This is a genomic window from Variovorax beijingensis, assembly GCF_007828835.1.
Lineage (GTDB): Bacteria > Pseudomonadota > Gammaproteobacteria > Burkholderiales > Burkholderiaceae_C > Variovorax > Variovorax beijingensis_A.
Genome location: NZ_VIVL01000017.1, coordinates 1 through 89,246, shown reverse-complemented (window position 1 = coordinate 89,246; position 89,246 = coordinate 1). Strand labels below are relative to the sequence as shown.

Genomic DNA, 89,246 nt, shown 5'->3' with positions numbered 1-89,246 from the left:
CGCAGCCGGCCAGTCGCGTCGCGGAACTATTGCCGCATCGCTGGCAGCCAGCCTGATCTGCGACTGCAGTCAAGACGGGATCACCGCGCGCTTACGCCTATGGCCAGTCGAAGACCGCAAATGCGCTTTTTGCCGTCGAGTTCGACCGCCGCCACAAGGATCGGGGCATCCGCGCTGTCGCGGTCCATCCAGGCGTGATCAACACGGGTCTGACCCGCAACGTCGATGTCGAGATGCTGAAGGGCTGGATGGCAGGTCTCAACGCCTCCCGTGCCCAGCAGAGGCTGCCACCGTTCGAACCGAAAACGATTCCTCAAGGCGCAGCGACGTCGGTCTGGGCGGCTTTCACCGCCTCCAGCGACGAGGTCGGCGGCAGGTACTGCGAGGATTGCCATGTCGCGGCCGAGTTCAAGGCACCGCAAGACGATGGGCTTCTCGGGAGGCTATCGCGCCTATGCCCTGGATGCAGCACGAGCGGCTGAACTGTGGCGCAAGAGCGAAGATCTGGTCGGCGAGCGCTACTGAGCCACTGGCTGATTGGGGACGCCTTGTCCCTCAGCCATGTGCTCCGGCGCAGACCAACTCCTTCTGAGGAGTAAATCTTGTCCAATTCATCTGGAGCAAGTTCCGAAACCGACTTGCTTGGATGCCCCGATGATGGCTGTTCTCGCAATTTGGATCGCACTACCGTGCCCAGGCTGAAGTTTTGGTCCTTGCTCGGTATGATGTCAGTCGGTTGACAATGAAGTCGAAAACGTCGCTTCCCTGCAAATCGCTCCATCTCCCGCGCCAGCAAAAGATCTGCGCTTCTGACGGTAAAAACGACGGTAAAGACCCATGTCGATCACAGCCAAGTCCTTTAACCACGCGGGTTTGGGTGGCCTGTTGATGATCGAGTGGAGTGAAATCAGGTCCTTCGGGTGGTGGAGGTAAAGGGGGCGGCCGGGACCTGCGCGCCGCCGACAGGAACATCGCCGCGCTGGTGAGCGATGGCCTATACCGCACCGATCATCACCTCGCGATTGAGCAAGACCGGGGCAGAGAAGGGCGCGACCCGCAGGCAGTCGTCACTGCCCACGCGACGCGCAGCGCCTGGGTGGGGTGTCCGTGGAGTTGACATCGCACCTGCAACTGTGCGCGGCGACTGCGTCTCTTGGGAGATCGGGCGACAGCGCGGAATGTCTATCGGCTAATCGTAGCCTTAGGCAAGAGCGCGAGAGGTCACGTTTTGTCGTCGCGTCTTATAGAGTCGGCACAGGGGCGCTGCCGTTCAAGGCTGGAATCTTTGAAAACACGTCAGCTATAAAATCCATGAACACGATAGCCCGCGTGGGGAGCAGTCTATTGGCGACATAAACCATCTGCACGGGGACTGGGGGAGCCGCATGGTTGGTGAGAATGAACTGTAATCTCCCGCTGTTCAGCCCGCCCTCAAACAGCCACGCAGGTCCATGCGCCACACCCAGGCCTGCCGAGACCGCCGTACTCACAGCGTCTGGCGAGTTGACCCTGAGCCTGCCGGCAATCGGAATGTCCGCGTCACGGAATCGCCAGGTCGCCCCGGACGACAGTAAGGTGTAGACGATGCAATCGTGGTCGCGTAGATCATCCGGGGTCTGCGGAACTCCGCGTTTAGCCAAGTAGTCCTTGCTGGCGACGAAGACCCGGTCGTACCATCCAAGACGCCGGGCGCGCAAGGTGCTGTCCTCCAGCTGTCCTATGCGAATGGCGAGTTCGGTACCTTCATTGACTAGGTCTACGTATCGATCGTTGAGTTGGAGATCCAAGATCAATTGAGGGTAGCGCTCCAAAAAGGCCGGCACATGCGGCAGCACAAACGCGTGTGCGAGAGCTGTCGGACAGGCTACGCGCAAGAGTCCCGATGGCTCGACGTTGTTCCTGAAGGACGATTCGGATTCATCCACCGCATCCAGGATGCGCCGGATGTCCGCATAGTAGCGTTCGCCCTCCGGCGTCAAGGACAGCTTCCGCGTAGACCGGTGCAGCAAGCGCGTCTGCAAATGATCCTCCAGAGCCGCTACATAGCGGCTTACATTGGGTTGCCCCAGCCCTAGATCGCGCCCTGCCGCCGAAAAGCTCCCGGTCTCTACAGCACGCGCGAAGCACGTCATCAAAAGAAATCGGTCCACTTCTCCACCTTAATTCATGCCAAATCTGCATGAATTATATGCGAATAGGCAGTCTTATCTGCTGCGGGCCATAAGCGCATATTTCTCCATGTCGACCGCGGTGGTCGTCATTCACCGGAGAATTCAAATGTCGCGCTTGCAAGGTAAACGTACTCTCATCACTGGCGGCACCAGTGGCATCGGGCTGGAAACGGCAAAGCAGTTCCTGGCGGAGGGTGCTCGCGTGATCGTAACGGGTGTCAACCCCGATTCGATTGCAAAGGCCCAGGCCGAATTGGGCCCGGAAGTGCCGGTGCTGCGCGCCGACTCGGCCAGCGTTGCAGCACAAAAGGAGCTGGCACAAGTCATCAAGGAACACTACGGCCAACTCGACGTTGCCTTCCTCAATGCCGGCGTGTCCGTCTGGCTGCCCATTGAGGAATGGACGGAAGATATGTTCGACCGTTCTTTCGACATCAACGTCAAAGGGCCGTACTTCCTGATGCAGGCGCTGTTGCCGGTCTTCGCAAATCCTGCTTCCGTTGTGTTGACTACTTCCGTAAGCGCGCATGCAGGCGCAGATCGCTCGTCCGTGTATGCCGCAACGAAGGCCGCATTGCTGAACATGTCGAAGACGCTCTCGACCGAATTGCTGGGCCGAGGCATCCGTGTCAACGCAGTGAGCCCTGGCCCCGTCGAGACTCCGCTTTACGACAAGCTCGGTATTCCGGAAGCTTATCGCGAGCAGCTTAACAAAGAGATCGCGGCAACCATTCCGCTTGGGCGCTTCGGTACCTCCGACGAGGTGGCCAAAGCAGTGCTGTATCTGGCATCCGACGAGTCGCGCTGGACGGTCGGCTCTGAAATCGTTCTTGATGGCGGCCGCCTGCTGAATGGCTAAGCGCGCAGCTCAAAAATTGCGCGAATGCAACATCGCCTGGGCTGAGTTAATTAGGTACTGAACGCCCGCCTCAGCACTTAGCGACGAACTAGTCCAATCCAGACCGTGCAAACAGCGGTATGCGGGAAACCTCTGCCGCTGTTTCCGCTTGATAAACCATCCAGAGCCACTAAAAGCAATGAACGCTCTTACGCTAATAAGCCACCCACTATGCCCATTCGTACAGCGCGCCGCGATTGTGCTTCTTGAAAAGGGTATCCAATTCGATCGGGTAAATGTCGACTTATCAGCCAAGCCAGACTGGTTCCTGGCAGTTTCGCCAACCGGCAAGGTCCCCGTGCTCAAGGTGCGCCAGGACAATGCGGAAGATGCGATCCTGTTCGAAAGCATGGTCATCTGCGAGTACCTCGACGAAACCCAAGGCGGCGCGCCGATGTACCCCGTTGATGCGTTAGCTCGCGCACGGAATCGCGCGTGGATCGAGTTCGCGTCGCAGACTCTAGCTGAAGCCTGGCAGTTTCTCCACGCTCGTGACTCTGCGACCGCAGATGCCAAGCGCACCGCATTTCGCGAACGGCTCGGCAAACTGGAGTCAGAAATAGGCGTGGGGCCGTTCTTCGATGGCTCGGCCTTTGGAATGGTTGATGCGGTTTATGCCCCGCTTTTCCGTTACTTCGAGAGTATCGACGCAGCTGTCGCACACCAGATTTTCGACGGTCTTCCGCGCATTTCGGCTTGGCGTGAGGCGCTTGAGGCGCGCTCCAGCGTAAGGGATGCCGTTGTCGGAGACTATGCCGATCGTTTCCAAACGCATCTCCGCCAACAAGGAGCGCTGATCGCTGCCGCTTAGCCTGCGCCGCGCGGTACGCGAGCGGCAGAACATCCTGATCGCGAGCGGCACCAGTACGGGCAAGACCACGCTCGCCAATGCCTTGCTGGCCGAGATCGCCGCCACCGGCGACCGCGTGCTGGTGCTCGAAGACACCATCGAACTGCAATGCGCGGCGGCGAGGCGCTGGATCTCATCAAGGCGTGGGGCACCGGCCACCCCGGTGGCATCGCCACGATCCACGCCGGTTCCGCCTTGGGCGCGCTGCCGCGCGTGGAGCAACTGATTCTCGAAGTGGCGGTGAATCCGCCCCGCGCGTTGATCGCCGAAGCGGTGAACGTCGTCATCCACATCGCCGGGCGTGGCCGCAAGCGCCGCGTCGAAAGCTAAAAGCTCGCCCTCGGAATCTCCCGTTCGGTAAAGACTAGGTGAGCTTGGGCGTCGGGCGGAATGGATGGCATGCTGCCATCCCAGGCTTGCCACGCACTTCGGAGCTCATTGGCCATCGTGGGATAACGGTTCTTGAGGTTGGCGCGCTCCCGTGCGTCATGACCGAGGTTGAAGAGGAACTCGTTTCCTTCAATGCTCAGCCATTTCCAGTCGCCGCGAATCACCGCGCGCTGGGTCCGATGCTTCATGCGCCAGAACAGGTCGCGCGGCATATGCGCATGAGGATCGTCCAGCACTGATAGCAAGCTCTTTCCATCGAGAGGGTAGTCCGGATGTGCTGCGACGCCAGCAGCGTCGAGCATCGTGGCCGTCCAGTCCATCGTCAGGTTGGGTACGTTGTGCAAGGTGGATGACGCGATGCGCGCCGGCCAGCGTGCGATCAGGGGCACGCGGATGCCGCCTTCGAGCAAGTCCATTTTCTGGCCCACGAAAGGCCAGTTGTTGGAGAAGCGCTCGCCTCCGTTGTCGCTGGTGAAGACAACGAGTGTGTTGTCTGCGGCACCCTTCCTGGCCAGAGCATCGAGAACCCATCCGATGCCTTCGTCCATGTGATGGATCATGCGCTGGTAGGTGGCGATTGATCCACCATCCAGATGTTTGCCCACGCCCGCGATGCGCAACGCTTCATCGGCGTCGTCGCGTGTGAGCCAGGGCCAGTGTGGCGCACTGTAGTGCAGGCTTAGCAGGAAGGGTCTGTCCGCGGCTTGCCGTTCAACGAAGTCGACTGCGCGCCGGCTCAGCAAGTCGGTGAGATAACCGGCTCTTTGTACCGGCGCTTCGTTTTCCCATAAGTCGGCGCGGCCACGTGGGTCGCAATGTTCGAAATAGTCGTTGCCGCCTGCGTGGAAGCCGAAGAATTCCTGGTAGCCGGAGGCCCGTGGCGAGAACGCCGGCGGATAGCCGAGGTGCCACTTGCCGACCAACGCTGTGGCGTAGCCGGCCGCGCCCAGCAGCGAGGGCAACGTTGGGTGCTGGGGCGGCAGGCCCAGCACTTTGTCGTGCATGACGGTGGGCAAAGGCTCTTCGGCGCCACCACGCAACCGGTACTGCCAGCGGCCGGTGGCCAGCGCGAAGCGGGTGGGCGAGCAAACCGGTGAATTGGCATAGGCACGCGTGAAGCGCATGCCTTCGCGTGCCATACGGTCCAGGTGCGGCGACACGTCCGCCGGCTGGTTACCCGCATCCCGCGCGCCCGTGCAGCCCAGGTCGGCATAGCCGAGATCGTCGGCGAGGATGAACACGAAGTTGGGGCGTTCAGAGCGCATTGCCGATCGGGCCCTAGTTGAGCGTGATGTTGGCTTTCTTCGCCACGGCGTCGAATTTCGCGAGGCTTTTCACAACGAATTTCTGGGCCTCCGCGGGCGAAAGCTTGGTGGCCACCTGACCGCCTGCGTTCAGCGCGCTCACCACCTCAGGCATGCGGCTGGCCTCCTCAATGGCGACGTTGAGTCGCGCGACGATGCGCGCGTCCACGCCTGCGGGCATCGCGGCTACAAAGTATTGCGTCGCCTCGTAACCCTTGAGTCCGGCCTCTTCCATCGTTGGCACATCCGGCAGGCCCGGTATGCGGAAGGTCGTCGTCACCGCGTAGGCCCTGAGCTGGCCTGACTTGATGTGCGCGAGAACGGGTGTCACGCCCAGCATGCCCAGACCGGTCTGGCCGCCGATGATGTCTGTTACCGCCTGGCCACCGCCCTTGTAGGGAATGTGGACCATTTCGGTGCCGGCCATGGAGTTGAAGAGCTCGCCGGCCAGGTGCTGACCGGTGCCGGTACCCGAGCTCGCGAAGTTCCACAGCGTCGGCGCCTTCTTCATGGCTTGGATCAGTTCGGAAAGGTTGGCCGGCGCGCCGGCCGCCTTGCCAACCAAGACGATCGGGCCCTGCGACATGAGCGCGACGGCCGCCAGTTCCTTGCCGATCTCGGGCTGGCGTTGCCCATAAACCACCGGGCCGGGGACAGTTACGAGCGTGTAGCCGTCTTTGGAGGCGCGGGCCGCCGCCTGCAGCGCCAGGGCGCCCGACGCACCCGGCCGATTGTCGATGACGATGGTCTGCCCGACTTTATCGGACACCGCCTTGGCCATGGCGCGCGTGAGCACATCGACCGAGCCGCCAGGCACGAATCCCACGATCCAGGTAATGGGTTTGGCCGTTGGCCAAGGCTTGTCCTGGGCTGCAGCGGTTTGCACGTACAGACCGGAAACGAGGCCTGCGAGGACAAAAAGACGGCGTGAAAAGCGGAACGACATGATCAATTCTCCTGTCTGGTCGATTGGCGTTTAAGAGAGGGGAGGCTGGCGCTCAGTCCGGGGCACCGGGCGGCGTATTTGGAAACTGCTGACAGCTGTCGTTGAACACCTTCAGCATTCGCAGCATCGGCCCCATCACCCATGTATTGAAGACGAGCACGTCGGTCTCTTCCTTGGGGTCACGGATGATGTTGAACAGGTAAGGCGACTCGAGCTTGCCCTTGCCCTCGTTGACCTCGGGCTCCCAGTAGAAGTGCAGTTTCCAATCGCGCCATTTCAGTGCGCGCAATTCGTTCTTGATGAAGAACGGGAAACCTTCGCGCGATGATTTGGGCTCGCCGAGCATGAAGGGAAGTTGATTCACCCCGTCGATCGGGCGGTCGGCAGGAAGCTCACCTCCTGCAACCTTCGCCAGCGTTGCGAACACATCCGTCACATGCACGATCTCATTGCTGATGCGGCCTGGCTCGATTCGCCCCGGCCAGCGCGCGATGAATGGCACGCGAAGGCTACCCTCCATGGCCGTGTGGTATGTGCCGCGCCACGGCCCGGCCGTGCCGCGATAGGGCGCGCGAAACTCGGGGCCGTTGTCGCTGCAGAAGATGAACAGCGTGTCGTCCGTCAGCCCCAGGCGCTCGACTTCGTCGATGATCTGGCCGACGCGGTGGTCCATCTCTGCCATGGAGTCGGCGAAATCACCGTTGCCCGTGCTGCCAGCAAAGTCGCGGTGCGGCAGCGTGGGGAAGTGCAGGTGCACCATTGGCAGGTACAGGAAGAACGGCTGACCGGCCTCGCTGTGCCGGCGCATGAAATCGCATGAGCGCGCAACGAGTTCTTCGTCGATGGAGCGGCGCGATTCGAGGTCGTAGACCTTGACCTGGCGCGAGGGCTCGCCGCACCGGCCTTCCATGATGTAGGGCAGGTCGACCACGCTCGCATCGAAGCCGATGGTGGAAGTGAACTGGCTCTCGTCCGTGGTGCGCGGAATGCCGTACCACTCGTCAAAGCCGCGGTCCGAGGGATAGCGACCTTCGATGTCACCGAGATGCCATTTACCGTAGTGCGCCGTGGCATAGCCGCGCGACGACAGCAACTGCGCGAGCGTGATTTCGCGTCGGGTGAGCCCCTGCGGCATGCCCGGCGGTACGGACTGCAGGCACCCGGTGCGGATTGGATGGCGCCCGGTCATCAGCGCCGAGCGCGTGGGCACGCAGTCGCTCTCGACGTTGAAGTTCTGCAGCATCAGGCCCTCGCGGGCCAGATGGTCGATGCGCGGCGTGGGCGCGCCGCGCAACGCGCCCCCGCCGTAGCAGCCGAGCTCGCCCCAACCCAGGTTGTCGGCGACGATCAGGACAATGTTTGGCAATGACATGGATGGCTTTTTTGCACTTGGAAGATTCCATTGCACAGCCAGATCCACGCCCGAATCATTCCATCACGCGCACCATTTCATTCATTGGAGGAATGGCCCTTCGGCCAGTACGACGACACCAGTTCGCGAAATTCCGTCATCAGCGGGGACCATCGCGCGCCCGGGCGCGACAGGAGCACGAGCGTCCGGCTTACCGCAAGTTCGGGAATGCTCAGCGGCGTTGCCCTGCCCAGCCAACTGCGCACCACGGAGTCCGGCACGATACTCAGGAGGTCCGTCGAAGTCAGGATTCCCATTGCTGCCTCGGAGGTGTATTCGGTCTCGACTGCCACGCGCGGCATGGGCACACCGTTGCGTTCGAAAATGGCGAAAAAATGCCTCCGCGCCGCACTTCGCGGCGGTGCCATCACCCACGCGTAGGGCGTGAGGTCGTTCAAGCTGACGACCGGCTTCTTCGTCAGCGGGTGCCCCTGCCGCACCACCACGCGAATGTGGTCCTCGCCGAGTTGGAGCTGCGTGCTCTGCAACGACTGGCCCTTGTAAGAGGGCACAACCGCCAAGTCAATCTCGCCGTCATCGACCGCCGTATCGAGCGCGTCAGACTTACCGACACGAAGGCGCAGCCTCAGACCAGGGCGTTTGCGCACCATTTCGGCGGCGGCTATCACTGCGGTGTTGTCGGCTGCCGGGCTGGTGATGCCGAGGCGTAGCAGACCAGCATGTCGCGCGCGCAGTTCAGACGCGGCGCGCGTGAGGTCGAAGCGCTGTAGCTCAAAACGTCGCGCAGCTTCCAGGAACATCTCGCCATCGGCCGTCAAACGTGCACCGTGCAGCCCCCGTTCGAGCAACTGCACGCCCACCTCGTCTTCCAGCCGGCGCATCGCTTTGGACACCGAGGGCTGAGTGATACCCAAATGCTGCGCCGCACGGCTGATGCTCCCGCTGCGCACAACTTCCATGAACGCCGTGAGGTCTGCGACAGAGAGGTTCATGCGGTGAAGGAATGTGCTGGAGGTATTGCCCGCATTATCGAGGTGCGCTCTATCCTGCCCGTGTTCAAGAACCGCCTCCCGAGCGAAATCACGTCGGACGACCTGCGCGAGCTCTGCAATAAGGGGGCGCCGGCCACGGCCGTCCACGTGCGAGACATCGCCAAGCAAATCTATGGTTTGCCATCGTGCACGATCGCGGAGCGCGTGGTTGCCGGGGCGTACGAAGTGCTCGAGGGCTTCGAGCGGGTGCGGATGCAGCGCGACGGCATGCGCTCGGTGATGCTGGATGCGATGGAGCAGGGCGCTTTCGCCGAAGCCGCGCTGTCGCAAGCGACGGTAAGGACCTATGTCAATTGCCGCCAAGTCCTTTAACCATGCGGGTTTGGGCGGGCTGTTGATATCGAGTGGGAGTGAGTTTTCTCTGGCGGGCCTTCGGCGCCTGTCGCCAACAATCCGGCTTTCGAGGCCCTGGTGACCGAAGGCCGCGCCACGCGCCGTTTGCGATCTAATTGCACCTGATCCGGCGGCCGGAAGCGCCGCTACCCTTCGTGCGAAAGGATGCCCGTTGGCCCGTTCCGATCCTCGCAACACCTCGCGGTACTGGCATGCGCCCGGCGTGCCGGGCCTGGACTTGCTCCATGCCGATTTCACAACGCACGACTACGCGCCCCACGTCCATGATTCCCTCGTGGTCGCGGTCACGGAAGTGGGTGGCTCGGAGTTCAGGAGCCGCGGCCGCACGGACATTGCCCACGAGCAGGCGCTTCTCGTCTTCAATCCCTCCGAACCTCACTCGGGCCGCATGGGTGGCAGCAAGCGTTGGCGGTACCGGTCTTTCTACCTGGCCGAACCGGGCATCAAGCACGTTCTGACATCGCTGGGGACGGAACAGCCCCGGCATTTCACGGCGAATGTCTTTCGCGATCCGGATCTCGTTGCACGTTTCCTGGCACTCCATCGCACCCTGGACGGCGAGCCGGACCCGTTGCTTCACCAGGAGTTGCTCGTACGCAGCTTCGGCGCATTGTTCGGAAGGCATGCGGAGGCAGGACAACGCGTTCCCGTCGCGCCGGCAGATGCGCGCCTGCTCGCACCCGTGCTGGAACTGATGCGCGACTGCCATGCAGAGCGCCTGACTCTCGAGCAGATGGGCCAGGTTGCCGGCCTGACGACATTCCAGTTGATCGGCATGTTCAACCGATCGATCGGATTGACCCCGCACACCTACCTGACCCAATTGCGCCTGAGAGCCGCCATACGGCAGCTCCATGCGGGCCAGTCCGTCGCCGATGCCGCGCTCGCGTCAGGCTTCTATGACCAGAGCGCCCTGAACAAGCACTTCAAGCGCACCTTCGGCATGACGCCGCTCCAATACGTGCGTGCGCTGACGAACTGAAAAGATGGCTGGCGTCAATTCTGACCAATAGCAATTCGGGGCGTCCTGCCATGCTGACCTCCATCAGCAAGGCCAACCATGACACGACTCTTCTGCCAGGACAACCCAGGCATCCTGAGGCTGGATGCCCGGGTTCTGAAATCACGGCCCGGCGCCGTCCTTCTTTCCCAACACCCCCTCTATCCCGGCGGGGGCGGGCAGCTGCCGGACCGGGGCATCGTCCGATGGCAGGGCGGGGAAACACCGGTCGCCGGGTTTTCCGAAGAAGGTGGCCTCGCATGGATCCAGCTTCCCGGCGACATCGAGATCACCGGCGAAGTCCAGGTGGAGGTCGACCCGGTTTTCCGGCAGCTCATGCGGGAGCTTCACACGGACCTGCACGTGTTGAACGCGCTCGTCTTCAGGGACTTCGACGGCGCGCTGGTGACCGGCGTCCAGATGAACGAGGACGGTACGGCACGCATCGACTTCGACCTGCCGGGTGCCGACAACGACCGCCTGCGGGCGCTCGAGGCCGAATTGAACGATGTGGTCGCTCAGGATCTGGCCGTCGAGACAAGCTACGTTTCGGTCACCGAGGCCCATGGCGAGCAGGGACTGCTGCGCTCCCGCTCGGTGGCTCCGCCGCCATCGGCAGAAGGCCTCGTCCGCATCGTCGAGATCGCCGGGCTCGACCGGCAGGCATGCGGGGGAACGCACCTTCAATCGACGGGCGCCTCACGTCCGATCCGGATTCTCAAGATCGAGAACAAGGGCCGCTCCAACCGTCGCGTCCGCATCGGACTGCAGGGCTTGTAGATGCGCAAGCCGTTCCTCGCCCTCTGGGCGCATCCCGTCTGGCTTCTGTGGGTGCCACCGGCTTTCTGGGCCGGCAACCTCGTGCTGGGCCGCGCGCTCGGCCCTGTCTTTCCCCCGGTGTCCCTTGCGGTCGGCCGCTGGGTCGTGGCACTCGCAGCCCTGGCGCCATTCGTCGGGCTGCAGGCCTGGCGGGAGCGGGCGCTGCTTGCGCGGCACTGGCGGTTGATCGCGGCTTGCGGCGCCTTCGGCATCGCCGGCTACAACGCGTTGGGGTACTTGGCCTTGCAGACGGTGCCTGCCACCAGCGTTGCCTTTCTGAACTCGACGCTGCCGCTCATGGTTCCGCTCGCCGCGGTGGTCCTCGGCGCCGAGCGCATCGCCTGGAAGACGCTGGTCGGCATCGCCATCTCGTTCATCGGCGTGACCTGGATCGTGGCGCGCGGGGAACTCGCCAGCCTCGTGGCATTGCGGCTGGGCGGCGGTGAGCTTTTGGTGCTGCTGGCCGTCTCCAACTATGCGGTGTATTCCGTTCTCCTCCGACGGAAGCCTGCAGCGATCAGTCCGCTGGTGTTTCTGGCCGCGACCATGGCCGCCGGACTTGTCGTGCTGATGCCATTCTGGATATTGGAGCTCGTGCGCGGCGCACGCATTCCGACGGATGCCGCTTCGATGGGCGCGGTCCTCTACATTGGAATTTTTGCTTCGCTGTTCGCGTTCATCCTGTGGAGCCGCTGCGTTGCGACCCTGGGCGCGACGGTGACTGGCGTGTCCTTTCACCTCGTCGCGCTGTTCACCGCTCTCTTGGCGTTCCTGGTTCTGCGGGAACCCGTGCGCAGCTTCCACATCGCGGGCATCGCGCTCATCCTGCTCGGCTTCTTCGTCACGACCTTCCGTCCGGCCAGGCGCCCGGCGACAGCGTCCGATCCTTCCCTTTCCTGATCCCATCGGAATCACGCCATGGACACGGTCGAACTCCTGCGCGTTCTGGTCGGCTTCGATACGACGTCCCATCGGTCCAACCTGGCGCTCGTCCACTGGGTGGCCGGATACCTGGAAGGCCATGGCGTCGAGGCACGGCTGATCCACAGCGACGACGGCACGAAGGCCAACCTGCTGGCCAGCATCGGCCCGCCGGCGCCGGACGGCATCGTTCTGTCCGGCCACACCGACGTGGTTCCCGTCGACGGTCAGGCCTGGGATTCGGACCCCTTCACGCTCGTTGAGCGCGAGGGCCGGTTCCACGGCCGGGGAGCCGCCGACATGAAGGGCTTCATCGCGGCGTGCCTCGCCGCAGTGCCATCGTGGCGCCGCCTCGATCTGCGCCGCCCGATCCACCTCGCGCTTTCCTACGACGAGGAGGTGGGGTGCTTCGGCGTTCCGCGCCTGATCGCGGGGATGCGCGGCCATCTTCCGTCACCAGCGCTTGCCATCGTCGGCGAACCGACCCAGATGCGCATCGGGCTGGCCCATCGGGGCTTCTTCGGCCATCGGGTCACCTTCTGCGGCCGGCCGGCCCATTCCAGCGATCCTGCGCTGGGCATCAGCGCGATCGAGCCGGCCGCCTTGCTCGTCGCGCAGCTGGCAAGCCTGGCGCGCACGCTTCTCCGGCAGGGCAATCGCACGACCTTCAATGTCGGCCGCATCAACGGCGGGACTGCGATCAACATCGTCCCCGGATGCTGCGAACTGCTGTGGGAGTTCCGTCCGCCGGACGAAGCGAGCGCAGCGGTGGTAAGGGACGAGTTCGAACGGCTGCTCGCGGCTGTTCCAACCGACGTGGCCGTCGAGATGAAGCAACTGGCCGGGGTGCCGGCACTCTGCGCGGAAGGCAGCAGCGCGGCTGTGAATGTGGCCAGGACTTTGGGCGCGCTGTGGCCACCGGGCGAGATCCCGTTCGGCACAGAGGCGGGCTTCTTCCAGCAGGCGGGCATCCCCTCCCTGGTCTGCGGGCCTGGTGCCATTGCGCAGGCCCATCAGCCCAACGAGTGGATCGCCGCCAGTGAGCTCCGTGCTGCCGAGCGCTTTCTTGCTCGCGTCGGGGCATGGGCGGCATCAGGGCGCGAGGCCCGCTGACCTCACGATGAGCGCGTATTTGCCGACTTCCGCTGCTGTGTAGCTGGCGAACTGCGCGGCGTTGCGGGTATCCGGCTCTGTACCGATTTCCCGCAGGCGCTGCACCATGGCGGGAGCCTGCAGGACGTCGGCCATTGCCTCGGACAGCTGCCTGAGTACAGGCTGCGGGACCTTGGCGGGTGCGAACAGGCCGAACCAGGCGCTGACTTCGAAGTCCGGCAAGCCGCTCTCCGCCACCGTGGGCACGTCGGGAAGCAACGGACTGCGACGCAGACTCGTCACGGCCAGCGCCTTGACCTTCTGCGCCTTGAGGTTGGGGATGGCGGTGGTCTGCAGGTCGAACATCACGGGGACATGCCCGGCCAGCACATCCGCAAGCGCAGGCGCGCTGCCCCGATACGGCACGTGCAGCAGTTGGACATGCGCGGCGTTCGCGAGCATCTCGCCCGCCAGGTGGTTGGAGGTTCCGGGCCCGGCCGATGCAAAGCCGATGGTGCCGGGGCTGCTCCTGCCGGCGGCGATCAGTTCCGATACATTGCTGTAGGGAGCAGCGGGATGGGCCACCAGCACGAAGGGAATCGATGCCAGCGCACTGACGACCGCAAAGCCCTTGATCGGGTCGTAGCCCACCTTGCTCATGGCCGGATTGATCGCCTGGGAACTGACGGTGCCCATGAGCAGCGTGTAGCCGTCGGGCTTGGCATCTGCGACGAAACGTGCGCCGATGGCCGTGCCGGCACCGGCCTTGTTCTCCACGATCACAGGCTGCCCAAGGCGGGTTGCCAGCTGTTCGCCGACGGTGCGCGCCAGGATGTCGGCCGAGCCCCCCGGCGGATAGGGAACGACGAGCGTGATGGCGCGGGCAGGGTAGGTCTGCGCGGACGACGGCACAGCGAAGATGGCTGCAGCCAGCAGCACCGGGGCGGCGAACAGCTTCATGAATTTCATCGTGGACTCCAGTTGGCAGATGCGGGCGACATCGGCGGCGTTCCCCGGCGCCTTGCCAACATGATGCAAACGGTGCGTCATAACGTCCAATACGGACTGCGTACCGAATCCATACATGAATCGAATCACCATGGTCCGGCCGGAATGCCGGGATTCAGGTGCTGCGCGCGTGCGAGACGACCTTGCCCGCCACCGACAGGAAAGAATGGATCACAGGGTTGTCGTTGGTGCGGCTGTAGGCGAAGGCCAGTTGGTAGGTCGGCGGCGCGCGCGTTTCGGCCACGTCGAGAAAAGTCACGTCCTTCATGGCCAGCATGCGCATGGAGGCCGGCACCAGGGCGATGCCCAGGCCGCCGGCGACCAGTGTCAGCACCGCCTGCATCTGGGAGGCTTCCTGGACGACCCTTGGCGAGAAGCCCGCGGCCTTGCAGGCACTGAGAAGCGCCGCCACGAAACCCGCGCCCTCGGCCGCTGGAAAGGCGATGAAGGGCTCTGCCGCCAGGGCTTTGATCTTCACGGAGCGCTGTTTTGCCAGGGCATGGCTGCGAGGCACGGCAATCACGAAACCCTGTGCCTGAAGATCAACAAAGGCAAGGTCCGGCACGTCCTGCAGTGGGCCGACCACCAGGGCCAGGTCGACCTCGGCTCGCCGCAGGGCCTCCACCTGCCGGGTGGTCGTCTCCGCGGTTACTTGCAGGTGGACTGTCGGGTAGTCGCGTTGAAACCGCTTGAAGATGTCCGGAAGAAGGTCGAGCGCAGCGCTTGGCACGAAGGACAGGCTGAGCGAGCCTTCGGCGCCCTGGGCGGCGCGCCGGGCGCGCTCCGTGGCCGCATGGGCCTGTGTCAGCAGGCGGTGCGCATCCTTCAGAAAAACCTTGCCTGCCGGCGTCAGGCGCACATGGTGCCGGCTGCGGTCTATCAGCAGCGTGCCCACCTGCAGCTCCAGGTTGCGTATGGCCACGCTCAGTGGCGGTTGAGACATGTGCAGCTTTTCCGCAGCACGGCCGAAGTTGAGCTCTTCCGCCACCACCACGAACTGACGCAATTGCCTGAACTCGATCATCTGGACAGCCTTGTGAAAGTTGACTGGATATACACAGTTCGGATCACGACTCCATTTAAACAGTATTGGATGTATCAAGAGCACGCGCCTAGCATGAATGGCATCCCCATCGCCGAATGAAGGAGCCACGCCCATGCAGCCGTCCCTGCTCGAAGAAATCCCCGCCGTTCCCAACCCCTATCCGGTGGTGTCGAAGGTCGAGTACCCGGAGGTCTGGCGCCTCTGCACCCAGGCACGCGACCTGGCCTGGAACCCGATCGCCGACATCGACTATTCCGACCTCCAGCAGGCCGACCTGCCGCCGGAAGTGCGCAAGGCCGGCGCCGAATGGTGGAGCCTGCGTGCCTGGATGGAGCACGGCGCCACCCCCTATGGCGCAGAGCGCCTGCGCGACGCGATCTTTCAACACCAGCCGTTCGAGGTGAAGCAGCACATCACCAACTTCATCGCCGAGGAGTTCCGCCATCACGAGGCCAGCTTCCGCATCGCCGACGCCCTTGCCGAATACGAGCCCATGCCGCGGTCTGACTACTTCAAGGACATCATCCCGCGCTTCCACGACGAGTCGGACGAGAAGGCCATGAGCTTCTTCGCCGGCCTCTCGGTCAACACGCTGTTCGAGCAGCTGTCCGGCGACCTGCTGCAGGCGCGCTACGAGAACGCCCGGTTCGACTCGATCCGCGAGGTCTGCCGGCTGATCCTGCGCGACGAGGCGCGCCACATACAGTTCGGCCGCATCATCATGCGGCGCTTCTTCAGCGAGTTGTCTCCGGAGGAAAAGCGCCTGATCGGCCTGAAGGTCGCGAAGAAGCTGCGCGGCAGCCTGCTCAACGGCGTCTATGCCGTCGTCAACCTGCCGGACGCCGAGCGCGCGCGCTCCGGCCGCAACCGCGCGCTGGCGGCCGACCACGGCCTCGGCGCGACGCACCCCGATGAAGAGATCGGCATCATCCGCATGGGCGTGAACAAGATCCGCGAGGACATCGGCGTGTACGGCGTCGAGATTCCGGCCATCCCGGAGATCGACAGCGTCGTGCACTGAAGCCGCCATGCACCAACGAATCGTTCCCGGCAACGTCGCAGCGCCCGCCGGTGCCTACAGCCACGGCATCTCCACCCATGGCCCGAGCACCTGTCTTCATGTGGCGGGCCAGATCGGGGTGACCCCGGAAGGTCGTCTGCTGGAAGGCTTCGAGGCCCAGGCCGACCAGGCCTGGAAGAATCTGGTGGCGGTGCTGCAGGCGGCCGGCATGGACGCATCGCACCTGGTCAAGGTGACGACCTACCTCACCCGTGCGGCGGACCTGCCCCGGCTCAATGCGATCCGCAGCATGTACCTTGGATCGGCGCGGCCGGCCTCGACCCTGGTGGTGGTCGCGGCGCTGGCACACCCGGACTGGTGTTTCGAGGTCGAGGCCACGGCCTTCCGGCAGGACTGACCGGCCATGCGCGCGATCCCCCGGCCCGTCGCAATCGAGGAACTGCTGCGCGAGGTCGGCCCGATGTGGCAGCAGGACATCCGCAGCGCGGGCGACCGGGTCAAGGCCGCCTACCTGCCTGTGTTGATGGCAGCACCGCGCGATGGCGTCGCCGTCACGCGTGAACTTTCCTACGGACCTCACCCGCGCCAGCTGCTGGACGTCTATCGTCCGGCAGTTGCGCGCGACGCGCCCGTGGTGGTCTTCGTGCACGGCGGCGCTTTCGTCCGTGGCGCCAAGGACATCAACGAGGCCATGTACGCCAACGTGCTGACCTGGTTCGCCCGCCAGGGTTGCGTGGGCGTCAATGTCGAGTACAGGCTGGCACCGGAGGCGCCGCATCCGCAAGGCGCCCTGGACGTCGCCGCGGCTTGCGCCTGGGTCTCCGGGCACATCCGCGGCTTTGGCGGCGATCCGCGCGGCATCTGCCTGATCGGCCATTCCGCCGGAGGCACCCACGCGGCGACCTTTGCCTGCGATCCCGCGCTCGCCCACCTGCGGCGCGACGTGTGCTGCCTGGTGCTGGTGTCCGCGCGGCTGCGCGCCGACACATTGCCGGAAAACCCCAACGCGGCCGGCGTGCGGGCGTATTTCGGCCACGACCCGAGCCTCTATCCGGCCCTGGCGCCCATCGCGCATGCAGCGCACCTCGCAATGCCCGTGTTCGTCGTCAATGCGCAATACGAGAACCCGCTGCTCGACGTCTATGCGACCGAATTCGCCTATCGCGTGGCGGAGGCACGTCGTGTCGCGCCGCGCCACATGAAGGTCGCGGGCCACAACCACGTTTCCGTCATGGCGCATTTCAACAGCGGGGAGCAGCTGCTGGGCGAGCAGATCCTCGATTTCTTCGCGGCCTCCTGCCGCCGGTAGGGCAGGCGCAGACCGGCTCAGCCTTCAACACGCGGCAGGCTCGCACCCGCCGCATGGTCGATGACGTAGAGCCACGAGCCATCCGCCTGCCGGCGCACGACCTCGGCCGAGCTGCCGGCGAGGATCGTCTTTCCCTCCGGCGAGCTCAGGCTGTAGTCGGCGCGCAGCAGCGCAAGGCCGTCCACTTCCACGCAGAAGTTGTTGCGAGACACCATCACTCCCGGAATCTCCAGCAGCTTGCCGAACTCCGCGGCGATGGCGGGTTTTCCCCTGCATGTCGGGGCGGACGCATCGGTGCGCAGGGCGGCATCCGGTTCGTACAGCGACAGCAGGTTGTCGATATGCCGGCTGTTGAACGCGCGGGCAAAGGCTTCGTTCATTGCGGCGGGGGTCGTGACCTTGGACATGACGGACGGGCTCTCTCTGAAATACGATGGAGCCCATCACAGCATGCGGATCCAGTACTCACCAAATGGATAGGACTGCAGAGAACCTGGCGGCCCCGGCCGGCATCGACACACCTGCGGCCAAGCACGCGAGCGAGTGCCCGGTCGAAGACTGGCTGGCCTTCCTGGGGCACCGCTGGAACGCGCTGATCCTCTGGCATCTGCAGACCGGTCCCAAGCGCCATGGCGAACTGGTCGGGTGCCTGGCCGGAATCACGCCCAAGGTGCTGACCGAACGCCTGGATGGCCTGGAACAACGAGGCCTGGTTTCGCGCGAGCTCCTGTCGAGTTTTCCCCGTGGGGTTCGCTACACGCTGTCGGCGCGCGGGCAGTCGCTGGTCTTGCTGCTCGATCGGTTGGAAGTGTGGGCCAAGGCTGGCGTGGCGCACGCACCAAAAGATTGAGTCGGGCGCGGCGGCACAGGGCAGGGCGCTGCAGCCCTGTCGCTATTCCCTGGCATGCACCGGAAGATCAGCCTTCAAGCATTCGCCAACTCGGCCAGATGGCTTGAAAAGCCGCCCCCGGCGCCAGCGGCATTCACGTGCTCGAAATGGTCGTACCACCCCGATGCCTTGATGCCTGCCAGCAAGGCATCGCGGGCCTTGGCATCGGGAAAGCGCCAGATGCCCAGGAAGCGATGGCCGCTGGCCTGGTCGATGCCCGGCTCGGTCTGGCCGAGCATCAGGATTTCGACGCCGAGCGCGCCCAGCCCGCCCATGCCCGCCTTGATTTCGTCCAGGAATTGGCTGCGCTGCAGCGCCGGCAACGCCAGCCAGCCGGGCTTGGGGGAATAGAGTTCAACGGTAGTGGGACATGGGAGCTCCTTTGCTTGAGGTTGTGATGAGCGATGCCGCTGGTCATGGCCGGTCTGCCGCCACCTTTTGCAGCAGGCCGGCGAGCGTCTTTCGCTCCTGTACGGACAGATGGAGGAACAGGCTGGCAATCCACCGGCCGTGTTGATCGAACGCCTTCCTGGCCATCTGCTTGCCCTTGCGCGTCAGTCGAATGTTCAAGGAACGCCGATCGCACTCTTGTGGCGCAAAGGTTTTCTCTGTTATTGCGAATGCATTCGCAATTGCAATATAGTCCAGGCATGGAACACCCGCCCCGCCGAACTGAAGCTGCGCCCAATGCCTGGCCGCAAAGCCCGCCGAGCCTGCTGATGGCCAGCGCATGGGTGCGCGTGGCGGGCGCATTGATGCTGGCCGCGGCGCTGTGGCTTGCTGTCGGCTGGGCGCTGAAATGAGCGGCACGCCGATTCCTCCTCCTGCCATCCGGTTGAACAACCTCACGGTGGCCTATCGCGGCCATCCGGCCGTGCATCACCTGTCGGGGGAGTTCACGCCGGGTTCGCTCACCGCCATCGTCGGGCCGAACGGTGCGGGCAAGACCAGCCTCCTTGCCGCGATCATGGGACGCATCCGGCCAGCCGAGGGCGGGGTCTCCTTCGACGGCGCCTCGCGCGACCGCATCGCGTGGCTGCCGCAGCAGGCCGAGATCGACCGGAGCTTTCCGATCCGCGTGTTCGACCTGGTGGCGCTCGGGCACTGGGGGCGGCTCGGCTGCGTCAAGGGCATCGCCGCACGGCAGCGCGATGCCGTGGGAGCCGCGCTCGAGGCCGTCGGCCTTGGCGGCTTCCAGCGCCGCGGCATCGCCGAGCTGTCGGCAGGGCAGTTCCAGCGCGTGCTCTTTGCGCGCGTGCTGCTGCAGGACGCGTCGGTGATCCTGCTGGACGAACCGTTCAACGCGATCGATGCACGTACCACCGCCGACCTGCTGGCCGTGGTTGCGCGCTGGCATACAGAGGCACGCACCGTCATCGCCGTGCTGCACGACCTCGAGCAGGTGCGCCTGCACTTCGACCGCACCCTGCTCATGGCGCGGCGCTGTGTGGCCTGGGGGCCGACGGCCGAGGTGCTGCATGCCGGGAACCTGTTCCGCGCGCGCCAGATGGCCGAGGCGTGGGACGAGGATGCGCCCGTGTGCAGGGAGGTCGTGGCATGAACGCCGCGGCCTTGCTGGTGCAGCCTTTCGTGGAGTACGGCTTCATGCGCCGCGCGCTGGTGGCCACGCTGGCGCTCGGCCTGGGCAGCGCGCCGATCGGCACCTTGCTGGTGTTGCGGCGCATGAGCCTGATGGGCGACGCGATGGGGCACGCGCTGCTTCCGGGCGCGGCGCTCGGCTTTCTGTTTGCGGGCTTCTCGCTGGCGGCGATGAGTGCGGGCGGTTTCCTCGCGGCGCTCGCCGTGGCGCTGGCGGCCGGTTTCGTCACCCGCGTGACGTCGCAGCGCGAAGACGCGAGCTTCGCGGCCTTCTACCTGATCGCGCTCGCGCTGGGTGTGCTGCTGGTGTCGACCCATGGCAGCAGCGTCGACCTGATGCACATGCTTTTCGGCACCATCCTTGCCGTGGACGACGCGGCGCTGATGCTGATGGCCGGCGTCGCGAGCGCGACGCTGGTCGTGCTGGCGGCCATCTACCGGCCGCTGCTCGTGGAATGCCTCGATCCGGGCTTCCTGCGCAATGTGGGCGGGCCCGGCTCGCTGGTGCACGGCGTCTTTCTGGTTCTTACCGTCGCCAATCTGGTGGCAGGCTTCCAGGCGCTGGGCACGCTGATGGCGGTCGGCTTGATGATGCTGCCGGCCACCGCGGCGCGCTTCTGGGCCGCCGAAGTCTGGAGCCTTGCGCTGGTTGCAGCCGGCATGGCGCTGCTGTCCGGCTTTGCCGGGTTGCTGCTGTCCTTTCATGCGCAGTGGCCCTCGGGGCCCGCGATCGTCCTGGTGGCGGGCGCGACCTATCTGCTGTCGCTCGTGTTCGGACCGAACGGTGGATTGCTCACCCGGCTCCTGCGCCCACGCTCTCATCGAAATGCCTGACATGAACTTTCCATCGAATCCCATGCGCCGCCGCTTCTTCGCCACGTCGCTCATCGCGCTGCCGCTGCCGGTGTTTGCGCAATCCACCGCACCGCGTCCGCTGCGCGTCGTCGCGAGCTTCTCGATCCTCGCCGACATGGCGCGCGAGATCGGCGGCAGCGCGGTCGAAGTCGCGGCCCTGGTCGGTCCGGACTCCGACGCGCACGTCTTTCAGCCGAGCCCGGCCGATGCGCGTCGCCTCGCCAATGCCGAGCTGGTCGTCGTCAACGGGCTGGCGTTCGAAGGCTGGATGGACCGGCTTGTGCGTTCATCCGGCTACCGCGGTGCCGTCGCCGTGGCCAGCGAGGGCGTGCCGGTGCGCCGCATGGGCCGCGAGCCCGATCCGCATGCATGGCAGGACCTTGCGAACGCGCAGCGCTATGCGGCGAACCTGCGCGATGCGATGGCGCGCGCACGGCCGGCGTTTGCAGCCGAGATCGGCCAGCGCTGCGCCAGCTACATCGAGCGGCTCCAGGCGCTCGACCGCGAGATTCGCGCACGTTTCGATACGGTGCCGCGCCAGCATCGCCGCGTGATCAGCTCGCACGATGCGTTCGGCTATTTTGGCGCGGCCTACGGCATCGAGTTCCTTGCGCCGCAGGGCATGAACACCGACAGCGAGGCCTCGGCCGCCTCGGTCGCGCGGCTGATCGACCAGATCCGGCGCGAGGACGTACGCGCGGTGTTCGTCGAGAACATCTCCGACCCGCGCCTGGTCCAGCGCATTGCGCGTGAGGGCGGGGTCATCGTCGGCGGCCGGCTTTATTCCGATGCGCTGTCGGCACCGGGAACCGAAGCAGACACCTACCTGAAGCTGTTCGCCCACAACGCCATAACCATTGCCTCGGCGCTCTCCGCGAAGCGCTGAGTTCGTCGAGCGCCCCATCAATCTTCACTCAGAGCCATCCATGAGCCTCGTCCCCGTCACCATCCTCACCGGCTTCCTCGGCAGCGGCAAGACCACGTTGCTGAACCGCATCCTGAAGGAGCAGCACGGCCACAAGATTGCCGTGATCGAGAACGAGTTCGGCGAAGCCGGCATCGACAACGAACTGCTGGTGCAGGAAGAGGGCGAGCAGATCATCGAGATGAACAACGGCTGCATCTGCTGCACCGTGCGCGGTGATCTGGTGCGCATCCTCGGCGAGCTCGCGGCGCGCCGCAGGAACGGCAGCGCGAGCTTCGAGCGTGTGATCATCGAGACCACCGGGCTGGCCGACCCGGCGCCCGTGGCGCAGACCTTCTTCGTCGATGAAGAGATCAGCCAGACCTATCTGCTCGACGCGATCGTCACGCTGGTCGACGCCAGGCATGCGATGGCTCAGCTCGACGAGCACCATGAAGCCCAGGAGCAGGTGGGCTTTGCGGACCGCATCCTGTTGTCCAAGACCGATCTGGTGTCGGTCGAAGAGGTAAGGGCGCTCGAGCAGCGCCTGCTGCGCATGAATGCGCGCGCGCCGATCACCGCGGCGCATTTCGGCCAGGCCCCGATCGACCAGCTGCTCGATATCCGCGGGTTCAACCTGAACGCGATCCTGGAGATCGAACCCGACTTCCTGACCGACGTCGATCACGAACACGATGACGACGTCTCCAGCTTCGTGTTTCGCGCCGAGCGGCCCTTCGATGCGGCGCGGCTGGAAGATTTCTTCGGCGCCATCCTGCGGATCTACGGCACCCACCTGATGCGCTACAAGGGCGTGATCGCGGTGGTCGGACTGGACACCCGCGTGGTGCTGCAAGGCGTCCACATGCTGATGGGCACCGAGGCCGGCCCCGGCTGGAAAGAGGGCGAGCCGCACCACAGCCGCATCGTCTTCATCGGCAGGCAGCTGCCCAGGGATGTCCTGGTGCAGGGACTCGAACAATGCCTGGCCGCAGCAGCATGAAGCCATCCGCAAAGTTCCCATCGATCGAGTGCCCATCGATCCGCCGCCACAGGGCGATACGCGCCATGGCATGCATCGCCGGCCTGGCGATGCACCCGGTCGCATCCCGCGCCCAGGCCGCCTTGCCGGCCGTCGAGGTGTCAGCCGGTGAAACCGCTCCCGGCAGCAGCCTGGGCCTCGACTTGCCGAGCGCAACTGGCTCGCGCCTGGGCCTTGCGCCGCGCGAGACGCCGGCCAGTGTCAGCAGCCTGGGCAGCGCCGACATCGCCGAACGCAACCTGGCCCGCGCGCAGGATGTCGCCATCCGCTTTCCGGGCGTCACCGAAGCGCCGGCGCCCGGCAATGGCGGCACCAGCCTGGTGGCGCGGGGCTTTGCGGGGCACAACTCCGTGGCCCAACTGGTCGACGGCACGCGGCTGGTGGTTGCGTCCGGCACCGTGACCTATCCGTTCTCCAGCTGGCCCTTCGAGTCGGTCGAGGTGCTCAGGGGGCCGGCCTCGGTGCTCTTTGGCGACGGCGCCATCGGCGCGGCCGTCAACTACATCACCAAGCAGCCGCGCTTCGATCGCACGGAGCGCGAAGCCTTCTTCAGCCTGGGCTCCTTCGGGACGCGGCAGGGCGGCATCGGACTGCGCGGGCCGATCAATGACAGCCTGGCCTATTCCGTCTACGTCGATGCGGGCGCGAGCGATGGTTTTCGCCGCTTCGAGAACTACGACCGGCAGAACTACGCGCTCGCGCTTGCGGCGCGTCCGAGCAGGGCGCTCAAGCTGACGCTGTCGTTCGATGGCGGCCGCAATGACGATGCGCGCTACTTCGGCACGCCGCTTCTCGATGGCGCGCTCGACAGCCGGCTGCGGCGCACCAATTTCAACGTGGACGATTCGGTCGTGAAGTACGACGACCGCATGTGGCGCGTCAAGGCCGAATACCAGCTCGGCGACGGCATCCGGCTGCGCAACGAGCTCTACCACCTGGCGTCCGCGCGCCATTGGCGCAACACGGAGGCCTACAGCTTCAACAGGGCCGGCACGCGGGTCGGCCGCGGCGACTACATCGAGATCCTGCACGACCAGGAGCAGACGGGCAACCGCTTCGATGCCACCTTCGACGGCACACTCGGCGGCTTGAAGAACCGCTTCGTCGCCGGCCTGGACTGGTACCGCACGACCCTGCTGCACACCAACAATTCGCCCTACGGCGGCGTGAGCACGGTCGACCCGTTCTTCTTTGCGCCGGGCCATTTCACCAGCCCGGTGCCGACGCTTCCGGGACGCCGCTCCACACTGGAGACGGCCGCGCTCTTCGCGGAGGATGCGCTGGAACTCGCCCCCGGCTGGAAGCTCGTGGCGGGCCTGCGCAGCGATCGCATGCGGCTCGACAACAACGATCTGCGCACTGGCGCCCGTCTGTCGAAGACATACAGTCCGGTCACGGGCCGCATCGGTGCGGTCTGGACACCCAGCGATGCGGTTTCCTTCTATGGCCAGTACGGCACGGGAACCGACCCCTTGAGCGGTGCGCTGTCGCTTCCGAACGGTGGCAACGCCTTCGACCTGACCAAAGGCCGGCAGGTCGAGGTGGGCGCCAAGAGCAGCCTGCCGGCCATCAAGGGCGAATGGACGCTGGCCCTCTACCGCATCGAAAAGCGCAACCTGCTCTCCCGCGATGCCAGCGACCCCAGGATCACCCAACAGGTCGGGCGCCAATCGTCGACCGGCATCGAACTGGCCGTGGCGGCCGAGCCGCTGCCCGGCTGGACCGTCGACGCCAATGCGGCGCTGCTGCGTGCGCGCTACGACGACTTCAACGAGGTGGTCGCTGGCCGCGCCATCTCACGCGCGGGCAACATCCCGGTCGGCGTGCCCGAGCGCACGGCCAACCTGTGGACGGCCTATCGCTTCCAGCCGCGGTGGCAGCTGGGCATCGGGGCACGCTATGTCGGCGCGCGGCAGTCGAACGCGGCCAACACGGCGCGCCTGCCGGCCTACACGGTGTTCGATGCGTCGCTGGCCTACGAGTTTTCGCGCAGCCTCGATTTCAGTCTGGCCGTCAAGAACCTGACGGACCGCGACTATGCGGTCTCGGGCACCGGCAACGTGCGCTGGCTGCTGGGCGCGCCGCGCACGGTGCAGCTGACGGCGCGTGCGCGCTTCTGAATGATCGATGCCGTGCAGCTGGCAATTGCGCCATGAAGAAGGCCCTCATCTTTCTGCACAAGTGGCTGGGCGTCGTGCTTGCGTTGTTCTTCCTCATGTGGTTTGCGAGCGGGGTTGTCCTGTACTTCGTGCCGTTCCCGAGCCTCACCCCCGTCGAACGCCTGCAGGCCTTGCCGCCGCTGCAACTGCCGCCGGGGTGCTGCCTGACCGCCGAGGAGGCGGCTCGGCGCGCCGGACTTCGCTTCACCGAGGCGCGCCTGGGCATGGCGGGTGCGGATCCGGTCTGGCGGCTGCTGGCGCATGGAGAGCAGGGCGCCGCTGCGCCCCATTGGCGAACGCTCGACGCGCGCAGTGGTGCCTTGCGGTCGCCGCTCACGGATTCACAGGCGGCCGCCGCGGCCGACGCCTTCAGCGGGCGCCGCGCACGGCACGCCGAGCGCCTGGAGCGCGATCAATGGACCGTGCCGCAGGGCCTCGATCCCTACCGGCCGCTGGTGAAGGTTGCGCTGGATGGCGAGGACGGGCTGGAACTCTATGTTTCTCCAGGTGCGGCGGAGGTCGTGCGCGACACGCGCCGCGCCGAGCGCTTCTGGAACTGGCTGGGTGCCGTGCCGCACTGGATCTATCCGACCGTGCTGCGGCAGTTCCCCGCCGCCTGGCATCACGCCGTGGTGTGGCTTTCCCTTCCCGCGACCCTGCTGGCGCTGAGCGGCGTGGTGCTGGGCACCTGGCAACTCTTCCTGAACCGTTCGCGCTGGATTCCCTACCGCAAGTTCTGGCTGCGCTGGCATCACATCGCGGGGCTGGCGGCAGGCATCTTCACGCTCACATGGATATGTTCGGGCCTGTTGTCGATGAATCCGTTCGGCGTGTTTTCCCCGCGCGGGGCCACGGCAGACGAGCGCGTGCGCTGGGCCGGCGCACCGATCGAGGCGTGGCTCGATCCGGCCGAGGCGCTGAGGCAGGCCAGCCGGCAGGGCCTCGCTGCGCGCGAACTGGAGCTTTTGCACGTTGCGGGGCAGCCGTGGTATCGCTTGCAATCTGCCGAGGGCCAACTGCTGGTACGTGCCGAGACGCGCGATCCGGAGCGGGCCATTGCCGCGCTGCCTGCGGCCACCGTCCATGCCTTGCTGGCCGCGCTGCGTCCGGAGGCCGGCGTTCCCGCGCTGCGCCGCATCGATTCCTACGACGATCTGTACTACGCACGCGAGGCTGCGGACCCGAACACCCGCCACACCCGTCCGCTGCCCGTGTGGCGCGCCGACTGGACCGACGGCGTGTCCGCCTTCGCAGACCCCGCGTCGGCACGCATTCTCCTGCGCAGCGATGCGTCGGGCCGCTGGCAGCGCGTTCTCTACCATGGGCTGCACAGCCTGGACTTTGCGCCGCTTCTTGCGCGCCCCTGGCTGCGGCATGCACTGGTCCTGGGCTTCTCGCTGCTGGGGATCGGGCTGTGCCTCACGTCTTGCGTGATCGCCTGGCGTGCCCTGGTTCCCTCGCGGCGAAGGCGGGCAACAGCGGCGGCAGCGGCGGGCGCCTTCAGGCCGCAACCGCAATTGGAAAGCGCGCCTGCAGCCCATCCGGCCCGCGCTCGAAAGGCACTGTGACGGCCTCCCTCGCGGCCTGCGGAAGATTGCGCCAGATGAAGTCGCGCGCATTGCCCGGGTCGCCGGCCACGTAGAGCTGCGTGGTCAGCAGCTCGCGCGTGCCGAGCTTCACCTTGACATGGATGTGCGGCGTGCGGCCGCTGTAGGGCACGGGGCGGATGGTGCGAAAGCGGTAGCTGCCGTCTTCACCGACCGTGACGCGGCCGAAGCCCTGGAAGGCGGCATCGGCGCGGCCGCCGTCGCCGGGGTGGTGGTAGTGGCCGTTCTGATCGCACTGCCAGATCTCGACCTGGGCGCCGCGCAGCGGCTTGCCGGCCAGATCGGTCACCGTGCCGTCGACCCAGGCCGGCTGGCCGCCGCGGTAGTCCAGCGCGCCGTTGCGCAGCAGATCGCCGTCGGAATCCTGCGGCAGGCGCACGGGATAAAAGGGGCCTTCGGTCTGCGAAGGGGTGGCGAGCCGGCTGGCCGCCGGCTGCGCGCGGGCGCCCAGCCAGAGCGCGGGCATGGCAACGAGCGCTGCGGCGACGGTGCGCCGGGGAAGGCCGGATGCTGATGGGGCGTTCATGGCAGGTCAGAGCCGTGCAGCATGCGCCGAGTTCCGGGTGCGGGTCAACGGCGCCGGGCCGTGTTTGAATGCACCGGTGAATCCGACATCTGCCATGCCCGAACAGCTGCTACTCCCAGGCATCGATCCCGCGCCGCCGCCGCCCCGCCGTGCGCGCAGCACCGCGCCGCGCAAGGAGCGCCTGCCGCGCTCTCTCTTCTTCGCAATCTTTCCGCGCCCCGAAGATGCCGCGTCGATTGCCGCGCTGGCGGCGCGCCTGAAGGACCGGCATTCGCTGAAAGGCAAGCTGACCGAGGCGCATCGCCTGCATGTCACGCTGTATCACCTCGGGCATTTTCTGGCGGTGCCGCGCGAAACGGTGCAAGCGGCCCTGGAGGCGGCTGCCGCCGTGGCGCCGCCGTCGTTCGAGGTGATGTTCGACGAGGCCATGCGCTTCGAGCAGAGCAAGGCCTTTGTGCTGTGCGGCGGCGGCAGCAGCACCTCGGCGCTTGCGGCGTTCAGGCAGCGCCTGGGTGAGGCGCTGGCGGATGCGGGCTTCAAGCCCGAGCGCGGCTTCACGCCCCACATGACGCTGGCCTACACGCCGCGCAAGATCGAGCCGCATGCCATCGAGCCGGTCCGGTGGATGGCGGGCTCGTTCTCGCTGATCGAAAGCCACGTCGGCGAAGGCATCCACGAGGTGCTGGGGCGGTGGCCCTCGGAGCGGGCGGCCTGACGACGCGCCAGGCATCGCCTGTTGTGCCTCGCGTCCATGCGATCTGTATCTGTTCTTCAAGGAGCGGATGGCGACAATGAAGCTTCATTGAACGGAAGCCGAATGACATCGCAAACCCGAGACCAGATTGCCGACCGGATTGCCGCCGAGCTGGGCCACAGCTTCGAGGGCGAGCTCATTGCCGGCGGCAACTACGCACCCATCGCCCGTGACGGCCGCACGCTCTACACCAGCGGCCAGGTGCCGCGCGTGGGCACCACGGTGGTCGTCACCGGCCGCGTGGGCGACCAGGTGCCGCTCGGCAAGGCCCGCGAGGCCGCGCAGATCTGCGCCTTGCGCTGCCTGACCCTGCTGCGGCGCGAACTCGGCTCGCTCGACGGCATCGAGAAGGTGCTGCGCGTCGGGGTCTTCGTGCAGTGCACGGCCGATTTCACGCAGCAGAGCGAGGTGGCCGATGCGGCGTCCGAGCTGCTGCACCGTGTGTTCGGCGAGGCTGGCGTGCATGTGCGCACGGCCGTCGGCGTCTATGCGCTGCCGAAGAATGCGAGCGTGGAGCTGGAGATGACGGTGGCAGCCAAGGACAATGCAGGCCGCAGCAGTTAGCGCTTGGACAGGCCGGCGATGTCTCGCGCGAGCGAGGCGATCGTCAACGGTGCGCAGCCTTCGGCATTGTTGCTCACGGTGACGTAGGCCAGCTGGCCCGCGCCGGTGGTGCCCGCGATCACGCGGGCCAGCGCCTCGCGGGTCTCGGGATCGGGATCGACGATCCTGTCGAACGGACCATAGAGCTTTTCCGCATCTTCATAGCCGAAGCGGCCGTGGCGGCGGTGCAGGTTCCAGCGGCACACCAGCGGTCCGGGCCAGAGCGCGCGCAGCATCGGCAGCTGGTCTTCGATCGGCGGCATCTTGGCATGCAGGCCCATGCAGAAGGTGGCGCCCACACTGCGAAGCATGTCGGCAAAGGCAGGGCAGAGCAGCTGCGGGTCGCGCACCTCGACCGCGATCACGGCATCGGGCGCTGTCGGCTTCAGGCTGGGCAAGGCTTCGAGCATCTCGCCGAGGCGCGCGAGCAGCGCGGGCTGGTCGGCCAGCAGTTGCGCGGGAATCGGGCTCAGCTGGAACACCAGCGCACCGATGCGGTGGCCCAGGCCTTCGAGCGCCGGCTGCACGAATTCCTGGATCGCGATCTCGCTGTTCAGGAACACCGGGTTGGCCTGCGTGCCGCGGCCGCTCTCGTCGCGCACGGTGGCGTCGGTCACGAGGCTCGGCGCCTTCACCACGAAGCGGAAGTCGTCGGGCACCATGGCCGCGTAGCGCGCGTACTGGCTCGCAGTGAGCGCGCGGTAGAAGTTGCGGTCCAGGCTCACCGTGCGGAAAAGCGGATGCCGGGCGAGGGCGGACAGTCCGTTCTTCGACAGCACCGTTTCGGCGTAGTCGCCATCCCAGACGAGATTGGCCCAGCCAGGATAGCGCCATGAAGAGGTGCCGAGCCGCAGGCCGGAAGGGAGCGCCGCGGCCAGCTCGACCAGTGCCGGATCGGCGGGCGCCGGTTCCACCGTGGCGCCGCGCGGCTTCTTCTTCACAGGCGGCTCGGCCTCTGGCGGCACCGTGGAATGCGCCTCGGGCGGGCGCGGAAGATCGGGGAAAAGGGAGTCCTGCACTTCATCAGCCATGTTGGGGCCGCATTCTCGGCCAACATCGGGCGGCCTCGCCGCGCCGGGCACAATCCGCGCCATGAAACAGTGGTTGCGCACGCAGGGTGGCTGGTGGCTGGCATGGCTGGCCCTCACGGCCGTGGGCGCGGTGTGGCTCGCGCGCACCGAGCTCGCGCAGCTGCAGCAGGATTTCGAGACCGACGCGCGCATCGCGCACCGGCTCCTGAGCCAGCAGGTGGTGCAGTACGACGCGGTGCTGGCCACGCTCGCGCTGCTCGAACCCGGCGACGGTGCGGACCGCCCGGAGCAGCGCCTGCCATCGGTCTATCCGTCGATCCTGCGCGTGCAGCGGCGCGAACGCGACCAGGCCTGGCCCGACGAGAAGCAGGCCGCCGCATTGGCGGCTGCGGAAGCGCGTTCACGCAGCGAGCGCCGCGCCGAGCTGGCGGAGCTGGACCTCGCGCAGGGCCGCTACCAGCTCGTGATGGGCGCCACGCCCGCCAGCTACGCCCTCGAGATCGACCTCGCCGGCTCGGTGCCGTGGCGCGACTGGCCGATGGACCCGAAGCGAAGCCCGGTGCGCGTGAGCCTGCAGCGCGGCGCGCAGCAGTTCGAGCTGCAGCCGGGGCGCGCGGCGCAAGCGGACGCGGGCGGCTGGCGCTTTGCCCTCACCAAACCCCTGGCCTCGCCGAGCCAGCCTTTCGACGTGGTGGCCGAGCGCCACGTGGGCTGGGCCGAGCTGCCATGGCGCAGCATCGCCGGCTGGGCCTTGGCGGCGGCGCTGCTGCTGGCCGGCCTGTGGACCGCGCAGCGCCAGCGCATCGCGCGCCGCCGGGCCGAAGAGCTGCTGCGCCTTGGCCAGGTCGCAAGGCTCAATGCCCTGGGCGAGCTTTCGGCGGGCCTGGCGCACGAGCTGAACCAGCCGCTCACGGCCGTGCTGGCCAATGCACAGGCCGCGCGCCGGCTGCTCGACGACGATCCGCCCGACCTGGCCACGGCGCGCAATGCCATGGGGCAAGCCGTGGAGCAGGCGCGCCGCGCGGCCGGCGTGGTCGGGCGACTGCGCCGCGTCATCGAACGCCCCGAAGCCGGCGGCGACGTGAAGCCACTGGTGCTGCAGGAGGTGGTACGCAGCGCCATGCACCTGCTGGCGCCCGAGTTCGCGCAGCGCGGCGTTGCGGCGCAGTTCGACGCCACCGCGCAGGCGCCGGTGCGCGTGCAGGCCGAAGCGGTGGCGCTCGAGCAGATCGTGCACAACCTGCTGATGAACGCCTTGCAGGCGCTCGACCTGGTGCCTGCGTCCGAACGCCGCCTTTCCGTTTCTGTCGGTCGCAACGGCCAGGAGGGCGTGCTGACCGTGACCGACAACGGACGCGGCATCGCGCCCGAAGCCATGCCGCGCCTCTTCGAGCCCTTCTTCAGCACACGCGAAGGCGGCCTGGGCCTTGGCCTGAGCCTCAGCGAAACGCTGGCGAGCGGCATGGGCGGCAGCCTCTCCGCGGCCAATGCCGCGCCGCGCGGCGCACGCTTCACGCTGCTGCTGCCGCTGGTGGCAGCATCCACGGAGCGCATGGCATGAACAACACCTCGGCCATCCACCAGCCGCAATCGCCGCTGATCCATCTCATCGACGACGACCAGGCGGTGCGCGACAGCCTGTCGCTCTTGATCGGCACGGTCGGCCTGCGGGTGCAGGGCTGGGCCGATCCGCAGGCCTTCATCGACGGCTTCGACCGCGCGAGCGTCGGCGCCATCGTGCTCGACGTGCGCATGCCCGGCATCAGCGGCCTCACGGTGCTCGACCGGCTCATGGCGCAGGGCGTCGACCAGCCGGTGATCATGCTCACGGGCCACGGCACGGTCGAGATGTGCCGCCGCGCCTTCAAGGCCGGCGCGGCCGAGTTCCTGGAGAAACCGGTGGACGACGAGCAACTGCTCGAAGCCCTGCAGCAGGCGGTGCGCCAGCATGTGCGTTCGCGCGAGCGCTCGCAGGCCGACAACGCAGCGCGCGAGCGCGTGGCGCAGCTGTCGGAGCGCGAGCGCGAGGTGCTTGCCTTCATCGTGCAGGGCCTGACCAACAAGGAGATTGCGCGCACGCTTGCGCTGTCGCCGCGCACGGTCGAGACGCACCGCGCCAACCTGTTCGCCAAGCTCGACTGCGATTCGCTCGCGCAGCTGATCCGGCGCTACGCGGTGCTGGTGGCCGGCGAAGGCTGAACGTGGGCGCTCCGTAGAACTACGGAGCGTCGGGCGTAGCCGTACGAATGGCTGCGGCGGGCAGTGTTTTCTACAGTGGCGCAGCCGCCGGCAAACGGCCGGCGCCATTCACCCTGCATTCACTGGAGAAAACGAAAAATGCGTCCCAACCTTCGCTTCGGCGCCCTCGCCATCCTGCTCGCTGCATCGGCCGTCCAGGCCCAGGCGCCAGCACCCGCGGTGCGCACCGAAAAGAACATCTCGCTCGCGCTGGCCAACCAGATCGCGGCCGAAGCCGTGGCCGCCTGCGCCGCCAACGGCTACAACGTGGCCGCCACCGTGGTCGACCGCGCCGGCACCGTGCGCGCCATGCAGCGCGCCGACAACGCCGGCCCGCACACGCTGGCGTCGAGCGAGCGCAAGGCATGGACCTCGGCATCGGCCAAGAGCGCGACGCAGGCCATGATGGAAGGTGCGCAGAAGAATCCGGGCGCCGCCAACCTGGCGTACCTGCCGGGCTTCCTGCTGCTGGGCGGCGGCGTGCCGGTGAAGTCGGGCAACGAAGTGATCGGCGCCGTGGGCGTCGGCGGTGCGCCGGGCGGCCACCTGGACGACCAGTGCGCCAACGCCGCCATCGAGAAGGTCAAGGGCCAGCTGGGCTGATGATGAAGCATGGCATCTGGTCCGGGCTGCTGGCAGTCGCGCTTGGGTTGGGCGCATCGGCTGGTGCGTCGGCCCAGGTGCCGCCACAGGCGGCCGAGCTGCTGGCCTATGAAGGGCTGCACCGCGTGGCCTGGCAGGGCGACCTGCCCAGGCTCAAGGGCCTGATCGCGTCCGGCGCCAATCTCGACACGCGCGACGCGCGGGGCCGCACGCCCCTGCACGTTGCCACGCATGCCCGGCAGCGCGAGGCGGTGAAGCTGCTTGCCAAGGCCGGCGCAAACCTCGACCTGCTCGACGACGACCGCTACGACGCCGTCACCATCGCCGCGGTGGCCGACGACGCCGCGACGCTCGCGCTGCTGCTGTCGCTCGGCGCGAAGGCCGGACAGGTGACGAGCCGCTACGACGGCACCGCGCTCATTGCCGCCGCGCACCTGGGCCATGACGAAGTGGTGCGCCAGCTGATCGCGGCCGGCGCGCCGCTCGACCATGTCAACAACCTGCACTGGACGGCAGTGATCGAATCGATCGTGCTCGGCGACGGCGGCCCGCGCCACCAACGCACGCTGGCCGCACTGATCGATGCGGGCGCCAACCTCTCGCTGGCGGACCGGCAAGGCAACACGCCGCTCCAGCTGGCCCGGGCCCGCGGCTACACGGCCATGGTGAAGCTGCTGGAAACGCCGCGCGCACGATAGGACGGCTCGGGGACAATCGAGCCTCACCACGAGGAAATTGCCCCATGTACATGCCGCCGCAATTCAACGCCAAGGACCCGGCCATCGCGCTGGAGCTGATGCGCGCACATCCCTTCGCCAGCCTGATCTCGACCGACGACGAAGGCCTGCCCTACGTCACCCACCTGCCGCTGGTGGCCGAGCAGCAGGAGGGTGGCCAGCTGGTGCTGCTGGGCCACTGCGCCAAGCCCAATCCGCACTGGCGCCATCTGCAGGCGCGGCCGCAGGCGGTGGCCACCTTTCTCGGTCCGCATGCCTACCTGTCGCCCTCGGTCTATCCGGACCTCGCGCGCGTGCCGACCTGGAACTACCTGGTGGTGCATTGCACCGTCCAGGCTAGTCTGATCGAGGAGCCCGCGGCCAAGGACGCGCTGCTCAAGAAGCTCATCGGCGAGCACGAGCCCGGCTATGCGCAGCAATGGCGCGACCTGGGCGAGGAGTTCCAGCTCAAGATGCTGGCCGGCATCGTCGGATTCGAGCTGCGCGTGAGCGCACTGCAATGCAAGGTCAAGCTGAACCAGCACCGGCGCGAATCGCACGCCGCCATGCATGCCGTCTACAGCGCCGGCACGCCCGACGAGAAGGCGCTGGCCGTGTGGATGGAGCGCCTGGGCATGACGGCCGAAGCGCCCGTGGCGGAAGGAAGCTGAGATGCGCATGTTCGGACTGGCCGGCCTGCTGCTGGCGCTCGTGATCGCCGGGGTGGTGGCGAAGAAGCAGCTCACCAGCGTTGCCGCGCCCGCGGCCGGCGAGGCGCCCGCCGATGCGCGCACGCAGGCCCAGCAGGTGCAAAAGCAGGTCAAGGAAGCGCTCGACGCCGCGGCGCAGGCGCGCAAGATGCCGGATGACAACTGAGTCCGCTTCCAAGCCCATGGGCGATGCGCACTGGATGGCGCTCGCGCTGGCCGAGGCGCGCCTTGCGGCCGAGGCAGGCGAGGTGCCGGTCGGCGCGGTGCTGGTCAGGAACGGGCAGCTCGTCGCCACCGGGCGCAACACGCCGGTCGCGCAGCACGACCCGAGTGCCCATGCCGAGATCAACGCGCTGCGCGCCGGCGCCGCCGCGCTCGGCAACTACCGGCTCGACGGCTGCGAGCTGTTCGTCACGCTCGAGCCCTGCGCGATGTGCGCAGGTGCCATGCTGCATGCGCGGCTCGCGCGCGTGGTGTTCGGTGCGGCCGACCCCAAGACCGGCGCGGCCGGCTCGGTGCTCGATCTGTTTGCCGAACCCCGGCTGAACCACCGCACGCAGGTGCAGGGCGGCGTGCTGGCCGCGGAGTGCAGCGCGCTGCTGCAAGGCTTCTTCCAGCAGCGCCGCGATGCGGCGCGCGAGCAGGCGGAGCCCCTGCGCGACGACGCGTTGCGCACGCCGCCCGAGCGTTTCGGTGCGCTCGCCGGCTACGCCTTCGAGCCGCGCTACATCCATGACCTGCCCAGCCTGCAGGGCTGGCGCATGCACTACCTCGACGAGGGGCCGCGGGACGGTTCGGCCGCCGCCTGCCTGTGCCTTCATGGTCCGGGCGAATGGGGCTACTTCTTTCGCCACCTCGTCGGGGCGCCCGGGCTGCGCACGCTGGTGCCTGACCTGATCGGCTTCGGCAAGAGCGACAAGCCCAAGCGCGAAGCGGCGCACCGCATCGAATGGCACTGCCAGGTCCTGAACGAATGGCTCGACCGCCTGCAGCCGCCGCCGATGGTGCTGGTGCACAGCGCCGCGGCCACCGGCCTGGCCACACGGCTGCAGGCCGGAAGGGGCGGCCTGTTTGCAGCCGTGCTGCTCGCGCCCGAAGGCGGCGAGCCGGTGGGCGATGCATGGCGCACGCCGTTCCCCGACCGCGGCTACCAGGCCGCGCTGCGCGCGCTCGGTCCCATGGCGTCCTCGTCCGGCCCGAATGCGCAGCAGGCTGCGCTGCTCGCCCAGGAGGTGCGCAACGCAATGGGATACTCGACGCCGTGAGCAAACACATCTACATCTATTCCCCCTCCAGCGCGATTCGCGACAAGGCCGCCTTCCGGCGCGGCGTGGCAAGACTCAAGGCGCTGGGCTACGAGGTCGAAATCGACGAAGCCGCGCTGGCCGTGCACCAGCGCTTTGCGGGCGACGACGCCACGCGCCTCGCTGCCATCAGCCGCGCAGCCGCAAGCAGCGCCGACATTGCACTGATCGCACGCGGCGGCTACGGACTCACGCGCATCCTCGACGCGATTCCCTACAAGGCCGTGGCCAAGGCGATCGGGCGCGGCACCGAATTCGTCGGCCTCAGCGACTTCACCGCGCTGCAGTGCGCACTCTTCGCCAAGACCGGCGCCGTGACCTGGGCCGGCCCCGCCGTCGGCGAAGACTTCGGTGCCGAAGGCGGCGCGGACGACATCATGGAAGCCTGCTTCGGCGACCTGGCAAGCGGGCAGGGCGAAGGCACCGGCTGGCGCATGCCGGTGCGCGATGCCGGCCTGAAGCTGAAGCCCGTGCACGACGCCACCTTGTGGGGCGGCAACCTGTGCGTGCTCGCGAGCCTGCTCGGAACACCTTATTTCCCCGCAGTGGAGAAGGGCGTGCTTTTCATCGAGGACGTCAACGAGCATCCCTACCGCATCGAGCGCATGCTCGACCAGCTGCGCATGGCCGGCGTGCTGGCCAGGCAGCGCGCCATCGTCTTCGGCCAGTTCACGGGCATGCGCAAGGTGCCGGGCTACGACCGCGGCTTCGGGTTCGAAGCGGTGGTCGACCGGCTGCGAGCCACGCTCAAGGTGCCCGTGCTCACGGGCCTGCCTTTCGGGCACGTGCCGACCAAGGTGCTGTTGCCCGTGGGCGCGAAGGTCGAGCTGGCGGCCGAAGGACGCGACGTCTTCATGGTGTGGGGCCACCGGCATGGCGGCCACGGCCACGACCACGGCCATGCGCATTGAACGCGAGCTGCCGCGGTATCCTTCAGTGGGTGAAGCGCTGATGGGCGCGCGGGCCCATCGAGCCGGGCAGGCCGCCCTTGAACATGCTGTTGATGGCTTTCATCTGGCGGCGGGCTGCGGCTTCGCCGTCGATGGCGCTCAGCGCAACCATCACGTCCTGCCGCAGGTACCAGAGCGCTTCCACATCGGATGCAAAGCGCACGCGCTGCGCCACGCGCTGGACCGAGTGCTCGCCATGCGCCTGCAGCACCGACAGCATGGCGGCCCGGATGCGTCCCAGCTGGTTCTCTCCCACCCGGGGAGACCCGATACCGGGAATTCCGAGGAGGCGGAAAAAACGACGAAGAGGCAGCATGTGGACTAAAGGCGTATTGCCGGGAGCCAGGACGGTCGCTACCTTAAGCCTCGGGCGCGCGAATCACAAGTTCTGAAACACTGTTTCTTGTTTGTAAACAACACACTTTACGTTGCACTTAAAGCTGCCATAAGGGTTTGAGTACAAAAGTAATATAAACAAGCCGCTGTCACAGCATGGACGTCAATTCCACAGTCGTATTCGCAGACCTGACCGGAAGCTCCAGGGTTTTCGAAGCCATGGGAAATGCACGCGCCACCGACACGGTGACGCGGCTGACCCAATGGATCGGCGGCGTCTGCCAGGCACACGGCGGCAGGGTCGTGAAGTCGCTCGGCGATGGCGTGTTCGCCATTTTTTCGAATGCGGCCACCGCCACGCAGGCAGTGATCGAACTGCAGCGCCATCACCAGAAGCGCCTCATGACCTGGCCCGTGCCGCTGCGCATGGCGCTGCAGATCGGCGTTGCAAGCGGCGAGGTGGTCGAGGTCGAGGGCGACTGCTTCGGCGATGCCGTCAACCTGGCGTCGCGTCTGAGCGACCTGGCGGGGCCCGGGCAGATCTGGGCCACCGATGCGGCGATCGCGCAGTTGGGCGAAACCGGCGTTCGGCATCGCGACCTGGGGCTCATCACCATTCGCGGGCGCAGCGAGATGTCGGCCGTCCACCGCATCGACTGGCAGGAGGAAATGACTTCGTTCCTCACGCTGCCGGCCGCGCTGACGCCGCTGCGGCTGCCCGATTCTTCGCTGGGACAGATCGAGCTGGCGTGGCTCGATGTGCGGTCCACCTTCCGCACCGAAGAACTGCCGATCCACCTCGGGCGCGTGAGCGATGCGCAGTTCGTGGTCAATGATCCGCGCGTCTCCAGGCTGCATGCACGCATCGAGCTGCGGCATGGCAGCTGCGTGCTGACCGACCTGAGCACCTACGGCACCTGGGTCCGGTTTCACGGCAACGGCGGGCCGAGCCAGGAAGTGGCGCTCAGGCGCGAGGAATGCGTGCTGCACGGGCGCGGCGAAATCGGCCTGGGCGCGCCGCTGAGCGATTTCACCGCACCGACGATTGCGTTCAATACCGCCGGCGCCGAAGTGCAGCTTTCGCGCCGCGAGATCACGAGCTGAGCGGCATCGGCCGCGCAGTGACGTTTGGCAACGATCCGGCGAGGCGGCAGGTGCACTCGCAGAGTGCGTCGGGCGTTGCAACCACCATGGGTGCTGGCCGTCAGCGCCTTTTCAAGGGAGCTGCAGTGAAAGTCAAAAACAAGCGTTCTTCTGTCTTCAAATGGGTGGCCCTTGGCGCGATGGCGGCCAGTGCGCTGCTCGCCGCGGGCGCGGCCAGCGCGCGCGGCAGCTGGTCGGTGCAGATCGGGGCGGGTGGCTATCCGGCGCCGTACTACGTGCCGCCGCCTGCCTACTATCCGGCGCCGATCTACTACGCGCCGGCCCCGCCGGTCTACTACCGTCCGCCGCCGCCCGTGTACTACCGGCCGGCACCCGTCTATGCGCCGCCGCCCGGACGGATCTACTACGGGCCGGGCTACCCGTATCGCCCGCCGAACGGCGACGAATGGGACAACGACCGGGATTACGAAGACCGGGACTGAACGGCTAGGTGCCTCGCTCAGCGCGGCGCGGCGCGGACAGGATGGCGGAGAGTTCGCCCATGTCGATGGGCTTCTGAAGGTGGTGGTCGAACAGGTTCCGCGCCGCGGCGCCGGCCGCCTCTTCCTCCGAAAAGCCCGAAATGGCGACGAGCAGCCGAGGGCCACGGTCCGCTGCGGCCGAACGCAGCCGCCGCGCCACCTCGGTGCCGGGAAAGTCGGGCAGCGTGAGGTCGATGAGCGCCGCGTCGAAGCGCTCCTCGGCCGCCGCATCCATGGCCTGTTGCGCCGTGTAGGTGCAGCGGGCGGTATGGTCCTGCAGCGTCAGCAGTTCCTGCAGCAGGTCTGCCGCGGCTTCGTTGTCGTCGACGATCAGCACGTTCACTGGGAGGTGGCTTTCAAGCAATTTGTATCCACCCAGTATCCCGGCCAATCGCCTTCCGCGCAGTAGGAGGGCGCCTACGCCCGCACTTGCGTCGCAGTCTTCGCGGCGGCCTGCAGCGGCAGCTCGACATGGAACACCGCACCTTCGCCGGGCCGGCTCTCCACCTCGATGCGCCCGCCGTGCAGGCCCACGATCTTGCGCGTGATGTAGAGCCCGAGCCCAAGGCCGGGCGCATGCTTGCGGCTGTCGTCGGTGCGTTCGAACTGCTCGAAGATGCGCTGCTGGTCTTCGGGCGCAATGCCGATGCCCTGGTCGCGCACGGTGATGTGCGCGGCGCCGTCCCGCTCCCACAGCATCATCTCCACGGGCTTGCCGCCGCCGTAGCGCAGTGCATTGGTCAGCAGGTTGGTCAGCACCTGCTCGATGCGGAACTCGTCCCACACGCCGCGCAGCTCGCGCGGTGCTTCCAGCGCGATGACCGAGCCCGCGGCTTCGGCCTGCTGCCTGAGGCCTTCCACCACGGCCCGCGCGAGCGCGACAAGGTCGACCGGCTTGGGCTGGATCGACAGCGCGTCCCTTCGCATGCGCGTGACGTCGAGCATGTCGTCGATCAGCCGCACCATGTTGCGGATCTGCCGCTGGTCGCGCTCGATCATGGCGGGAAGGCGATCCGCGGAAAAGGACTCCAGCTTGCCCCTGGACACCTGGACCTGGCGCAACTGCGTTTCGAGGTACAGGGTGTTGAGCGGCGTGCGCAGCTCGTGCGAGACCATCGACATGAAGTCGTCTCGCATGCGCACCGCGCGTTCGAGTTCGTGCTGCGTGTGGCGCAGCTGCTGGACCAGCTCTTCCTGCTTCTGGTTGGCCACCGCGAGCGCATTCATTTCGTGCCGCAGCGCCTTGCGGTGGCGGTACAGGTCGACGAACACGTTGACCTTGCCGGTGACGGCATGCGGATCGAGCGGCTTGTAGAGGAAGTCGACCGCGCCGCTTTCATAGCCCTGGAAGGCGTAGTTCGAATCGCGGCCCGCCGCCGTCACGAAGATGATCGGGATGTGCCGCGTGCGCTCCGTGCCGCGCATCAGCTCGGCCAGCTCGAAGCCGTTCATGCCGGGCATCTGCACGTCGAGGATGGCCAGCGCGAACTCGTGGTCGAGCAGCAGCGCAAGCGCCTCCTCGGCCGAGCCCGCGCGGTACACCGCACGGCCCGGGCCGCGGATCAGGGCTTCGAGCGCAAGAAGGTTCTCGGGCAGGTCATCGACGATCAGCAGCTTGCTTTCGACGTCAATGGGCATGGGCGGACTCCAGTTGCAGCAGCAATGTGCGAAGCTCGCGCAGGGCAAGCACGTGATCGGGGGAATGGCGGGCAATGGCTGCCCGGGGCATGATGGGAATCTGGGCTTCCTCCGGGTCCTGGACGGCGGTGATGCCGCCGGCCATGTGAATGCGCAAGAGGCCTTCGGCGCCGTCGTGGTTCGCGCCCGTGAGCAGGAACCCGGCCAGCGCGGGGCCGTAGGCATCGGCGGCCGAAGCCATCAGCACGTCGATCGACGGCCGCGAAAAGTGCACGGGCGGCTCGCAGCTGAGCGAAAAGCATCGATCGCGCTCGATCGACAGGTGATAGCCGGGCGGCGCGAAATACAGGCTGTCGGGCGCGATCGGCATCTTGTCGGCGGCCTCATGCACCGGCATGTGCAGCCGCTCGGCAAAGATCTCGGCCAGATGGCTCTGATGGCCTTCGGGCAGGTGCAGGACGACCACCACCGGAAGCCGCCACGGCGGCGGAATGCCGTGCAGGAGCGCCAGCAGCGCCTCGATGCCGCCCGCAGACGCGCCGACCACCACGGCTTCGACGCGCCGCGCAGGGGTTTGGCGAGCATTCGGCTTCATGTGGCCTTTCGGTAGATGCGCTCTGGCTGCGAATGGACGTCGAAGCGATCGGCATAGCTCGAGAAGTCGATGCTCTCCTTCGCGCCCAGGCCCAGGAAGCCGCGGTGGCAGAGCGACTCGTGGAACAGCCCGAGTGCCCGGTCCTGCAACTCGCGGTTGAAATAGATGAGCACGTTGCGGCACGAGACGAGCTGCGTCTCGGCAAAGACACTGTCGGTGGCCAGACTGTGGTCGGCAAAGATGACGTCGGCGCACAGCGCCGGGTCGAAGCGCGCGGCGTCGTAGGCCGCGGTGTAGTAGTCGGAGAAAGAACTGCGGCCGCCGGCGCGCTGGTAGTTGGCCGTGTAGCCGCGGATCGATTCGATCGGGAAGATGCCCTGGCGCGCCTTCTCGAGCGAGCCGGGGTTGATGTCGGTGGCATAGATCTGCGTGCGGGAGAGCAGGCCTTCCTCGCGCAGCAGGATGGCCAGCGAAAAGACTTCCTCGCCGGTGCTGCAGCCCGCCACCCACACCTTGAGGGATGCATAGGTGTGCAGGATCGGCACCACGTGCCGGCGCAGCGCAAGAAAGTAGGCCGGATCGCGGAACATCTCGCTCACGGGAATCGTCAGGTACTCGAGCAGCCGGCCGAACAGCAGCGGATCGCGCAGCACCTTCTCCTGCAACGCTGAAATGCTCGGCAGCCCGAGCTGTGCCAGCGCGTGCAGCACGCGGCGCTTCTGCGAAGCCACGGTGTAGTTGCGGAAGTCGTAGCTGTAGCGCAGGTAGATGGCTTCCATCAGCAGCCGCAGCTCGATCTCCGTGTTGCTCAACGCGGAGGTCAGGGACAGGGCAGCGGCATCGGGGTTCACAGCCGCTCCATTTTGGGCATCCACACGCGCAGAAGCGAGACCAGGCGCTCCAAATCCACAGGCTTGGCCAGGTAGTCGCTGGCGCCCGCGGCCAGGCACTGCTCGCGGTCGTCCTTCATGGCCTTGGCGGTGATGGCGATCACGGGCAGCTTCTCGAAGCGCGGGTCCGCGCGCAGCCGGCGCGTGGCCTCCAGGCCGTCCATTTCCGGCATCATCACGTCCATCAGCACCAGGTCGATCTCGCGCGCCTGGTCGAGCTTTTCGAGCGCCTCGCGGCCGTTGCGGCCGATCTCGACCGCCGCGCCGCGCTGCTCCAGCGCGCTCGTGAGCGCAAAGAGGTTGCGCACGTCGTCGTCCACCAGCAGGATGGTGCGGCCCTCGAAGATGCGGTCGCGCCCGCGCGCCGCCTTCAGCATGCCCTGGCGCTCGCTGGACAGTTCGGCCTCGACCTTGTGCAGGAACAGCGTGACCTCGTCCAGCAGGCGTTCCGGCGAGCGTGCGCCCTTGATGATGATGGAGCGCGAATAGCGCTGCAGCTCGGCTTCCTCGTCGCGCGTGAGGTTGCGCCCGGTGTAGACGATCACGGGCGGGAACGAGACGATCTCTTCCGACGCCATGCGCTTGAGCAGCTCGCTGCCCTGCATGTCGGGCAGGTGCAGGTCGGTGATCATGCAGTCGAAGACGCGCCTGCGCAGCAGTTCGAGCGCCTCTTCGCCGGAGCCCACGGCGGCGATCTCGATGTCTTCGTCGCCGATCAGCCGGATCACGCTTTCGCGCTGCAGCGCATCATCCTCGACCAGCAGCACGGCCTTGACCTTCTGCGCGAGCTTTTCCTCGAGCCGGGCGAACACCTGCATCAGCTCGGCGCGCGTGGCGGGCTTCTGCGCATAGCCGATGGCGCCCATGTGCAGGGCGGCGGCCTGCGCGTCGTCGGCGGCCGAGACCACGTGGATCGGAATGTGGCGCGTCTGCGGCGAATCCTTCAGGCGCTGCAGCAGGCCGAGCCCGGTGCTGTCCGGAAGGCGCATGTCGAGCAGGATGGCATCGGGCAGGAACTGGTGCGCCAGCTCGAAGCCGTCGGCCGCGCCATGGGCCACCAGGCAGCGGTAGCCGAGTTCATGCGCCAGGTCGTAGAGGATGTGCGCGAACTGCGGCTCGTCCTCGATCACGAGCACCCGGCGCACCTGGTCGGGCGGCAGCGTGCGGTCGTCGGCAAAGGAGGGCGGCGGCACGGCAACGGGCAGCGATGGTGCGGCGGGCGTGGGGTGCGCGGCAGGGAAGGGCGTGCGCGCCGCTGCGGAGCTGGCGGGCGCCGGAGCAGGGGGCCGAGCTGATTGTTGCGGGGCCTGTGGCGAGACCTGCGGCGCGGCAGCCGGCAGCTGCAGCGTGAAGGTGCTGCCCTGGCCGGGCCGGCTTTGCAGCGTGAGCGTGCCGCCCAGAAGGCGCGTGAGGTCGCGCGAGATCGAAAGTCCCAGGCCGGTGCCGCCGTAGCGTCGGCTGGTGGTGCCGTCGGCTTGCTGGAAGGCTTCGAAGATCAGCTCCTGCTGCTCGGGCGCAATGCCGATGCCCGAATCGCTCACCGCGAAGACCGCGCCGCCGTTCGCAGCCGCGGAAACCGTGAGCGCCACCTCGCCGCTGTTGGTGAACTTGATCGCATTGGAGAGCAGGTTCTTCAGGATCTGCTCGACGCGGTGGCGGTCGGTGGCCAGCGTGGCGGGCGAGCCGGGCCGCATCTCCAGGCGGAAGGCCAGCTGCTTCTCGGCGGCCAGCGGCCTGAAGGTGCTCTCCAGGCTCTGCGCGAGCTTGCCGAGCGCCACCTCTTCGACAACCACTTCGAGCTTGCCCGCCTCGACCTTGGAGATGTCGAGGATGTCGTTGATCAGCACCAGCAGGTCGTTGCCCGACGAGTAGATCGATTCCGCGAACTTCACCTGCTCGGGGCTCAGGTTGCCCTGCGGGTTGTCGGCGAGCAGCTTGGCCAGGATGAGCGCGCTGTTGAGCGGCGTGCGCAGCTCGTGCGACATGTTGGCCAGGAACTCCGATTTGTAGCGGCTGGCGCGCTGCAGTTCGTCGGCGCGGTCTTCCAGGTCGCGCTGCACGCGGCGCAGGGCCGCATTGCGCTGGTCGAGCGCCTCGGTGCGCTCGGAGAGCTGGCTGTTGGTCTGTTCCAGTTCGGCCTGCTGGTTCTCCAGCATGGCCTGCGAAGCCCGCAGCGCACGCGACTGCTCCTCGAGTTCTTCGTTGGCGGTGCGCAGCTCTTCCTGCTGCACCTGCAGTTCCTCGTTCAGCTGCTGCGTTTCGGCCAGCGCGTCCTGCAGCTGCTCGCGGTAGCGCGCCGCCGCGAGGGAGTCGCCGATGTCCTCGGCCACCAGGTCGAGCAGCTCGTTGGTGCGCGCATCGGGCACGGCCGGCAGGCCGAGTTCGACCACGCCGTTCACCACGCCGTCGCTCGACACCGGCACCAGCAGCACCGCCGTGGGCGCCATCTCGCCCAGGCCCGAGTTGACCTTCAGGTAGTCGGCCTGGATCGGCTCCACCAGCATGCGGCGCCGTTCCGCGGCCGCCTGGCCGACCAGGCTCTGGGTCGGCGAGAACACCTGCGGCGAAGCCTCGGCTTCCATCGAGAAGCCGTAGCTCGCCGCGCGGCGCAGCGTGCCCTGCCGCTCGCGCACGTACAGCGCGCCGACCGCGCTGCCCAGGTGCCGCGAGAAAAAGGCCAGGACCTTGCGGCCGAGGTCGTTGGCGTTCAGCTCGCCCACGAGCTCTCCGACCAGCTCGGTCTGCGCGCTGCGCAGCCACGCCTGCTGCGCCAGCTGTTCGGCGTGGGCGGCCTGGTCGCGCAGCACCGCGTCGTAGCTGCCCGACAGCCGCATCAGCTGCCGGCGGCCGAAGTAGGCCACCATGCCGGTGAACACCAGCGTGAAGAGCAGGAACACGGCCACCACCAGCCAGGCCGTGCGGTTGACCTCTTCGTTGCGCTGAAAGCGCAGGCCCGCCTGGGTGTCCATGAAGGCGGTGAACTCGGTGCGCATGTCGGCACGCAGCTGCTTGCCCCGGCCTTGGCGCACCCCTTGCTGGTAGTTGCCGCCGGCGCGGCGCAGGGCGATCAGGTCTTCCGCGAACCCGTTCCAGGCCTCCTGCAGCGCCGCGATGCGCTCGACCCGCTCGGCCTGCTGCCGGTTGTCCAGCACCAGTTCGCGCAGCGCGGCGGTGTCGCTCTTGATCCGGGGCAGCGCGCTCTGGTAGGGCTCGAGAAAGCTTTCCTCGCCGGTGATCAGGAAACCGCGCAGGCCGGTTTCCATGTCGATGCTGCGGGCCTGCAGTTCGCTGGCGCTGCGCGTCACCTGGTCGGTTTGCTCGACCCGGCTGATGGTTACCAGCAGGAACACGATCAAGCTGACGAACACCAGCGCGCCGACCAGCCCGCCAAGCAGCGGCCATTTCAGGTTGCGGCTCAGCAGGCGGTCGAAGTCGTCGGGATCGATCGCGGTCGGCATCTTCATTCCATCAAATATTTGTAAGCAAAACCTTTGAAGTTTTGCCGAATTTCGGTGCACCAGCTGTCGGAGAAGGCCCCGATACCACTTTTCTCGCGCGTGGGTCGCGGGGCAGGCGCGGCCTCGCTATACTGTTGTTTTGTACAGCATCAGCGTGACCACGGATCTTCCTCCAAAGTCGCCGGCACCGGCGCCCGATGCTCGCACCGTATCCGTCAAGGCCCTGTGTGCCTTCGGTGCCAAGGCCGGCGACCTCGACCTGCGTTTCGTGCCTGCGCCCAGCGCGCTCGAAGGCATGGCCGGCCACGCGCTGGTGCAAGGCCGGCGTGGCGACGGCTACGAGAGCGAAGTGCCGCTGCGCTCGCAATGCGGCGCGCTCACGGTTCGCGGCCGTGCCGACGGGCACGACCCGGGCGAACCCCGCGTCGAGGAAATCAAGACCTTCCGCGGCGACTTCGACGCCATCCGCGGCAACCACCGGGCGCTGCACTGGGCCCAGGCCCGCTGCTACGGCTGGATGCTCTGCGAGATGCACGGCTACGAGCACATCACCGTGGCGCTGGTGTACCTGGACCTCGGCACCGGCGAGGAAACCGTGCTGGAAGAGCCGCACGCGCGGGCCGAGCTGCAGGCGCATTTCGAGCTTCTGTGCGCGCGCTACAGCGCCTGGGCGCAGAGCGAGGCCGCGCACCATGCGGCGCTCGGCCGTGCGCTCGGTCAGCTGGCGTTTCCGCATGGCTCGTTCCGGCCCGGCCAGCGCGAACTGGCCGAGGCCGTCTATCGCGCCGCCGTCAACGCGCGTTGCCTGATGGCGCAGGCGCCCACCGGCATCGGCAAGACGCTGGCCACCATCTTTCCGCTGCTGAAGGCGCGGGCCGCGCGCAGGATCGACAAGATCTTCTTTCTCACCGCCAAGACCTCGGGCCGGGCCGTGGCGCTGGAGGCCGTCGGCGTGCTGGGCAAGGACTGCGCGCAGGTGCGGGTGCTCGAGCTCACCGCGCGCGAAAAAGTCTGCGAATACCCCGACCGGGCCTGCAACGGCGATGCCTGCCCGCTCGCCAAGGGCTTCTACGACCGCCTGCCCGCCGCGCGCGAAGAAGCCGCGCAGGCCGCCAGGCTCGACCGGCAGGCGCTGCGAAGAATTGCGCTGGCGCACACCGTGTGCCCTTATTTCCTCGCGCAGGAAATGGCGCACTGGTGCGACCTGATCGTGGGCGACTACAACTACTACTTCGATGGCAGCGCCTTTCTCTACGCCACCATGAAGGACGCCGAATGGCGCGCGGCGGTGCTGGTGGACGAGGCGCACAACCTGCTGGAGCGCGCGCGCGGCATGTACACCGCGCGGCTCGACGGCCTGGCGCTGGAAGACGCGCACCGCGTGGCGCCCGCCTCGGTGCGCGGCGCGCTGGGCCGGCTGTACCGCGAATGGGACACGGTGCAGCAGGCACAGACCGAACCCTACGACACGGCCGACGAGATTCCCGAGCGCTTCGCTCGCACGCTGCAGGCCGCCAACACGGCCATGGGCGAGTACTTCGCGGCCACGCCCGACGCGGCGCAAGGTCCGCTGCAGCGCTTCTTCTTCGATGCGCTGCAGTTTGCCCGGCTGGCCGATGCCTTCGACGACCACTCGATCTTCGAGTGCACGCTGGGCCCTGCGCACGACCATCAGCAGCGCAGCCTCGCGATCCGCAACCTGGTGCCGGCGCCATTCCTCGAGCCGCGCTTCGCGGATGCCGCATCGGTCACCTGTTTTTCCGGCACCTTGTCGCCCTTCGAGTTCTACCGCGACGCGCTGGGGCTGCCGCCGGAGACCATGCTGCTCGACGTGGCCTCGCCATTCCGCAGCCAGCAGCTGCGCGTGGAGGTGGCCATGAACGTGTCGACGCGTTTTCGCGACCGCGCGGGCTCGCTCGCTCGCGTGGCCGGGATCATCGGCGACCAGTTCGAGCGCATGCCGGGCAACTACCTCGCGTTCTTCAGCAGCTTCGACTACCTTGAAAAAGCCTGCGCGGCCTTCCTGGCCAGGCACCCCGGCGTGCCCGTGTGGGCCCAGACGCGCGGCATGGCCGAGGCCGATCGCCATGGCTTTCTCGCGCGCTTCGAGGAGGGAGGCCAGGGCATCGGCTTTGCCGTGCTCGGCGGCGCATTCGGCGAAGGCATCGACCTGCCCGGCAGCCGGCTGATCGGCGCCTTTGTGGCAAGCCTCGGCCTGCCGCAGCACAACGCACTCAACGAGATCACGCGCGAGCGCATGCAGGCGCGCTTCGGCAAGGGCTACGAATACACCTACCTCTATCCGGGCCTGCAGAAAGTGGTGCAGGCGGCCGGCCGCGTCATTCGCACCGAGCAGGACAGCGGCGTGCTGCACCTGCTGGACGACCGCTTCGCGCGCGCCGAGATCCGGCAGCTGCTGCCGCCCTGGTGGGAGCTGCGCCTGGGCGGGCCGGCGCATGCCGATGAAGGGGAGGATTTCTTCGATGCGCTCCGCTAGGCACATCCAGCTCGCTGACGAGCCCGACCTGTTCGGCGAGGCGCCCGCGGCCGCCATCGAAGGCCTGGGCTACGAGCGCGAATTCCTCACCCGCACCGAGGAAGCCGAGCTGCTGCGCCTCGTGCAGGGCTTCGAGCTGCGCGAGATGCGCTACAAGGCATACACCGCGCGCCGCCGCGGCATCAGCTTTGGCGGCAGCTACGACTTCGACAAGCACCAGCTGCGTCCGGGCACGGCCGTGCCGCCCGCGCTTCACCCGCTGCGCGCGCGGGTGGCGGCATGGATGGGCATGGCGCCCGAGGATTTCGCCCATGTGCTGATCTCCGAATACCGGCCCGGCACGCCGCTCGGCTGGCACCGCGACGTGCCGGACTTCGAGGACATCGTGGGGGTTTCGCTGCGCAGCAGCGCGGTGATGCAGCTGCGGCCCTATCCACCGGCCAGCGCCACCGCGCCCGCCAGCCTCCAGTTGCTGATCGAGCCGCGCTCCATCTACATGCTGCGCGGCGAAGCGCGCTGGGCCTGGCAGCACAGCATCGCGCCGACCGAGGCGCTGCGCTATTCCATCACCATGCGCACGCGGCGCCGCGCGTGACCTGCGGCGGGTCTTGCCGCGGGTTTTTCCGCGGCGGGCTGCTTTTCGGCCGGGCGCCTGGCCCCGGCTTTCTTCATCAGCTCCGAAGCCACCGACAGGTCCTTGAGCCAGGCTTCCCAGGCTGCTTCGCGCTGCAGTGGATCGCCGCGCAGCAGGGCGGAGGGATGCAGCGTGACCAAAACGCGGCGGCCTGTCTGCGCATTCTCGATCCATTGGCCGCGCTCCTTCATCACCGCGACGGGTCGGCCGAGCAGCGAGCGCGCGGCCGTGCCGCCGAGCGCGATGCAGGCGCGCGGCTGCACGAGTTCGATCTCGCTTTCGAGCCAGTGGTGGCAGGCTTCCACCTCGCGCTGGCCCGGGGTCTTGTGCATGCGGCGCTTGCCGCGTGGCTCGTACTTGAAGTGCTTCACCGCATTGGTCACGTAGAGCTTCTCGCGCGACCAGCCGAGCTCGGCCACCGCACGGTCGAACAGCTTGCCGGCCGGGCCCACGAAGGGGCGGCCGACCAGGTCTTCCTTGTCGCCCGGCTGCTCGCCCACCACCATCAGCGCCGCGCCAACCGGGCCTTCACCGAACACCGACTGGGTTGCATGCGCGCCCAGCGGGCATTCGCGGCAGGCGTCGGTCGCAATGCCGAGGGCCTTCAGCGCTGCCGTGGCCTCGTTGCGATGGGACATGGGCCGGCTCCGGTGCGCCGTTGGGGTTCAAGCGGCCACCACCCTCAATGCGTGGAACCGCCGCCACCGCCGCGCCGCGACTGGCTCTGGTTGCTGCCGCCGATGTGGCTTTCGCGGTCGTGGCGGCTCTCGGTGGTGCGGCGCGGCTCGTTGCGCGGTGTCGGGCTCTGGTGGCCGGCCTTGTTGTGCTGGGGAGGCAACGAACCACGCTCGTCGGGCGTGTTGGGGTTCGTCTTGGACATGGGCTGCTCCTTCGAATGAATGGATGGTTGGACATTTATTTGTCCGCGCCGCGCATGCCCGCTGGTGTCGGAATTGGCCCACCGCGGGCGTCGTCCAAGCCTCATGCGCGGGCACGGCGGGGGGGGACTTGCCAATAGCCGATATCTGCCATTCAGCTGTCCGATCCGGAGAATCACCACCTCGATCGGGGTGAGAACTCGATACTCCGCGGAAATCTTTGTCGTCCCCAAGACAACTTGCAATGGCTTCCCGGGCCGGCCTCTGCACATCAAGCGGCCCGGTTGCACGAGGTTGATCCGAACGGGTGTTCTATCCCGGCCAACGTCGCTCAAGTGCCCGCATTTCGATGCCCGCACCGGCGGTTTGCCGTGCCGGACCTGCACCGATACGATCCCGCGCCTTGCCCCCAAAGGAATGCGCGGATGCCGCCAACGATTGCTTCTCCCTCGACGCCTGCCGCGTCCAAAAACGCCGGCTGGCAGCAGCGCAGCCGGCGCCACGTCTGGCATCCGTGCACGCAGAGCATCCGGCTCGAAGCCGTGCCGCCGCTGCCGATCGCGCGGGGCGAGGGCGTCTGGCTGTTCGACCACGACGGACGCCGCTACCTCGACGCGACGAGCTCGTGGTGGGTCAATCTCTTCGGCCATGCGCACCCGGCCATCAACGCCGCGCTGAAGGACCAGCTCGACACGCTCTCGCATGTGATGCTCGCGGGCTGTACGCATGCGCCGGCCGTCGAGCTGGCCGAGCGGCTCGCCGCGCTGACGGGCCATGCGCTAGGCCACTGCTTCTATGCCTCGGACGGCGCCTCGGCCGTGGAGATCGCGTTGAAGATGAGCTTTCATGCATGGCGCAATGCAGGCCGGAGCGGCAAGCAGGACTTCGTCGCGCTGCGCCAGGGTTACCACGGCGAAACGCTGGGGGCGCTGCATGTGACCGACGTGCCGGTGTTCCGCGACGCCTACGCGCCGCTGCTCGCGAATGCGCACCTCGTGGCATCGCCCGACGCCCGGGCCGCGCAGCCGGGCGAGGACGCCGCTGCCGTGGCGCGCCGCGCCGCGGCCGAACTCGAAGCGCTGCTGGCGAAAAGGCATGCATCGATCGCTGCCGTGATCGTCGAGCCGCTGGTGCAATGCGCCACCGGCATGGCGATGCACGACCCCGACTACCTGCGGCTCGTGCGCGCGCTGTGCGACCGCTACGGCGTGCACCTCATCGCCGACGAGATTGCGGTGGGCTGCGGGCGCACCGGCAGCTTCTTCGCGTGCGAGCAGGCCGGCATCTGGCCCGATTTCCTGTGCCTTTCCAAGGGCATCAGCGGCGGCTACCTGCCACTGGCGCTGGTGATGACGCGCGATGCGATCTACCAGGGCTTCGTCGACGACGACGTGGCGCGCAGCTTCCTGCATTCCCATTCCTACACCGGCAACGCGCTGGCCTGCCGCGCGGCGCTCGCGACACTCGATCTGTTCGAGCGCGAGGACGCGCTGCGCCGCAACCGCGCCCGTGCCGAACGGTTGATCGACCGGTTGCGCGAGGGGCTTCACGGCGTGCCCGTCGAGCATCTGCGCCAGCGCGGAATGATCACGGCCTTCGACATGCGCGAGCCCGGCGCCCGGTTCGCGGAGCGCTTTCACCTTGCCGCACGAGCGAACGGACTGCTGATGCGTCCCATCGGTGCGACCGTCTACCTCATGCCGCCGTATGCGATCGGCGACGGCGAGATCGACCTGCTGGTCGACGGCACGCTGGCCACGCTGCAGGCCGTGGCCGCCTCCGCCCGTGCAGACCACGCAAATCACGCAGAAGGAGGCCGCGATGCCGCGCTTGCTTGAACGCCTGCAGGGCGAGATCGCCGCGCTCGACGCGCAGTCGCTGCGCCGCCACCGGCAGATCGCCGAAACCGCCTGCGCCCCCGAGCAATCGCTGACGCTGGCCGGCGCGAGCGCGCCGCGCACCATGCTCGGCTTCAGCAGCAACGACTACCTCGGCCTTGCCGCGCATCCGGCACTCGCCGCCGCACTGGCCGAAGGCGCGGCACGCTACGGCACGGGCAGCGGCGGGTCGCACCTGATCCTCGGCCACTCGCGCGCGCATGCCGAACTCGAGGAACGGCTGGCCGGCTGGATGGCGCCGTTCATCCCGGAGGCGCAAAGCCTGTTCTTCTGCACGGGCTACATGGCCAACCTCGCAGTGCTGTCGGCGCTCGGCGGTGCCGAGGCGGTGATCTTTTCGGAGTCGCTGAATCACGCGTCGCTGATCGACGGGGCGCGGCTGGCCAAGGCGCGGGTCGAGCGCTATCCGCATTGCGACACGGCCGCGCTCGATGCGCAGCTCGGCGCCTGCGATGCGCCGGTCAAGCTGATCGTGAGCGATGCGGTCTTCAGCATGGACGGCAACATCGCGCCCGTGGCCGAGCTGCTCGCGCTGGCCGAGCGCCACGACGCCTGGCTGGTGCTGGACGACGCGCACGGCTTCGGCGTGCTGGGCGCCACGGGCCGCGGCGTGCTGCAGGCCATGGGGCTGCGCTCGGAGCGGCTGGTGCTCGTCGGCACGCTCGGCAAGGCGGCCGGGGTGTCGGGCGCTTTCGTGGCGGCGCACCGCACCGTGATCGACTACCTCGTGCAGCGCGCGCGGCCGTACATCTTCACCACCGCCGCGCCGCCGGCCATCGCGCATGCGCTGCTCGCGAGCCTGGCGCTGATCGAGGGCGAAGAAGGCGACGTGCGCCGCGCCCGTTTGCATGCGCGCATCGCCCAGCTGCGCCGCGGCCTCGAGGCGATCCTGCCGGCGGACGGCAGCGCCTGGCTGCCCGATTCGCCGACCGCGATCCAGCCGCTGATCGTCGGCGACAACGCACGCGCGATGCAGACGATGGCGCAGCTCGATGCCCGCGGCCTGCGCGTCGGTGCGATCCGCCCGCCGACCGTGCCCGCCGGCACCGCACGGCTGCGGATCACGCTGTCGGCCAGCCATTCGCAGGACGATGTGGCACGGCTGCTCGACGCCTTGGGTGAAGCATTGGTGCAGCCGTGGAAGAAGGCCGCATGAGCGCCGCGCCGGGTGCACCCATGACACACCGCCGCTGGTTCGTCACGGGCACCGATACGGGCGTCGGCAAGACGCTGGCCAGCAGCGCGATGCTGAGCCTGCTGGCCGCATCGGGCCTGCGCGCGGTCGGCATGAAGCCGGTGGCCGCGGGGCTGGAACGCATCGATGGCGCCTGGCGCAACGAGGACGTCGAGCAGCTGCACGCGGCCGGCAATGTCGATGCGCCCCTGGCCCTGCGCTGCCCGTACCTGCTGCGTGCGCCGATGTCGCCGCACCTTGCGGCGCGCGAAGAGGGCGCGCGCATCGAACTGCCGCCACTGCTGTCGGCCTTCGCGGCGTTGTCGCAGCAGGCCGACGCGGTGGTGGTCGAAGGCGTGGGCGGCTTCTGCGTGCCGTTCGGCGACGACATCGACAGCTCCGACCTGGCCGTGGCGCTGGGACTGCCGGTGATCCTTGTGGTCGGGCTGCGCCTGGGCTGCCTGAACCATGCGCTGCTCACGGCTGAAGCGATCCGCACGCGCGGGCTCATGCTGGCGGGGTGGATCGCGAGCACCATCGAGCCGGAGATGCTGGCACCCGAGGCCAATCTCCAGACGCTGCGCGACCGGCTCGGCGCGCCCTTGCTAGGCGTGGTGCCGCATTTGGCCGAGCCCTCGGCGGCCCACGCCGCGCGGCACCTCGACCTGCGCGCATTGCGCGCTACCGCGGCCCACGCTGCGCGCCGGTCAGCCGCGCTGGCCTGATTCGGCGAGGCGCTTCGCCCGTGCGCCGCCCTGGCGCTCGAGCATCCAGCCCGGGTACTCGGAGGGCAGGGCGCTCACCTTGCCGAGTGCGGCCAGCTCATCGGCGGAGAGCCGGATCGCGGTGGCGGCAATGTTGTCGTCCAGCTGCGCGACGCGCTTGGCGCCGACGATCACGCTGGTCACCACCGGCTGGTGCAGCAGCCACGCGAGCGCGATCTGCGCCACCGACACCTTGCGCGCTTCGGCCAGCTGGCGCATCACGTCGATGCAGTCGTAGGCGCGCTCGACGTTCACCGGCGGAAAGTCGAAGCTGGCGCGGCGGCTGCCTTTCTCGGCTTCGGTGCCGCGCCCGTACTTGCCGCTCAAGAGGCCGCCCGCCAGCGGGCTCCAGACCATCAGGCCGAGGCTTTCGCTCTGCAGCATCGGCGCCAGTTCGCGCTCCAGGTCGCGGCCCGCGATGGTGTAGTAGGCCTGCAGCGATTCGAAGCGCGCGAGCCCCTGGCGTTCGGCGATGCCCAGCGCCTTCATGATCTGCCAGGCCGCCCAGTTGGAAACGCCCACGTAGCGCACGTGGCCCTGCTGCACCAGGTTGTCCAGCGCGCGCACGGTTTCCTCGATGGGCGTGACTGGGTCGAAGCCGTGGATCTGGTAGAGGTCGATGTGGTCCAGCTGCAGGCGCCTGAGGCTGGCCTTCACGCCGTCCATGATGTGGTAGCGCGAGGCGCCGGCCGCATTGGCGGTCTTGCCGGTCTCGCCGAACACCTTGGTGGCGACCACGACGTTTTCGCGCGGCACCTTGAGGTTCTTCAGCGCCTGGCCGGTGATGGTTTCCGACAGGCCTTCGGAGTACACGTCGGCGGTGTCGATGAAGTTGATGCCGGCGTCGAGCGCGCGGCCGACCAGGCCTTCCGCCTCGGACTGCTGGAGGTTGCCGATCTGGCCCCAGATGCCGCTGGAGCCGCCGAAGGTCATGGTGCCGAGGCAGAGTTCGGAAACGAACAGGCCGGTGCGGCCGAATTTGCGGTACTGCATGAGAGATGTCCTTTGGGTGGGTGGCGCGAGAAGAGGGCCGGAAGGCCCCCGCCGTCCGCAAAAGTATCCGGCCGCGGCGCCGGGCATGGCGAGCGCGTTCCTGCAAAGTCCTTGCCTATTTCTCCAGACCTCCTGCGCGGGCCGTGCAGATTCGTTAGCGTGGCGCTAAGCTTTGAACCACCCGATCCTCCACGCCGGCCGCCCATGCGGCCCCCACCCGTGACAAGGCCCCGAACATGCCTGACCCAACACCTCAAATCGCTGCCGCCATTGCCCAGCCGATGCCGCTGGAGCCCGAACTCGACGAAGCCCGGAAGGAGCTGGTCGGGCTGATCAACCGCATCACGCGCGGCCAGGACGGCACCGTGGAAACGCCGGTGGACGGCCTGCAGGTCCACTGCATCAGCAAGCCCGACGGTCCCAAGCATGCCTTCGCGACCCCGGCGCTCGGGCTGATCGCGCAGGGCTCCAAGCGGATCATCGTGGGCGACGACATCTATGTGTACGACCCCATGCACTACCTCGTGACCTCGGTCGACCTGCCGGTGTGCGGCCAGGTGCGCCTGACGAGCGACAACGAACCTTACCTCGGGCTGCGGCTGGAGCTCGCGATCGACGAGATCGGCAAGCTCATCGGCGACGAGAAGCTGCCCGCCAAGGCCAATGCGCCGGCGTCGCGCGGCATGTACGTCAACCGCATCGGCATGCCGGTGCTGGAGCCGGTGCTGCGGCTGCTGCGGCTGGTCGAGTCGCCCGAGGACGTGCCGATCATGGCGCCGCTCATCAAGCGCGAGATCATGTACCGCCTGCTGGTGAACGGAGAGGGCGCGCGGCTGCGGCAGATCGCGCTGCAGGACAGCCACACCCAGCGCATCGCCAAGGCGATCAGCGCGCTGCGCATCAACTATTCGCAGTCGCTGCGGATCGAGGACATGGCGCGCGCGGTGCACATGAGCGTGTCGTCGTTCCACCATCACTTCAAGGCCGTGACGGCCATGAGCCCGCTGCAGTACCAGAAGCAGCTGCGCCTGCAGGAGGCGCGCCGCCAGATGCTGATGGCGGGCGTGGACGTGTCGAGCGCGGCGCACAGCGTGGGCTACGAGAGCCCGTCGCAGTTCGCGCGCGAGTACAGCCGCATGTTCGGCGCGCCGCCGCTGCGCGACAAGCGCCGCTGGCTCAGCGAAGCCGAGAACGACGCTCTCGGCGCGGGCTCGATGCAGGCCGCCTGAAGCAGGCCCGCCGGGCGGTCAGCGCAGCACCAGCACGGGCAGCGCGGAGTGCGTCAGCACGTGCTGCGTCTCGCTGCCCAGCAGCAGCCGCTTGATGCCCTTGCGGCCGTGCGAGGCCATGACGATCAGGTCGCACTTGTGCTTCTTCGCGGCGGCGACGATCGATTCGGCCACCAGGTCCGAATTGGCGATGGCCTTCTTCAATGGCACGCCGCTCGCCGCCGCGCGTGCCGCCACGCCGTCGAGCATGTCCTGCGCCTTGTCGGCCCATTGCTTTTCGACCCGGGCGATGTCTTCGGGCGAGAAGGACATCGCGCCGTCGAAGTAGCTCTTGGGGTAGCGTGGCACCACGGTGAGCGCCACGAGGTCGGCATCGTGCCGGCTCGCCAGGGCGATCGCACTCGTGACCGCTTTCTTCGAGAGTGTGGAGCCGTCGGTGGCCACGAGAATGCGCTTGTACATGGTTTTCTGTCCGGGGAGGTGTGCCGCGAGCTTAGGCCGCGGGCTGCTTTCGTCACTTGATGCAGATCAAACGGGAACGGGGGCCCGGCCCTTAGCCTTGCCCGATGCAAGCTGCGCTCGCCCCCTTTTCCCCGGCCGCCGCGCTTCCACGGGCACCCCGTGAAGAGTGGCAGGCGCTCGACGATCCCGCCGAATGGCCTGCGTTCGGCCATGCGCTCGATGGCGGCGATGCCGGCACCGTGCGCTGGGAATCGCAGGTGGCGGTGGAAGGCATGCACTGCGCGGGCTGCGGCCTCGCTGTGGAGGCGGCGCTGCTGCGCGTGGCAGGCGTGCTCGAGGTCCAGGTGAACGCCGCGAGCCAGCGCGCCCGCGTGGTCTGGTCCGCCGCGCAGACGCGGCCTTCGCGCTGGTTCGAGGCCTGCGAAGCTGCCGGCTACCGGCTGGTGCCCGCCGCGGACAGCTCCGCGCGCGAGCGCCGTTCGCGCGAGTTGCGGCTCGCGCTCTGGCGCTGGCTGGTGTCGGGCTTCTGCATGATGCAGGTGATGATGTATGCCTACCCGGCCTACATCGCGCAGCCCGGCGAAATGACGCCGGACGCCGCGCAGCTGCTTCGCTGGGCCTCCTGGGTGCTGACGCTGCCGGTGCTGTTCTTCTCCTGCGGGCCGTTCTTTCGCAGTGCGTGGCGCGATCTTCGCCATGCACGCATCGGCATGGACGTGCCGGTTGCCTTCGGCATCGCCATCGCATTCGCGGTCAGCACCGCGGCCACCTTCGACAGCGCAGGCGCGCTGGGGCACGAGGTCTATTTCGACTCGCTCACCATGTTCGTGTTCTTCCTGCTCACGGGCCGCTGGCTTGAAGCGCGGCTGCGCGACCGCACGGCCGGTTCGCTCGAGGCCGTGATGAACCGCCTGCCCGACAGCATCGAGCGCCTGGATGCCGCGGGCGGCTGGGAGCGTGTGGCGGTGCGGCGCCTGGCCGCGGGCGACGTGGTGCGGGTGCGGCCGGGCGAGGCCTTTCCGGCCGACGGCATGCTGATCGACGGCGGCACCAGCACCGACGAAGCGCTGCTGACCGGCGAATCCCGCCCGGTGGCGCGGGCGCGCGGCGAGCGCGTACTGGCGGGCAGCCACAACCTGTCGGCCACGGTGCAGGTGCGCATCGAATCGGTGGGCGAGGGCACGCGCTTTGCGCAGATCGTTCGGCTGATGGAAAGCGCCGCGCTGGGCAAGCCGCGGCTGGCTCGGCTGGCCGACCGGATCGCACGGCCGTTCCTCGTGCTGGTGCTGTTGTCGGCCGGCAGCGCCGCGGCCTTCTGGTGGCCGGTCGATCCGGGCAAGGCGTTGATGGTGGCGGTGGCGGTGCTGATCGTGACCTGCCCGTGCGCGCTGTCGCTCGCAACGCCGGCCGCCATGCTCGCGAGCGCGGGCGCATTGGCGCGCGGCGGCGTGCTGACGTCCAACCTGCAGGCGCTGGAGGCGCTGGCCTCGGTCGACACGGTGATCTTCGACAAGACGGGCACGCTGACCGGCGACACGCCGCGCCTCGAACGCGTGTACTGCCGCCAGGGCTTGCGCCCCGGCGACGCGCTGGAGATCGGCGCCGCGCTGGGCGCGCACTCGCTGCATCCGGGCGCGCGGGCTCTCGTGAATGCGTGGAATGCGCAATTCCGCTCGCCGCCCGCCTGGGAAGTGGCGCAGCCGGCCGAGCTGGCCGGACTCGGGCTCGAAGGCCTGCTGCGCCGAAGCGGCGATGCGGGCGGGCCTGCGCGGCGCGTGCGGCTGGGTTCGGCGAGCCATTGCAATGTGGCGCCACTGCAGGTCGAGGCGCCGCAGGTGCACCTCAGCGACGAGCAGGGCTGGATCGCGAGCTTCGTGCTGGCCGAGGAACTGCGTCCGGACGCGGCCGCCGCGGTGGCGGCACTGCAGGCCGAAGGCGTCACGGTGCGGCTGCTGTCGGGCGACCGCGACAGCGCCGCACGCGAGATCGCCGCGCGCGCCGGCATCGAATTTGCGCAGGGCGGCTGCACGCCCGAAGACAAGCTCGAGGTCCTGTGGCGCCTGCAGGCCGAAGGCCGGCAGGTGGCGATGGTGGGCGACGGCCTGAACGACGGGCCTTCGCTGGCGCGCGCGAACGCCTCCTTCGCCTTCGGGCGCGCCGTGCCGCTGTCGCGCGCGCGGGCCGACTTCGTGGTGCCGGGCGATGCGCTCGCGGCTATTCCGCGCACCATCGCGCAGGCGCGGCGAACGCTGCGCGTGGTGCGGCAGAACCTCGCGTGGGCGGCCGGCTACAACGCGCTGTGCGTGCCGCTGGCCGTCATGGGCTGGCTGCCCGCCTGGCTGGCCGGGCTGGGCATGGCAGCGAGTTCGCTGGTGGTGGTGCTCAACGCGGCGCGGCTCGCGGCCCCCGCCGCGGGCAGGGCGGTGCGCTGATGGACATCCTGTTCCTGCTGATCCCGCTGTCCGTCGTGCTGGTGCTCGCCATCCTCGGCTGCCTCTGGTGGGCGATCGAGCGCGGCCAGTTCGAAGACATCGAGATCGAGGGCGACCGCATCCTGCGCGGCGATTGATCTGCATCAAACCCTCGGGAGGAGGGCGCGGGGACACTGCCCGCAGTCCATCAAGAGGCACCACGATGCAAGAACCCAATCCTCCCGCAGCGGTCTACGACGACACCGCCGTACGGCAGCTCGCCCTCATGTCCGTGGTCTGGGGCGTGGTCGGCATGCTGGTCGGCGTGATCATCGCCACCGAGCTCGCCTGGCCCGAATTCAGCCTCGGCATTCCGTGGCTCAGCTATGGGCGGCTGCGGCCGCTGCACACCAACGCGGTGATCTTTGCGTTCGGCGGCTGCGCGCTCATGGCCACCAGCTTCCACGTGGTGCAGCGCACCTGCCAGGTCCGGCTGTTCGCGCCGGCGCTCGCGTCGTTCGTGGTCTGGGGCTGGCAGGCCGTGATCGTGGCCGCCGCCATCAGCCTGCCGCTGGGCTACACCACGGGCAAGGAATACGCCGAGCTCGAATGGCCCATCGACATCCTGATCGCGGTGGTGTGGGTGGCCTATGCGGTGGTGTTCTTCGGCACCATCGGGATCCGGAAGGTGCGCCACATCTACGTGGCCAACTGGTTCTACGGCGCCTTCATCATCGCGGTGGCGCTGCTGCACATCGTCAACAGCGCCGAGATTCCGGCGGGCTGGATGAAGAGCTACTCGGCCTATGCCGGCGTGCAGGACGCGATGGTGCAGTGGTGGTACGGCCACAACGCGGTGGGCTTCTTCCTCACCGCGGGCTTCCTCGGAATGATGTACTACTACATCCCCAAGCAGGCCGGCCGGCCGGTGTATTCGTACCGGCTCTCGATCGTCCACTTCTGGGCGCTGATCTTCACCTACATGTGGGCCGGCCCGCACCACCTGCACTACACGGCGCTGCCGGACTGGACGCAGTCGCTGGGCATGGTGTTCTCGCTGATCCTGCTCGCGCCGAGCTGGGGCGGCATGATCAACGGCGTGATGACGCTCTCGGGCGCCTGGCACAAGCTGCGCACCGATCCGATCCTGCGCTTCCTGATCGTGGCGCTGTCGTTCTACGGCATGTCGACCTTCGAGGGCCCGATGATGTCGATCAAGACCGTCAATGCCCTGAGCCACTACACCGACTGGACCGTCGGCCACGTGCACTCCGGCGCGCTGGGCTGGGTGGGCTTCATCACGATGGGCTCGCTCTACTACCTGATTCCGCGCATGTACGGCCGCACTGCCATGTACAGCGTGAAGGCCATCGAGGCGCACTTCTGGATGGCCACCATCGGCATCGTGCTGTACATCGCCGCCATGTGGATCGCCGGCGTGATGCAGGGCCTGATGTGGCGCGCCGTGAACGCCGACGGCACGCTCACCTACACCTTCGTGGAGAGCGTGAAGGCCACCTTCCCGTTCTACGTGGTGCGGCTGTCCGGCGGCCTGCTGTATCTGGCGGGGATGCTGGTGATGGCGTGGAACGTGTGGATGACCGTCATCTCCGGGCGCTCCGTGAGGGCCGCCATCCCGCCCGTTGCCATTGCCCACGCCTGAGGAAGCGCCATGACGCAGAAGAACCCCTCCCAAAGCGGCTTCACCCATGAAAAGGTGGAGACCAACAACCTGCTGATGATCGTGCTGATTCTCGTGGTGGTCGCCATCGGCGGCATGGTCGAGATCGTGCCGCTGTTCTTCCAGAAGTCGACCACCGAGCCGATCCAGGGCCTGAAGCCGAACACCGCGCTGCAGCTGGCCGGCCGCGACGTCTACCTGCGCGAGGGCTGCTACAACTGCCATTCGCAGATGATCCGGCCGTTCCGCTCGGAGACGCTGCGCTACGGCCACTACTCGGTGGCCGGCGAGTTCGTCTATGACCATCCGTTCCAGTGGGGCAGCAAGCGCACCGGCCCCGACCTGCACCGCGTGGGCGGCAAGTACAGCGACGAGTGGCACCGCATCCACCTGAACAACCCGCGCGACCTGGTGCCCGAATCGAACATGCCGGCGTATGCCTGGCTGGACAGGACCCAGGTCGATGCCGACGCCATTCCGCGCCGCATGCGCGCGCTGCGCCAGGTCGGCGTGCCGTACACGGACGAGGAGATCGCCCGTTCCGCCGACGACGTGCGCGGCAAGACCGAGATGGACGCCACCGTGGCGTACCTGCAATCGCTGGGCCTCGCGCTCAAGTAGGGAGCACCGAACCATGATCGACATCACCACCTTGCGCGTTGCCGCCACCGTTTCCTGCTTTGTGCTTTTCCTCGGTATCGTGGCCTGGGCCTATGCCCGCCGCAATGCGCCGCGCTTCGAGGAAGCCGCGCAGCTGCCGTTCGAGCAGGACTGAAGAACAAAAGGGGCCCACGATGAGCGATTTCGTCAACAACTTCTGGTCCAACTACATTGCCGCCGGCACGGTGCTGAGCATCCTCGGATGCATGCTGCTGCTGTGGCTCACGGCCCGCAAGCGCGTACCGTCCGATGCGGACAACACCACCGGCCACGTCTGGGACGAGGACCTGCGCGAAGCCAACAATCCGCTGCCCATGTGGTGGATCGGCCTCTTCGTGCTCACCATCTTCTTCGCGGTGGGCTACCTGGTGGTCTTTCCCGGCCTGGGCAGCTTCGCCGGCCAGGCGAACTGGAGCACCAGGACCGAGTACGACGAGGACGTCGCCAAGGCCACCAAGGCGCTGGCGCCCGTCTATGCGGGCTACGCCGCCATGCCGATGGAGGACATTGCGCGCGAGCCCAAGGCCATGGCCATCGGCGAGCGCCTGTTCATGAACAACTGTTCCCAGTGCCATGGCTCCGATGCGCGCGGCAGCAAGGGATTTCCCAACCTGACCGACAAGGACTGGCTGCACGGCGGCACGCCCGAGAAGATCGTCGAGACCATCACCAAGGGCCGCGTCGGCACGATGCCGCCGATGGCGGCGGCGGTGGGCTCGCAGGACGACGTCAAGAACCTGGCGAACTATGTGCTGAGCCTTTCGGGCGCGCCGCACGACTCGGTGCGCGCCGGCCTCGGCAAGTCGAAGTTCACGGTGTGCGCTGCCTGCCACGGCATCGGCGGCGTGGGCAACCAGGCCGTGGGCGCCCCCAACCTCAGCGACAAGATCTGGCTGCACGGCTACGGCGAGGCCGCCATCGTGCAGATGGTCAACGCCGGCAAGCACAGCGAGATGCCCGCGCAGGAGGGCCGGCTCACGGAGGCCCAGATCAAGCTGCTCGCATCCTATGTCTGGGGTTTCTCCAACCCTGCCACCGGGCCCTGACACCGACCGGCCGTCATGGACTCATCCGCCCCCGTTTCCTCCTCTGCATCGACACCGGCCAGCCCCGGTGCGCGCAAGACCATTCCCATCGTTCCGGTCGAGAGTGACTCGGTGGGCCTGTACGAGGCCTCGAAGAAGATCTATCCGCGCACCGTGCGCGGCATGTTCGCGCGCTGGCGCTGGGCGATGGTCTTCCTGACCCAGCTGGTGTTCTACGGCCTGCCGTGGGCCGAGTGGGGCGAGCGGCAGCTGGTGCTGTTCGACCTGGCTGCACGCCGCTTCTACATCTTCGGGCTGGTGCTGTATCCGCAGGACCTGATCTACCTTTCGGGACTGCTGGTGGTCAGCGCGCTGGCGCTCTTCCTCTTCACCGCGGTGGCCGGGCGGCTGTGGTGCGGTTATGCCTGCCCGCAGACCGTCTACACCGAGATCTTCATGTGGGTGGAGCACAGGATCGAAGGCAACCGCACGGCGCGTATGCGGCTGGACGCCGAATCGATGTCGCTCGAGAAGCTGGTGAAGAAATGGTTCAAGCACCTGGTGTGGATCGGCATCGCGCTGTGGACCGGCTTCACCTTCGTGGGCTACTTCACGCCGATCCGCGACCTGGGGCTGGCCTTCCTGCAGACCCGCATGGGTTCGTGGGAAGTGTTCTGGGTCTTCTTCTACGGCTTTGCGACCTATGGCAATGCCGGTTTCATGCGCGAGCAGGTCTGCAAGTACATGTGCCCCTATGCACGCTTCCAGAGCGCCATGTTCGACCGCGACACGCTCATCGTCACCTACGATCCGGAGCGCGGCGAGCCGCGTGCGCCCCGGCGCAAAGGCGTCGACCCGCGCAGCATGGCGCTCGGCGACTGCATCGACTGCGGGCTCTGCGTGCAGGTGTGCCCGACGGGCATCGACATCCGCAAGGGGCTGCAGTACGAGTGCATCGGCTGCGGCCTGTGCGTGGACGCCTGCGACACCGTGATGCAGAAGATGGCCTATGCGCCGCGGCTGATCCGTTACGACACGCAGAACGGCATGGAGGCCGGATGGACGCGCGGCCAGCTGCTGCGCCGCGTGCTGCGCCCGCGCGTGCTGGTCTACACCGCGATCCTGGCGCTGCTGGTCATCGGGCTGCTCGCGAGCCTCGTCACGCGCATGCCGCTGAAGGTGGACGTGGTGCGCGACCGCGCATCGCTGGCCCGCATCGTCGAGGACGGCCGGCTCGAGAACGTCTACCGGCTGCAGATCATGAACGCCACCGAGGAGGCGCGCGATTACCGCATTGCCGCCCACGGCCTCGAGGGCCTGACCGTCTCGCCGGGCGAACCGGTCACGATCGGTGCGGCGCAGTCGCGCTGGGTCGCGGTGCGGCTGCAGGTGCCCTACGGCGCGGTGCCCGCGGGTTCGCACACGGTGCATTTCGACATCCGGGACGAGCGCAGCGGTGTCCAGGTGTCGGAAAAAGCGGCCTTTCTTGTGCCGCGCTGAAGGAGCCGAGACGATGAACGCAACAACAACAAGCCCGCCGCCGGCCCCACGCGACGCGTGGTGGCGGCATCCGCTGCTCTGGATGGTGATCGCCGGCCCCGCGCTGGTGGTGGTCGCGAGCTTCGTGACCCTCTGGTACGCCTGGGACAGCCCCGACCCGCTGGTGTCCGAGGACTACTACCGCCGCGGCGTCGAGATCAACAAGACCCTGGCGGACAAGGCATTGATGCCCGCGGTCAACGGCCGCAACCACGCGGCGACGCCGGCCGAGGCCGTGCCGGGACCGCGCCGCGGGGCCGCGCCATGAGCGGGCCGCGCCAGCTGATCGGCATCCTGTGGCCCGCGTTCCTGCTGGCCTGCGCCATCGAAATCCTGGTCTTCGCGATGGTCGATCCTTCCGACCTGCACTGGGGCGGCGAGGCGCTGCGGATGTCGCGCCAGGGCGTCTACACCGTGGCCTTCTTCGTTTTTTGGGGCATGGCGGCGGCTTCGAGCGCGTTCACGGCGCTGCTGGCCATGCCGCCGTCCCGCGAACCCGCCGAGCCCGCGCAATGACACAGCCCTGCACCGCCTTCATCGAGGCGCCCCTTGCCGCCCCCTTGTCCGCCGCCGTGCTGCGGCAGTTCGACGTCGCCGGCCCGCGCTACACCTCGTATCCCACGGCCGACCGGTTCATCGAGGCCTTTGGCGCGGACGAGTACGCGGCGGCGCTGCGCGAGCGGCGCGATGCGGGCACTTCGGCGCCGCCGCTGTCGCTCTATGTGCACATTCCGTTCTGCGAATCGCTGTGCTACTACTGCGCATGCAACAAGGTGGTGACGCGGCACCGCGAGCGGGCCACCCAGTACCTGGCCTACCTGGCGCGCGAGACCCGGCTGCAGGCCGCGCAGCTCGGCCGCCGCGCCGCCGTGAGCCAGCTGCACCTGGGCGGCGGCACGCCCACCTTCCTGAGCGACGCGCAGCTCGGTGAACTCCTGGCCATGCTGCGCGAATCCTTCGACTTCATAGCGGGCGGCGAATGGTCCATCGAGATCGATCCGCGCACCGTCGATGCCGCACGGCTCGCCAGCCTGGCGGCGCTGGGCTTCAACCGGCTGAGCTTCGGCGTGCAGGACTTCGACCCCGAGGTGCAGAAGGCCGTGCACCGCATCCAGCCCGCGCACCAGGTGTTCGGCTTGATGGCCGATGCGCGCGCGCTGGGCTTCAAGTCGATCAACGCCGACCTGATCTACGGGCTGCCGCGCCAGAACGACGCCTCCTTCGAGCGCACGATGGCCCAGGTCTGCGAGCTTCGGCCCGACCGCATCGCGCTCTATGCCTATGCGCACCTGCCCGAGCGCTTCAAGCCGCAGCGGCGCATTGCCGCGGAGGAGCTGCCCGACGCCGCGGCGCGGGTGCGGATGCTCTCCAGCGCCATTGCCACGCTCAGCGATGCCGGCTACGTCTACATCGGCATGGACCACTTCGCGCTGCCGGACGATCCGCTGGCGGTGGCCAAGCGGCAGGGGCGGCTGCAACGCGACTTCCAGGGCTACAGCACGCAGCCGGAGGGCGACCTGGTGGCACTCGGTGTTTCCGCCATCGGCCGCATCGGGGCCACCTACAACCAGAACGCCAAGACGCTGGACACCTACTACGACCTGCTCGACGACGCCATCGGCGAGGCGCACCGCATCGACTTCCGGCACTACTTCGCGGCCGAGTTCGCGGCGCTCGGGCCGCTCGCGGCCCAGGGGCTGGTGCGGGTCAGCGATCATGACATCGAGGTCACGGCGCAGGGCTGGTTCGTGGTGCGCGCCATTGCCATGGTGTTCGACCGCTATTGCCGCGAGAACCGCACGCGCTTTTCGCGCGTGGTCTGAGCATGCAGACCGCATGGGCCGGCGCCGCCTTGCTGATGGGCCTGGCAGGCGGCCCGCACTGCGTGGCCATGTGCGGCGCGGCTTCGGCGGCGGTGATCCGCATCGTGCCGGCAGCGGCCACGGCGGGCGGCCATGCAGGCACCGCCTTCGCGGCGCCGGCGGCCTTCCACCTGGGCCGCATCGCGAGCTACGCCGCCGCGGGCGCCATCGCCGCCGCGAGTGTGGACAGCCTGGCCCAGGCCAGCGCGCAGGTCGCAGCGCTCAGGCCGCTGTGGATGCTGCTGCATGTGTTCGTGTTCGCGTGGGGCGCCATGCTGGCCGTCGCGGGCCGGCAGCCGGTTTGGGCGCAGCGCATCGGCCGCACGCTCGAAGCGCGCCTTCGGCCGTGGGCCGGGGGCACGCCGACGGGCCTTCTGGCAGCGGGCGCACTCTGGGTGGCCATGCCTTGCGGGCTGCTCTACTCGGCGCTGCTGCTGGCCAGCCTGGGCAACAGTCCGCTGCAGGGCGGCCTGTCGATGGTGCTGTTTGCCATCGGCAGCGGCATCTCGCTGGTGCTGGCGCCGTGGCTCTGGCAGCGGCTGCGCTGGGGCGGCACCGACCGGCTCCAGGCCTGGGGCGCGCGACTTGCCGGTGTGCTGCTGGCGGCCGTGGCACTGCAGGCGCTCTGGTCGGACCTCGGCCACCGGATCGCCGACTGGTGCCGCTGAACGGCGCGCGCCGCTTCAGCCCGCCCAGCGCCAGTCTTCGATCTCCGGCATGTCCTTGCCGTGCACGCTCACGTAGGCGCGGTGCTCCAGCAGCTTGTCGCGCAGATGCTGCTGCACATGGCCCGCGCTGTTGCGAAAGCGTTCGACGCGCGCAATGGCGTCGGCCGCCAGGTGGAAGCGGTCGAGCTGGTTGAGCACGGTCATGTCGAAGGGCGTGGTGGTGGTGCCTTCCTCGCAATAGCCGTGGACATGGAAGCTGTCGTGGTTGGTGCGCTTGTAGGTGAGCCGGTGGACCAGCGAGGGATAGCCGTGGAACGCGAAGATCACCGGCCGGTCGGTGGTGAAGACGGCGTCGAACTCCGCGTCGGGCAGCCCGTGCGGATGCGCATCGGGCGATTGCAGCGCCATCAGGTCGACCACGTTCACCACGCGCACCTTCAGTTCGGGCAGCATCCTGCGCAGCAGGTCGACCGCGGCCAGCGTCTCGAGCGTGGGCACGTCGCCGGCGCAGGCCATCACCACGTCCGGCGCGGCGTCTTCGTCGTTGCTGGCCCAGGTCCAGATGCCCAGGCCCACGGTGCAATGGCGCACCGCGGATTCGATGTCCAGCCACTGCGGGCCCGGCTGCTTGCCCGCGACGATCACGTTCACGTAGTTGCGGCTGCGCAGGCAATGGTCGACCACCGACAGCAGCGTGTTGGCGTCGGGCGGCAGGTACACGCGCACCACCTCGGCCTTCTTGTTCACCACGTGGTCGAGAAAGCCCGGGTCCTGGTGGCTGAAGCCGTTGTGGTCCTGCCGCCAGACATGGCTGGTGAGCAGGTAGTTGAGCGAGGCGATCGGGCGCCGCCAGCCGATGCCGCGCGCCACCTTGAGCCACTTGGCGTGCTGGTTGAACATCGAATCGACGATGTGGATGAAGGCCTCGTAGCACGAGAAGAAGCCATGGCGTCCGGTGAGCAGGTAGCCTTCGAGCCAGCCCTGGCAAAGGTGCTCGCTGAGCACCTCCATCACGCGGCCTTCGGGCGACACATGGTCGTCGCCGGCGAGGATCTCGGCGGTGGAATTCCGCGCCGTGACCTCGAACAGCGCGTCCAGGCGGTTCGACGTGGTTTCGTCCGGCCCCATGACGCGGAAGTTGCGCGCCGCCTCGTTGCGGCGCATCACATCGCGCAGGAACCGGCCGGCGATGCGCGTGGCCTCCGCATCCGCGGCGCCCGGCGCCGTGACCGTGACGGCGTGCTCGCGGAAGGGCGGCATGGCCAGGTCGCGGAGCAGCAGGCCGCCGTTGGCATGCGGATTGGCGCTCATGCGCCTCGTTCCCTTGGGCGCGAGCGCCGCGATCTCGGGACGCAGCGCGCCGGCCGCATCGAAAAGTTCTTCGGGCCGATAGCTGCGCATCCAGTCTTCGAGCAGGCCCACATGCTCCGGCTTGGCGGAAAAGCCGGTGAGCGGCACCTGGTGCGCGCGGAAGGTGCCCTCGACCGGCACGCCGTCCACCTGCCGCGGCCCGGTCCAGCCCTTGGGCGAGCGCAGCACGATCATCGGCCAGCGCGGCCGCTCGCGGAAGCCGCTCTTGCGGGCGCTGGCCTGGATGGCGTGGATATCGTCGAGCGCCTTGTCGAGCGCGGCCGCCATCAGCCGGTGCATCTGCGCGGGCTCGTGCCCGGCAACGAAATACGGCTCGTGTCCGTAGCCCCGCAGCAGCTGCGCCAGCTCTTCGTCCGGAATGCGCGCGAGCACCGTGGGGCCGGCGATCTTGTAGCCGTTCAAATGCAGGATCGGCAGCACGGCGCCGTCGCTCTCGGGGTTCAGGAACTTGTTGGAATGCCAGCTTGCGGCCAGCGCGCCGGTTTCGGCCTCGCCGTCGCCGATCACGCAGCAGGCGAGCAGGGCGGGGTTGTCGAACACCGCGCCATAGGCGTGCAGCAGCGAATAGCCGAGCTCGCCGCCTTCATGGATCGAACCCGGCGTTTCCGGTGCCACATGGCTCGGAATGCCGCCCGGAAACGAGAACTGCGTGAAGAGCCGCTTCATGCCGTCGGCATCCCGGCCGATGGCGGGGTAGACCTCGCTGTAGGTGCCCTCGAGATAGGTATTGGCGACCACGCCCGGGCCGCCGTGGCCGGGACCCGCAATGAAGATGGCGTCGAGTTCGCGCGCCGCGATGGCGCGGTTCATGTGCGCGTAGATGAAGTTCAGGCCCGGCGTCGTGCCCCAGTGGCCGAGCAGCCGCGGCTTGATGTGCGAAAGGCTCAGCTTCTCGCGCAGCAGCGGGTTGTCCATCAGGTAGATCTGGCCCACGGACAGGTAGTTGGCCGCGCGCCACCAGGCGTCCAGCAGTGCGAAGTCGTCGTGTTCAGCCATTGTTTGCGCATTCCGCGGTGGTCAGCTGGTTGATGATCCGCTTGACGCCTTCGGCGCGGCGCACGGCGCGCTCGACGGCGCTCTTCAGATCCTCGCTGGCCAGTCGGCCCTGCAGGGTGACCACGCCGTCGGCCACGCGCACGTCGACGTCGCAACTGCACACCGCCGGGTCCCAGTTCAGCTGGGCGAAGACCTCGTGCCTGAGTTGAATATCGGGGTTCATTTCAAACCTTTCGAGGAAGAGGGGGCTTCTTGCTGCGACGTCCGCAGCGTGATTCGCAACGCGCTCCTTGCCGACACTATCGGCGCGCACAGTTTGCACCTTGCCTGCGCGCTGCAATTCCAATGTTTTCCGCAGGTCTTTTGCGCGAAGCGGGAGCGGGCCCCGACGGTCGCGTTCTTTCACATCTCTTACGCCGGCACCGAACGCTTCGATTCTTTGGCCGCGCGGCCGCGGCCGGCTTGCGCCAGATCAAGGCCCGGGCATCGGGCGCTTTGCAGAATGCCGCGGTTGTCCAAGAGGTGCAAATGCAGCAGTCCGTACTCTTCTCCGGCGTCTTCGATCTTCCATGGTGGGGCGCCGTGCTCGTGGCGCTCGCGCTGACCCACGTCACCATCGCCTCGGTCACCATCTTCCTGCACCGCCACCAGGCGCATCGCGCGCTCGAGCTGCATCCCGCGACGAGCCATTTCTTCCGCTTCTGGCTCTGGCTGACCACGGGCATGGTGACGAAGGAATGGGCCGCCGTGCACCGCAAGCACCACGCCAGGTGCGACACCCCCGAAGACCCGCACAGCCCGCAGGTGCTGGGCATCAACCGGGTGCTGTGGGGCGGTGTCTTCCTCTACATCCGCGAGAGCGACAAGCCGGAAACCATTGCGCGCTACGGCCACGGCACGCCGGACGACTGGATCGAGCGCAGGCTGTATTCGCGCCACAAGATTCTCGGCATCGTGCTGATGGGCATCGTGGACATGGTGCTCTTCGGGGTGGTGCCGGGTGGGTTGATTCTTCTCGCGCAGATCGCGTGGATCCCGTTCTGGGCCGCCGGCGTGGTCAACGGCATCGGCCACTATTGGGGCTATCGCAACTGGCCAGCGCCCGACGCGAGCACGAACATCTCGCCGATCGGCATCCTGATCGGCGGGGAGGAGCTTCACAACAACCATCACGCTTTTCCCACTTCGGCCAGGCTGTCGTGCAAGTGGTACGAATTCGATGTGGGCTGGCTGTACATCCGCGCGCTGCAGGCGCTCGGCCTTGCCACCGTGAAGCACGTGGCGCCGACGCCGCGGCTCGCGGCGCCCAAGCCGGCCGTCGACCTGGAAACCGTGCAGGCGGTCATCCGGTGCCACTACGACGTGCTCTCGAGCTATGCGCGTTCCCTGAAGCAGGCCTATGCCGAAGAGTTCGGCCGGCTGCGCCGCCTGTCGCCGCGCGAGGCTCATTCGCTGCGGGCCGTGAGGCACTGGCTGGCCAAGGACGAGCGCATGCTCGATGAATCGCGGCGCATGCGGCTTGCGCTGGCTTTGCGCGGATCGCGCGCGCTCGATACGATGTACTCGATGCGCAGGGAGCTGACGGCGTTGTGGAGCCGTTCCGCCGCAACGGGCGAACAGCTTGTCGGGCAATTGCAGGACTGGTGCCAGCGCGCGGAGGCCAGCGGCATCGCGCCCCTGGCCGAATTCTCGAAGCGCCTGCGTTCCTACGCCTGACCTGGCCCGACCCGCACGATTTCGTTTCCCGACAACACAGGAGAACAGCATGGACAGCAAGCTTTCCGCGACTCCGGCATCGGCATGGACCGATGCCTATTTTCGCTCCCTGCTCGACTGGCAGGCGGCCTGCGGCGCAAGCGTGCTGCAGGCGCAGCAGATCCAGTGGGGAATGCTGGCCGCCTGGCAGCAGTCGGCCAAGGCCGTTCAGCAGGAGCTGCTGGACCAGTGGACCAGCCGTTTCGGCGGCGGCGTGCCGCTTGACGGGTAGGCCGCACAGCGCGGCCGGCCGGGTTACTGGCTCGCCAAAGCGCCGCTCGGCATCGTGAAGCGCGCCGCTTCCGCCTTGGCGTGCGATTCGGGCGCGCGCACCAGCAGCACCGGAACGCTCGCGCTGCGCAGGATCTGCTCCGCGCTGCTGCCCATCACCATGCGGCCGAGGCCGCGCCGGCCGTGCGTCCCGAGCACGATCAGGTCGGCGGGCCATGAAGCCGCCTCGGCCGTAACCCGGTCCGGAACGGCCCCCCTGAAGTTGTCGCACAGCACCGAGTCGGCCTCGACGCCTTCGGCGGCGGCCCTTGCCTTGCCTTCCTCGAGCAGCTTGGTGGCGGCTGCGCGCAGCTCGTTGAGCCAGTCGCCCGTCCGGCCCGAGTAGGCGTCCATCGCCAGGGCAAAGGAGAGCTCGTCGATGACGTGGATCAGGCGCAGACGCCCCGCGGTGACCTTGGCCAGGCGAATCGCTTCGCCCAGGCCGTGGCTGGATGTCGAACTTCCATCGACAGGAACAAGAATTCGCTGGTACATGGTGTCCTCGCTTTGCTTTGAGGTGGGTATGCGGCCAGTGTCCGGGCCGGTGCGAGGCGCGGCTTGATGCGGATCAAGCGAAAGCGTCGTCGCAGGCGAAAGGCATCGAACGGCATGCACGGCATTTGATCTGCAGCAACCCTGTGCGGGCCCGGACCCGCGATCCTCGGGTACGCACAGGAGCCATTCCATGACCCACGCCACCGTTCGCATCATTCGCCAGGAGCATGCGGCGCTCGCCGCCATGCTGCGCTCCATCATCATGCTGCTCGAACAGCACCGCCGCAAGGGAACCCCGCCCGACTTCGCGGCCTTGCGCGCCATGCTGTTCTATGTGGACGAATTCCCGGAAAAGCGGCACCACCGCAAGGAGAGCGAGCTGCTGTTCCCCAAGCTGCGCGCCCGCACGCCGATCTCGCGCGAACTGATGGACCGGCTCGACAACGACCATGCCTGGGGCGAGCGGAAGATCCGCAACGTGGAGCACGCGATGCTGGCCTTCGAGATGCTGGGCGACTCGCGGCGGGCGGCCTTCGAAAGCGCGATGGAGCAATACGTCGACTTCTACCTCAACCACATGGCGATCGAGGAGCGCGAGATCCTTCCGCTCGCCGAGAAGGTGCTGACCCCCGAGGACTGGCGCGAACTCGACGAGGCGTTCGGCCGCAACCGCGATCCGCTCACCGGCTACCGGCCGGAGCGGGAGTACGAGTCGCTTTTCACCCGCATCGTGAACATCGTGCCGGCGCCGATCGGGCTGGGCCCCGCGGCCTAGGGCGCGGAGTCCGCGCCGGCGGGCGGTGTGCCGGGCTTCGGCGGTGGCGACCAGGCGGGCCGTTCGGAGCGGCCGCTGTCGACCACGATGAGATAGCGCCCAGCGCCTTCGACCGGCGCCTGGTCCGGCGGCAGCACCCACGGTGCGCTGCCCTCGGCCTTGGCCCTGAGGTAGTCGGCATCGAGCACGCCCAGGCGGTCGAGGAAGCGGTTCAGGCTGGCCGGAATGCGGATGCAGCCCTTCGACTGCACGCTGCCCAGCCGCGGTTCGAGCCGGTCGGGATCGGTGGCATGCATCTGCAGCCGCATCGTGCTCGTGCCGCCCCGGCCCCACAGGCGCCGTGCCTGCTGCCAGCCGAAATCGAACACGCGCATTCCCTTTTCGCCATAGCCGCGAATGCCGAATTCGTTGCGCGAGCCCTCCGCGCGGAAATCGTGGTTTGCCACCGAGTGCTCGAACACGCCGAGCGGCGTCTCGAAGTATTCGAATCCGCCGGGGCGCCCGGTCGATACCGGCGCTGCACCGACCAGCACCGGCGCAGCACCGGCCGGCAGCCAGAAGACGAAGATGGCCTGGACCGAGGCGCTGCGGTCCACCAGCAGCGCGTACTGGGACGGCTCCTCGGCAATGCCTGCGCGCTGGAGTTCATCGCGCGCGAGATGGCCGTAACGCTGCGCTTCTTCCGGCGGCGGCTCGAGGCGGCGATCGACCTGTTCCGTGAAAGCCTGGCGCAGCCGCGCCGGATCGGCCCAGCAGGTGGCGAGCGCGACTGCAAGCGCCGCAAAGACGAGCGCCCGGGCGATGCGGCGCAGCCTGGCGCCCGTGCTCTTTTGTGCTCCCGCTTCTTTCATACCTGCCAGGGCAGGCGAGCTGCGCCGGCCCTGGCAGGTTGGTACCCCGGAGGCCTGCGCGAGTTCCCGGGGTGTGCGGCCCCGGGGCGGTCTGTTCAGGGCGTCAGGAACGTGACGGTCTGCGCGGTCAGCACGCCATCCACCACCGCGTTGCCGACCACCGTGACGCGGCGGCCGTTGGCCAGGTCGGCGGCGCTGCCGTTTTTGAAATCGTCATTTGTGAGGCCACTCGCATCCACGCGCTGCCCCTTCACCACGAAACTCGAAGGCGACTGGTAGTCGCCGATGGCGCCGATCAGCGTGAAGGCGACCGGCCCGCCCGTGCCGGGGATATAGCGGATGCGCAGCTTCTTCACCACCAGCACGCCGTTGGTCATGAAGCCGTCGAGTTCCACCTTGACGCCGTCGCCGATCGAACTCACCGGGCCGCCCGTGACGATGGCATTGGACGCATCGACGGCCGTGCCCAGCACCTTGAAGGCATTGAGCCCGCCGTAGTTTGTGATGACACCCGCCAGTTGCACCGCGGCGGCGTTCTGCGTTGGCACCGCATACCAGCCCTGCACCTTGGTTGCAGTGAAGACGTCTGCAACCGATGCAGCGCTGCCGCGCACGCGGACGATGGCGCCATCGGCCAGCGTGGAGAGGTCGATGCCGCCCGAGAACGCGGCGCTGCCGTACCGGACCGTGAGCAGGCCCAGCGTGAAGCGCTGTCCGATCCGGTCCAGGTTCTGCACGACACCGGTCACCAGCGGCTCGGGCGACGTCGGCTTCAGTTCGACGCGCGTGGCACGCAAGGTGCCCGGCGCCGAGGGCAGGCCCCAGACCTGCACCACGCTGCCGATCGCGACCTCGGCCAGGCTGTTCGCGCCGCTCCAGATGGTGGCGTTGTCGATGGTGACCGTGGTGCCCATCACGGCGAAGCTGCCGGCCCCGGCATCGATGGCCGACACGGCACCGCGCAGCTCGGCAGCCGAATCGACCTGTTGCGCCGTGGCTGCGGTGAATTCGCTGTCGATCTTGCCGGCAATGCGCACGCTCATGCCGATCTGCAGGAGTTCAGCGGGATTGGCACTGGCGCTCGTGGCGTCCTCGACGCTGAAGGCCGCGGCGTCCGTGTTGTAGCGCACGCCATTCAGGATGATGCTGCCCAGCCCGCCGACGGAGCCGATGCCGGTGGCGTCGGCGGTGCTCACGCCCGTGCCGCCCGAGCCCACGCCAGAACCGTCGTCGCTGCCGTTGCCTGCGGTGCTCGTGCCGTCGGAGCCGCCTGCGCTACCCGTGCCGCCCGTACTGCCGGAGCCATCGTTTCCACCGCCTCCCGTGCCCGCGCCATCGCTTCCAGAGCCCGTCGCGCCGCTACCGGCGATGCCGCCCAGGCTGCCTGCCGAACCGCCACCGCCACTGCCGCCGCCCCCGCACGAGAGCAGCAAGGCCATGGCCCCGGCAAAGAGGATGCCGCGCATCCATCGGTAGTGGTTCTTCATCGTGTTCCTTTGTCCCGCTGGGCGGGGACGGGAGGCGCGCCCGGCGCCGCCTCGTCTTCATAGTAGGTATAGATCCCGACGCGCATGCGCCCCGTGGCGCCTTCGGGCGCCCGGTCGACCGCGCGGTTCATCTCGCCCGCCAGTTCCAGGTGCAGGGCCGCCCAGCGGTCGCGCACCACCTGGTGGATATTTTCGCAATCCTGCAGGCCGAGGCCGCGCGCATATACGGAGCGTTCGAGCATGCGGGGCTCTTCGCCCAGCGTGTTGGACACCGCCGCCAGCAGGTGGTCGCGGCCGTTGTCGCCAAGGAATGCCAGCATCGACTGCAGGTCGTCCACCGGCACGAAGCCGTTGGCCTTGAGTTCGGCGTAGCCGTCCTGTTCGGCCACCATGTTCAGGCGCACCAACTCGTCGAGGATGGTCCGATGGTGCACGTTGCCGCGGCTGCCGAGCCTGGCCACGGTTTCGAAGGAGGGCGCATCGTCGCCCTCGGAGGTGATCGGCAAGCGCTGGAAGGACTGGTTCTCCGACACCATCTGCAGCCACAGCGTGAAGGTCTTGGCAGCGGCGGAGATCTCGGTGTGGGGCAGGGCGTCCACGGTGTCGCGGACCTTGGCCGTCACGGCCTTGCGGTTGAGCCCGGTGGTGACCGACAGCTGGCTGATGTTGGGCTTTGCCACCCCCTGCTGGCGCCAGGAGCGCTTGGCCTCCTCGAGCAGCAGGTCGCGCAGCAGGACTTCCAGGTGCGGGTGCTTGACCCCCATCGCCAGGGCGAGCCTGACCACCGGCCGCAGGATGCGGGCGCAGGCGGCCAGTGCCCAGTCGAGCTGGTGTTCCATGAAAAATGAAGCGTTTCTTCTGATGCGATTGCGGTGCGGCGGCAGGGACTGAAGGGCCCCGGGGCCGTCGATCAGTGCACTATTGTCCGCGTCGCCGAGGATCGCACAAAAAAGACCTCATTCATGCGGCGCAGCCTCCTGCATCGGTCCGCGTGACCGAGGAACGGCCGGTGGCGCTGATCTTGACCAGCCGCTTCGGGGTACCCAGGGGGGTAGCCCGGCAGATCGTGAAGTTGGCCGCGGTGGCGCCGACGCCGGTGCCCTCGAAGGCGAGCGCGCTGAGGCCGCCGCTGTCGCGGATGCGGTAGCCGCTGGCGGCCGCGGGCTGCTTCTGGATCACCGTGGGCGTCGCACCGCTGCTGATGACGATCCAGCCGGCCTCCCATTGCCCGTCGGTGGCGCAGCTGGTGCCGTTGGACGAAGCGCACAGCGTGACGGGCGCGTTGCGCTTGATGGCCTCGCTACGCGCAAGCTGGCTGCCGGCGACGAGATCGGTTGCATAGGAATTCAGCCGGGTCGAAAGCCGTATGTAATCGAACGAGGGAACCGCCACCGACACCAGCACGATCAGCACCACGAGGGTGACCATCAGCTCGATGAGCGTGAAACCGCGGGCGCGCGTGCCGGGCATGGCCATCCCTTTTTCCTCTTTTACTTCTGGATGAACCAGTAGACCCGGCCCTTGGGCTGCTTGAAGGCGGCCTTGACCGTGGCGCCCTTCGGGCTCAGGAACGAATCGGGGTTGGCGCCGATCACCACGTCGCGGAAGGTGTCGCCCACCATCACGCGGCCGACCACGGGCGAGGGCGCGAGGCCGCCCCCAACCACGTTCTGGAAGCGCGCGCCGTTCTGCCCCGTCGCGTCGAGGTATGACAGGTTGTACACGTTGGCGGTGCCCAGGTTTGCCCGGCACGACTGGGTCACGCTGGAGTCGGTCGGCGTGTGGGTGTTGAATGTCGTGGTGCCATAGGCTGTGACCGATGAAGTCACCACCTGCTCGCCGGCCGCAAGCGCGAGGTACCAGCCCTTCTTGGCCGCGAGCTCGGTCGCCGACGGCGTCGTGTTGCCCGTGATGGCGAACAGGGAGCCCTGGCACAGCACGGAGATGCCGTTGCAACGGGTGGCTTCGGTGGTGAGCCAGGTGGTATCTGAGGGCTTGTCCACCAGCATATAGAAGCGGTTGGCAACGCTGAGTGCGGCAGCGTAGGAGCGCAGCGGCTTCTCGCGGTCGCCCGAGCCCAGCAGCAGCACGTACATGCCGTTGTCCTCGACCACGTCGGGGCCGAACATGAACTTGCGGTTGGGCGTGCAGGAGGTCGCGGGGTCGTCGCACCCGAGCGAAGCGATCTTGGCCAGCTCCCAGCCGGCGGGTGCACTGGCTCCGATGGTGATCCGGTAGACGTTGCCGCCCAGGTCGGCCGCATAGGCGAACCTGGCGAGGCCGGTGCCGTCGTTCACGATGGTGACCTCGCCGCTGACTGCGCGCACGGTGTCGAAGGTCTTCAGGACGTCGCCCGTGCTCGCGTCGAGCACATAGATCTTGTTGCCCTTGGTGGCCGTGCCGCAGGCGCTGGCCGCCGTGGTGGCGTCGACGTCCTCGCACTTGTCGTAGCCGCCGCCGAACATCACGATGGGCGTGCTGCCGGCGCCGTAGCCGCTGGCCTTCACGATCTTCGGCGCCGACCAGGTCTGGCCGATGCCGCTCATGCCGGTGTCGCAGCCGGTGTCGTTGTCCTGGTTGGGGCAGCCGCGGCGCCACTTGAGGCTGGGTGCCGCCGGGTTGGACACGTCAAAAGCATAGATCAGACGGCCGCCGCGGCGCATGCTCGCATAGAGCCAGGCCGAGGTGCCTTGGCGGTAGGCTGCCATCGGGCCGTCCATGCCGTAGGGCTTGGGTGCGGTGGTGCCCACGCTGACGGGCACGCCGGGGAAATTGATGCGCGTCGTGTTGTCGTAGAGCCGCTTGATGCTGCCGTAGAACTCGGGCGGCACGAAGGACCACAGCTCGCTGCCAGGCGCCGCCGATCCGATCGAACCGGCCTGGTTGCCGTTGACTGCGCGCAGCACGCCGTCGTTGGCACCGTAGAACACCACCACCTGTGGCGCTGCGTCGGTGCCGTAGTTGATCGCCACCGGCCGCGAATGCACCACGTCGCCGTGCACCGAGGGGCGCATCGCGGTGGTGGAAGTCAAGGGGTTCCCGGCAGCGTCCTTGCGTTCGTCGCCCTTGTTGTCGAGGCCGCGGAGCCAGTTGATCAGCGCGGTTCGTTCGGTGGTGGTCTGTGCACCCAGCGCCGTCGACGTGATGCTCGCATTGCCGTCGACGAAGCTCGTCAGGGCCGAGCAAGCACCCGGCGCACAGGTCTTGACATTGCGGTCGGCGGTGAGCACCTGCCGCAGCATGTAGCCCTGCGCGCCTTTTTCGACCACGTTGCCGTCGGGAGTGTCCGAAGCTGCAAGTCCGCTGACGGGCAGGTTGGTGATCGGGTCGGTGCGTATGCAGTCGCCGGAAGGATTGAAGCTCCAATAGTTGTTGAGCTGGGTCGGAGTCCAGAAACTTCGTGCGCACGGCGTGATGAAGCCGGTTTCCTTGTTGACAGCATCAACGCTGTCCGCGTCCTGCAGGACCAGTTGCTTGGTCTGGGGGTTCACCCCGAGCTTGTACTGCTTGAGATTGCCGTTCCAGCGGGGATAGGCGGAATCGTCAGGGCGGAACATGCCGACGAACACCTGGTTCAGGTAGGTTCCCTGCGTATTCACGCTCACGGGCAGGCTCACCGACGAGAACACGCTATTGACGGACTGGATCTTGCTGAAGATGTCGTCGAAGGCGCCAGCCAGCGCTGTGCCCAGATTGGCCTCCGCATGGACGTCGTAGTACCCGCCTTCACTGACCTTGGCCATGCTCTGGAGCAAGGCGGTCCAGCCCGGTCCCTGGCCTCCCGTGGCCGTGGCCGCTTCGATGGTGTAGACGTTGACGCCCATGCTGGTCTTCAGGAACCTGGCCCATTCGTCGGCCGTGTTGTCCTGCGAGCCGCTCGGGTTCAGCGTGATTGTGCTCGTGTCGCCCCCGGCGGTGCGCAATGCATTGAGGGAAATCGTGGTGTCGCTGCTGTTGTCCTGCGCGGCCCCGTTGCTGATGTAGATGACATAGGTTCTGGCGCAATTGGCGGTGCTCGGACCGAGATAGGTGCTGCTGTTGATTGCTGCCAGAGGGTTGCCAGGCAATGCGTAGATCGCCTTGGATTCAACGGTTCCGAAGACATTGCCCGCGTAGTCGGCCTTTGCCTTGTTGTTGCCGCCCAAGGGCGCGCCGCTGCTCAGGTAGCGGTACACCTCCGCCATCATCTTGCCGGCCTTGCCGCCGTTGGACTTGTCGCCATTCACGTTCAGGCTGTCGATCAGCGCCGCGTATTTGTCCGCGCTGCTGTTGTCCAGCAGGCGCACGCCGGCGCGCAGGTAGGCACCATCGATGTTTGAGTTGCCACCGCCCGTCTCGCTGAACATCATCAGCCCGACCTTGAACTTGCCCTTGGGCAGGCTCTTGAAGGCGTTGGACAGGGCGTTCATCTCGGCGGCAAATAGCGGCGTCCAGTTGGCCGTGTTGTCCACCACGAACAGCACGTTCGGCGCGGATGTCGTGGTCTGGTTGTAGCCGACGAACAGATCGATGTCTTCCGCCTGGGCCGAGCCCAGGCCGAGCATCAGCATCGCAGTGGCGCAAAGCGATCGGAAGAAGTTCTTTTTCATGGTGGCGATCCGTTCATCGTCGTGATCATTCGGGGGAGGCGCTTTGCTAGGAGCACAGCGCCAGGAACTGTTCCTTGCTCAGCAACGCGCGCACGCCCTGGCGGACCGAAGTGACCGTGCCGCTGGCGGCATCCGTCACGCTGGTGCTGATGTCCCACACCGAGTTGTATTGGTCGGGTACGGCGTTGAGCCCCGAGCCGGTAGTGGATGCCCCGCCGCCGATGCCGCCAGGCCCGACGGCGCCACCGCCGCCGGTGCCGGTCGACTTGGTGGCGCGCACGCAGGTGGGTGGTGCAATCTGCACCCGATAGTCGATCGTGCCGTCGTTGTTGATGTCCACCAGGCTCACGGTGCCCTGGGGCGCCGTAAGCGAAGGCGAGCCATCGACGCCCGGCAGCAGCAGCGAGGCGGCCACTTCCTCGATCGCCCGGTTCGAAGCGGCCACGGCCTCGTTGCGGTTCTGCATGTTGCCCACCGACTTGAGGTTGGTGTTGCTGAGCGTGAACCCCGCCGTCACAGCCAGCGTGATCAGAAGCAGCATGATCAGCCCGACGATCAGTGCCGCACCGGCCTGCCGGCGCACGGAATGTGTCGATGGCATCTTCACGGCGTTTCCCTGCGGCCTGTCACATTGGTCATGCGGATCGCGGTGGTGAACGCATGCCGCTTGTAATGGTCGTTGAAGGGGCCGAGCGTTCCGCTTCCCAGGTTGTAGGTGCGCGTGTCGGTGTGGCCCGGCGAAATCTCCAGGCTGCGGGCGACCACGTAGAGCTTGACTGCCGCCACGTTGATCAGCTGGTCGGCCGTGCAGGGCGAGGCCGTGTTGCAGTGCACGAAGTCGCCGTCGGGGCTTCCGTCGCCGCGATTGGTGGGCGTGGACCTGTTGGCCGAGTCGGCCCAGTTGATGGCCTGGGCGTAGTTCACCAGCGCGCCGGTCTTGCTCGCGGTGTCCAGGCCCAGCTCCACGCGGAAGCCTTCGATGCCCTCGATCAGCGGCACCGGCGGCTGCTGCGCCAGTCCCGTGGCTCCAAGGTCGAAGCGCGAGCGCGCCAGTGTGGGAATGCCGTCGCCCACGGTCTCGGCGTAGGTGCGCACGTAGTAGATGTCGGAGATGAACTTCCGCTTGGGCGCCGGCGCGGTGCAGTTCTTGGCCAGCATGGTGGCGAAGCCGGCCGTGCTGAGGTCGAAGTCAGAAGGCTTCTGCGTGCCGCAGAACGACGACTGGAAGTACAGCTTGCCGAGCGTGTCGGCTTCGCAGTTCGGTGCGCCCGGCAGGCAGGTCTCGGCATGGCGCACCACCAGCACGTCGGTGCCGGCCTTCTGGTTCGCGAGCAGCGTCGCGCAAGAGGCTGGCACCGCGTCATAGGCCTGCACGGGCATGTCGAGCAGGCTGCGCTTGTAGTCGTCGGTCCAGTTGGCCGCCGTGTAGGCCAGGCACGGATCGGGCGCCGTGCCCGTGGGCACTTTCTGGGGCGCCGTGGTGACCGTGAGGTCGTCGAACTCGGGCATGTAGTTTTCCCAGAAGCCGGCGTGCGAGATCTCGTTCTCCAGCACGAAGATGCTGAGGCGGCCGCTCTCCATCTGGCGATTGACCCTGACCATTTCGCGCTGCGTGTTGTTCACGTTGAGGAACAGCGCAAGCAGCGCAGCCACGACGATCAGCATGATGGTGATCGCCACCATCAGCTCGATCAGCGTCAGCCCCCGCTGGCGCAGCGAGACGCGCGCAAGCCGGGCAGGGCGCTGAACCGCGGTCGCCAAGCGGACCCGGCTCATGAGAGATTCCCGATGCGCACCAGCGTCGTCACGGTCCTGCGGCACCTGTCGCTGGAACAGGCCGGTGCCGGTTCGCTGGCCGAGGCCGGGGCGGCCGCGTCGTACATGTCCTTGCCGCAGGGCACGCCCTCGGGCGGCGCGGCAGTAGGCACCAGGCCTTGCCAGGCGACCGTGATCAGGTACTCGTTGTTGCCCAGGTCCTGCACGCAGCCGCGGCCGCCGATCATCGCGCCGAGCTTGGTGCCGCTTGACGTTTCGGCCGCGCCCTGCAGGCTGTTACACCACTCCTTCACGTCGACTTGCAAGCGCGTGGCGGTGGCTGTCGGGCAAGTGGCTCCCGCGCCCAGCGGCGCGGTCGTGACGTAGCTGGAGGCCATGCGACGGTTGGTCTCGATGCGGCTGGCCATGTCGTTGAGCAGGATCAGCGCCTGCGAGCGCTGGTAGGACTCCATCTCCGACGACTGGAGCCGCGCCTGCAGGCCCACGAGCCCGAAAAGCCCGAACGAGACGATCAGCAGCGTGACCAGCACCTCGAGCAGCGTGGCACCGCGCTGGGCGCGTGCGTGGGATGCGTCGGGTGAGCGGCGCTTCACCACTTGCCCGCCGGCGTCTTGACGCCCTGGTTGTTGAGCGTGAGGTCGCCATCTCTCTGCTGGCTTCCCGTGGGACTGAAGGTCAGGAGAAAACTGGGCACCTCCGTGCTGGAGTCCTGCAGTGTGATGGTGTAGCCGTAGTTGGCCGCAACCTCCGCGGGCAGCGTGTAGCCGCTGGCCGTGAGGGCGTCCTTGGTGGCGTACCTGCGGTTGGCCAGCAGAAATTGCTGTTGCCGGTTGGCGATGTCCATCATCTGCGCCTGCGCCGCAGAGCGCTTGGATCGGACAATGTATTGCTGATAGCTGGGATACGCGATGGACGCCAGGATGGCAATGATCGCCACCGTGATCATCAATTCGATCAATGTGAAGCCATTGCGTTTGCGCGGGAACGAGTGCTTTTTCATTCAGCTGGCCATCAATGTTTCACGATGTTATTTATGTGAATTTATCACATACAAATGTGAATAGGGGGCATTCGATGCTGATCCATTCGAGCGCCGTCGGCAAGGTGTTGCGCCTTTAACGAAACACTTCAGCAACATTCAACAATGCAACGGCGGCGCCGGGGCGAGGAAGCTTCCGACTGAGGGACGCTGGCCTCGTCCTACGTGCGGGACCGGGGTACCTCCCAGAATGGGTTCGTACCAACGTGTGTTCCCAAGGCGAACAGAGAGGAGTCGATCCACATGACCAGAGCACCCCGAAGCCTCGGTTCAGGCGACGGATCGCGGCCCACCACGGATGGCGGCGTGGACAACATCGGCGCGGGCGAAAAGTTCGCGGGCAGTTCCTCGGCCGCCGGCGAGCCCGACTCGGCACCGGTGCCAGCCGAAGGCATGGCGCGCAAGCGCAAGGACGCGGAGGCCTCGCGCCACGACGATTCCGCAGCCTTCGGGCTGCGGGAAGACCTCCGGCCCAAGACCAACCAGGAGCCGTCCAAGCCCTGAGCGCTTGGATGGCTGAGGAGCCCAAGATGACTTCTTCGGAAAAAGCCTTTCCCTTTCCCACCTCCAAGAACCACGGCAAACCGCCGGTCGAGCCCGCCAAGCCGACTGAACAGGCGCCGAGCGAGGAGGCCCTGGACAGCGGGGTCGAGGAATCCTTTCCCGCGAGCGACCCGGTGTCCGTCACCGTGACCAAGGTCAAGCTCCCGAAGGCCCCGCAGGACAAGGCCCAGGAAGGCCGCGACCCCGACGCCAAGCGATAGGTCTCGGCGTCCCCTTTTCCTCCGTCGCGCCGCCGGCTCCACGATGCCGGTGGCGCACGCCTGCTTGCCGCCCCCCAGTTGAAAGAAGACACGCACTCTGGCATAAAGCCTGGAGTTGTGAAGAAGTGTCTTCATATGTCAACTATTGTTTCAATAGCCTCGGCATTTTCCCGTCGAGGGGCTCTCCGAGGGCTTGGCATTGACGCGATCTTCGCCACAGGTTCCGCATAGCGAATACCAATCAACACGAGGATCGAGGGCATGAACAAAATTCATTGCAGCGTCTGGAACGCTGCGCTGGGCACCTGGGTGGCCGTTTCGGAGCTTTCACGCCGGCGCGGGCGGAGTGCTTCTTCGACGGTCGCGGCGGCGACCTGCCTGCTGGCGCTGGCCAACCTTCCGGGAAGCGCCTGGGCGCAGGCCGCCGGCGGCGGCGCGGCCATGGTGGGAGGAGGCACCGGCGGCCGCGGCGGCGTGGGGAATGGCGGCGGGGCGGGGGGCGGCAATATCGGCATGTACCCCACCAGCAATGGACAGGCCCCGACGGCAGGAACCGGCGGTGCCGGTGGCAACGGAGCGGCCGGGGCTGGCGGTACGGGGGGCGCGGTGGGCGCAACCAGCGTCACCGGCTCGGTCAGCGGAGCGTCGGGAACCGACGGCGTGGCCGACCCCGATCCGGTCTACGGGGCCGGTGGCGGCGGAGGAGGTGGGGCCGCTGTGTATACCAGCGACACCGCGATCACGGCAACGTCCGGCACCATTCTCCTGGGTGGCAATGGCGGCAACGGGGGCGCCGGGCGCCTGTCGGGCGGCGGCGGCGGCGGCGGCGCGGGCCTGCAGTCGGTGGCGGCCAATGCCACGGTCAGCAACGCGGGACAGATGACGGGCGGCCAAGGGGGCGCGGGCAGTCCGGGCCAATGGGCTGGCGGCGGCGGCGGTGGCGGCGATGGCATGGTGCTGCAGGGCGGGGGCGCCACGGTCACGAACAGCGGCACCGCCACCGGCGGGCGGGGCGGCGATGGCGGCACCTCCTTTGCCGGCTTGCACGGGGGCGGCGGCGAAGGCGGTGCCGGCCTGGCGCTGGAGTCCAGTGGCAACTCGGTGCTCAATACCGGCGCGCTGGTGGGAGGTGCGGGCGGTGCCGGCGGAAGCAGCGCGGTCAATGGCATCGGCGGCGCGGGCCTGCGCATCCGCGGCAACACGAACACCATCGTCAACACCGGCACCTTGACCGGGGGCCTCGCCGGCGACGGCACCACGCGCGGCGACGCGGTGCGCATCACCGGCAACGACAACTCGCTCGAACTGCAGAACGGATCGGTGATCACCGGAACGCTCACGGCGAACGGCACCGGCAATCTGCTGCGGCTGTCCGGCGCGCTGGGCGGTGGCACCACGTCGCTCGCCGCTGCCACCTACCGCGGCTTCGACCGCTACGAGAAGACAGGCACCAGCACCTGGACATTGACCGGCACCACCACCGAGCTGACGCCCTGGAACGTGCTCGGCGGCACGCTCGTGATTGCCGACGACGGCGCCCTCGGCAACTCGGCCGGCACGCTCACGCTGGACGGCGGCACCTTGCGCGCCACCGGAACGACCACCGGTACGCGCAACGTCACGCTGGGAGCGGGCGGTGCGGCTTTCGAGGTCGATTCTGCGCAGGCGCTGAGGCTCAACGGTGTGCTTTCCGGTAGCGGCAGCCTGCAAAAGACCGGGGCCGGCACGCTGGTGCTCGGCGGCGTCAACAGCTACAGCGGCGGCACGCTGGTGAGCACGGGCCTCCTGCAGGCGGCGACAACCGGCGCGCTCGGCAGCGGGGCGGTCACGGTCAATGGCGCGCTGGAGTTCCTGGACGGGGTCGATGCCCAGGCACTGACCATCACGAACCAGAACGGTTTCACGACCTTCCGAGGCGCGAGCACGGCGGGGCAATCGCTCATTACCAACAACAACGCCAGCGGCACGGATTTCTACGGCACGAGCAGCGGCGGCACATCCACGATCATCAACAACCAGAGCGGGTTCACATACTTTCGCGAAACGACCAGCTCGGCCGACGCACACATCGTGAACAACGGCGGCGGCGCGGCCACCTTCTTCATCCAGAACGGCTCGGCGGGCAACGCCGTCATCGACAACAACGGCGGGCAGGCACGCTTCTACGACAGCAGCACGGCCGGATCCGCCACCATCACGAACCGCTCCGGCGGCGTCACCTATTTCATCGGCAGCAGCAGCGCAGACAGCGCCACCCTGGTGAACGACCGCAATGGCCGCGTCGATGCGTCCTATCACACGGGTGCGCTGAGCATCGGGGCGTTGTCGGGCCAGGGACGGCTGCTGCTGGGCGCGAATGCAGTCTCGCTCGGTGCAGGCGGACGCGATTCGCAGTTTGCCGGTACGGTCGAGGACGGCGGCGAGAACGGCGGCACCGGCGGCTCGCTGGTGAAGGTCGGCACCGGCACGCTGACGCTGTCCGGCGCCAACACTTACACCGGCGGCACCGCGCTGAAGCAGGGCCGCCTCGACCTGGGCCACAGCCAGGCGCTGGGCACCGGCACGCTGGCGATGGACGACGGCACCACGCTCGGCTTCAGCGCCGACGGACTGACCATCGCCAACGCCATCGAGCTGACCGGGAGCAACGACCCCGTCATCGACACCGGCGCGTTCAGCGAAACGCTCAGCGGCGCCATCACGGGCGGCGGCTTCATCACCAAGCAGGGCAGCGGCACGCTCACGCTGACCGGCGCCAACACCTACACCGGCGCCACCAACGTGGCCCAGGGCACCTTGCGCGCCGGTGCGGCCAACACCTTCAGCGCGAGTTCCGCGCACAGCGTGGCGGCCGGCGCCACGCTGGACCTCGCGGGCTTCAGCCAGACCGTGGCCTCGCTCGCCAACAGCGGCACTGTCTCGCTCATCGGCACCACGCCGGGCACCACCTTGACCGTCAACGGACCTTACGCCGGCAACAACGGCGTGCTGCGCCTGGGCACCGCGCTGGGCGCCGATGGCAGCGCGAGCGACCGGCTGGTACTCGATGGGTCCACCGCCATCGCCAGCGGCAGCACCACGGTGCAGATCGTCAACTTGAGCGGACTGGGGGCGCTCACCAGCGGCAACGGCATCGAGGTGATCAGCGCACGCAACGGCGCCACCACCACCGCGCAGACCACGAAGAGCGCCTTCTCGCTCGCGGGCAGCCATGTGGATGCGGGCGCCTACGAGTACCGCCTGCATGCCGCCGATGCGAACGGGGCAGGGGAGAACTGGTACCTGCGCTCGACCACGAACGTGGTCCCGCCAGTCGATCCCGTGACTCCCGTGACGCCTCCGGCCACGCCACCCGTGGTCGTTCCCACCTACCGCGCCGAGGCCTCGCTCTATGCCGCGCTGCCGAGCCAGCTGCGCCAGGGCAGCCTCGCGATGCTGGGCGACCTGCGCAAGCGCGTGGGCGACGACGACGTGAAAGGCACGGCCGCCATGCCGGCCGGCGGATCCGGCCGCCGCGCCTGGGCCCGCGTGCTCTCCACCGACCTCGACATCCAGCAGGGCGGCACCGTCTCGCCCACCAGCAAGGGACGCCTGACCGGCGTGCAGGCCGGCACCGACCTGCTGGCCACGCCCAACTGGCGCGCCGGCCTCTATGTGGGCCAGCTCGACGGCGATGCCAAGGTGAGCGGCTTTGCCAGCGGCCTGCAGAACCTGCGCGTGGGCCGCAACGACCTGCGCAGCCAGTACGTGGGCATCTACGGCACCTACAGCGGCGACAGCGGCTTCTATGCCGATGCCGTGGTGCAGTCGGGGCGCCACCGCTACACGGTGCAGCCGAACCTCGGCGGCGGCGTGGAGGGCAAGGGCCACAGCCTGCTGGGGTCCGTCGAAGTGGGCCAGGCCTTCGCGCTCGGGGCGAGCGGCTGGAGCGTGGAGCCGCAGCTGCAATTGATCCACCAGCACCTGGACCTGAACAACTCGGCGATCGTCGGCGCGGTGGTCGAGCCCGAGGCGGACAGCGGCTGGATCGCGCGCGCGGGCCTGCGCGTGAAGGGCGAGTTCGGCACCGGCCTGGGCACGCTGCAGCCGTACGGCCGCTTCAACGTCTACAGGAGCTCGAGCGGTGCGGACGTGGCGCGCTTCGTGAACGGCGCCACGCGCACCGACATCGTGGCGCCCACGGGCGGCACCAGCACCGAGCTGGCCGGCGGCTTCACGCTGGCGCTGGGCAGCACCACCAGCCTGTACGGCGAAGTGGGCAAGCTGTGGTCCTCGGGCGGTGATGCGAAGGTGAAGAGCTCGGTCAACGCGTCGCTGGGCGTGCGGATGAAGTGGTGAGCGGCCCGAGGGGGCGGCTGTCGCTCCCTCAGCTGCGCAGGCTGATCACGCCGAGCAGCACCACCACCGCCATGCCCAGCAGCAGGGTGGCGCATTTCCAGAAGACCACCGGGTTCTTGTCGAGCAGCGGCGTGCCGCGCCGGTTCAGGAAATCGGGGGGCGGCTGGCGCAGGTCCTCGACGAATTCCGACAGCGCTTCATGGCGCTTGAGCGGATTGGGGTGCAGGGCCTTTCGCAGCACTTCGTCGATCCATGCCGGGATGGCTCGCTGCGCATCGAGCGCCGAGCGGTATTGCAGGTTGCGCTGGTCCGCGCGCGTGCGGATGCGCGCCACCTGCGCGCCGTAGGGCAAGCGGCCGGTCAGCATCTGGTAGACGATCACGGCCAGCGAGAACAGGTCGGACCGAGGCGAGCCGCCATCGCCGACGAAGTATTCGGGCGCCGTGTACTGCACCGTGCCCAGCACCTGGGCCGGATCGGCCAGCGTGCTGTCGCCCAGGCCCGCCACCCAGGCCGAGCCGAAGTCGATGATCCGCACCGTGCCCGTGCGGTCGATCATGATGTTCTCGGGCCGCAGGTCCTGGTGCAGCATCTCCATGCGATGGAAGGCCTGCAGCCCCCGGGCCAGCTGCTCCACGATGCCACGCACCGACTCCAGGCTCGGCCGCGGGTTGTCGATCATCCATTGCGCGAGTGTCTGCCCGTCGACGAACTCCATCGCCACGTAGAGGTAGTTGCGCTTGCGCTCGGGGACATGCGGCTTGAGCACGTGCGCGCTGTCGATGCGGCGGGCCACCCATTCCTCGAGCAGGAAGCGGTCGAGGTGCGCCTCGTCGTTCTGCAGGTCGACCGATGGCGTCTTGAGCACGACGCTGCGGCCCGTGTCGTCATCCACCGCCAGGTAGATGTGGCTGCGGCTGCTGCGGTGCAGGTCGCGCAAGATGGTGTAGCCGTCGAACTGCATGCGCGCTTCGAGTATCGGCGGCAGGCGCAGTGCCGCGCGCTGCGCCTGCAGTTCGTTGATGTCGCCGTCGGGCAGGGCGTCGACGCGCACGATCTGCACCGTCAGGTTGTCGGGGCTGCCGCGCCGGTACGCTTCCTCGGCGATGCGTCTTGCCGCGGCGTCCAGGTCGCCGGGGTGCGCCTCCAGCGCGGCCCTGATGACCGCCGCATCCACGTGTTCATGGACGCCGTCGGAGGTCAGCAGGAAGACGTCGCCTTTCTCGATGGCGAGCGCCTGGTAGTCGATCTCCACATGCGGGCCCACGCCCAGCGCCCGGCTCAGGTAGCTGTGCCCGCCGGCCACCGAGACGCGGTGGTCTTCCGTCAGCTGCTCGAGCGCCTCCGCATGCCAGCGGCAGACGCGCGTGTCGCCCACGTGGAAGACGTGCGCCGTGGTCGACTTGATGACCAGCGCGCTGAAGGTGCAGACGTAGCCGCGGTCCTTGTCGAAGCGGCCGCTGCTGTTCTGGGTCTGCGCGTGCAGCCAGGCGTTGGCCGCCGTGAGTACGCGTTGCGCCGAGCGGCTCACGCTCCAGGCATCGGAGGTGCAGTAGTAATCCGTCAGGAAGCTCCTGACCGCCGACTCGCTGGCCACATGGCTCACGTCGCTGCTGCTGATGCCGTCGGCAATCGCAACGGCCACACCCTTGGCGCTGCGGCCCGGCGCCTCCGGCAGGGCGGCGCCGTGGAAGTCCTGGTTGGCTTCCTTGCGTCCCTTGTCGGAGTGCTGGCCGATGGAGACTGCGAGGCCGGGGCGCATCGTCACGCGGCGGCGGCGCGCAGATTCAGCGCACGACGCGCTTGGGCGCCGTGCGCACGTGCGTGGCGTACAGCGTCAGGCCGGTGAACGACAGGCCGCCGACGAGGTTGCCCAGCACGGTCGGGATCTCGTTCCAGATGATGTAGTCCATGATCGAAAAATTGCCGCCCATGAGCAGCGCCGACGGAAACAGGAACATGTTGACGACCGAGTGCTCGAACACCATGAAGAAGAACACCATGATCGGCATCCACATGGCCAGCACCTTGCCGCTCACCGAAGTGGAGATCATCGCACCCACCACGCCGGTGGACACCATCCAGTTGCACAGCATGCCGCGCACGAAGAGCGTCAGCATGCCCGCAGCGCCATGGGCGGAGTAGCCGAGCGTGCGCGCCTCGCCGATCGTGGCAATCACCTGGCCGACCTTGTCGGGCGGGCTCGTGAAGCCGAAAGTGAAGACGATGGCCATCAGCACGGCCACGGTGAAGGCGCCGAGGAAATTGCCGACGAACACCAGGCCCCAGTTGCGCAGCACGCCGCCGATGGTCACGCCCGGCCGCTTGTCGATCAGCGCGAGCGGCGTCAGCACGAACACGCCGGTCAGGAGGTCGAAGCCGAGCAGGTAGAGGATGCAGAAGCCGACGGGAAACAGGATCGCGCCGATGATCGAATAGCCGGTCTGCACGTTGATGGTGACGGCAAACACCGCCGCCAGCGCGAGGATCGCGCCTGCCATGAAGGCGCGGATGAGCGTGTCGCGCGTGGACATGAAGATCTTGGATTCACCAGCGTCCACCATCTTGGTGACGAATTCGGAAGGCTGCAGATAGGCCATGGCTTTTTTCTTTGGGATTGAAGAGTGGGAGGCTGAACGAAAAAAAGGGAAGGGGGCTGCGCCTCAGGCGGCCTTCTCCAGCGCGGGCTGCGCCGCGCGAGTTGCGGCCGCGAGTCCTTGCAGCACATCGCCGACCACGATGATCGAAGGGCTGCCAAGGCCGTTGTCGGCAATCGTGCGCTGCAGCGTCGCCAGCGTGCCGACGGCGTGCCGCTGCAAAGGCAGGCTGGCGTTCTGCACCACCACGATCGGCGTGGCCGGCGGCAGTCCGCTCAGCAGTTCGTCCTGGATCGAGCCTGCGCTCGATACGCCCATGTAGATGACCAGCGTGAGGCGCGCCGAATGGGCCGTGGCGGCCAGCGTGCGCCAGTCGGGCCCCGGTGATCCGGGCTTGGCGTGGCCGGTGATGAACACCACGCCCTGCGCATGCGCACGGTGCGTGAGCGGCACGCCGAGCGAAGTGAGCCCGGCCAGTCCGGCCGTGATGCCGTTCACCACTTCCACATGGATGCCGGCCTGCGCGAGGTGCTCGACCTCTTCACCGCCGCGTCCGAAGATGAAAGGGTCGCCGCCCTTGAGCCGGACCACCTGCTCGCCTTCGCGAACCGCCATGATCATCAGCCGCTCGATGAAACTTTGCGGCGTGCTCTTGCAGCCGCCGCGCTTGCCGACCTGGATCACGCGCGCGCCGGGCGCCGCCATGGCGACGATGTCGTCGCTGACCAGGTCGTCGACGAGCAGCACGGTGGCCGACTGGATGGCCCTGAGCGCCTTCAGCGTGAGCAGTTCGGGATCGCCGGGGCCGGCACCGACGAGGGTGCAGCGGCCGAGTGCCATGGGCGCCCGGACATGCGTCGCAGGCGTCGAGGAAGTCAGAGTGAGGCTCATGGTGGCTCGGCGGTTCAGGCGGCCGTGTCTTCGGACAGGCGGGCGCGGTTCGCGGGCCCTGCAACGGGGCGCTCCAGTTCGACGGCATGCGTCGCGAGTTCTTTCGAGTCCAGATGCACCACGCCTTCGGCCACCTTCACCGCAAACCGCGGCGTGCACCCTTCGTCGGGCGATTGGGCACACCCGTCCTGCAGCCCGATGGCCCAGTTGTGCAGCGGGCAGGCCACGCTGGTGCCGAACACGATGCCCTGGCTCAAGGGGCCGCCCTTGTGCGGGCAGCGGTCGAGCAGCGC

At 67.6% G+C, this 89,246-nt stretch carries 92 protein-coding genes and 2 pseudogenes; 55 read left to right on the top strand and 39 right to left on the bottom strand.

Features of this window, described 5'->3' with window-relative positions:
• Positions 1 to 80: 80 nt before the first annotated feature.
• Complete coding sequence (locus FB547_RS30735) at positions 81 to 395, bottom strand: hypothetical protein (protein ID WP_145747402.1); 315 nt, start codon at positions 393 to 395, stop codon at positions 81 to 83.
• Between FB547_RS30735 and FB547_RS33735 the strand changes: the two genes are divergently transcribed.
• The gene (locus tag FB547_RS33735; RefSeq protein ID WP_261380459.1) at positions 394 to 525 is read left to right on the top strand and encodes a hypothetical protein; all 132 of its coding nucleotides are present in this window, start codon (positions 394 to 396) and stop codon (positions 523 to 525) included. The genes FB547_RS30735 and FB547_RS33735 overlap by 2 nt on opposite strands.
• Positions 526 to 1,241: 716 nt before the next feature.
• Here FB547_RS33735 and FB547_RS30725 read toward each other — a convergent pair.
• Positions 1,242 to 2,150, bottom strand: coding sequence for a LysR family transcriptional regulator (locus FB547_RS30725; protein ID WP_145747401.1), 909 nt, complete (start codon positions 2,148 to 2,150; stop codon positions 1,242 to 1,244).
• A 127-nt stretch (positions 2,151 to 2,277) separates the two neighbouring features.
• Here FB547_RS30725 and FB547_RS30720 point away from each other — a divergent pair, with 127 nt between their 5' ends.
• The 3 genes and pseudogenes from FB547_RS30720 to FB547_RS30710 all read left to right on the top strand — a co-directional run.
• Positions 2,278 to 3,030: an SDR family oxidoreductase gene (locus FB547_RS30720; RefSeq protein WP_009043159.1), complete on the top strand. Its 753-nt coding sequence runs from the start codon at positions 2,278 to 2,280 to the stop codon at positions 3,028 to 3,030.
• Between the two features lie 178 nt (positions 3,031 to 3,208).
• Complete coding sequence (locus tag FB547_RS30715) at positions 3,209 to 3,880, top strand: glutathione S-transferase family protein (protein ID WP_145747400.1); 672 nt, start codon at positions 3,209 to 3,211, stop codon at positions 3,878 to 3,880.
• Position 3,881: 1 nt separating this feature from the next.
• Positions 3,882 to 4,246: pseudogene (locus FB547_RS30710) on the top strand (ATPase, T2SS/T4P/T4SS family); the annotation flags it as partial.
• Here the strand turns inward: FB547_RS30710 and FB547_RS30705 are convergent.
• From FB547_RS30705 to FB547_RS30690, 4 genes are all read right to left on the bottom strand, one after another.
• The gene (locus tag FB547_RS30705; protein WP_145747399.1) at positions 4,246 to 5,574 is read right to left on the bottom strand and encodes a sulfatase; all 1,329 of its coding nucleotides are present in this window, start codon (positions 5,572 to 5,574) and stop codon (positions 4,246 to 4,248) included. The pseudogene FB547_RS30710 and the gene FB547_RS30705 sit on opposite strands and share 1 nt — an antisense overlap.
• Positions 5,575 to 5,587: 13 nt before the next feature.
• The gene (locus FB547_RS30700) at positions 5,588 to 6,559 is read right to left on the bottom strand and encodes a Bug family tripartite tricarboxylate transporter substrate binding protein (RefSeq protein WP_145747398.1); all 972 of its coding nucleotides are present in this window, start codon (positions 6,557 to 6,559) and stop codon (positions 5,588 to 5,590) included.
• Positions 6,560 to 6,611: 52 nt separating this feature from the next.
• On the bottom strand, positions 6,612 to 7,931 hold the full coding sequence (locus FB547_RS30695) for an arylsulfatase (RefSeq protein WP_145747407.1): 1,320 nt from the start codon (positions 7,929 to 7,931) through the stop codon (positions 6,612 to 6,614).
• 77 nt (positions 7,932 to 8,008) lie between these two features.
• Entirely contained in the window at positions 8,009 to 8,923 is a 915-nt protein-coding gene (locus tag FB547_RS30690; protein WP_145747397.1) for a LysR family transcriptional regulator, read from the bottom strand.
• A 45-nt stretch (positions 8,924 to 8,968) separates the two neighbouring features.
• On the opposite strand from FB547_RS30690, the pseudogene FB547_RS30685 reads away from it, so the two are divergent.
• From FB547_RS30685 to argE, 5 genes and pseudogenes are all read left to right on the top strand, one after another.
• Positions 8,969 to 9,097: pseudogene (locus FB547_RS30685) on the top strand (integrase); the annotation flags it as partial.
• A gap of 391 nt (positions 9,098 to 9,488) precedes the next feature.
• Positions 9,489 to 10,319: a helix-turn-helix transcriptional regulator gene (locus FB547_RS30680; RefSeq protein WP_145747396.1), complete on the top strand. Its 831-nt coding sequence runs from the start codon at positions 9,489 to 9,491 to the stop codon at positions 10,317 to 10,319.
• A 78-nt stretch (positions 10,320 to 10,397) separates the two neighbouring features.
• Positions 10,398 to 11,117: an alanyl-tRNA editing protein gene (locus FB547_RS30675; protein ID WP_145747395.1), complete on the top strand. Its 720-nt coding sequence runs from the start codon at positions 10,398 to 10,400 to the stop codon at positions 11,115 to 11,117.
• Positions 11,118 to 12,056, top strand: coding sequence for a DMT family transporter (locus FB547_RS30670; protein ID WP_145747394.1), 939 nt, complete (start codon positions 11,118 to 11,120; stop codon positions 12,054 to 12,056).
• Between the two features lie 18 nt (positions 12,057 to 12,074).
• Positions 12,075 to 13,190 carry an acetylornithine deacetylase gene (gene argE / locus FB547_RS30665; RefSeq protein ID WP_145747393.1) on the top strand — a complete coding sequence of 372 codons (1,116 nt, stop codon included), beginning with the start codon at positions 12,075 to 12,077 and terminating at the stop codon, positions 13,188 to 13,190.
• Here argE and FB547_RS30660 read toward each other — a convergent pair.
• Positions 13,170 to 14,138: a Bug family tripartite tricarboxylate transporter substrate binding protein gene (locus FB547_RS30660; protein WP_145747392.1), complete on the bottom strand. Its 969-nt coding sequence runs from the start codon at positions 14,136 to 14,138 to the stop codon at positions 13,170 to 13,172. The two genes, argE and FB547_RS30660, sit on opposite strands and share 21 nt — an antisense overlap.
• 154 nt (positions 14,139 to 14,292) lie before the next feature.
• Positions 14,293 to 15,201 (bottom strand): LysR family transcriptional regulator, encoded by a 909-nt coding sequence (locus tag FB547_RS30655; RefSeq protein ID WP_145747391.1) that lies wholly within the window; start codon positions 15,199 to 15,201, stop codon positions 14,293 to 14,295.
• A 133-nt stretch (positions 15,202 to 15,334) separates the two neighbouring features.
• Here FB547_RS30655 and FB547_RS30650 point away from each other — a divergent pair, with 133 nt between their 5' ends.
• From FB547_RS30650 to FB547_RS30640, 3 genes are read left to right on the top strand one after another with little or no spacing between them, the layout of a single operon-like run.
• Positions 15,335 to 16,243, top strand: a complete 909-nt coding sequence (locus FB547_RS30650; RefSeq protein WP_145747390.1) for a diiron oxygenase — start codon at positions 15,335 to 15,337, stop codon at positions 16,241 to 16,243.
• A 7-nt stretch (positions 16,244 to 16,250) separates the two neighbouring features.
• Positions 16,251 to 16,640: a RidA family protein gene (locus FB547_RS30645; RefSeq protein WP_145747389.1), complete on the top strand. Its 390-nt coding sequence runs from the start codon at positions 16,251 to 16,253 to the stop codon at positions 16,638 to 16,640.
• Between the two features lie 6 nt (positions 16,641 to 16,646).
• Positions 16,647 to 17,552 carry an alpha/beta hydrolase gene (locus FB547_RS30640; RefSeq protein ID WP_145747388.1) on the top strand — a complete coding sequence of 302 codons (906 nt, stop codon included), beginning with the start codon at positions 16,647 to 16,649 and terminating at the stop codon, positions 17,550 to 17,552.
• Positions 17,553 to 17,569: 17 nt separating this feature from the next.
• Here FB547_RS30640 and FB547_RS30635 read toward each other — a convergent pair whose 3' ends face one another.
• Positions 17,570 to 17,932 carry a YybH family protein gene (locus FB547_RS30635; RefSeq protein WP_209502758.1) on the bottom strand — a complete coding sequence of 121 codons (363 nt, stop codon included), beginning with the start codon at positions 17,930 to 17,932 and terminating at the stop codon, positions 17,570 to 17,572.
• A gap of 92 nt (positions 17,933 to 18,024) precedes the next feature.
• On the opposite strand from FB547_RS30635, the gene FB547_RS30630 reads away from it, so the two are divergent.
• Positions 18,025 to 18,402, top strand: a complete 378-nt coding sequence (locus FB547_RS30630; RefSeq protein WP_145747386.1) for a winged helix-turn-helix transcriptional regulator — start codon at positions 18,025 to 18,027, stop codon at positions 18,400 to 18,402.
• A gap of 74 nt (positions 18,403 to 18,476) precedes the next feature.
• Here FB547_RS30630 and FB547_RS30625 read toward each other — a convergent pair whose 3' ends face one another.
• Both FB547_RS30625 and FB547_RS33435 read right to left on the bottom strand, forming a co-directional pair.
• Positions 18,477 to 18,764 carry a DUF6616 family protein gene (locus tag FB547_RS30625; RefSeq protein WP_145747385.1) on the bottom strand — a complete coding sequence of 96 codons (288 nt, stop codon included), beginning with the start codon at positions 18,762 to 18,764 and terminating at the stop codon, positions 18,477 to 18,479.
• Between the two features lie 91 nt (positions 18,765 to 18,855).
• A complete protein-coding gene (locus FB547_RS33435; RefSeq protein ID WP_186454305.1) occupies positions 18,856 to 19,011 on the bottom strand; it encodes a hypothetical protein in 156 nt (51 codons plus the stop codon).
• An 80-nt stretch (positions 19,012 to 19,091) separates the two neighbouring features.
• On the opposite strand from FB547_RS33435, the gene FB547_RS33430 reads away from it, so the two are divergent.
• The 7 genes from FB547_RS33430 to FB547_RS30595 all read left to right on the top strand — a co-directional run bounded on the left by FB547_RS33430 (position 19,092) and on the right by FB547_RS30595 (position 26,568).
• Complete coding sequence (locus tag FB547_RS33430) at positions 19,092 to 19,244, top strand: hypothetical protein (RefSeq protein WP_186454304.1); 153 nt, start codon at positions 19,092 to 19,094, stop codon at positions 19,242 to 19,244.
• Positions 19,241 to 20,002 (top strand): metal ABC transporter ATP-binding protein, encoded by a 762-nt coding sequence (locus FB547_RS30620; protein WP_186454303.1) that lies wholly within the window; start codon positions 19,241 to 19,243, stop codon positions 20,000 to 20,002. Before FB547_RS33430 ends, FB547_RS30620 begins: the two co-directional genes overlap by 4 nt.
• A complete protein-coding gene (locus FB547_RS30615; protein ID WP_145747384.1) occupies positions 19,999 to 20,874 on the top strand; it encodes a metal ABC transporter permease in 876 nt (291 codons plus the stop codon). The genes FB547_RS30620 and FB547_RS30615 overlap by 4 nt, the downstream gene beginning before the upstream one ends.
• Before the next feature lies 1 nt (position 20,875).
• On the top strand, positions 20,876 to 21,781 hold the full coding sequence (locus tag FB547_RS30610; RefSeq protein WP_145747383.1) for a metal ABC transporter substrate-binding protein: 906 nt from the start codon (positions 20,876 to 20,878) through the stop codon (positions 21,779 to 21,781).
• Between the two features lie 40 nt (positions 21,782 to 21,821).
• Positions 21,822 to 22,802 (top strand): CobW family GTP-binding protein, encoded by a 981-nt coding sequence (locus tag FB547_RS30605; protein WP_145747382.1) that lies wholly within the window; start codon positions 21,822 to 21,824, stop codon positions 22,800 to 22,802.
• A gap of 65 nt (positions 22,803 to 22,867) precedes the next feature.
• Positions 22,868 to 24,961: a TonB-dependent receptor gene (locus FB547_RS30600; protein ID WP_145747381.1), complete on the top strand. Its 2,094-nt coding sequence runs from the start codon at positions 22,868 to 22,870 to the stop codon at positions 24,959 to 24,961.
• Positions 24,962 to 24,993: 32 nt separating this feature from the next.
• On the top strand, positions 24,994 to 26,568 hold the full coding sequence (locus tag FB547_RS30595; protein ID WP_145747380.1) for a PepSY domain-containing protein: 1,575 nt from the start codon (positions 24,994 to 24,996) through the stop codon (positions 26,566 to 26,568).
• Here FB547_RS30595 and FB547_RS30590 read toward each other — a convergent pair.
• Entirely contained in the window at positions 26,501 to 27,073 is a 573-nt protein-coding gene (locus tag FB547_RS30590; RefSeq protein WP_145747405.1) for a protocatechuate 3,4-dioxygenase, read from the bottom strand. The genes FB547_RS30595 and FB547_RS30590 overlap by 68 nt on opposite strands.
• Positions 27,074 to 27,227: 154 nt before the next feature.
• Between FB547_RS30590 and thpR the strand changes: the two genes are divergently transcribed.
• Together thpR and FB547_RS30580 are read left to right on the top strand one after the other, a co-directional pair.
• A complete protein-coding gene (thpR, locus tag FB547_RS30585) occupies positions 27,228 to 27,848 on the top strand; it encodes an RNA 2',3'-cyclic phosphodiesterase (protein WP_145747379.1) in 621 nt (206 codons plus the stop codon).
• Positions 27,849 to 27,950: 102 nt separating this feature from the next.
• The gene (locus FB547_RS30580; RefSeq protein ID WP_145747378.1) at positions 27,951 to 28,451 is read left to right on the top strand and encodes a RidA family protein; all 501 of its coding nucleotides are present in this window, start codon (positions 27,951 to 27,953) and stop codon (positions 28,449 to 28,451) included.
• Here the strand turns inward: FB547_RS30580 and FB547_RS30575 are convergent.
• Entirely contained in the window at positions 28,448 to 29,521 is a 1,074-nt protein-coding gene (locus FB547_RS30575; protein WP_145747377.1) for a DUF72 domain-containing protein, read from the bottom strand. The genes FB547_RS30580 and FB547_RS30575 overlap by 4 nt on opposite strands.
• Positions 29,522 to 29,582: 61 nt before the next feature.
• On the opposite strand from FB547_RS30575, the gene FB547_RS30570 reads away from it, so the two are divergent.
• The 8 genes from FB547_RS30570 (at position 29,583) to FB547_RS30535 (ending at position 36,003) form a co-directional block, all read left to right on the top strand.
• Positions 29,583 to 31,082: an ATP-binding protein gene (locus FB547_RS30570; protein ID WP_145747376.1), complete on the top strand. Its 1,500-nt coding sequence runs from the start codon at positions 29,583 to 29,585 to the stop codon at positions 31,080 to 31,082.
• Positions 31,079 to 31,720 (top strand): response regulator transcription factor, encoded by a 642-nt coding sequence (locus tag FB547_RS30565; protein ID WP_145747375.1) that lies wholly within the window; start codon positions 31,079 to 31,081, stop codon positions 31,718 to 31,720. The genes FB547_RS30570 and FB547_RS30565 overlap by 4 nt, the downstream gene beginning before the upstream one ends.
• Before the next feature lie 138 nt (positions 31,721 to 31,858).
• Positions 31,859 to 32,362, top strand: a complete 504-nt coding sequence (locus FB547_RS30560; RefSeq protein ID WP_145747374.1) for a GlcG/HbpS family heme-binding protein — start codon at positions 31,859 to 31,861, stop codon at positions 32,360 to 32,362.
• Positions 32,362 to 33,060 (top strand): ankyrin repeat domain-containing protein, encoded by a 699-nt coding sequence (locus FB547_RS30555; protein WP_145747373.1) that lies wholly within the window; start codon positions 32,362 to 32,364, stop codon positions 33,058 to 33,060. The genes FB547_RS30560 and FB547_RS30555 overlap by 1 nt, the downstream gene beginning before the upstream one ends.
• 44 nt (positions 33,061 to 33,104) lie before the next feature.
• The gene (locus tag FB547_RS30550) at positions 33,105 to 33,749 is read left to right on the top strand and encodes an FMN-binding negative transcriptional regulator (protein WP_145747372.1); all 645 of its coding nucleotides are present in this window, start codon (positions 33,105 to 33,107) and stop codon (positions 33,747 to 33,749) included.
• Between the two features lies 1 nt (position 33,750).
• On the top strand, positions 33,751 to 33,954 hold the full coding sequence (locus FB547_RS30545) for a hypothetical protein (RefSeq protein WP_145747371.1): 204 nt from the start codon (positions 33,751 to 33,753) through the stop codon (positions 33,952 to 33,954).
• Positions 33,944 to 35,053 (top strand): tRNA adenosine(34) deaminase TadA, encoded by a 1,110-nt coding sequence (gene tadA, locus FB547_RS30540; RefSeq protein ID WP_145747370.1) that lies wholly within the window; start codon positions 33,944 to 33,946, stop codon positions 35,051 to 35,053. The genes FB547_RS30545 and tadA overlap by 11 nt, the downstream gene beginning before the upstream one ends.
• Positions 35,050 to 36,003, top strand: coding sequence for an LD-carboxypeptidase (locus FB547_RS30535; RefSeq protein WP_145747369.1), 954 nt, complete (start codon positions 35,050 to 35,052; stop codon positions 36,001 to 36,003). Before tadA ends, FB547_RS30535 begins: the two co-directional genes overlap by 4 nt.
• Before the next feature lie 22 nt (positions 36,004 to 36,025).
• On the opposite strand, the gene FB547_RS30530 is transcribed toward FB547_RS30535, so the two are convergent.
• Complete coding sequence (locus tag FB547_RS30530; RefSeq protein WP_261380458.1) at positions 36,026 to 36,298, bottom strand: hypothetical protein; 273 nt, start codon at positions 36,296 to 36,298, stop codon at positions 36,026 to 36,028.
• 236 nt (positions 36,299 to 36,534) lie between these two features.
• Here FB547_RS30530 and FB547_RS30525 point away from each other — a divergent pair, with 236 nt between their 5' ends.
• Both FB547_RS30525 and FB547_RS30520 read left to right on the top strand, forming a co-directional pair.
• Entirely contained in the window at positions 36,535 to 37,482 is a 948-nt protein-coding gene (locus tag FB547_RS30525; RefSeq protein WP_145747367.1) for an adenylate/guanylate cyclase domain-containing protein, read from the top strand.
• A 125-nt stretch (positions 37,483 to 37,607) separates the two neighbouring features.
• Positions 37,608 to 37,964: a hypothetical protein gene (locus FB547_RS30520; RefSeq protein WP_145747366.1), complete on the top strand. Its 357-nt coding sequence runs from the start codon at positions 37,608 to 37,610 to the stop codon at positions 37,962 to 37,964.
• 4 nt (positions 37,965 to 37,968) lie between these two features.
• Here FB547_RS30520 and FB547_RS30515 read toward each other — a convergent pair whose 3' ends face one another.
• The 5 genes from FB547_RS30515 to FB547_RS30495 all read right to left on the bottom strand — a co-directional run bounded on the left by FB547_RS30515 (position 37,969) and on the right by FB547_RS30495 (position 44,590).
• Positions 37,969 to 38,346, bottom strand: a complete 378-nt coding sequence (locus FB547_RS30515; protein WP_261380457.1) for a response regulator — start codon at positions 38,344 to 38,346, stop codon at positions 37,969 to 37,971.
• A gap of 74 nt (positions 38,347 to 38,420) precedes the next feature.
• Positions 38,421 to 39,641, bottom strand: coding sequence for a hybrid sensor histidine kinase/response regulator (locus tag FB547_RS30510; protein WP_145747364.1), 1,221 nt, complete (start codon positions 39,639 to 39,641; stop codon positions 38,421 to 38,423).
• Positions 39,631 to 40,236, bottom strand: a complete 606-nt coding sequence (locus tag FB547_RS30505; protein WP_145747363.1) for a chemotaxis protein CheB — start codon at positions 40,234 to 40,236, stop codon at positions 39,631 to 39,633. Before FB547_RS30505 ends, FB547_RS30510 begins: the two co-directional genes overlap by 11 nt.
• Positions 40,233 to 41,087, bottom strand: coding sequence for a CheR family methyltransferase (locus FB547_RS30500; RefSeq protein ID WP_145747362.1), 855 nt, complete (start codon positions 41,085 to 41,087; stop codon positions 40,233 to 40,235). Before FB547_RS30500 ends, FB547_RS30505 begins: the two co-directional genes overlap by 4 nt.
• The gene (locus FB547_RS30495) at positions 41,084 to 44,590 is read right to left on the bottom strand and encodes a response regulator (protein ID WP_145747361.1); all 3,507 of its coding nucleotides are present in this window, start codon (positions 44,588 to 44,590) and stop codon (positions 41,084 to 41,086) included. The genes FB547_RS30500 and FB547_RS30495 overlap by 4 nt, the downstream gene beginning before the upstream one ends.
• A 148-nt stretch (positions 44,591 to 44,738) precedes the next feature.
• On the opposite strand from FB547_RS30495, the gene FB547_RS30490 reads away from it, so the two are divergent.
• On the top strand, positions 44,739 to 47,081 hold the full coding sequence (locus tag FB547_RS30490; RefSeq protein WP_145747360.1) for a helicase C-terminal domain-containing protein: 2,343 nt from the start codon (positions 44,739 to 44,741) through the stop codon (positions 47,079 to 47,081).
• Positions 47,068 to 47,676, top strand: coding sequence for an alpha-ketoglutarate-dependent dioxygenase AlkB (locus tag FB547_RS30485; RefSeq protein WP_145747359.1), 609 nt, complete (start codon positions 47,068 to 47,070; stop codon positions 47,674 to 47,676). The genes FB547_RS30490 and FB547_RS30485 overlap by 14 nt, the downstream gene beginning before the upstream one ends.
• Here the strand turns inward: FB547_RS30485 and FB547_RS30480 are convergent.
• Both FB547_RS30480 and FB547_RS30475 read right to left on the bottom strand, forming a co-directional pair.
• Positions 47,640 to 48,353, bottom strand: coding sequence for a UdgX family uracil-DNA binding protein (locus FB547_RS30480; RefSeq protein ID WP_145747358.1), 714 nt, complete (start codon positions 48,351 to 48,353; stop codon positions 47,640 to 47,642). The two genes, FB547_RS30485 and FB547_RS30480, sit on opposite strands and share 37 nt — an antisense overlap.
• 44 nt (positions 48,354 to 48,397) lie before the next feature.
• A complete protein-coding gene (locus FB547_RS30475; RefSeq protein ID WP_145747357.1) occupies positions 48,398 to 48,595 on the bottom strand; it encodes a hypothetical protein in 198 nt (65 codons plus the stop codon).
• Positions 48,596 to 49,018: 423 nt separating this feature from the next.
• Between FB547_RS30475 and bioA the strand changes: the two genes are divergently transcribed.
• Genes bioA through bioD form a run of 3 tightly spaced genes read left to right on the top strand, consistent with a single transcriptional unit; the run spans position 49,019 to position 52,390 of the window.
• Entirely contained in the window at positions 49,019 to 50,431 is a 1,413-nt protein-coding gene (gene bioA / locus FB547_RS30470; RefSeq protein ID WP_145747356.1) for an adenosylmethionine--8-amino-7-oxononanoate transaminase, read from the top strand.
• Complete coding sequence (gene bioF, locus FB547_RS30465; RefSeq protein WP_145747355.1) at positions 50,415 to 51,647, top strand: 8-amino-7-oxononanoate synthase; 1,233 nt, start codon at positions 50,415 to 50,417, stop codon at positions 51,645 to 51,647. Before bioA ends, bioF begins: the two co-directional genes overlap by 17 nt.
• Complete coding sequence (gene bioD / locus FB547_RS30460; RefSeq protein ID WP_145747354.1) at positions 51,644 to 52,390, top strand: dethiobiotin synthase; 747 nt, start codon at positions 51,644 to 51,646, stop codon at positions 52,388 to 52,390. Before bioF ends, bioD begins: the two co-directional genes overlap by 4 nt.
• Here the strand turns inward: bioD and FB547_RS30455 are convergent.
• Positions 52,373 to 53,422, bottom strand: coding sequence for an aldo/keto reductase (locus FB547_RS30455; RefSeq protein WP_145747353.1), 1,050 nt, complete (start codon positions 53,420 to 53,422; stop codon positions 52,373 to 52,375). The genes bioD and FB547_RS30455 overlap by 18 nt on opposite strands.
• 236 nt (positions 53,423 to 53,658) lie before the next feature.
• On the opposite strand from FB547_RS30455, the gene FB547_RS30450 reads away from it, so the two are divergent.
• Positions 53,659 to 54,651 carry an AraC family transcriptional regulator gene (locus FB547_RS30450; protein ID WP_145747352.1) on the top strand — a complete coding sequence of 331 codons (993 nt, stop codon included), beginning with the start codon at positions 53,659 to 53,661 and terminating at the stop codon, positions 54,649 to 54,651.
• Between the two features lie 18 nt (positions 54,652 to 54,669).
• Here the strand turns inward: FB547_RS30450 and FB547_RS30445 are convergent, their stop codons facing one another.
• On the bottom strand, positions 54,670 to 55,113 hold the full coding sequence (locus tag FB547_RS30445; protein ID WP_145747351.1) for a universal stress protein: 444 nt from the start codon (positions 55,111 to 55,113) through the stop codon (positions 54,670 to 54,672).
• A gap of 104 nt (positions 55,114 to 55,217) precedes the next feature.
• Here FB547_RS30445 and FB547_RS30440 point away from each other — a divergent pair, with 104 nt between their 5' ends.
• From FB547_RS30440 to FB547_RS30390, 11 genes are all read left to right on the top strand, one after another.
• Complete coding sequence (locus FB547_RS30440) at positions 55,218 to 57,545, top strand: heavy metal translocating P-type ATPase (RefSeq protein WP_145747350.1); 2,328 nt, start codon at positions 55,218 to 55,220, stop codon at positions 57,543 to 57,545.
• On the top strand, positions 57,545 to 57,682 hold the full coding sequence (gene ccoS / locus FB547_RS30435) for a cbb3-type cytochrome oxidase assembly protein CcoS (RefSeq protein ID WP_145747349.1): 138 nt from the start codon (positions 57,545 to 57,547) through the stop codon (positions 57,680 to 57,682). Before FB547_RS30440 ends, ccoS begins: the two co-directional genes overlap by 1 nt.
• Positions 57,683 to 57,747: 65 nt before the next feature.
• On the top strand, positions 57,748 to 59,187 hold the full coding sequence (ccoN, locus tag FB547_RS30430; RefSeq protein WP_145747348.1) for a cytochrome-c oxidase, cbb3-type subunit I: 1,440 nt from the start codon (positions 57,748 to 57,750) through the stop codon (positions 59,185 to 59,187).
• Positions 59,188 to 59,196: 9 nt separating this feature from the next.
• Positions 59,197 to 59,826: a cytochrome-c oxidase, cbb3-type subunit II gene (gene ccoO / locus FB547_RS30425; protein ID WP_145747347.1), complete on the top strand. Its 630-nt coding sequence runs from the start codon at positions 59,197 to 59,199 to the stop codon at positions 59,824 to 59,826.
• A gap of 13 nt (positions 59,827 to 59,839) precedes the next feature.
• Positions 59,840 to 59,980 carry a CcoQ/FixQ family Cbb3-type cytochrome c oxidase assembly chaperone gene (locus tag FB547_RS30420; RefSeq protein ID WP_012747922.1) on the top strand — a complete coding sequence of 47 codons (141 nt, stop codon included), beginning with the start codon at positions 59,840 to 59,842 and terminating at the stop codon, positions 59,978 to 59,980.
• A gap of 19 nt (positions 59,981 to 59,999) precedes the next feature.
• Complete coding sequence (gene ccoP, locus FB547_RS30415) at positions 60,000 to 60,911, top strand: cytochrome-c oxidase, cbb3-type subunit III (protein ID WP_145747346.1); 912 nt, start codon at positions 60,000 to 60,002, stop codon at positions 60,909 to 60,911.
• Between the two features lie 15 nt (positions 60,912 to 60,926).
• Positions 60,927 to 62,390 carry a cytochrome c oxidase accessory protein CcoG gene (gene ccoG / locus FB547_RS30410; protein ID WP_145747345.1) on the top strand — a complete coding sequence of 488 codons (1,464 nt, stop codon included), beginning with the start codon at positions 60,927 to 60,929 and terminating at the stop codon, positions 62,388 to 62,390.
• A 13-nt stretch (positions 62,391 to 62,403) separates the two neighbouring features.
• Entirely contained in the window at positions 62,404 to 62,697 is a 294-nt protein-coding gene (locus tag FB547_RS30405) for a FixH family protein (protein WP_145747344.1), read from the top strand.
• Positions 62,694 to 62,945 carry a hypothetical protein gene (locus FB547_RS30400; RefSeq protein WP_145747343.1) on the top strand — a complete coding sequence of 84 codons (252 nt, stop codon included), beginning with the start codon at positions 62,694 to 62,696 and terminating at the stop codon, positions 62,943 to 62,945. The genes FB547_RS30405 and FB547_RS30400 overlap by 4 nt, the downstream gene beginning before the upstream one ends.
• Positions 62,942 to 64,252, top strand: a complete 1,311-nt coding sequence (gene hemN / locus FB547_RS30395) for an oxygen-independent coproporphyrinogen III oxidase (protein WP_145747342.1) — start codon at positions 62,942 to 62,944, stop codon at positions 64,250 to 64,252. The genes FB547_RS30400 and hemN overlap by 4 nt, the downstream gene beginning before the upstream one ends.
• A 2-nt stretch (positions 64,253 to 64,254) precedes the next feature.
• Positions 64,255 to 64,959, top strand: a complete 705-nt coding sequence (locus FB547_RS30390; protein ID WP_145747341.1) for a sulfite exporter TauE/SafE family protein — start codon at positions 64,255 to 64,257, stop codon at positions 64,957 to 64,959.
• A gap of 15 nt (positions 64,960 to 64,974) precedes the next feature.
• Here the strand turns inward: FB547_RS30390 and FB547_RS30385 are convergent, their stop codons facing one another.
• Entirely contained in the window at positions 64,975 to 67,326 is a 2,352-nt protein-coding gene (locus tag FB547_RS30385; RefSeq protein ID WP_145747340.1) for a phosphoketolase, read from the bottom strand.
• Entirely contained in the window at positions 67,319 to 67,732 is a 414-nt protein-coding gene (locus FB547_RS33725) for a BON domain-containing protein (protein WP_261380456.1), read from the bottom strand. The genes FB547_RS30385 and FB547_RS33725 overlap by 8 nt, the downstream gene beginning before the upstream one ends.
• A 122-nt stretch (positions 67,733 to 67,854) precedes the next feature.
• Here FB547_RS33725 and FB547_RS30375 point away from each other — a divergent pair, with 122 nt between their 5' ends.
• Together FB547_RS30375 and FB547_RS30370 are read left to right on the top strand one after the other, a co-directional pair.
• Entirely contained in the window at positions 67,855 to 69,042 is a 1,188-nt protein-coding gene (locus FB547_RS30375; protein ID WP_145747339.1) for a fatty acid desaturase, read from the top strand.
• 49 nt (positions 69,043 to 69,091) lie between these two features.
• Positions 69,092 to 69,313, top strand: coding sequence for a hypothetical protein (locus tag FB547_RS30370; RefSeq protein ID WP_145747338.1), 222 nt, complete (start codon positions 69,092 to 69,094; stop codon positions 69,311 to 69,313).
• A gap of 23 nt (positions 69,314 to 69,336) precedes the next feature.
• Here FB547_RS30370 and FB547_RS30365 read toward each other — a convergent pair whose 3' ends face one another.
• Complete coding sequence (locus tag FB547_RS30365) at positions 69,337 to 69,846, bottom strand: universal stress protein (protein ID WP_145747337.1); 510 nt, start codon at positions 69,844 to 69,846, stop codon at positions 69,337 to 69,339.
• 190 nt (positions 69,847 to 70,036) lie between these two features.
• On the opposite strand from FB547_RS30365, the gene FB547_RS30360 reads away from it, so the two are divergent.
• Complete coding sequence (locus FB547_RS30360) at positions 70,037 to 70,621, top strand: hemerythrin domain-containing protein (RefSeq protein ID WP_145747336.1); 585 nt, start codon at positions 70,037 to 70,039, stop codon at positions 70,619 to 70,621.
• Here the strand turns inward: FB547_RS30360 and FB547_RS30355 are convergent.
• The 9 genes from FB547_RS30355 to FB547_RS30315 form a co-directional block, all read right to left on the bottom strand.
• On the bottom strand, positions 70,618 to 71,472 hold the full coding sequence (locus FB547_RS30355) for a L,D-transpeptidase family protein (protein ID WP_145747335.1): 855 nt from the start codon (positions 71,470 to 71,472) through the stop codon (positions 70,618 to 70,620). The two genes, FB547_RS30360 and FB547_RS30355, sit on opposite strands and share 4 nt — an antisense overlap.
• 95 nt (positions 71,473 to 71,567) lie before the next feature.
• Entirely contained in the window at positions 71,568 to 72,959 is a 1,392-nt protein-coding gene (locus FB547_RS30350) for a DUF5666 domain-containing protein (protein WP_145747334.1), read from the bottom strand.
• Positions 72,956 to 73,798 carry a DUF6502 family protein gene (locus tag FB547_RS30345; protein ID WP_145747333.1) on the bottom strand — a complete coding sequence of 281 codons (843 nt, stop codon included), beginning with the start codon at positions 73,796 to 73,798 and terminating at the stop codon, positions 72,956 to 72,958. The genes FB547_RS30350 and FB547_RS30345 overlap by 4 nt, the downstream gene beginning before the upstream one ends.
• Before the next feature lie 121 nt (positions 73,799 to 73,919).
• Positions 73,920 to 74,435, bottom strand: coding sequence for a GspH/FimT family protein (locus FB547_RS30340; protein ID WP_145747332.1), 516 nt, complete (start codon positions 74,433 to 74,435; stop codon positions 73,920 to 73,922).
• A 14-nt stretch (positions 74,436 to 74,449) separates the two neighbouring features.
• Positions 74,450 to 77,548, bottom strand: coding sequence for a pilus assembly protein (locus FB547_RS30335; RefSeq protein ID WP_145747331.1), 3,099 nt, complete (start codon positions 77,546 to 77,548; stop codon positions 74,450 to 74,452).
• Positions 77,549 to 77,594: 46 nt separating this feature from the next.
• A complete protein-coding gene (locus FB547_RS30330) occupies positions 77,595 to 78,149 on the bottom strand; it encodes a hypothetical protein (RefSeq protein WP_145747330.1) in 555 nt (184 codons plus the stop codon).
• 2 nt (positions 78,150 to 78,151) lie between these two features.
• Complete coding sequence (locus tag FB547_RS30325) at positions 78,152 to 79,324, bottom strand: PilW family protein (protein WP_145747329.1); 1,173 nt, start codon at positions 79,322 to 79,324, stop codon at positions 78,152 to 78,154.
• A complete protein-coding gene (locus tag FB547_RS30320; protein WP_186454302.1) occupies positions 79,321 to 79,917 on the bottom strand; it encodes a prepilin-type N-terminal cleavage/methylation domain-containing protein in 597 nt (198 codons plus the stop codon). Before FB547_RS30320 ends, FB547_RS30325 begins: the two co-directional genes overlap by 4 nt.
• A complete protein-coding gene (locus tag FB547_RS30315) occupies positions 79,914 to 80,324 on the bottom strand; it encodes a type IV pilin protein (RefSeq protein WP_145747327.1) in 411 nt (136 codons plus the stop codon). The genes FB547_RS30320 and FB547_RS30315 overlap by 4 nt, the downstream gene beginning before the upstream one ends.
• Before the next feature lie 282 nt (positions 80,325 to 80,606).
• On the opposite strand from FB547_RS30315, the gene FB547_RS30310 reads away from it, so the two are divergent.
• The 3 genes from FB547_RS30310 to FB547_RS30300 all read left to right on the top strand — a co-directional run bounded on the left by FB547_RS30310 (position 80,607) and on the right by FB547_RS30300 (position 85,465).
• Positions 80,607 to 80,867, top strand: a complete 261-nt coding sequence (locus FB547_RS30310) for a hypothetical protein (protein ID WP_145747326.1) — start codon at positions 80,607 to 80,609, stop codon at positions 80,865 to 80,867.
• A 26-nt stretch (positions 80,868 to 80,893) separates the two neighbouring features.
• Positions 80,894 to 81,127: a hypothetical protein gene (locus tag FB547_RS30305; protein ID WP_145747325.1), complete on the top strand. Its 234-nt coding sequence runs from the start codon at positions 80,894 to 80,896 to the stop codon at positions 81,125 to 81,127.
• Between the two features lie 261 nt (positions 81,128 to 81,388).
• Positions 81,389 to 85,465, top strand: a complete 4,077-nt coding sequence (locus FB547_RS30300; protein ID WP_145747324.1) for an autotransporter outer membrane beta-barrel domain-containing protein — start codon at positions 81,389 to 81,391, stop codon at positions 85,463 to 85,465.
• A gap of 28 nt (positions 85,466 to 85,493) precedes the next feature.
• Here the strand turns inward: FB547_RS30300 and FB547_RS30295 are convergent, their stop codons facing one another.
• The 4 genes from FB547_RS30295 to FB547_RS30280 form a co-directional block, all read right to left on the bottom strand.
• Entirely contained in the window at positions 85,494 to 87,227 is a 1,734-nt protein-coding gene (locus FB547_RS30295; RefSeq protein WP_145747403.1) for a bifunctional protein-serine/threonine kinase/phosphatase, read from the bottom strand.
• A 25-nt stretch (positions 87,228 to 87,252) separates the two neighbouring features.
• The gene (locus FB547_RS30290; protein WP_025569372.1) at positions 87,253 to 88,065 is read right to left on the bottom strand and encodes a formate/nitrite transporter family protein; all 813 of its coding nucleotides are present in this window, start codon (positions 88,063 to 88,065) and stop codon (positions 87,253 to 87,255) included.
• A gap of 63 nt (positions 88,066 to 88,128) precedes the next feature.
• The gene (gene cobA, locus FB547_RS30285; protein WP_029689451.1) at positions 88,129 to 88,953 is read right to left on the bottom strand and encodes a uroporphyrinogen-III C-methyltransferase; all 825 of its coding nucleotides are present in this window, start codon (positions 88,951 to 88,953) and stop codon (positions 88,129 to 88,131) included.
• 14 nt (positions 88,954 to 88,967) lie between these two features.
• Positions 88,968 to 89,246 (bottom strand): Rieske 2Fe-2S domain-containing protein (locus FB547_RS30280; RefSeq protein WP_145747323.1); only part of this gene is annotated, 279 nt, incomplete at its 5' end.

Excerpts from the sequence above, each read along its gene's own strand:
- FB547_RS33735 (WP_261380459.1), top strand. The coding sequence starts at position 394 with ATGTCGCGGCCGAGTTCAAGGCACCGCAAGACGATGGGCTTCTCGGGA.
- FB547_RS30735 (WP_145747402.1), bottom strand. The coding sequence starts at position 395 with ATGGCAATCCTCGCAGTACCTGCCGCCGACCTCGTCGCTGGAGGCGGT.
- FB547_RS30720 (WP_009043159.1), top strand. The coding sequence starts at position 2,278 with ATGTCGCGCTTGCAAGGTAAACGTACTCTCATCACTGGCGGCACCAGT.
- FB547_RS30715 (WP_145747400.1), top strand. The coding sequence starts at position 3,209 with ATGAACGCTCTTACGCTAATAAGCCACCCACTATGCCCATTCGTACAG.
- FB547_RS30705 (WP_145747399.1), bottom strand. The coding sequence starts at position 5,574 with ATGCGCTCTGAACGCCCCAACTTCGTGTTCATCCTCGCCGACGATCTC.
- FB547_RS30700 (WP_145747398.1), bottom strand. The coding sequence starts at position 6,559 with ATGTCGTTCCGCTTTTCACGCCGTCTTTTTGTCCTCGCAGGCCTCGTT.
- FB547_RS30695 (WP_145747407.1), bottom strand. The coding sequence starts at position 7,931 with ATGTCATTGCCAAACATTGTCCTGATCGTCGCCGACAACCTGGGTTGG.
- FB547_RS30690 (WP_145747397.1), bottom strand. The coding sequence starts at position 8,923 with ATGAACCTCTCTGTCGCAGACCTCACGGCGTTCATGGAAGTTGTGCGC.
- FB547_RS30675 (WP_145747395.1), top strand. The coding sequence starts at position 10,398 with ATGACACGACTCTTCTGCCAGGACAACCCAGGCATCCTGAGGCTGGAT.
- FB547_RS30670 (WP_145747394.1), top strand. The coding sequence starts at position 11,118 with ATGCGCAAGCCGTTCCTCGCCCTCTGGGCGCATCCCGTCTGGCTTCTG.
- argE (WP_145747393.1), top strand. The coding sequence starts at position 12,075 with ATGGACACGGTCGAACTCCTGCGCGTTCTGGTCGGCTTCGATACGACG.
- FB547_RS30660 (WP_145747392.1), bottom strand. The coding sequence starts at position 14,138 with ATGAAATTCATGAAGCTGTTCGCCGCCCCGGTGCTGCTGGCTGCAGCC.
- FB547_RS30655 (WP_145747391.1), bottom strand. The coding sequence starts at position 15,201 with ATGATCGAGTTCAGGCAATTGCGTCAGTTCGTGGTGGTGGCGGAAGAG.
- FB547_RS30650 (WP_145747390.1), top strand. The coding sequence starts at position 15,335 with ATGCAGCCGTCCCTGCTCGAAGAAATCCCCGCCGTTCCCAACCCCTAT.
- FB547_RS30645 (WP_145747389.1), top strand. The coding sequence starts at position 16,251 with ATGCACCAACGAATCGTTCCCGGCAACGTCGCAGCGCCCGCCGGTGCC.
- FB547_RS30640 (WP_145747388.1), top strand. The coding sequence starts at position 16,647 with ATGCGCGCGATCCCCCGGCCCGTCGCAATCGAGGAACTGCTGCGCGAG.
- FB547_RS30635 (WP_209502758.1), bottom strand. The coding sequence starts at position 17,932 with ATGAACGAAGCCTTTGCCCGCGCGTTCAACAGCCGGCATATCGACAAC.
- FB547_RS30630 (WP_145747386.1), top strand. The coding sequence starts at position 18,025 with ATGGATAGGACTGCAGAGAACCTGGCGGCCCCGGCCGGCATCGACACA.
- FB547_RS33430 (WP_186454304.1), top strand. The coding sequence starts at position 19,092 with ATGGAACACCCGCCCCGCCGAACTGAAGCTGCGCCCAATGCCTGGCCG.
- FB547_RS30620 (WP_186454303.1), top strand. The coding sequence starts at position 19,241 with ATGAGCGGCACGCCGATTCCTCCTCCTGCCATCCGGTTGAACAACCTC.
- FB547_RS30615 (WP_145747384.1), top strand. The coding sequence starts at position 19,999 with ATGAACGCCGCGGCCTTGCTGGTGCAGCCTTTCGTGGAGTACGGCTTC.
- FB547_RS30610 (WP_145747383.1), top strand. The coding sequence starts at position 20,876 with ATGAACTTTCCATCGAATCCCATGCGCCGCCGCTTCTTCGCCACGTCG.
- FB547_RS30605 (WP_145747382.1), top strand. The coding sequence starts at position 21,822 with ATGAGCCTCGTCCCCGTCACCATCCTCACCGGCTTCCTCGGCAGCGGC.
- FB547_RS30600 (WP_145747381.1), top strand. The coding sequence starts at position 22,868 with ATGGCATGCATCGCCGGCCTGGCGATGCACCCGGTCGCATCCCGCGCC.
- FB547_RS30595 (WP_145747380.1), top strand. The coding sequence starts at position 24,994 with ATGAAGAAGGCCCTCATCTTTCTGCACAAGTGGCTGGGCGTCGTGCTT.
- FB547_RS30590 (WP_145747405.1), bottom strand. The coding sequence starts at position 27,073 with ATGCCCGCGCTCTGGCTGGGCGCCCGCGCGCAGCCGGCGGCCAGCCGG.
- thpR (WP_145747379.1), top strand. The coding sequence starts at position 27,228 with ATGCCCGAACAGCTGCTACTCCCAGGCATCGATCCCGCGCCGCCGCCG.
- FB547_RS30580 (WP_145747378.1), top strand. The coding sequence starts at position 27,951 with ATGACATCGCAAACCCGAGACCAGATTGCCGACCGGATTGCCGCCGAG.
- FB547_RS30575 (WP_145747377.1), bottom strand. The coding sequence starts at position 29,521 with ATGGCTGATGAAGTGCAGGACTCCCTTTTCCCCGATCTTCCGCGCCCG.
- FB547_RS30570 (WP_145747376.1), top strand. The coding sequence starts at position 29,583 with ATGAAACAGTGGTTGCGCACGCAGGGTGGCTGGTGGCTGGCATGGCTG.
- FB547_RS30565 (WP_145747375.1), top strand. The coding sequence starts at position 31,079 with ATGAACAACACCTCGGCCATCCACCAGCCGCAATCGCCGCTGATCCAT.
- FB547_RS30560 (WP_145747374.1), top strand. The coding sequence starts at position 31,859 with ATGCGTCCCAACCTTCGCTTCGGCGCCCTCGCCATCCTGCTCGCTGCA.
- FB547_RS30555 (WP_145747373.1), top strand. The coding sequence starts at position 32,362 with ATGATGAAGCATGGCATCTGGTCCGGGCTGCTGGCAGTCGCGCTTGGG.
- FB547_RS30550 (WP_145747372.1), top strand. The coding sequence starts at position 33,105 with ATGTACATGCCGCCGCAATTCAACGCCAAGGACCCGGCCATCGCGCTG.
- FB547_RS30545 (WP_145747371.1), top strand. The coding sequence starts at position 33,751 with ATGCGCATGTTCGGACTGGCCGGCCTGCTGCTGGCGCTCGTGATCGCC.
- tadA (WP_145747370.1), top strand. The coding sequence starts at position 33,944 with ATGACAACTGAGTCCGCTTCCAAGCCCATGGGCGATGCGCACTGGATG.
- FB547_RS30525 (WP_145747367.1), top strand. The coding sequence starts at position 36,535 with ATGGACGTCAATTCCACAGTCGTATTCGCAGACCTGACCGGAAGCTCC.
- FB547_RS30510 (WP_145747364.1), bottom strand. The coding sequence starts at position 39,641 with ATGCCCATTGACGTCGAAAGCAAGCTGCTGATCGTCGATGACCTGCCC.
- FB547_RS30505 (WP_145747363.1), bottom strand. The coding sequence starts at position 40,236 with ATGAAGCCGAATGCTCGCCAAACCCCTGCGCGGCGCGTCGAAGCCGTG.
- FB547_RS30495 (WP_145747361.1), bottom strand. The coding sequence starts at position 44,590 with ATGAAGATGCCGACCGCGATCGATCCCGACGACTTCGACCGCCTGCTG.
- FB547_RS30485 (WP_145747359.1), top strand. The coding sequence starts at position 47,068 with ATGCGCTCCGCTAGGCACATCCAGCTCGCTGACGAGCCCGACCTGTTC.
- FB547_RS30480 (WP_145747358.1), bottom strand. The coding sequence starts at position 48,353 with ATGTCCCATCGCAACGAGGCCACGGCAGCGCTGAAGGCCCTCGGCATT.
- FB547_RS30475 (WP_145747357.1), bottom strand. The coding sequence starts at position 48,595 with ATGTCCAAGACGAACCCCAACACGCCCGACGAGCGTGGTTCGTTGCCT.
- bioA (WP_145747356.1), top strand. The coding sequence starts at position 49,019 with ATGCCGCCAACGATTGCTTCTCCCTCGACGCCTGCCGCGTCCAAAAAC.
- bioF (WP_145747355.1), top strand. The coding sequence starts at position 50,415 with ATGCCGCGCTTGCTTGAACGCCTGCAGGGCGAGATCGCCGCGCTCGAC.
- bioD (WP_145747354.1), top strand. The coding sequence starts at position 51,644 with ATGAGCGCCGCGCCGGGTGCACCCATGACACACCGCCGCTGGTTCGTC.
- FB547_RS30455 (WP_145747353.1), bottom strand. The coding sequence starts at position 53,422 with ATGCAGTACCGCAAATTCGGCCGCACCGGCCTGTTCGTTTCCGAACTC.
- FB547_RS30450 (WP_145747352.1), top strand. The coding sequence starts at position 53,659 with ATGCCTGACCCAACACCTCAAATCGCTGCCGCCATTGCCCAGCCGATG.
- FB547_RS30445 (WP_145747351.1), bottom strand. The coding sequence starts at position 55,113 with ATGTACAAGCGCATTCTCGTGGCCACCGACGGCTCCACACTCTCGAAG.
- FB547_RS30440 (WP_145747350.1), top strand. The coding sequence starts at position 55,218 with ATGCAAGCTGCGCTCGCCCCCTTTTCCCCGGCCGCCGCGCTTCCACGG.
- ccoS (WP_145747349.1), top strand. The coding sequence starts at position 57,545 with ATGGACATCCTGTTCCTGCTGATCCCGCTGTCCGTCGTGCTGGTGCTC.
- ccoN (WP_145747348.1), top strand. The coding sequence starts at position 57,748 with ATGCAAGAACCCAATCCTCCCGCAGCGGTCTACGACGACACCGCCGTA.
- ccoO (WP_145747347.1), top strand. The coding sequence starts at position 59,197 with ATGACGCAGAAGAACCCCTCCCAAAGCGGCTTCACCCATGAAAAGGTG.
- FB547_RS30420 (WP_012747922.1), top strand. The coding sequence starts at position 59,840 with ATGATCGACATCACCACCTTGCGCGTTGCCGCCACCGTTTCCTGCTTT.
- ccoP (WP_145747346.1), top strand. The coding sequence starts at position 60,000 with ATGAGCGATTTCGTCAACAACTTCTGGTCCAACTACATTGCCGCCGGC.
- ccoG (WP_145747345.1), top strand. The coding sequence starts at position 60,927 with ATGGACTCATCCGCCCCCGTTTCCTCCTCTGCATCGACACCGGCCAGC.
- FB547_RS30405 (WP_145747344.1), top strand. The coding sequence starts at position 62,404 with ATGAACGCAACAACAACAAGCCCGCCGCCGGCCCCACGCGACGCGTGG.
- FB547_RS30400 (WP_145747343.1), top strand. The coding sequence starts at position 62,694 with ATGAGCGGGCCGCGCCAGCTGATCGGCATCCTGTGGCCCGCGTTCCTG.
- hemN (WP_145747342.1), top strand. The coding sequence starts at position 62,942 with ATGACACAGCCCTGCACCGCCTTCATCGAGGCGCCCCTTGCCGCCCCC.
- FB547_RS30390 (WP_145747341.1), top strand. The coding sequence starts at position 64,255 with ATGCAGACCGCATGGGCCGGCGCCGCCTTGCTGATGGGCCTGGCAGGC.
- FB547_RS30385 (WP_145747340.1), bottom strand. The coding sequence starts at position 67,326 with ATGGCTGAACACGACGACTTCGCACTGCTGGACGCCTGGTGGCGCGCG.
- FB547_RS30375 (WP_145747339.1), top strand. The coding sequence starts at position 67,855 with ATGCAGCAGTCCGTACTCTTCTCCGGCGTCTTCGATCTTCCATGGTGG.
- FB547_RS30370 (WP_145747338.1), top strand. The coding sequence starts at position 69,092 with ATGGACAGCAAGCTTTCCGCGACTCCGGCATCGGCATGGACCGATGCC.
- FB547_RS30365 (WP_145747337.1), bottom strand. The coding sequence starts at position 69,846 with ATGTACCAGCGAATTCTTGTTCCTGTCGATGGAAGTTCGACATCCAGC.
- FB547_RS30360 (WP_145747336.1), top strand. The coding sequence starts at position 70,037 with ATGACCCACGCCACCGTTCGCATCATTCGCCAGGAGCATGCGGCGCTC.
- FB547_RS30355 (WP_145747335.1), bottom strand. The coding sequence starts at position 71,472 with ATGAAAGAAGCGGGAGCACAAAAGAGCACGGGCGCCAGGCTGCGCCGC.
- FB547_RS30350 (WP_145747334.1), bottom strand. The coding sequence starts at position 72,959 with ATGAAGAACCACTACCGATGGATGCGCGGCATCCTCTTTGCCGGGGCC.
- FB547_RS30345 (WP_145747333.1), bottom strand. The coding sequence starts at position 73,798 with ATGGAACACCAGCTCGACTGGGCACTGGCCGCCTGCGCCCGCATCCTG.
- FB547_RS30340 (WP_145747332.1), bottom strand. The coding sequence starts at position 74,435 with ATGGCCATGCCCGGCACGCGCGCCCGCGGTTTCACGCTCATCGAGCTG.
- FB547_RS30335 (WP_145747331.1), bottom strand. The coding sequence starts at position 77,548 with ATGAAAAAGAACTTCTTCCGATCGCTTTGCGCCACTGCGATGCTGATG.
- FB547_RS30330 (WP_145747330.1), bottom strand. The coding sequence starts at position 78,149 with ATGCCATCGACACATTCCGTGCGCCGGCAGGCCGGTGCGGCACTGATC.
- FB547_RS30325 (WP_145747329.1), bottom strand. The coding sequence starts at position 79,324 with ATGAGCCGGGTCCGCTTGGCGACCGCGGTTCAGCGCCCTGCCCGGCTT.
- FB547_RS30315 (WP_145747327.1), bottom strand. The coding sequence starts at position 80,324 with ATGAAAAAGCACTCGTTCCCGCGCAAACGCAATGGCTTCACATTGATC.
- FB547_RS30310 (WP_145747326.1), top strand. The coding sequence starts at position 80,607 with ATGACCAGAGCACCCCGAAGCCTCGGTTCAGGCGACGGATCGCGGCCC.
- FB547_RS30305 (WP_145747325.1), top strand. The coding sequence starts at position 80,894 with ATGACTTCTTCGGAAAAAGCCTTTCCCTTTCCCACCTCCAAGAACCAC.
- FB547_RS30300 (WP_145747324.1), top strand. The coding sequence starts at position 81,389 with ATGAACAAAATTCATTGCAGCGTCTGGAACGCTGCGCTGGGCACCTGG.
- FB547_RS30295 (WP_145747403.1), bottom strand. The coding sequence starts at position 87,227 with ATGCGCCCCGGCCTCGCAGTCTCCATCGGCCAGCACTCCGACAAGGGA.
- FB547_RS30290 (WP_025569372.1), bottom strand. The coding sequence starts at position 88,065 with ATGGCCTATCTGCAGCCTTCCGAATTCGTCACCAAGATGGTGGACGCT.
- cobA (WP_029689451.1), bottom strand. The coding sequence starts at position 88,953 with ATGAGCCTCACTCTGACTTCCTCGACGCCTGCGACGCATGTCCGGGCG.